Origin of the sequence: Vibrio sp. Vb2880, assembly GCF_033337975.1 — a bacterium.
Classification (GTDB): Bacteria; Pseudomonadota; Gammaproteobacteria; order Enterobacterales; family Vibrionaceae; genus Vibrio; species Vibrio alginolyticus.
In genome coordinates this window covers 115,344-230,686 of record NZ_JAWORT010000006.1, presented here as the reverse complement: position 1 = coordinate 230,686, position 115,343 = coordinate 115,344, and the positions used below count along the sequence as shown (strand labels likewise).

Here is a 115,343-nt window from a genome sequence, read left to right as displayed (position 1 = left end):
CGCAAAAAAGTGTGCTCTATCGACAAAGCGAACGTTCTACAAAGCTCTATCTTATGGCGTGAAGTAGTCGAAGAAATCGGAAAAGACTACCCAGATGTCGAGTTGTCACACATGTACATTGATAACGCGACTATGCAGCTTATCAAAGACCCTGCTCAATTCGACGTAATGCTGTGTTCAAACATCTTCGGCGACATCATTTCTGATGAATGCGCGATGATCACAGGCTCTATGGGTATGTTGCCATCAGCAAGTCTAAACGAAAGCAAATTCGGTCTGTACGAGCCAGCAGGCGGCAGTGCACCAGATATCGCAGGCAAGAACATCGCTAACCCTGTGGCACAAATCCTATCTGCTGCACTGATGCTGCGTTATAGCCTAGGTGAAGAAACGGCGGCACAAGACATCGAAACGGCAGTTTCAAAAGCACTATCAGCGGGTGAGCTAACGGGTGACCTTGCTGGTGACAACCCTGCACTTTCGACGTCTGAGATGGGCGATAAGATCGCTGAGTACATCTTAAACTTGTAATACAGAACAGATTCATAATAAATACTAAATCCTCTATCCACCAATGACTTACCTCTAAGTCATTGGTGCTAAAACAAAGCAACAAGGATAACGAGGAAAGGAAGCAAACAATGGGCAAAACACTATACGAAAAAGTCTACGACGCACACGTTGCCGTCGCAGCAGAAGGGGAAAACCCAATCTTGTACATCGACCGTCACTTGGTACATGAAGTGACGTCTCCGCAAGCATTTGACGGCTTGCGTGAAAAAGGTCGTAAGGTGCGTCAGGTCAGCAAAACTTTTGCCACCATGGACCACAACGTTTCAACAACCACCAAAGACATCAACGCATCCGGTGAGATGGCTCGTATCCAGATGGAAACGCTATCGAAAAACTGTGAAGAGTTTGGTGTTACTCTTTACGACATTAACCATAAATATCAAGGTATTGTGCACGTTATGGGCCCAGAGCTTGGTATTACCCTACCGGGCATGACCATTGTTTGTGGTGACTCGCACACTGCTACACACGGTGCGTTCGGCTCGCTAGCTTTTGGTATTGGAACATCTGAAGTTGAGCACGTATTAGCAACTCAAACGCTAAAACAAGCGCGCGCTAAAACGATGAAGATCGAAGTGAAAGGCAAAGTGGCTCCGGGCATTACTGCGAAAGACATTGTGCTAGCCATCATCGGTGAAACGACAGCAGCAGGCGGTACAGGCTACGTAGTTGAATTCTGTGGTGAAGCGATCACTGACCTTTCAATGGAAGGCCGCATGACCGTATGTAATATGGCAATTGAGCTAGGTGCGAAAGCCGGTTTGATTGCACCAGATGAAACCACGTTCGAATACATCAAAGGCCGTAAATTCTCACCCCAAGGTGCCGACTTTGATGCAGCAGTAGAATACTGGAAAACATTAAAAACGGACGATGATGCTCAGTTTGATGCAGTCGTGACACTAAACGCAGCGGATATCAGACCACAAGTCACTTGGGGTACTAACCCAGGCCAAGTGATCGCAGTAGATCAACCGATCCCAGCACCAGAAAGCTTTGCCGACCCAGTAGAAAAAGCATCGGCAGAAAAAGCATTGGCTTACATGGGCCTAGAGGCAGGCAAGTCATTGTCTGATTACAACGTTGATAAAGTCTTCGTTGGTTCTTGTACTAACTCACGTATCGAAGACATGCGCGCAGCCGCTGAAGTAGCGAAAGGTCGCAAAGTCGCGCCTCACGTTCAAGCGCTGATCGTTCCTGGCTCTGAGCAAGTAAAAGCGCAAGCAGAAGCGGAAGGCTTGGACGTTATCTTTAAAGAAGCGGGCTTTGAGTGGCGCCTACCAGGTTGCTCGATGTGTCTAGCAATGAACAATGACCGTTTGGGTCCACATGAACGTTGTGCGTCTACTTCAAACCGTAACTTTGAAGGCCGCCAAGGTCGTGATGGCCGTACCCACCTAGTGAGCCCTGCGATGGCAGCGGCGGCAGCAATTGCTGGTCACTTTGTAGATATTCGTGAACTAGACTAAGGAGCAAACCAATGTCAGGCTTTAAACAACACACAGGCTTAGTTGTTCCTCTAGATGCAGCGAACGTTGATACTGATGCCATCATTCCAAAGCAGTTCCTACAAAAGGTCTCTCGCCTAGGCTTCGGTAAGCACCTATTCCATGACTGGCGCTTCCTAGACGATGCTGGCGAACAGCCAAATCCAGAGTTCGTGATGAACGCACCTCGCTACCAAGGCGCATCTATCTTGCTGGCTCGTGAGAACTTCGGCTGTGGCTCATCTCGTGAGCACGCACCGTGGGCACTAGCGGATTACGGCATCAAAGCGATGATCGCTCCAAGCTTTGCCGATATTTTTTACGGCAACTCGATCAACAACCAAATGGTACCAGTTCGCTTGACTGAGCAAGAAGTGGATGAAATCTTCCAGTTTGTTGAGGCGAATGAAGGTGCAGAAGTCGAGGTCGACCTAGAAGCGAATGTGGTTCGCGCCAACGGCAAAGAGTACAGCTTTGAAATCGATTCGTTCCGTCGTCATTGCTTGCTAAACGGTTTGGACAACATTGGCCTAACCCTTCAGCATGAAGATAAGATTGCCGAGTACGAGGCAAATATCCCGAGCTTCTTGCGTTAAGACGCGTTAGTACATACACAAATCAAGGGCTGGCAATTGTCGGCCCTTTTAATTATTTAGACAACTGATTTTATATCGCTTTGCTTACGGAATACCGAACGCCTCTGTTGAAATTCGTCATCCTGAACAGCGACGAAGGAGTGTGATTCAGGATCGACTGCCAGAGCGCACTGTGCAGATTAATACTGCCTTTACTCAAGAGTTTGTGGGTATTAGATTCCTGATATCGCTTATGCTCCTCGGAATGACGGCGAATAAAGGCCACTGATTACTGAAAGAAAACAAGCACTAAACTGGTCTACACTATCAACAATATCTCATTCAAAGGTATCTCTATGAAGCGTCTGTTATTGCTGTTGTGTGCTCTGGTTTCTTTCTCGACATTTTCCGCTCCAAAATCCGACTTATGGCCATATTGGAAACAATCGAATCAAGCCAACCAAACCCAAATTTCTCATCAAGAATGGCAACAACTACTCGATACTTATTTAGTTGAACAAGGCGAGAATACCTTGTTTCGTTACAGCCAAGTCTCCTCTGTCGATAAAACCAAGCTGAAACAATACATCCAGCGTTTGGCAAAACTAGACCCTCTACAATACAGCCAAGCAGAGCAGTATGCCTATTGGGTAAACCTTTACAACGCCATCACGGTAGATCTTATTTTGGATAACTATCCAGTCGAATCAATCACCAAGCTAGGTGGCTTATTTAGCTTTGGTCCTTGGGGAGACGATGTGGTCGTAGTCAACGGGAAGGATCTAACTTTAAACGATATTGAACATCGCATTTTACGTCCAATTTGGAATGACCCGAGAACACATTACGCGGTTAACTGTGCCAGCTTGGGATGCCCTAATCTGCAGTCTCAAGCATTCACTGCTGACAACACGCAAGTTCTACTGGATAGTGCCGCCAAAACATTTATTAACAGCAGCAAAGGCGTATCTATCCAAGGTAACACGGCACAGCTGTCTTCTATTTATGATTGGTTTGCAACGGACTTTGGTGGAGAAAAACAAGTCTTCAACCACATCGCAAAGTACGCACCGCAATACAAAAATTTCTCTGGTAAAGTGAAATACGAATACGATTGGGACTTGAATCAAGCCAACTAAACTGGAGAGATTTGAGGTCAATTAGCGTTAGGATCATGATAGGCCAAAAGCTAAAGACACCGGCAACTCAAAAACTAAGACATAAAAAAGGGCACTGAGTGCCCTTTTTAAATCCAATACTTGATAGAAAACGTCCGACTACTTGAAGCCTTTGACTTTCTTAATCAGATCGTAAGCGTTTTGAATCTCTTGAGATTTCTCTTTCGCGACGTTCATCATCTCTGGTGGTAAACCTTTAGCCATCAATTTGTCCGGGTGATGCTCGTTCATCAGTTTACGATAAGCACGCTTAACGGTTTTACTGTCGGCATCTGAAGACACATCCAGAATTTTGTACGCGTCGGCCAACTGATCCGCTTGTGAAGCTTGTTGCCAGCTACCACCAGAAGATTGGCCTTGATGCTGACCATGAAAACCACCCTGGCTTTGGAAACGGAATGCGGCTTCTTGCATTTGCAAGCGACGCTCTAGCTGCTCAGAAGAGAAACCCAAACCACGTGCTATTTTGTGTAACACATTTCGTTCACTAGGATGAATCGAGCCATCTGCAAAGGCCGCCGAGATTTGCAGCTCTAAGAAAAATTGCAACAAGTCAAAGCGACCAGCTGTCGAAATTTTCACACGAACAAGAACATCTTCTAACGGAAAGTCGCTGTCTTTACCTTCACGAAACGCGTCTTGCGCTGCGCGACGCTGTTCGCCATGCAAATTCATGCGGTCCATCATGGCAGAAGCCAGTTGGATTTCCTCTTTGGTGACTTGGCCTTTCGCTTTTGCCACATGTCCCATTACCGCAAACGCCGCTTTAAAAAACTCTTCTTGGCGCTGAGCTTGACTTGGCCCTTTTCCAAAGCCGCCAGTAGAGAACCCGGCTTGACTCAAGCGACGTGCTTTATCGAATTGATGGCCAATAAATAAGCCAAAGAGTAAACCTAGCGGCCCGCCAAGTAACAAGCCAAAAAAGGCACCCAGAATTTTGCCAAAAATATGCATTATGTGTTCTCTATCAATGAATTTTTATCGACGACGGCGGTCTTATAGTGCCGGATGCAACGATTTCCTTTATGATAATGGAATTAGTTTTATTTCGGCTAGGCCATTTCGCCTGCTTATCTTTGCAGCTATTTTGTCGTCATTATGCCACAGTGAATCAATACGCTGGGATAAATGCGACTATAGTTGATTCATTTGGCTATTACGCTAGGGTACAACAAGCCCTATAGCCATCGAGTAGTAGTGACACAGGAAAGTTCAATTCAATGCAACATTTCTCCCGCACATTTTTAGCGGCCTCTATCAGCACCGCCTTGTTTGTACCCACCACTCAAGCTGAAGCGAATATCCATGATAGTGTGCAGGAAATGCCCGCCACAGATCAATGTTTGGTCGATACAAGTGGCGAGGAGGACGCTCTTAATACCCCAGTAGTGGTAGAAGCTGACACCCTGCAAGCCATCAATGGTGACAAAGCTCAGTACTCAGGTAATGTACAAGTCACCCAAGGCCAGAAGAAAATTACCGCAGATAGCGTAACGCTGCACCAACAAGACAACGTCGTGGTTGCCGAAGGCAACGTGACTTTCAATGACGGCCAAGTCAAAGCTCGATCTGATCGTGTTACTAACGACATTAATCAAGATACGTTTTCACTTGAGAACACCGATTATCAGTTCCTTTGCCAACAAGGCCGAGGCACTGCAGCCTATATCGCTCGCACAGGTCAGTCGGTTTATGAACTCGAAGACGGCTCTATCACATCGTGCCCTCAAGGCGATAATTCATGGCGATTGGTTGCGTCAGGCATCGATGTTGACCAAGATGAAGAGACAGCGACGCTGCACCACCCTCGATTTGAAGTGTTAGATGTGCCTGTTTTCTATGTGCCGTATCTAACCATGCCAATTGGAGATACGCGTAAAACGGGTTTCCTCTTCCCTTCTTTATCGTACGGTTCTAGTGATGGTATGGAAGTCGAGGTGCCATTCTATTGGAACATCGCGCCTCAATATGACATGACACTCACCACGCTCTATATGCAGCAACGTGGTACAAAACTCGATACTGATTTCCGCTACCTAACAGATGGTTGGGGAAATGGAGAAATCAAAGGCGAATACCTCAATAGTGATCGCAAATATCAGGACGAGTCTCGTTGGGGCTACCAAGTTAAACACGACGGTATCATCAATAAACAGTGGATAGTCAAAGTCGATTACTCAAAAGTGAGTGATATTGATTACTTCCTCGATCTCGACTCCGACATTGGTAACCGTGAAGATGGTCAACTGGTCCAAGAAGGACAAGTACAATATCGTTCTGACTTCTGGGATGCCTCGTTAACCGTTCGTGACTTCCAAATCTTATTGAAAGAAGAGAACCGCCCTTATCGCCTGCTTCCTCAGTTAGACTTGAACTACTACACGCCGTTGTGGGGAGATTACCTTAACTTTGACGTGAAGAGCCAAGTCAGCCGCTTCGATACCAGCGATGCTGCGCGACCAAATGCGACCCGTGTTCACATTGAACCAGGGCTTACATTACCACTCTCAAACTCATGGGCAACGTGGACAACAGAAGCGCGTGTGCTCTCTACGTATTACTCTCAAGACTTAACGGGTTTGACAGATGTAAACTTGCAAAACCAGTTGGATGATGAAGTTTCTCGTGTTATTCCTGAGTTCCGTACGCATGCGCAACTTTACTTAGAGCGAGATACAAGCTGGATCAAGGGCTACACACAAACACTGGAGCCTCAGCTGCAGTACTTGTACGTACCTGAAGAAGATCAAACCAACATCTACAACTACGATACCACCTTGCTACAAACCGACTACTACGGGCTATTCCGCAGTCGTAAGTACAGTGGCATTGATAAAATCGCCTCGGCGAACCAGTTAAGCTACGGTGCGAGTACTCGCTTCTTTGATGATGACTATAAAGAGCGTCTTAACGTTTCATTTGGTCAGATTTACTACTTCGATAAAAAGACCAAACTGAGCAACAGCCCAAATCTTCCGGATGAGACAACCAATTACTCATCATGGGCAATTGAAGCTGATTTCAACTACAACGATTACTTGTTCTATCACGGTGGAATTCAATACGATATTGATTTGAGCTCCATGCAGTTGGCAAACAGTACCTTGGAATACCAATTCAACGGCGGCTTTATTCAGGGTAACTATCGCTACGTTACGCGTGAATACATCGAAGATACGATCATTCTCGAAAACCTAGACACAATTACTCGTAAAGGTATTTCTCAAGCAGGTATTGTAGCGGCCTACGAGTTCAACCCGAACTGGTCTGCGAGTGGTCAATACTACTACGACCTCAATGAAAATGCGGACCTAGAATGGTTAGCGAGCCTACGTTACCAATCTGACTGTTGGTACATTGGCGTCACTTACTCAAACCAATTGCTTGGTTGGGAAGACCAAGCTATCGGCAGCACCGGGGCATCACCTGAATACGAAAATAACTTCAGCGTTAACTTCGGTATTCAAGGCTTTGCGACCAACCAGCGTGAAGACACTGCTGTCAAAGAACTGGATGGTTCTGACAACGCGATTAAGTACGGCCGCCCATTCTATCTGAACAATTAATCAAAATAGGCGTCTTAAATGAATAAGACGCCTATTCAAAAATACTGACGGAATTTTAAATGAAAATTTGGAAATCAATCTTATTCACGACCCTACTCTCTTGCGGAGCGGTTGCAGCACCAGTAGAGATCGATAAGGTTGCGGTCATCGTGAACGACGGTGTAGTTCTACAAAGCGACATCGAAACAGCGATGAAAACGCTGCAAGCCAACGCACGTCAAAGTGGAAAGAGCTTACCTTCCACCAGCGTGTTAAAAGAACAAGTCGTTGAAAAACTTATCATTGATACGTTGCAAGGCCAAGAAGCAGACCGTATTGGTGTGCGTATTGACGACAACCGTTTAAACCAAGCGATTGCAGAGATCGCACGTAATAATGAGCAATCGGTAGAACAACTCGCCGCTTCTGTAGAAAGTGAAGGTTTAAGTTACCCAGAATTCCGCGAACAAATTCGTAAGGAAATCGCCGCATCAGAAGCTCGCAATGCACTGGTTCGTCGCCGTATTAATATCCTTCCAGCAGAGGTCGATAGCCTTGCTGAGCAACTATCACAAGAAACCAATGCGACTGTTCAATACAAAATTGGACACATTCAACTGCGCTTCTCTGACGATAAAGAAAAGTCAGCTGTAGAAGCAGAAGCTAAAGCGCTCGCGAAAAAGCTAAACGAAGGTGCAGACTTTACGGAGATGGCCTACACCTACTCAAAAGGTCCTAAAGCTTTACAAGGTGGTGACTGGGGCTGGATGCGTAAAGAAGAGATGCCAACCATCTTTGCTGATCAGATCAAGATGCAAAACAAAGGCAGCATTATTGGTCCATTCCGTAGTGGCGTTGGTTTCCACATCCTAAAAATAGAGGATGTAAAAGGCCTAGAAACGGTTGCGGTAACGGAAGTAAATGCGCGTCATATTTTGATTAAACCAACCGTGATTCTGAGCGACGAAGGGGCGAAGAAGCAACTGAATGAATTTGTACGCCGCATCAAAGCCGGTGAAGCAACGTTCGCTCAATTGGCAACACAATACAGTCAAGATCCTGGCTCGGCAGCACAAGACGGTGAACTAGGTTATCAAACACCAGATCTTTACGTGCCAGAATTCAAGCACCAAGTAGAAACTCTGCCAGTTGGCTCAATCAGCGAACCGTTCAAAACCGTTCACGGCTGGCATATCGTTGAAGTGTTGGATCGTCGCCAAGTTGACCGCACTGACTCAGCGATGAAGAACAAAGCTTACCGTATTCTATTTAATCGTAAATTTAATGAAGAAGCGGGCGCATGGATGCAAGAGCTACGCGCAAGTGCGTTTGTTGAAATCGTGGATGACAACAATGACAACTAATACAATTCGTAGAATTGTCGTAACCGCAGGGGAACCTGCGGGTATCGGCCCAGACTTAGTGCTTGCCCTATCGAAAGAAGATTGGGCGCACCAAATTGTCGTCTGTGCCGATAAGAATATGCTGACGGAGCGAGCCAAGCAGCTTGGCATCGAAGTCCAACTGTCTGATTACAATCCAGAAGAAGCACCTAAAGCACAAAAAGCGGGCACGCTTATCGTTGACCATATCCAAATATCGGAACCTGCGGTCGCAGGCGAGCTCAATGAAGCGAATGGCCACTATGTACTAAAAACGCTAGAAAGAGCGGCTTTAGGCTGTATGAATGATGAATTTGATGCTATTGTCACCGGCCCTGTTCATAAGGGGGTGATTAATCGCGCAGGTGTTGCATTCAGTGGTCATACTGAATTTTTCGCCGAGAAGTCACAAACGCCGCTAGTCGTAATGATGCTAGCAACGGAAGGACTACGCGTGGCGCTGGTTACAACACATATTCCTTTAGCTTATGTGTCCAAAGCCGTCACCGAAGAGCGATTAGAAAAAATCATCGATATTCTTCATAAAGACCTTGTAGAAAAGTTTGCTATCGCACAACCAAACATCTACGTTTGCGGGCTTAACCCTCATGCTGGCGAAGATGGCAGCTTAGGTCGTGAAGAGATCGAAACCATCACTCCGACACTGGAAAAAATTCGACAAGAAAAAGGTATCAACCTGATCGGCCCTCTGCCGGCTGATACCATTTTCAATGAAAAATATTTAAATGATGCTGATGCTGTTTTAGGCATGTACCATGATCAAGTGTTGCCAGTATTAAAATACAAAGGCTTTGGTCGTTCAGTAAACATTACTCTTGGTCTACCTTTTATTAGAACATCGGTGGACCACGGTACTGCATTAGATCTGGCAGGGACAGGTCAAGCGGATACAGGGAGTTTCCGAACAGCGCTCACGCATGCGATAGATTTGGTAGAGAAGAAACAATGAGAAATGATGTCCATTTAGGACACAAAGCGCGTAAACGTTTTGGTCAAAACTTCCTGAACGATCCATACATTATTGATGGAATCGTATCAGCGATTAACCCAAAACCAGGTCAAAACCTGGTTGAAATCGGTCCTGGTCTTGGTGCAATCACTGAGCCAGTAGGTCGTGAAGTAGATAAGTTCACAGTTATCGAATTAGACCGCGATCTGGCGGAACGCCTACGTACTCACCCTGAACTGGCAGATAAGTTGACCATCCATGAGGGTGACGCTATGCGTTTTGACTTCACTCAACTAGTGAAGCCAAACAACAAGCTGCGCATTTTTGGTAACTTGCCGTACAACATCTCTACACCATTGATGTTCCACCTTTTCGAGTTCCATAAAGACATTCAAGACATGCACTTTATGTTGCAAAAAGAAGTGGTAAACCGCTTAGCCGCCGGCCCTGGCAGCAAAGCTTACGGCCGTTTAACGGTAATGGCTCAGTACTACTGTAAAGTGGTACCGGTACTGGAAGTACCGCCAACGGCATTCGTTCCACCACCGAAAGTGGATTCTGCCGTTGTTCGTTTAGTGCCTTACGAAGAGCTGCCATGCCCGGCGAAAGATCTGCGTTTGCTCGATCGCGTTTGTCGTGAAGGCTTTAACCAACGTCGTAAAACAGTTCGTAACTGCTACAAATCGTTGTTAAGCACAGAAGTACTAGAAGAGCTAGGTGTTAATCCAAGCATGCGTCCAGAGAACCTGACGCTAGAACAATTCGTCGCAATGGCGAACTGGCTTGCGGATAACCCGCAGCACTAAGAACTCAAACAATGAGCCAAACCCTTGTAGGTTTGGCTTATTATTATTGGGATATTACGTTTCTGAGGAGTGCACATGGACGTCATTCAACCTTGCATCAAAATTCAAGTTCACACCAAATACATCGAAGAACAGTCCAACCCAGAGCTACAACGCTACGTTTTCGCTTATATCATCACCATCAAAAACCTTAGCCAGCAAACCGTACAGTTAGTGAGCCGCCGCTGGCTAATCACAGACTCGAATGGCAAGCAAATGACGGTTGAAGGTGACGGAGTGGTAGGCCAGCAGCCCTTTATTCCAAGCAATGATGAATACACGTACAGTAGCGGAACCGCGTTAGAAACCCCTGTCGGCGTTATGCAAGGACACTACAAAATGCTGGATGAGAAAGGGCAAGAGTTCATCACCGAAATCGAACCATTTCGCTTGGCTGTTCCAAATGTTTTAAATTAGTAAATTGGAGATTCAGTGGCTACCTATATTGTTGGTGACATCCAAGGCTGTTTTGATGAATTGCAGCGACTACTAGAAAAAGTATCTTTCTCTGCGAAAAAAGACCAACTTTGGCTTGCTGGTGATTTGGTCGCCAGAGGGCCTAAATCACTAGAAACGTTACGCTTTGTGAAGTCACTTGGCGCAAGCGCAATCGTGGTGCTTGGTAATCACGACCTTCACCTTCTAGCAGTGGCTCACGGGATAAAAAAGGTCAAAGACAAAGATAGAACCGCACCTATTTTCACGGCCCCTGACAAAGAGGAACTACTGACATGGCTAGCTCAGCAACCTCTAATGGCCGAGCATGACGAGTTCGTGATGTGTCACGCTGGCATATCACCGCAGTGGAATCTAAAAACAGCGAGAAAGTGTGCCCGTGAAGTTGAGCGCATCATCCAAAGTGAAGAGCTGCCTTGGCTATTAAAAAACATGTACAGCAATCAACCGGATTCCTGGGATGACTCTCTACAGGGTTTGGACCGATACCGCTATATTATCAATGCTTTTACGCGGATGCGCTTTTGTTTCCCTGATGGTCGTTTGGATATGGATTGTAAATTACCACCGCAACAAGTTTCTGGTAACGAACTTATTCCATGGTTTGATGTGCCTAAACGTATCCACTTAAACAAAGCGGTGCTCTTTGGGCACTGGGCTGCACTGCAAGGTTATATGAACAACGAAGTCATCGGGCTAGATACTGGCTGTGTTTGGGGCGGAAGCCTAACCATGATCCGATGGGAAGATAAGAAAATTTTTACTCAGGATGCGTTAAGTTAAACACTGAATAACAGTCGATAATCCATAGTAGGAGGAATACCTGTCACTTAACACCTCCTGTAGGGTCATTCCAACGAGCCTTAACGAGACTAGAAATCTAATATCCTCGCGCTGCGAATAGATAGAAATACCTTTGACAACAAAGTACTCGTATAGAGGCTCCTGAATCTCGCTCTTTCGTCGCTTTTAAGGATGACGGTAGGTTGGGATGGCCGCTCGCTGTTATACGAGCGGCATTACCGTATTAACTACGCGGTGTTAATCTCGAATTACTTTTCTAACACAGTAAAGCGCATGTTGTAGGCGTTCTTCTCATCGGCTTGATACATTTCTGAGTAAGTTTCCTTAAACTCGTCTCCCCAATCTGGGAACTGAGTATCACCATCAATCGCGGCTTCAATGTGTGTTACATACAGTTTATTGGCCATAGGCAGACAAGTGGTGTAAATCGCACCACCACCAATGATCATCACTTCTTCCACATCACCTGCGACTTCCAGAGCCTGCTCAATCGATGTTACGGTAGTGACACCTTCGATCTTTAGTGTCTCATCACGGCTAATAACAATATTCAAGCGACCTGGTAAAGGGCGACCAATAGACTCATAGGTTTTGCGTCCCATCACAACCGGTTTTCCCATGGTACAACGCTTAAACCAAGCGAAATCGGCGGGAAGATGCCAAGGCATTTGATTGTCTTTGCCAATGATGCGATTGTCGGCCATCGCGGCAATCATACTAATGATCATGTTAGGTCCTTATACAATTGGTCTGCGGCGATAGAATAACAGCCCTGGAACCGCAAGACCAACAGCTAAACCTGCAATAATAAACATGGCCTTAAGAAAGTTTTCCATACAGGTTGCGACAAGCTCGGGTGAGTAGCCAACATGATTGATTTCTACCATAGCGATCATTGCTTTGTACGCAAACACACCCGGCACCATCGGGATCAAAGCAGCCACAGTAAACACTTTTGGATGCGCGAGAAAACGGTGAGACCAGTACACACCAATCATCCCAACTAACGTCGCAGCAAAAAAGGTTGCCCACTCAATAGGAATGCCAAACTGCATCATCAAGTAGCGGCTACCATGACCAATCGCGCCACCAACAGCGCAATACACTAAAGCTCTTTGTGGCACGTTAAAAACCAATGCAAATCCTACGGCGGGAATCGCCGCAAAAAACATGTCATTCAACAGGCCAAACATCAAATCAAATAAACTCATTAGATTGCCCACCCCCAAATTCCAGTTACACTCATCGCAGCAACGATCCCCAAACATGTCGCCAACGTTAGTAAACTAGCCATCACAAATCGAGCAATCCCCATATTAATGTGGCCTTTCAACATATCTGCGACAGAGTTAATGAGTGGGAAACCAGGTACAAGCATTAATACCGACGATGCCATTGCTACGGTAGGTAGATTACCGATTTGGTAAATTTCCGCCTGTGCTGAAATTAAGGTAGTCACAAAAGCGGTCGCAGCAAAGTTCAATAGAGGGTTGAAATGACGATGACCAATTTCTTGGCGAACGATCATGCCACCAGCTGAAGCTAAAAAGGTCATGATGAAGACTCCCCAATCACCACCAGCTAGATGACTGAATGCCGCACAAGACAAGCCAATCATAAACACCACCAACCAGCGGTTATAACGCTCTGGACTGATAGCGTTCAGCTTTTTCTGCGCCATGGTTGAATCGAGCAAACCACGTTCCATCATGATACAGATTCGTTGAATTTGCGTAATAACGCGCATATTGATGCCACGATCAGCGCAGCTTCGGGTGGTGGTGATGCAATGCCCATCCATTACCGTCGTCACAACCAATGCATTAGCTGATAGTGCTACCGCAACTTCATTCACCCCACAAGCTAGGCCAATACGACGCATAATATCGCTCACAAGAGTACTTTCAGCACCATGAGCAAGTAGCATTTGTCCGGCTTGGGCGACAAGACGAGAAATCGATCGTTGAGTAGATACCGCCAACTCTCTAGGCGGTATGGTTTCTAGAGTCATAAATAAGTCTAATTCCTTTTAGGGTGTTACTCATTCATACGCGCGAGGGCCAAACTAACCCTCAAAAAACACGACGTATCGGTTATTGTGCCGTAAATCACATCACCTAAATATGATTTAGATACAAAAAAAGCCGCAATAAATAATTGCGGCTTAATGAATTATAGGCAAACAGGCATTGTTTGACCGTTCTGATTAGTCACGAACGTAGACAACGTGACCGTCATCTTCTTCATCGTCCCAGTCATCCCAATCGTCGTCGTCATCTTCAGTGATAACGTCTTTACCCGCCATCGCATCTTTATGGTAATCATCCCACATGAAGTTAACTTTATCTTCTTCAGCCACTTCTTCCTCTTCGCGAGGTAGGTTATCCATAAAGTCAGCCAGTTTGTAACAAAGCTCTTTAGTACCGTTACGATTGATCGCCGAGATCTTAAAGTACTCGTCTTCCCAACCTAGTGCGTCTAAGATTTCTTGGATCTTCTCATTCGCTTCTTCTTCAGGCATTAGATCAACTTTGTTGAACACTAACCAGCGCGGCTTACTTGCCAGTTTTTCGCTGTATTGTTCTAGTTCATCAATGATCGTCAATGCATTTTGCACCGGATCGGACTGATCAATTGGCATAATATCGATCATGTGCAGCAACACTCGACAACGCTCTAAGTGCTTCAAGAATCGAATACCAAGGCCAGCGCCATCTGCTGCACCCTCGATCAAACCAGGGATGTCTGCAACAACAAAACTTTTCTCTGGTACGACACTTACGACACCCAAGCTTGGGATCAAAGTCGTGAATGGGTAATCAGCGACTTTCGGTTTTGCTGCTGATACTGCGCGGATAAAGGTTGATTTACCAGCATTAGGTAGACCAAGCATACCCACATCAGCAAGAAGCAATAGCTCAAGGCGAATTTCGCGTACTTCACCCTTTGTACCCAATGTTCTCTGACGAGGCGCGCGGTTTACTGAAGATTTGAAACGCGTGTTACCTAGACCGTGCCAACCGCCTTTTGCGATCATCACTTTCTTACCGTGTTCAGCAACTTCCGCCACGATTTCATTTGTGTGGATATCCACAGCGCGCGTACCCACAGGTACACGAAGAACGATGTCTTTACCACGCTTACCTGTACAGTTACCACCGCGACCGTTTTCACCACGCTCAGCTTCGTAGAAGCGCTGGAAACGGTAATCAATCAGGGTATTTAGGTTTTCATCGGCTTGGATATAAACATCACCACCGTCACCGCCATCACCGCCATCAGGGCCACCTTTAGTGATGAATTTTTCACGCCAGAAACTGACAACGCCACTACCGCCATCACCAGCCTGAACTTTTACTACCGCTTCATCTACGAACTTCATCTTTTACTCCGACTACTTCGTGCGTGGATTAAATCTTACTATGTCATCCGACAATTTTAGCAGATGACAGATCTAAGCTCCCAGATTCAAATCGCTTAGGATCTTAGCGAGAAACTTCGATATGTCGACTGCCACAAATAAAAAACCCCGCCGATTCGGCAGGGCTTTTGAATTCAGCTTAAAGCTATTAAGTAATTTGGTTAAAAACCTAATTACTCAGCTTCGATGCTTACAAACTTACGGTTCTTAGGACCTTTCACTTCGAACTTCACTTTACCTTCAGTAAGAGCGAATAGAGTGTGGTCTTTACCGATACCTACGTTGTTACCAGCGTGGAACTTAGTACCACGTTGACGAACGATGATGTTACCTGCAAGTACAGATTCACCACCGAAACGCTTAACACCTAGACGTTTGCTTTCTGAATCGCGGCCGTTACGAGTAGAACCACCAGCTTTTTTGTGTGCCATTGTTAAACTCTCCTAATAGATTAAGCGTTGATACCAGTGATCTTCACTTCAGTGAACCACTGACGGTGACCCTGTTGCTTACGAGAGTGCTTACGACGACGGAACTTAACGATTTTAACTTTATCGCCACGACCGTGTTGTACAACTTCAGCAACAATTTTGCCGCCCTCTACAAGAGGAGCACCAACTTTGATGTCTTCGCCGTTAGCAACAAGAAGAACTTTATCAAATTCTACAGTTGCACCAGTTTCAACGTCTAATTTCTCTAAACGAAGAGTTTGACCTTCGCTTACACGGTGTTGTTTACCACCAGATTGGAAAACAGCGTACATATTTTACTCCGCTTTTTCCGCACAGCCTTTCTTGAGGGTGTGCGCTAAACTAATCATCAATAGGGCGCAGATTCTACAGAATAGATGCTCCTATGACAAGCCATATTTTGAAAAAATTGGCGAAAAGCTAATCGCCAAAGAAAAGTGCGGCAATCATGCCCTTTAGTAATGTATTAATCAACGTTTTTTAGTGTATTATTCGACAATTATATAAATCGAATAAGCCTTGCAGGGTCTAACTTCAGCCGGATATACGATGGATTTTAAAACTATCCAAGCGCTTACTGCCGATGACATGGCAAAAGTGAATGAAACAATTCAAGCCCAACTTAATTCTGATGTCTCTTTAATCAACCAGCTCGGTTTTTATATCGTGAGTGGTGGAGGCAAACGTCTAAGACCGCTTTTAGCGATACTGTCAGCCCGTGCACTTGGTTACCAAGGCAATGGTCATACAATGGCAGCTGCGTTTATTGAGTTCATCCATACAGCGACTTTGCTGCATGATGACGTGGTAGATGAATCAGACATGCGCCGTGGTAAAGCCACTGCGAATGCAGCATTTGGCAATGCGGCTAGCGTATTAGTTGGGGACTTTATCTATACACGCTCATTTCAGATGATGACGGAACTAGGATCCATGAAGATCCTTAAACTAATGAGCAATGCCGTAAACGTGATCGCCGAAGGTGAAGTACAGCAGTTGATGAACTGTAACGACCCTGACACGACAGAAGAAAGCTACATGCAAGTCATCTACTCTAAGACTGCGCGCTTATTTGAATCCGCAACTCAAATCGGTGCAATCTTAAATGATGCTCCTGAGCATGTGGAAATCGCAATGCAAAATTACGGTAAGTATCTAGGCACTGCGTTTCAGCTCATTGATGACGTCATGGATTACACTTCTGATGGCGAAGACATGGGTAAAAATGTGGGTGATGACTTGGCCGAAGGCAAGCCAACTTTACCTCTACTCCATGCTATGCGTAATACCACACCAGAAAACGCCATCATGATTCGTGAAGCGATTGAGAAAGCGAATGGCATGGATCGCTTAGAAGAAATTCTTGCGGTCATGAAAGAAGCAGGCTCTCTGGAATACACAACGCAAAAAGCTCTAGAAGAAGCAGACAAAGCAATCGCAGAACTATCAGTGTTGCCAGAGTCTGAATACAAACAAGCGCTTGTTACTCTGGCTCATGTCGCAGTACAACGCACGAAGTAATCAATAGCTACCCATAACGCAAGACTTATAGCAAAAAGGAAGAGCATACTCTTCCTTTTTTACGTTTGATACCTAATGACGACGCCCGAGGCGCTAGTAATATCTGTCACTACCGCCATGCAGTTGTGGATCATCTTCTATTTCATCAAAGCTAACGGCGAGTTGCTGTTCAGTCCCTTGTTTGGACAACAATACCGTCTCTGCTTCATGGTCGACCACTAATATCGTACCGACGCCTTGTTGGCACTCAACAACCATGCCTTTACGGATTCGACTCGCTTCCATCATCTTCTCCTTCACTACGTGGTTTTATTCGACCATTTTTACGAAGTTGAGAAATCAAGGATCAAAAAAGCCGATCAAAATGATCGGCTTTCTTCTTATATAGGCTTTCTAGATTACTTTGCGAATTCAACACCAATGTTGATGTCGCCATTTAGTGTTTCTAGCATACCGTCTAATGCAGACTTTTCGTAATCGCTGAGTTTGCCGTAGCTTAGTACTTCTTCAACGCCTTCTTTACCCAGTTTCACAGGTTGCGCAAAGTAAGTCGCGTGTTCGCCGTCGCCTTCAACGTAAGCGCACTCAACTACGCCTTCTTCACCTTGAAGAGCACGAACCAGAGACAGACCAAAGCGACATGCAGCTTGGCCCATTGATAGTGTTGCACTACCACCACCCGCTTTCGCTTCTACAACTTCAGTACCTGCATTTTGAATACGTTTCGTTAATGCTTCTACTTCTTCAGCTGTAAACTCAACACCTTCCACTTGAGACAGTAGAGGTAAGATCGTTACGCCAGAGTGACCACCAATTACTGGCACGCGAACGTCACCTGGATCTTTGTCTTTTAGCTCAGCAACAAACGTTTCTGAACGGATAACATCCAACGTTGTTACACCAAATAGACGACGCTTATCATAAACACCCGCTTTTTTAAGAACTTCAGCAGCAATTGGCACTGTTGTATTTACAGGGTTTGTGATGATACCAACACAAGCTTTCGGACAAACAACCGCAATCTTCTCCGCTAGCGATTTAACGATACCAGCGTTTACATTAAATAGATCCGCACGATCCATACCTGGCTTACGCGCAACACCAGCAGAAATTAGCACAACATCCGCGCCTTCTAGTGCTGGAGTAGGATCTTCACCAGCGTAACCTTTGATAGAAACTGGCGTAGGGATGTGGCTAAGATCAGCGGCCACACCAGGAGTTACTGGAGCAATATCATATAGGGCTAGATCAGAACCAGCAGGAAGACGGTTCTTAAGTAGAAGGGCCAGGGCTTGACCGATGCCACCAGCGGCACCAATAACGGCTACTTTCATGTAGTTCTCCTTGAGAGTATTTCTCTTATAAACGTATTCGTAGGGTAGTTTGTAACCAACTTAAATAAAGCTATCGGAATCACAACTTGATTACAATCAATTAACGCTAGCTTTGCGACCTCGCGCAACTCGCTGTTACCGTGCTACAAATGGGGCTTGGATTATTCTTTTATTCTGTTGAAATGACAAGGAATTCAAGAAAACAGATACAGCCCTACTTCAGCGCGCTAAAGAATTCTATGTGGTATATAGTTTACAGTGACGCATCTAACATAATCCTGGGACTCTTTGGCACCGCCTGAATATATATGCGAGAATATGCAAAATTGCTGACCCGTAATAAGAGATTTGTAATGACTATGCGCAATTCAGAAAAACAAGACAACTTAGTTCGCGCCTTTAAAGCCCTGTTAAAAGAAGAAAGCTTTGGCTCACAGGGCGAGATTGTTGACGCACTCAAACAGCAAGGGTTTGAGAGTATCAACCAATCTAAAGTCTCACGTATGCTGACTAAATTTGGCGCCGTCCGTACGCGCAATGCAAAAATGGAAATGGTTTACTGTCTTCCTGCTGAGCTAGGTGTCCCAACAGTCAGCAGCTCTCTGCGTGAACTGGTACTAGACATCGATCGTAATGCAGCGTTAGTGGTAATTCACACCGGCCCAGGTGCAGCACAGTTGATTGCTCGCTTGCTTGATTCACTCGGTAAATCCGAAGGTATTCTTGGCGTTGTCGCGGGTGACGATACCATTTTCATTACGCCAACCATGGCAATTACGACTGAGCAACTCTTCAAATCAGTGTGCGAGCTGTTCGAATATACTGGTTAAGTTCTATAAAGCTTCAATCAGCTAACTCATTGTGGGTTATAAAAGAAGTCTCATTTTGTAGCCCATAATTTATGTAAATTTCTTGCTTACTCCGCTCGTTCTTTAACCACCCATTTTGTGATTAACATCACGCAATTGATCTTTTTCATTTCAGTCACTAAACGTTAATTAAGTAATTGTTATAAAAAGAATTAAATCACAAATTGAATCCTATCCCCTGATACAAAATTCAGACTTATCAACTATAACATTTAACAATTGGATAATTTTCTGCCAATTTTTTGTTATGATTCGCTCGCTTTTTCAAACGATTGGATTGAAAAAGGTGCCGTTTCCAAATAGGAAACTCCAGAAGTGATTTATGGTTATTTCCGGGTAAATAATGAATATAAGGAAGGGAAATTCATGGCATTTAACAAACTTCTCAAAGTAGGCGCTATCGCTGCAGCCGTAATGGGCGCAGGCGCAGTTAACGCTCAAGAGTTTATTACCATCGGTACTGGCTCTGTGACAGGTGTTTACTACCCAACTGGTGGTGCTATCTGTAAGTTGGTAAATAAAGGTCGTAAAGACCACAACATCCGTTGTTCAGTAGAATCGACTGGTGGCTCAATTTACAACGTTAACACTATCCGTGCAGGCGAATTAGATTTTGGTATCGTGCAATCGGATTGGCAGTACCACGGCTACAACGGTACGAGCAAGTTTGAAGAACAAGGCCCGTACAAGAAGCTACGCGCAATGTTCTCTCTTCATACAGAACCTTTCAACATCATTGCGCGTGCAGATTCAGGTATTGAAAACGTTGAAGACCTGAAAGGTAAGCGAGTAAACATCGGTAACCCAGGCTCTGGTGACCGTGCAACGATGGGCGTTGTCATGGAAGCGATGGGTTGGACAAACGACAGCTTCAAATTGGCGTCTGAGCTAAAAGGCTCTGAACGCTCTCAGGCACTTTGTGATAACAAAATTGACGCCTTCATTTACATGGTCGGCCACCCGAACGGTTCAATCAAAGAAGCAACCACATCATGTGATGCGAAGCTAGTTTCAGCAACAGGCCCTAAAATCGATAAAATTGTTGCCGACAACCCATACTACGCCTTTAGCTCAGTACCGGCTGGTATGTACCGCGGTACAGACAAAGACGTAAACAGCTTTGGTGTTGCAGCAACAATGGTAACGACCTCTGATGTTTCAGACGATGTCGCTTACAACGTGGCAAAAGCTGTGTTTGAAAACTTTGATACCTTCAAACGTCTACACCCTGCATTCGCAAACTTGAAGAAAGAAGACATGGTGAAAGCTGGTCTTTCTATTCCTCTTCACCCAGGTGCAGAAAAATACTACAAAGAAATGGGTCTAATTAAGTAATTACCTCAGACTCTACATACAGGCAGGAAAGAATATTTTCTGCCTGTTTGAGCATACAGGTTGTAGCACGTTCTAACTGTATGCTTCATTCGCCAGTTTTCTTCTGAAAACTGCGAGCTCATACCCAAGAAAACTTAAACGCCGCCTAACAGAGTATCCAACAATCAACACTTTGAGTTCAGGCAGCAAAATACTCGAAAGCAAACTTCGCTCCATTCACTACACTGATAGAGGCGAAGTGTGGTTCTCGATAAAAATCAGACAGGACCATCAATAATAAGGAAAAAGTACATGGCGACGAATCAAGCTCCGTCACAAGATGTGCAAGAAATGGTGGCTCAGGCAGACACAGGTGCACGTAGCCCTTCGGGAATGCAAGGACGAATCCTTTGGTTTGTTCCTCTGTGTTGGTCACTATTTCAATTATGGTACGCATCCCCGCTACCATTTATTTTCAATTTTGGCGTACTGAACGACACGGAAGCGCGATCTATCCACCTTACTTTCGCGATCTTTTTGGCTTTCACTGCTTATCCAGCGATGAAGAATTCTCCTCGCGATCATATCCCTCTTGTTGATTGGATACTCGCGTTGGCAGGCAGCTTTTCAGCAGCCTATATATACCTTTTTTATACTGAGCTAGCAGGACGCTCAGGCGCACCGACAACAGTTGATATCGTTGTTGCTGTTATCGGTATGCTCCTCCTTTTAGAAGCAACACGCCGAGCACTTGGTCCACCATTAATGGTCGTGGCTGCTGTTTTCCTTACTTACACCTTTGCAGGCCCTTACATGCCTGACGTTATCGCGCACAAAGGGGCAAGCTTGAACAAGGCCATGTCTCACTTGTGGCTAACAACTGAAGGCGTATTTGGAGTTGCGCTAGGTGTTTCTACCTCTTTTGTCTTCTTGTTTGTATTGTTTGGAGCAATGCTGGAACGCGCTGGTGCTGGTGCTTACTTCATTAAAGTTGCCTTCTCGTTGCTTGGCCATATGAAAGGTGGCCCAGCTAAAGCGGCCGTTGTTGCATCAGGTTTATCTGGTCTGGTTTCTGGTTCTTCAATCGCAAACGTAGTAACAACTGGCACCTTTACCATTCCACTGATGAAGCGTGTTGGCTTTCCCGGCACAAAAGCGGGTGCGGTAGAGGTAGCGGCTTCAACCAATGGTCAGTTAACACCGCCAATCATGGGTGCAGCAGCATTTTTGATGGTGGAATACGTCGGTATCTCCTACGTTGAGGTGATTAAAGCTGCCCTACTTCCAGCGCTAATCTCTTATATTGCTTTAATTTACATTGTTCACCTTGAAGCATGTAAAGCAGGCATGACAGGCCTTCCTCGTCGCCACAATCCAACACTAGTACAAAGTCTGCTGTCCTTTACTGGCACAATCTTAGGATTGTGTGTGATCAGCGCATTGGTTTACTACGGAGTGGGTTGGACAAAGGACGTCTTTGGTGATGCCGCGACACCAATTGTTACCGTCGCACTATTAATCGCGTACGTTGGGTTGGTGAAAGTCTCAGCAAATCACGTGCAAGATGGCGCAATTGAGATTGATGCAGAATTAACAGAAGTACCTGATCCTGGCCCAACCGTTAAGTCAGGCTTGCACTACCTACTCCCTATCGTCGTATTGGTTTGGTGTTTGACTGTCGAACGTTTCTCACCTGGCCTTTCGGCATTCTGGGCAACGGTATTCATGATTTTCATTTTGCTGACTCAACGTCCGTTGATTGCACTGCTGTCAAAGCAAGGAGACATGCTTCAGCAAACCAAAGATGGCTTTGTCGATCTTGCCGAGAGCTTAGTTTCTGGTGCGCGCAATATGATTGGTATCGGCGTTGCAACCGCGGCAGCGGGCACCGTTGTTGGTGTTGTTACACTAACGGGTATCGGCCTAGTGATGACCGACTTCGTCGAGTTTATCTCTGGTGGCAGCATCATTCTTATGCTGCTGTTTACCGCCATCATTAGCTTGGTTCTGGGGATGGGTCTGCCAACAACGGCGAACTACATCGTGGTCTCTACGCTAATGGCGCCGGTTATTGTTACGCTCGGCGCAGCGCATGGCTTAATTATTCCGTTGATAGCGGTGCACTTGTTCGTTTTCTACTTTGGTATTTTGGCCGACGATACCCCACCTGTAGGCCTTGCGGCTTTTGCAGCAGCAGCAATTGCGAAATCAGATCCAATTCGTACTGGTATCCAAGGTTTTACTTACGATATTCGAACCGCTATTTTGCCGTTCATGTTTGTGTTCAATACCCAGCTATTGTTAATGGGGATCGACTCTTGGTGGCATTTGGCACTCACAGTCATCTCATCGATCATTGCAATGCTGATATTCTCTGCGGCAACTCAAGGGTGGTGGTTCACGCGTAACAAGTGGTGGGAAACAGTCCTATTATTAGTACTGACATTTTCGTTTTTCCGTCCAGGTTTTTGGTGGGACATGCTGTACCCAGCGAAAGTTCTTTCTCCTGGCGTTGAGGTAGCTCAAATCACGGAAACACTAAATGTAGGAGAATCATTGGAGTTACGTGTTGCCGGTGAAAACCTTGAGGGCGACTACATTGAGAAAACGGTTCGTCTTCCATTCGAAGACAGTGCGACAACAGCAGACGCACGTATTTCATCTATGGGTCTGATGCTGACCGAAAGTGACAACAAAATGATTGTCGATATGGTTGAATTTGGTAGTCCAGCAGAGTCCGCAGGTATCGACTTTGATTGGGAAATCAAGTGGGTTATCCAGGATGCAGACCGTCCGATGAAAGAGTGGGTGTTTGTACCATGCTTAATGATTTTGCTGGTGCTTGCAATGAACCAAAAACGTCGTGCTCGTAAGGAACAATTGAGCGCATAACCGATTTGGCCCCGAGGATAAAGGGGCCTTAATGAGAGACATTGAATGTACAAACAAATTCTTGTTCCGGTTGATCTAAATGACCAAGGCTTTTCAGACCGAGCGGTTGAACTAGCGGTTTGGCAGGCAAAGCAAGCAAATGCTCAAATCCATCTTCTGACTGTACTACCTGGTATTCACATGTCGATGGTTGCCACATACTTTCCGAAAGATGCTGCGGCCAAAATGAAGCAAGACGTGAAGCAGCAACTAAAAACTTTCGCTAATGAGCATATTGCTGAAGATGTGGTTTACCAAGTGCATGTTGCTGAAGGCAAGGCCTACGCGACCATTCTTGATTATGCAGAACGTTTAGGCGCTGATCTCATCATTATGCCAAGCCACAAGCGCTCTAAAATCAATAAAGTAATGCTTGGCTCTGTCGCGAGTAAGGTTGTGGAATATTCTCCAATCAATGTGATGGTCGTAAAACCGCAAGGCTAAGTAAATACAGAAACGAAAAAGGACGCTAACATTAGCGTCCTTTTTATATGAAACAAGTAAGGGTTATGCCATCACTGGGTAATCGGTATAACCTTCTGCTCCCCCCAAATAAAAGTGTTCTGGTTTCGCCTCATTAAGAGGTGCATTTTTCTTAAATCGCTCAACTAAATCTGGGTTTGCGATAAAGGGAACGCCAAATGCGACCACATCAACTTTGTTTTCTGCAATTGCTGTTGCCGCTTCTTGTGCACTGTAGCCCACGTTCGCCATTAAGTGACCTTGATAGTTTTCGCGTGCTGGCTTGAGAACATCTGCTTTTTGTACGCCTTTCAGATCCGCACGCATCACGTGCCAATAAGCAAGATCGAAAGAATTAAGTTGCTCTGCTAAGTAACGCACCAAACCAACTGGATCACTGTCTTTCATGTCATTAAATCCATTTAGCGGAGATGTACGCAGACCGACTCTTCCGGGTCCCCACACCTCAACGACTTCTTTCACTATCTCAAGTAAAAATCGAGCACGATTTTCAACCGAGCCACCGTATTCATCGGTACGTAAATTTGAGCCGTCACGAAGGAAGTTATCAATAAGATAACCATTGGCGCCATGTATCTCGACCCCATCAAAGCCGGCTTTCTTGGCGTTTTCTGCACCTTGTTTAAACGCCGCAACAATGGAAGCTATCTCATCCACTTCGAGTGCTCGTGGTACCGTATATGCTTGCTTACCCGAAGGGGTATGGACTAATTCATCACGAATGGCCAATGCGCTCGCCGCTACAGGTGTTTTTCCTTCATTCAGATCAGGATGACAAGCTCGTCCCGCATGCCAAATTTGCAGTACAATCTTACCGCCTCTCTCATGAACCGCATCCGTTACCTTTTTCCAAGCTGCGATTTGCTCTTCGTTGTAAATGCCCGGTTCTGCCATAAAAGCAGACGTACCTTCCATCACCATGGTGCATTCAGCAATGATAAGTCCGGCACTCGCACGTTGAGCGTAGTATTCAACCATAAGGTCATTAGGAATATGGTCTGCGCCAGCACGAGCTCTCGTTAAAGGCGCCATAATAGCACGGTTATCTAATGCTAATTGACCGAGTTCGATAGGAGAAAATAAGTCTACAGAGTTGGACATGTTGTTTACCTCAAATGACAATAACTTGATGGCTAAGGATGAGGTGCCAGACTATAATCAGATCAATATTGAAACAATATGGATAATTGAAAGTGATTGTTCGCAATTTAGAAACAATTGACTTTAGAACGCTTTCTATCTTTGTCACAAGCTGTCGACTACTGAGCTTAACCAAGTGCGCGCTGGAGTTAAACCTACCGAAATCTACTGTTAGTAAAGCCATAACCAAACTCGAACAACACTTTGAAGCCAAACTCCTAGAGCGCACAACCCGAAAGTTAGTGATCACCGAAGCTGGCCAAATGGTTTTAGAGCGTGCTGCAAGCTTAGTTGAGGAATTCCACTCAATTGGCCATGACGTACTGGAGATGGAACAACAGATCCAAGGCCGGCTGCGTATTTCCGCGCCACCAGCGTTGGATGCGTATATGGCGGAACACATCTTTTTGCCATTTTTAAAACAATGGCCAAAAGTACAAATTGCGTTAGAAGCATCGAACGATTTTGTTGATCTGTTTTCACACGGCTTTGATATGGCAATTCGAGTCGGTCAGATAGTTGATGATCGATTGATCGCAAAAAAATTAGGCTATACGACTCGAGTCCTGGCTGCTAGCCCTGAGTATTTAGCTGAGTTCGGCGTACCTGAAACGCCAGAAGACCTGACAAAACACAACTGTTTGAGGTATCAATATGTTTCAGAAATAGGGCCTTGGACGCTGATCTCACACGATAATACCGTCAATGTTTCAATAACCAGTAACTTCTCAAGTACAACTGTAGAAGCAATATTGAAAGGCGCACTTAAAGGACTAGGCATCGCTAACTTACCTGTGCAAAACATGACGCAAGAGCTAGAAAGTGGCACCTTAGTCAGAGTGTTGCCGCAATGGCACACGGTACCAATGCCTATTTATCTAGTCTATCGTCCTGGAGCAAACCGCCCACGGCGCGTACAAGCAATGATTGACCATATCATGAGCTTAAGATCTCAATTTGAATTTGGCCCTAGGCATGGTTTGTGTTGCGGAGAAGCATGACCTAGCAACTATCAGGCACTAGCATGCGGCTCGGATAAATGCCGCAAGCTTCTCACTAGCATGCTGTTCACTCAATGCAGACATATCACCCGCGGCTTCCACTTTACCATCCGCCACAAACACAAAGTGGCTGGCAATCGCTTTGGCATCGCTTAAATGGTGCGTGACCATCAATACGGTTATTCCCCGCTCTGCTGCCAGTTTTTTTACCAAGCTCAGCATCTCTTCACGCAACACCGGATCAAGCGCCGAGAACGGCTCATCCAACAGCCACATGGGATGAGGCTGAACAAAACAACGCGCTAAGGCAACACGTTGACGCTGGCCACCAGAAAGATGCTCTGGCAAACGGTCGAGGTACTCTGCAACACCAACTTGCTGCGCGGCTTGTTCAATCTGACGATTTTGGTCCACCGTAAGCTTTAGCCCTGGGTGTAAGCCCAAACCGATGTTGTCACGCACCGATAAGTGAGCAAACAAATTGTGCTCTTGGAACAACATAGAGAACGGACGCAGATAAGGCTCTTTACGCACAATGGACTCACCATCAACACAAATATCACCACGGTCAGGATGGATGAATCCTGCCACCAACGCCAGCAAGGTTGACTTCCCTGCCCCACTTGGTCCCATCAGCGATACAATCTGTCCTTGCTCAATCGTTAAGTCAAAACGAAACAGTTCACGTTGGTAGGTGTACTGCACATCATCCAACACTAACATTACGCTCTCTCCTTCGTTTTCAATACTTTCTCAATCAAGGCAAAACAGCCCACACTCAACAACAATAGGGTCACCGATACCACCGCAGCTGCGTCCATCTGATAACTGCCAAGCAACTGGAACAAATACAGAGGTAAGGTACGAAACTCTTGTCCACCAAACAGTGCTATGGCACTTAAATCCCCTATTGCAAACATAAAGCTGATCGCAAACGCATGTGCAAACGGCTTGCGTAGCGCCTGCCACTCCACCACTTTAAACCGTTGCCAGCCACGCATGCCTAAGCTGGCACATACATACTGATACTGTTGTTCAATGTGCAGCATTGGCTGCGCTAGCGTTTTGATCACGTAAGGCAAAGCCATCAAACCGTTCACCAAAATCACGACAAAAAATGCCAAGCTAAAAACATCGGTAAATGCGCGCAGTAGTAAGAATAAACCGGTGCTAATCACCAGACCTGGAGTCACCAAAATAACGGTGCCGATTAACTCAATCTGATCGGCTCGCGTGTTTTTGTACTGCAACCGCCAACGGCGACTGGTCAATAGTATGGACACCCCTGCAGCGACCGCAAGCGCGCTAGCGACACAGGCGACTTTGAGGGAGTTCAATAGCGCAGACCAAAAACGCTCATCGGTTAATACTGTCCAAACTTGTTGGTTGATGCCACTCAGTAACACCATCAATAACGGCGGTATTACCAGTAAAAAGGCACCTATGATCCAAAAGCTATCCCAAGCTTTTGACCACCCATGATCCTTCGTTAAATATTGCTGTACCGATGTGCTTCCAGCACTGATAGAAACAGGCCTTGTTAACTTCTGCACTCCAATAGCAAGCAGTCCACATAACAGCATCTGCCACAGCGCCAATAACGCCCCAGCTTGTAAATCAAAATCAAACTTAATCGCTTGGTAAATGGCCAATTCAATGGTGGTGGATTTTGGCCCGCCCCCCAACGCCATTACAGTGGCAAAACTGGTAAAGCACAACATAAACACCAACCCACAAACGTGGGGAAGCTGCTGCCTTAAACGCGGCCATTCTACCCAGCGAAACTTATCCCAATGGCTCATCCCAAGATGCGCGCAAAGCTTATGCTGCTCGGCAGGAATAGACTCCAAGGCTTGCAGAAGCAATCGTGCCGCGTAAGGTAAATTAAAGAACACATGGGCGAGTAAAATGCCGTTCAAACCGTAAATAGAGAATGGCAGTTTAGTGTCGAAACTTTGCAACCACTGCGCCAACAAACCACTGTTGCCATAAATCGCTAACAGCCCAAAAACACCAACCAAAACCGGCAAAACCAGTGTCGATGCAAACAGCTTAAGCAGTAATGATTTACCAATAAATTGGCGACGCGAAAGTGCGTGCGCTACTGGAATGGCAAAGCCAACACTGAGCAATGTGGAAAGAAACGCTTGGTAGAAACTGAACTTGGTGACATGTTGATAGTACGGGTCGCCCCATACCACAGACACATCAAGTGAAGGGGCTTGAACAATCAAAGCACCTAGGGCAGAAATAACAAAGGTCGCGATGATCATCGCGACCCCTAAACCTATTTTTGGAACAGAATTCAAAGGTAAAACCTATCTCATTCAGATGAGGATGGAAACGTCAGCTAAAACGTCAATGCGCTTTGCCATTCGCGAATCCAAGACTTACGCATTTTTGCCACTTCATCAGCACTAAAGCTCAACGACTTGCTTGGAACACTCAAAGTTTCAAAACCTTTAGGTAACTCAACGTCAGTGACTGGGTACATCCAGTTACCCGTTGGCATCGCCGATTGGAACTCATCACTTAAAATGAAACTCATAAATTGATCAGCAAGTTCTGAGTTTTTTGCCCCTTTCACTTTGGCGGCTACTTCAACTTGCATGTAGTGGCCTTCAGCAAAATTCGCCGTAGCAAACTTCGAATCGTTTTCCGCAATTAAGTGGTACGCAGGTGAAGTGGTGTAAGAAAGCACTAAATCGGACTCACCATTGAGGAACATAGAATACGCCTCAGACCAACCTTTCGTGACCGTTACGGTTTTGCTCGCTAGCTTCTGCCACGCTTGCGTCACATCGTCGCCATAAATAGATTTCATCCATAGCATTAAGCCTTGGCCCGGCGTTGAAGTCCGCGGATCTTGGTAAATCACTTTCAGATCGTCGCGCGTTTCCACCAGCTCTTTCATGCTTTTCGGCGGATTAGCCAGTTTCTCTTTGTTGTACACAAACGCGAAGTAGCCGTAATCGTACGGTACAAACGTCGTGTCACTCCAACCGTTTGGTAACACTGTATTGGACGTATCTACATTGTGCTCGGCAAGCAGACCGGTTTTCTTCGCTTCTGCCATCAGATTGTTATCCAAACCTAATACGATGTCCGCTTTGCTATTACCGCCTTCAAGACGAAGACGATTCAGAATCGACACACCATCGTCCAACGCTACGAAGTTAACGTCACAGCCACATTTTGCTTCAAAAGCTTGCTCGATTTTAGGACCCGGCCCCCAATCTGCGGCAAAAGAATCGTAGGTATAAATAGTTAATGGGTTTTCAGCAGCAAACGCTGAAGTTGAAGTAATTGCAGCTAGGGCAATCAGATTTAGAGTGGGTTTCACTGCTCGCTCTCCATGAGTATTTCAGAGAAATAAGTTGAGCGGCACAGGGTTTGAGGCGGCTATTAAGGACTTCCAATATCCAGACTCAATTCCTACGCCAGCATTATCTGGTTCAGGTAATACGGGTCCCTAGTTAAACACTTAGGTCTCAGCGCCCCAATGCATTGATTGACTCAATGCTAAATGGGTTTGCTCCCCGATGAGTTGGATGGATTGTAAAGGTATTTGAGTGGTTACACAATCAGCTCACGAACGCTGGTCATAACCCCAACGAGGCACTAAACCTTGCTCAATACCTAAGTGGTCGAGAATTCTCGCCACCATAAAATCCACTAAGTCTTCAATGCTCTTTGGCTGATGGTAGAAACCCGGAGCCGCTGGCATGATGGTGACGCCCATTTGCGATAGCTTGTGCATGTTCTCCAGATGTAGCGTTGAAAATGGCGTTTCGCGAACCACGAGCAACAGCTGCCCGCGCTCTTTCATTACTACATCAGCGGCCCGTTCGATCAAGTTGTCCGACATACCATGTGCTATGGCCGCAACGCTTCCCGCAGAGCATGGGCAAACCACCATTTGCTTAGGTGCAGCAGAACCAGACGCAACCGGCGAGAACCAATCGTCTTTACCGCAAACGGTGATGTTATTTGGATTGCAGTTCAGGTGCTCTACCAATGCTTGCTGCGCCGCTTCTGGGCCACTTGGCAACTTAAGATTATGCTCGGTTGCCATCACAACACGAGCCGCCGAAGAAATCAGAGCGTAGACATGATAATCCGCCGCAACCAAGCATTCTAAAAGACGAAGGCCGTAGGGAGCACCAGAAGCACCCGTTAATGCCAACGTGATGGCTTTTTTATGAGAGGGTTGTGTTTTGTTTTGCATATCAATCAGGCTTTTTGTTTTAACTGCTCAAGAAGTTTTCCGTGAATACCACCAAAGCCACCGTTACTCATGACTAGAATTTGGTCACCTGGTCGCGCACGTTCGACGATCTTGGCTACAAAGTTATCTATATCCGCATCGACAAACGCTGGCTGTGTGCATTGGTCGGCAATGTCTTGCACAGACCACTCGATATTATCTGGCTGGAACAAGAAGACTTCATCTGCACTGTGTAGTGACTCTGCAAGTGTGTTTTTGTGTACACCTCGCTTCATGGTGGCAGAACGCGGCTCCAACACAGCAAGGATGCGTTTTTCACCTACCTTGTTACGCAAACCACCGACAGTAAGTTCAATTGCCGTTGGGTGATGCGCAAAATCATCGTAAACCGTCACACCTTGTTCTTCACCTTTCAGCTCTAAACGGCGCTTGGTATTGATGAAACGCCCTAATGCCTGGCAAGCAAGATCCGGAGTGACTCCAACATGTCGTGCAGCAGCGATTGCCATCAGCGCATTATCCACATTGTGGTCACCCACCAAATTCCATTCGACGGTACCAACCTTCTCGCCTTGCAACGCAACGTCAAATTTTGAGCCATCAAGCACTAATTTGTGCGCTTGCCAGTCGCCATCAACACCTGAAAACTGCTTTTCTGTCCAGCAACCACGCTCGAATACATCCGCCAAAGCTTGGTCTTGCTTCGGAGCTAAGATTAAGCCATTGCCGGGAACCGTTCGCACTAAATGATGGAATTGGCGCTTGATCGCTTCTAGATCATCGAAGATATCAGCATGATCAAACTCAAGATTGTTCATGATTAAAGTGCGAGGATGGTAATGCACAAACTTAGAACGCTTATCGAAAAAAGCACTGTCATATTCGTCCGCTTCAACGACAAAAAACATGCTTTCACCCAAACGAGCAGACACTCCGAAGTTACCGAGTACCCCACCGACTAAGAAACCCGGTTGATAACCACAATCTTCAAGTATCCAAGCAAGCATGCTCGACGTAGTCGTTTTCCCATGTGTACCCGATACCGCCAATACCCACCGATCATGCAGCAAAAACTCGTTGAGCCACTGCGGGCCAGAGGTGTAACGCATGTTAGTGTTGAGCACATGCTCGACACACGGGTTGCCACGGCTCATGGCATTACCAATCACAACAAGGTCTGGTTGAGGGTCGAGTTGAGACGGGTCGAAGCCTTCAATAATTTCAATACCTTGAGACTCAAGCAACGTGCTCATCGGTGGGTAAACGTTGGCATCAGAACCAGTGACTTTATGCCCTAATTGGCGCGCTAAAATCGCAGCGCCGCCCATAAATGTGCCACAGATACCCAAGATATGAATGTGCATAAACTAAACCTTGTAATGCGTTCTTTAATGCTTTCATTATCGCGATTACCGCCTGAAAAGCGAGTGACTTTAGCCTTCTTCTTGCAGTCCCTTTCACAAATATGACAAGGTTGAACACAGACTGTACAACCTCTTGCTTACTGATGAATCCCTCAAACAAGTCTACAAATAAATTGAGATCTCAAACAGTTACTTCATTACCATTAAAAAGATCTGCGACTTAAACTTACATCCAGCGCAATCGTTTAACATCCATAAAGAGATGCTCACTTGCGCACTACCCCCAATGAAATGAAAATGTAAGGATTAACCATGTCAGGACTGCGCACCCTAGGCGAGTTCATTGTCGAAAAACAAGCGGATTTCCCCCACGCTAGCGGTGATCTATCATCCCTTTTAGCCTCCATTCGTTTAGCTGCAAAAATCGTTAACCGCGAAATCAACGCAGCGGGTCTCGGTGATATCACTGGTGCTGTAGGCACGGAAAATGTCCAAGGTGAAGATCAGCAAAAGCTCGATGTTTACGCGAACGATAAGTTCAAAGCCGCGCTTGAAGCTCGTGATCAAGTGTGTGGCGTTGCCAGTGAAGAAGAAGACGAAGCAGTTGCGTTCAATAAAGAACTCAACCAAAACGCCAAATATGTAGTATTGATGGACCCACTTGATGGTTCTTCTAACATCGATGTGAACGTCTCTGTTGGTACTATCTTCTCGATTTACCGTCGTGTTTCTCCAATCGGTACTCCACCAACTGAAGAAGACTTCCTACAACCTGGTCACAAACAAGTGGCTGCGGGCTACGTGATTTACGGCTCCTCCACCATGTTGGTATACACAACTGGTAACGGCGTAAACGGCTTTACTTACGACCCATCTATCGGCAGCTTCTGTCTTTCTCATGAAAACATGATGATTCCTGATGATGGTAAGATCTACTCCATCAACGAAGGTAATTACATTCGTTTCCCTCAAGGGGTGAAGAAGTACATCAAGTACTGCCAAGAAAACGTGCCAGAAGACGGTCGCCCATACACTTCTCGCTACATTGGCTCGCTGGTTGCTGATTTCCACCGCAACCTACTGAAAGGCGGTATCTACCTTTACCCAAGCACACAAAGCCACCCGCAAGGCAAGCTACGCCTGCTTTACGAATGTAACCCTATGGCATTCCTCATTGAGCAAGCTGGCGGCATTGCATCGGACGGCGTGAATCGCATTATGGACATCAAGCCTACTGAGTTGCACCAGCGTGTACCTTTCTTTGTGGGTTCGAAGAACATGGTTCGCAAAGTTGAAGAGTTCCTTGAACTGCACCGCGACGAAGAATAATTTCAGACCTTTGTCCAACGCGGCAGGTGTTTACCTGCCGCGTTTTTGTCGCTAAAGTGAAACGCGAATTTATCATCAGATGAAGCCGCTTTTGTGTGACTCATCGTTAATGAAAAGGAATATTCTAATGAGCTTAAACCATGTACCAGCAGGCAAGTCGCTGCCTGAAGATATCTATGTCGTTATCGAAATTCCTGCAAATGCAGATCCAATCAAGTACGAAGTAGATAAAGACTCTGGTGCTGTATTTGTCGACCGTTTCATGTCTGCACCAATGTTCTACCCATGCAACTATGGCTACGTGAACAATACCCTGTCTCTTGATGGCGACCCAGTCGACGTATTGGTACCAACACCATACCCACTCATGCCAGGTTCAGTCATTCGCTGCCGTCCTGTTGGCGTTTTGAAGATGACAGATGAATCGGGTGAAGATGCAAAAGTGTTTGCGGTTCCCCACTCAAAAATCTCGAAAGAGTACGAGCACATCCAAGATGTGGGCGATATCCCAGAACTACTGAAAGCGCAGATCACGCAATTCTTTGAGCGTTACAAAGAGCTTGAAGCAGGCAAATGGGTGAAAGTGGATGGTTGGGCAGATGTTGCTGCCGCCAAAGCTGAAATCCTAGAATCTTACGAGCGAGCTCAGAAAAAATAAGCATCACTGCTGATACAAAATTAAAAAGAGCTGCTCTAGGGCAGCTCTTTTGCTTTCATCTTACCTGTGTCAACTAGATAGGTGCGCCTGCTGAAGACATTCGTCCAGCGTCGTAGTCATGTTGAAAGAAGGGGTCAACGTCATCACAAATGCCAAAATACGGGCGCCCGATAACACCGAGCATATAAGCACTTTGCTCGCAATACTCTTGTTTGCCTTGCTGGTAACCCGCTTGATAAGCCATTATCAGTTCTGGCGTCGCATGGTTAACATCATCCAGCTTCGCAATTCGCTCCTCAGATAACTCCCGTAATCCATCTAAAGCTGACTGCTTACCAAACACTTGCCAATCGGTCACATTATTCGAAGTCGGTAGTGTTGTTTGTGCGCATGCAGCAAGAAGCAACGCCATTACTCCAATTACGAATGCTTTCATCGTGACTCCTTAGTGTTTAGCTCATTGCTATTGATAATGTCAGTATAGCTCACACCTTTTGACACCAATCTCCGGAAGCGATTTCTTCGGTTAACTGCTCAGTATCTTGATATAAGTAGATCCAAGCTTGGCCAAAAGGCGTAACGATGCTCTCTCGGCGATATTCCACTGGCACATCTTCTAACCTATCTAGCTCAGATAAGGTTTCACTGTCAATCAGGTACACCTCACCTTGAATCGAGCGTTGCCCATCAGACAACGCTGGATAAGGGCCTAAGTCATACATTGCAAATTGAGCATCCGTTTCATGTAAACCAAGAAACTGCGCCGAGCGCAAATACTGATGGTTGTACTCTCCCTTGCGTAACGTGCCGTAGACAAAAATCAAATGCTGCATAACCACTCCTTAGTCATGACTGTGTATGCTTAGGTTAAAGCACTTTAATCGAACTCAAACTGATAGAGTAGGTCAACGGCGCTATCTACACCAGATACCGCTTCTAAATACAAGTCTTGCATCAATCGGTAACGCACAGTGAACTCACCTAGGGAGTTAAAGATGCCGACACCATATTTCACCTGCAAACCTGGCAGAATATAACCACTCACCGTCACTTGCGAATCATCGCCCGACCCAGCAGTGTCCAGCTGTAAATCCTGTACGCCAAAGGCTTCACCGATTTCACCAACCACACGACCACTCTTCGCCAAGCTTAAACCAATTAAGGTAGTCGTCATTGCATTACCACCGGCTTCACCATCAATATCTTGACCACGAAGTAGATAAGAAAGTGCATTGGCTTGGTTCATCGCGGGCTCTGAGAAAATTTCTATACTCGGATCAGATGCTGGGCCCGACACTTGTACCCCCGCAATGACATCATCTTGGGTATTGTCTGGATTACGAATCGCTTTGATAGACAAGTAAGGTTGATCTGGTGGACCATTCATCAGAATCTTACCTTCTTTAATCAATAAGTCCTGACCAAACGAACGATAAGAACCGTCGACAACATTCACTTCACCAACGATGAAAGGACCTTTGTCTTTTTGTGTCACGTTTAGGTTCCCTTTCAACCCACCTTTTAAACCAAAAGCGGCAAGTTGGAAGTCATCACCAATTTTAATGTTGATGTTCGTTTCCACATCAAACGGCATCGCAGCGACATCGTCCACTGGCTGCAAGTTTTTATCGAGAATAACGGTATCACTCGATACACCTACCGCACTTGGTGGAAGCTCTTCGACGACAATTCTGCCCCATGGCAAATTAATATCACCCTCAATTTTCGCAAGCTGAGGAGTCACATCTATTGTCATGTCAGGCTCAACTTTGATTTTTACCATTGGGGGCAAATCAACATTGAGCTCTTTAGCAAATACACGCGCTTTAGTACGCCAGTTCTGTAAGTCCTGCCATTCGGCATCACCGGTAACGTTCAACTCACCATCCGGGGTTAGAATTCCGGCATCCAAGTCCGCTTGATGGCCTTTAAAGTTGATGACGACCTGCCCTGAGTTTATATCTATCGGTGTGACTTCACCCTGTAGCTTCATCTGGTCAATCAAGAACTGGCCGTTCAACTTCGGATGCATGACGTCACCTGATATCGCTAGGTCAGTATTCATGTTTGCTTTAAACAAGCTGTACTCACCTATCAACGGTGCCAAGAAATCCAAGTGGAACGTAGAGAGTGAAACCTTACCATCAATAGTGGGCTTTTCAGACGAGACATTCAGTAAAGAAACCTTACCAGACAAGTCACCGTTATCTTTCACATCAAATAGCCACTCGGCATCAAGCTTGTCTTTCGCTAATGCCGCTTTAAAGTTGAAGCTTTCCCAACCGACTTTAATTGGCTGCTCAAGCGCTTGTTCAACTTGGCCTTTTGGCATATTGACACTTAAGGTTACTTCAGGCTTTTTCTCTGGTGCCCATTTAGCAAAAGCCTGTGCATTAACCGAGCCTTGCAGCTTGGTTTCTGGCGGCAGGAATTGCTTGATTTGGTCAAAATCAAAATCATTGATGGCTAACTTCGCCTGGCCACTCTTACCGACACTAATGTCTTCGGTTAGACATACGCTCGACTCCGCTTGCAACCAACAATGCGCTTGAACGTTCGCGATCTGTTTGTCGATATTGACCTTCACCGCGGTCGATTTTTGCAACGCCCACGGGCCTTGTTGCGAGCTCAGCGTCAAGCGGCGCAGCGCCCCATCCCAAATCATTTCTGGTTTCTGCTGGAATGTCCCTTCAATTTCTAAACTGGTCGACACCAGGTCAGACACTACATCGAGCGTAAGTTGATGCAGTTTTTCATCCCCAGAGACTTCAAGGTCAGCACTATCAACTTTTATGTCGTCATAGGTAATGTTGTTCGCAATTAGGCTTATGTTCGCTTTTGGTGCTGGCAGAGGCTTCACATCACCCTTTAAGGTGATCGTTTCTACGTTCGCCTGTTGCTGCCAGTTTATCTGATTTAAAGCGAGATCAAGATTGATGTCTGGTTCTTTCAAGCTACCACGTAGTGCGACTTTACCTTGCATTTTACCTGCAAGATCCGGAACACTTTTCGCAAAATCAGGGAAGTTAACCTCAACATCCATCAGAATTTGCTTATCGATCTTACCCTTTGCACTCAGTTGGTTCGGGCCATGAGAAAGCGCTAAACCCTGAGTGGTAAGTTGGATGTCTTCACCTTTGCCGTTCTTATCAGACGCTTCAAGTTGCCCTTCAACATTCAGCGGATACCCTCGCAAAATGCCGTCAATGTCTAACTTAGGCAAACTGACTTGCCAACCGCCTTGTTCTGTTAACGACCCCGAAGTCGAAAGGTTACCGCTGATATCCCCTTCAGCTTCTTTCCATTGTAAACCTGGTTGAATGTTTTTCAGGTTTAAGTCAGCTTGCCAGTTGATTGGCGCAGCCCAATTGGCCATGACTTTCCCAGAGAGCTCGCCCCCTAAGGTTTTCACTACAAGGCTTTCAAGGTCAATTTGCTCTAACGTACCTTTGCCGTTTAGTGCGACATCAACGGCGGGAATATCTTTGCCTGACGCTTTGGTTTCTAATGCGACTTCGTAGCCATCAAGTGAGCCTTTTGCCGCCAAGCTTGGTACAGAAACCTGGTAATCGCTTTGTCCAAATAGCGGCCATTGCGCCTGTACATTTTTAATCGCGACATCAAACGGTAACTGCGTTTTAAGCAGTTGAATATCACCTTTGATCTCCGCTTGTACAAGCTCAGAAAGCGTAGCATTTAGTGACAAATCACCAACCGAACCCGAGACCAAAAGCGACAGTTTTTGTCCCTTCGCATCCGCTTGCTTCACTAACGCGTCCAGTTGCGCTTTGATAGGGTAATCAGAAGAAAGCGTCACTTGTGTGCTCAACTTGCCTTCCACTTCTGGCATGTCGAGCTCTAACGTTTTGACATCAACACGCTCACCGCCTGCTCTTGCAACCAAACCAAGATGATTGACGATCACTGGCGTTTCACCTGCCAGTTTGAAATTGTGAATATCAAGACGACGCGCTTCCACCGTCAGCGGAATCCATACTTCGGGTAACACAATATCTTGCGGTGTAGCATCGGCTTCTTTCGGCTCTTCAACAACCGCTTCAGGTTCAGCTTCACTTGGTGCTAAAGCCACATTAATGTCTTTCAACGCGGTAGGTGCGATCACCAAACGATCGCCTTGCATCGACAAAGCGGTCGAGAATGTTTGCCAATCAATTTGATTGCCCAGCACATTGACGTTGATGTCATTAAAGCTGACTTTATTAACAAAAATTGGCACTGGCGTACTGATAGAACGCAGTGGTGGTGTTTCCTCTTGCTCCTCGCTTGCTGGCGGTAACTCTGGCATCTTAAAGTCAAGCCCCTGCAGTCTTAACTCATCGACACAGACCTTAGGGTCAAAGAAACAGCGGAAGTTCACTGCCAAAGCTAAACGCTCGACTTTGGCGTCGATATTCAAAGACTCATCGACAAAACTGACGTTATGCAGTTCGAAGCGAGGAAACAATGAACCCTGCACTTTTTCAATCTGCAATTGTGGTAATGCTTTTTCGGCTCCCCACAAGGCAAATTTGAGGCCTGGGTGGGTAAACAAAACTGTCGCGACAATAATGATGAGCAACAGCAATAGACCAATCAAACTGAGCGACAACCATTTGGTCCACTTAAACATCATTTTGATCATAGCTCAGGCCCCAATGAGAAGTGGATACGAAACTCTCGTTCTGGTTTTGCATCCAACCCCCATGCAAAATCAAAACTAACAGGGCCCACCGGAGACGCCCAGCGGATACCAACACCAGCACCTGATTTCCAATCTGGTGTTTCATTAAACGCATCACCAATATCGTAAAACGTTGCAGCCCACCAGTTTCCATAAACACGATATTGGTATTCTAATGTACTGCTAACAATGTATTTACCACCCGTCAAAGCACCACTCTCATCCACAGGTGAAATAGATTCATAGCCGTAACCACGAATATTATTATCACCACCAGCGAAGAAACGCAGCGACGGTGATAGTTTTTCAAGTTCATCGGTAATATTCGCACCACCTTCTAAGCGGAACAAACCACGATAATTCTCTCCAATACCACGAATCCAAGATGTCGAGCCAATTAAGCGGAGCACTCTAGTTTCAGAAAGCATAGCGGTATCACCATACTCAATAGTGATGCTTTGCTTGTCTCCCCACATTGGCATATTGCCCCCTCGAACCCTAGTCCGAGAAAATGTCGCACCTGGAAGTACGAAGTTGAATTCATCATCTTGTAAACCTTGCGTAAAGCTCTCGTACAAATGACGAACATAAACGGTATTATGCCAACCACCGTCTGCTAACCAATGACGCTCCACTGCAAGGTTAGACTCGATACTCTGCGTGTCACGGTTGTCTAGGTTTTTAAGCCCATATTGAACTTGATAATAATCGTTAGCGACATCTTCTAAAGGAATTTTGTAAGAAGCAGTCACGGTTTGCTCTGGCTTAGATAGGGATAAAGCAGTGTTGAAACTGTGTCCTCGGGAGCTCACCCAAGGTTTCTTCCACTTCAACGTTCCTCGAACGCCAACATCCGTTGAGTAACCAATACCCGTCTCGATCTGATTCTTCGAAGCAGGAGATAAAGACACTTTAATTGGCAAGTCTCGGCCATCATCAAGCCTATCCAATTCAGGCTCAACAAAAACTGAGGAAAACCACTCCGTATTTGATAGCTTCTGGTTAAACTCGCCCAGCTTCGAAACGTTGTATGGGTCCCCTTCTTTAAAAGGTTGTAGTGATGCGACACGGTCTTCCCAGATGTGGTTGCCAATAAAAGAAACGTCGCCAAAATTGAAACGTATTCCACTGCTGTAGTGCAAACGGACATTAGCTTCGTTCAGATCAGGGATAACCTCTAATCGACTTAGCGTAAACTCACCATTGAAGTAACCACGCTGAAGCGCCAAGTTACGAATGCCTGACTTAAGGCTGTCGTATTGGCCTTGATTCAAAACTTGACCAACTTTGAGCGGAGAGCGCTCAATAAGTTTTGCAAACTCTTCATCGTCCTTGGCCTCTCCAGTGATGACCACATCCATGACTTTCACTTTCACTGGCAAGCCCGGCTTGATGAGCACAATTAACTCATCATTCGCTTCAGGAATAGAGTATGAAATTTTTGCATGATAATACCCAAGCGCGTTAAGCGCTTCAGTGATACTTTGATCTAATCTCGCTTGAAAACGCAGAGAAGTGGAGTAATCCTTCTCTGGAATAGATGATAGATACGCACTGACATTCTCTTCTAAAGCGCCATCAATGCCTTTCAAAGTCAAAGAAACATCGGCATAGGCACCATGAGAAAAGGCAAACAGGCCAACAATGGTGGGGAGAGCTTTTTTTATCATGCTTTTATGGCTGAATGAGGTTAAGTAAACGTAAATAATGATAACGCCAATTAGATTCTAAGTCTGTAATATTAATAGGTTTAACGCGGTCTATGTCATCACAGCATCAGATACAGACGAAATGAAAAAGTTCGCAAATTTAAGACACGTATTGAAGGACAAATACCATGCTCAACAAACAAACATTGATCAGTATAGAAGATGCCTTGCCAGGTAGAGATCAACCAATGCAGATTGACGATCATCATTTTGTAAATAAATCTAACCTAAAGGCGCCTCTGACGTCACACCAACAGCAGATCTTGCTCGGAATGGGCTGTTTTTGGGGCGCTGAGCGCGTATTTTGGCAACTCGACGGCGTTGTATCTACTTCGGTCGGTTACGCTGGGGGTTACACACCCAATCCCACGTATGAAGAAGTCTGTACGGGTAAAACGGGTCATACAGAAGTCGTTCGAGTCGTTTTCGATGAACGCGTCATCTCATTAGAAAAGCTACTGGCTGTTTTTTGGGAAAAACACGACCCAACTCAGGGAATGCGTCAAGGTAACGACTTAGGTACTCAATATCGTTCTGCAATTTACACTTATTCGACGGAGCAGCTCGAGAGCACAGAGAAATCGAAACTCTTGTATCAGCAAGCACTGCAAGAAGAGCAGCGCGCGAACATCACCACCGAAATACAACCAGCAGGTCCGTATTACTTTGCGGAAACCTACCACCAGCAATATTTGGCGAAAAACCCTGATGGTTACTGTGGCATCGGAGGAACGGGAGTTTGCTTCCCACCAAGCCTCCAAGGATAAACCTAACCAGCAACAAAAAGAGCGACCGATATGGTCGCTCTTTTCTAAATCTAAGTGGGTACCAAGCTAACTAAGCCGATAATGATGCTATCACTTGGTTGACTTCTTTAAAGATGGTGAGCCTTTTATGATCGTTGACGTCAGGTAGTAACACTTTGCCATTGTCGAACTGAAAACAGCCAACCCCAACAATAAAAAATTGACCTTTGAACAACGTTTTAACAAAACGGGCCACTTGTAATGGTCGATATACAGCAAACTCACGTAGCATAACTCACCTCAATTCCTTTGAGAAAACACGGATTGCTTATTTTTCCTCTGCAATCTTAATGCGCAATTTGCGATGGAAATCATTTTAGCAAATTCTAAATATAACGCAAGATTACACCACTCCATACGTTAAATAAATGTTATCAACGGTCCTACAAATTTCTAAGATCTGGATATATACTGGAAGCTTCCAAACCTCGTACGGAATATAACAATATGAAAACTAAGACTCTCCTACCTCTACTACTGGCCTTAACGCCAAGCTTGACCTTTGCACACAACTTGTCAGTAGGAAAAAGCGTTCCTCCTGTCAATGTTGCCGCTTACGGCGAGATTGTTTTACAAGGCGAAGGCGTTGCATACCAACCCTGGGCAACTCAACATATGCAAGGCAAAGTTCGTGTTATTCAAGCCATCGCAGGCCGTAGCAGTTCAAAAGAGATGAATGCCCCTTTAATGTCGGCAATAACAGCGGCAAATTTTCCACAAGAAAGCTACCAGACGACGACTATCATCAACCAAGATGATGCAATTTGGGGGACAGGATCTTTCGTGAAGTCTTCAGCTCAAGACAGCAAAAAAGAGTTTCCTTGGTCATCCATGGTTCTTGATGAAAATGGCGTAGTTGCTAATACTTGGGACCTGAAAGAAGAAAGCTCGGCCATTATTGTTCAAGACAAAACGGGCAAAGTTCTGTTTGTCAAAGAGGGCGCACTTGAGCAAGATGAGATAACAAAAGTCATTGAGCTTATTAAACAGAACATCTAGCTTCATTGAATGGCTCCTTGTTCTTGTTGTAAGGAGCTATATGAATTTGATTAGAAGCATGGGCAGTGATAACTCTGCTCTTTATAAGTGCGACACTTCCATCAGAGAGTATTACCAATATTTTTCGGCACGTATGTGTTGAGTTAAATTTTTCTGCTAGCCAACAAAAGAGTGAACTTTTATTCATTATGGGTGTTATATTATAACAGTCGGTAAGAGGAGCTCAGATGTACCACCACCAGCAAAAAATACTAAGATATTGGTATCGCACTGCTTTATTTTTCAGTGTTGCGTTGCTGATCGCTTGGAACTTTGCGGTCGTACTCCATCAAGTCGATCTGACGCCCGACCATCATACCCATCATCATTGCCAATTATTTTCTGGTGTTCAGCACGGTATAGCAAAGGTACAACCTACCCTCTCTACACCGACTTTTACGCGCGCCCAGCATCATCATGTTTTTTTGCATCTCGTGTACGGCGAAGAAGTTCTTGGCGCTGCTCGTGCCCCTCCTTATTTTGCTTAATTTCCAAACTATTCCACACTCAAAATTATTGAGTTCATTTCCGCACCTAGTGTGTCAGGAACAATAACTTAGTGAAACTCGAATCTGAGCAATACCGCCTTTGGTTAATGCCAGTAAAATTAGGAAAAATACAATGTCATCAAAACACGTTTTAGCCCTTGCTATTGGTCTCACTTTATCGACAGCAGCGAATGCAAACGAATACCGCCAGCATGGTGCTCATGTGCATGGTCACGTCGAGTTTAATATCGCCCAAGATGGCAAAGATCTGTTAGTAGAGATCACAGCTCCTGGAGCTGATGTTGTGGGTTTCGAACATGCTCCAGAAAACGCGCAACAAGAGCAAGCGCTTAAACAAGCCGTCGCTACACTCGAAGACAGCAACGCATTGTTCGCTATTAACTCACAAGCTGATTGTAATATTGAAGAAGCTTACGTGAGCCACAACCTAAGCGAAACTCATGAGGAACATGATCATAGTGAGCACGACCATAATGACCATGCACATCACGATCATGAAGGGCACGAACACCATGATAATAATGAACATCATGATAAACATGACCACCATGACGATCATGATGAGGCGCACGATCATGGCGGTCACGGTGAATTTTCGGTGCAATATCGCTTCAGTTGCGAACAAGTTAATCAGCTTAGCCAAATCCAAACCGATTGGTTTAACCAATTCCCAACTACAGAGTCCATCAGCGTCAATATATTCACTGATACCATGCAATCAGCAATTAAATTAAGCAAAGATAACACCCAAATCGTAATCAAATAACACGAGTGGCGTGTAAGTACCCACTTACACGCCACAGCTTTGGTGATTTAATATGACTGAAACCACACCAAATGTTGTCGAGCTAGAGGATGCCCAATTTTTCTGGCCCGGTTCAACCAACCCAACCATCCACATCCCCAAATTACACATTACACAAGGCGAGCATGTGTTTATCAAAGGTCCAAGTGGCTGCGGTAAATCGACCTTGCTCGCTTTGTTGACGGGGATTAACACATTAACTTCAGGCTCTCTATCTGTTCTCGATACTGACCTTGCTAGTTTAAGTGCCAGTCAGAGAGACCGCTTTCGCGCCAATCATATTGGCTACATCTTTCAACAGTTCAATTTATTGCCGTACCTTAACGTACTTGAAAACGTATTATTGCCATGTCAGTTCAGTAAAATACGACGTGACCGTGCCCATTTAGGTGCCTCATCTCAAACGTTAAATGAACAGGCTCAGGCCCTACTAGAACGACTGCACTTGCCAAACGAGCTTCATACACGCCCTGTCTCTGAATTGAGTATTGGTCAACAACAACGTGTGGCTGCGGCTCGAGCTCTGATAGGACATCCAGAGTTAGTGATCGCTGACGAACCAACCTCAGCTTTAGACTATGACAATCGTAAAGCATTTATTGAGCTCCTTATGGAGCAAGCGAATCAAGCCAATGCCACACTGGTATTCGTTAGCCACGACCCAACACTCGAACCCTTATTCGATCGCACGCTCAATCTACCCGACATTAATCAAGTATCTAGCCTAGGAGCCATATCATGAGTGCCGTTGTAAAGCTCGCCTGGAAAAGCTTGATGAACCGCAAAGCGACGGCAATTCTAACCATCATGACCGTTGCGATTTCAGTGGTACTCCTCTTGGGCGTCGAGCGTATCCGAACTCAAGCCAAGGATAGCTTCGCTAATACAATTTCAGGCACTGACCTCATTATTGGTGGACGTTCTGGGCAAGTGAACCTATTGCTCTATTCTGTGTTTCGTATTGGTAATGCGACCAACAACATCGATTGGAAAAGCTACCAAGAGTTTGCCAATCATCGTTCAGTCGATTGGGCTATTCCAATCTCGCTTGGCGACTCGCATAAAGGCTTCCGAGTTATGGGAACCAATCACAGTTACTTTGAGCATTACAAGTTTGGAAGTAAGCAACCACTAACATTTAGCAAGGGCAGAGAATTCAATGGTTTATTTGAAACCGTGCTAGGTTCTGATGTCGCTAAACAACTTGGTTATGATATCGGTAGCGAAATCATCATTGCCCACGGCATTAGCGACGTTGGCTTTAGCCGTCATGACAATCTGCCATTTAAAGTTGTCGGTATCCTTGCACCTACAGGAACACCAGTCGACAAAACTGTCCATGTATCATTGGAAGCCATCGAAGCCATTCACGTCGGATGGGAAAGTGGTGCGCGTTTGGGCCCGACACCCAAGGCACAAGATCTCAAAAACAGAGACTTTCAGCCCAAACAAATTACCGCTATGCTCGTTGGTTTGAAATCTCGTATTCAAACTTTCGCCCTGCAAAGACAAATTAACACCTACCCCAAAGAGCCGCTCAGCGCCATTATGCCCGGCGTTGCGTTGCATGAGTTATGGAGAATGATGTCGGTTGCAGAGCAAGCCCTAATGGCAGTATCTGGTTTTGTCGTGATCGCAGGGTTGTTAGGTATGTTAAGCAGTCTATTAACTAGCCTACAGGAACGCCGCCGTGAAATGGCGATTTTGCGTGCCATGGGAGCAAGGCCTCGTCATGTTTTCTCACTCTTAATTAGTGAAGCCAGCTTGCTTACTGCTGCTGGTATTATTACTGGCGTTACTGGGCTGTATGCCATTCTTGCTATCGCGCAGCCGATCATCCAACAGCACTATGGAATACATCTCACCTTAAGCATCTTATCTACTTATGAGTGGATGCTATTAGGTTTCGTACAATGCGCTGGTATTGTGATTGGTTTCATTCCCGCACTCCGCGCCTACCGACAGTCACTGAGTGACGGAATGACAATAAGGATTTAATAAAATGTGGAAAAAAATACTCGCAAGTTGCTTGCTGGTCGTCGCATTCACAGCGCCTGTTATGGCCAGCGAAGAACCATTAAAGCTTGACTGGATTGACCTTGTTCCAGAAAAAGAGCGTAAATTGTTCGACAGTATAGGCATGCCCGCATCTGATCACAGTGGTGGCGCAGCCCAGCAGTCCAAGATTGGTAACGTTCGACCAGAACTGAACGGAAGCCAAGTTAAAATTCCAGGGTTTGTTATCCCACTTGAAGGTGATGCCGATACCGTCACCGAATTTTTATTGGTGCCATATTTTGGAGCTTGTATTCACGTGCCACCACCGCCTCCAAACCAGATCATTTACGTGAAGTTTCCGAAAGGCGCGCCTGTTCAAGAGTTGTGGGATGTTATATATGTGGTTGGAACGTTGAAAACCGAGACGATAAACCACGAACTGGCAGAAACGGCTTACGTTATTGAGGGATCAGAAATAGAAGCCTACGACGATATGTAATTTAAGTCGTCGATAAGCCTCGCTACACCTAAGGCGTCACACTAGCGCCTTTTTTAGCTTTGTGCTACACGATATAACGAGATAAATACGCTAACACGCCCACATAAATAACCAAAAGAAACGCTATCGACAGGTGCTTTTTGAGTTTACCTGCTTCTGAGAACTTCATAGCCCCTCCAAAATAACGATAACAATTTTAACAACTCATTATCATTTTGAATAGCCCTATTCGTTCAAAAACTGAGAACTCCTGTCTGGTCGCTTGGTCAGATAAGGTGTAAATTTAAACGTGCGAACCGCGCAGTTCTTGGTAGGAAAACGAATGGCAGACCCGACAAAGCAACCTGTTGTCATCGAACATCAGTCAGACACAAAAAAAAATACGCAACAAGAAAAGAAACAAGGCTACATAAAAGACAGTGCTAGTAAGGTAAAAACCATAGCCCAAATACACGGTCTTGACGCCTTACTGCAAACCGAACCGCCGGCCAAGTCTGCGTTTGAAAGAGCCCAATTGCGAGAGCAAAGACGCCAAGAACAGCGACAAAAAAACTTAGAACAGATTTTAAAATTAGCGCACAGTTCATGCCGAGATGAGACAGCGGGAGAGCCAGACCAAGATTGGTTGCATCGATTTTTTGAGATGGCTCAAGACATCCATAACAGCGCGATGCAAAAGCTATGGGCTCAAGTGATGAAGCGTGAAGTGACCAATCCGGGTTCAACGTCCATGAAAGCGTTGAAAACCCTCAAGGATATGTCACCAAAGGAAGCACAAACTCTGCAAAGAGCCGCCTCTTTAGCGTGCAGTTTTGGAGGGGATCACAGCAGAAAACTGCTGATTGGTTACAAAGCGCAAGGAGGCATATTTAGCTTCGGCAAGCGAGACGTCGCCAACAGCCTAAATATGGGAAGTTTTCAACTGCCGTATTCAAGCTTGTTGCTCTTAATTGAATTAGGGCTGCTGCACAGTGCCGAACTTGAATCTGGCGAAATTAGTATCGAGACACCGTTGGTCCTCACCTACCAAGGTAAAAACTTGTCGCTGCACGTAAACAGTAAAGGTGTCCGCCTTTTATATTACCGCTTCACACCCACAGGCAATGAGCTCTGCACCTTGCTCGGAAACAAACCACATGCCGAATACTACGATCAAATGCTTGCACTGTTAAATCATAGATTTAGTGTCCATAGTGAAGCTAAAAGTACGGTTCATCATACTGTCTAGCCAGTTGGAGAAGCATTTGACCACCTATGATCCAAATACTTCTCCAGCCGCTCAAAGAGCTTTAGGTCACCTATGATCTAAATGATTTTTATCGGATCACACCGCGTTGTTTAAGATCGATTAAGCACAAATCCACCAGCTCATCGACACTCTTTTCTCCCGCGGGCAAATCGATTTCAGGGTTCTCTGGCGCTTGATATTCCGAATCAATACCAGTGAAATTAGGAATCTCTCCCGCACGGGCTTTACGGTATAAACCCTTAGGATCTCGACCTTCGCAAACCTCTAGAGATACATTGACATACACTTCGATAAACTCGCCTTCTGGCAATAAATCGCGCACTAACTTCCGCTCTGCACGATGCGGTGAAATAAACGCCGACAGAACAATTAAACCCGCATCTGCCATCAACTTCGCCAGTTCACCAATGCGACGAATGTTCTCGCGACGGTCCTGTTCAGAAAAACCTAAATCGCTACACAAACCATGTCGTACATTGTCACCATCCAATAAATAGGTGTGGTAACCCAATGCTGCAAGGCGATTTTCCAACGCCCCTGCTACGGTTGATTTACCCGCTCCAGATAAGCCGGTAAACCACAATACGGCAGGTTTTTGCTTCTTTAATTCAGCACGAAACTGTTTATCAACCGAATGCTGGTGCCAAACAATGTTTTCATCTTTTACCGTCGTTTCGGCAGTCATAACGTATCCTTGTAAATATCGGAATTAAAACGGGAAAAAGACCGGGATCAAAGTAAGTACTAATACAGAGTACACAATCGAAATTGGCACTCCAATTCTCACGTAGTCGGTCAATTTGTAATTTCCTACGCTGTACACCAGCAGGTTAGTTTGGTAACCGTAGGGAGAGATAAAGCTCGCACTCGCGCCGAACAAAACCGCCATGATGAATGGCATCGGATCCACGCCATAACCCACCGCCATGCTATAGCCGATAGGAAAAGAAAGCGCAGCCGCGGCATTGTTTGTCACCAATTCAGTGAGTACCAATGTCATGATATAAGTCGCCACCAAGGCACCAAATACTCCCCAGCCATTAAACGCTTCAATAAACATCACTCCCATTCTTTCTGACAATCCAGAAGAGATCATCAGTTGAGCAATAGACAAAGCGGAACCGACAATCACGACGATATCGATCGGAAAACGGCGGCGCAGTTCTGAAATCTGCACAATACCAAACGCAATAAGCGCGATAAGGTACGCAGCTAGACCTTTAATAATCGGTACTAACTCTAATAGAGCGCATCCAATTACGGCTGCAAAGCCCAGTAATACAATGGAAGACTTATTCGTATCAAGCCGAGCGCTAGAGTCCAAGTCATGCACTAAAACAAACTCTTTACGATGAGCTCGGCGTTCAGACTCAAAACGCTTGCCTGGAACCAGAACTAACGTGTCCCCAGGCGCTAAGGTAATGCTACCCAAGCCACCTTCTAGGCGTTCGTGGCCTCGGCGAATCGCCACAACAACGGCATCGAATCGGTCGCGGAATCGGCTCTCTTTGAGGGTTTTGTAGCAAAACGTCGCCGACGAGCTCACCACAACTTCGATAAAGTTTTGCCCATTTAAGTGCTGCTGACCAAACAACTTGAGGCCCGGAATTTCTTGCAGGGTCGCGACGCTCTCAACATCGCCACAAAATAACAGGCGGTCTTTTGCATTGAGCACAAAATCCGGTCCCACAGAAGAAACAGTAACACCATCGCGCACCACTTCTGCAAGAAACAGTTTGCGCAGCGCACGTAAATTATTCTCGCTGATCGTACGCCCAACTAGCGGTGAGCCTGGCTCAACGCGAGACTCAAGAAAGTAAGGTAAATCTTCTTGGTTTTGATCATCATAATTCGGTAGCAAGTAGCTCAGTGGGATAAGAATCAGCATCCCTCCCACCAGCACAGCCAAACCTATCATCGTAGGTGTAAAAAAACTCAGGCTCGGTAAGCCTGCGTCTTCGACAAAGCTGTTGATGATTAAGTTAGTCGACGTACCAATCAAAGTTAACGTGCCACCAAAAATGGCGGCGTAAGACAAGGGAATAAGTAATTTCGAAGGTGCATGCTGCTGATTACGCTTAATCGCCCCAATCAATGAGACAACCACAGCGGTATTATTCGTAAATGAAGAAAGCAAGGCGGTCGACACACCGAGCTTAGCAATCACGCTGCCTAACTGGCCCTCAGAGATACTTCGGCTCACCCAACTGATCAGCAGTGTTTTTTCTAGAGCACAGGATGCAAGAATCAATAGAACCAGGGTTAACAATGAAGAGTTGGTAAAATTGGATGCGATAGTGGCTGAATCCATCATCCCAGCCATGAATGCAATAAAAGCGGCACCCGCAAAGACATAACTAGGCTTAATTTTCGTGACAAGCAAGCAAGTGATAATGCCAAACAAAATCGCTAACACAAACCCTTGTTCCCACATAGCCTTTCCTTACCAAATAGCCCTAAAGAGCACAACAACGACTCGTTTATCCATGAGACACCGACAAACGAGTAAACAGACAAAAATCAGCGCAAGCGAAAAGAACATCAGAATGCTCGGTTTTCTTGGGCTCCACCGAAGCACTCTGGTATTAGGAGAATACCTAACGACATTTCGCAATTCAGTTAGGTAGCGACGCCCCAAGTACAACAGCAGACAGAGCCTGAAATTATCGTACTTGGGTAAGCCAGTTACTTTTTCAGAAACTGGCTGACGTCTTTTGCTTCCCAGTGTGGGAAGTGTTTACGGACAAGCGCATTAAGCTCAACTTCAAACGCAGAGATGTCCGTCAAATCGCGCTCAACCACGGCGAGGCTCTCTTTAACCATGCCAGCACCAACCGTCACGTTTGTCAGACGATCGATAATGATAAAGCCACCGGTATCTGCACAGTCTTGATAATTGTCCAGCGCGACTGACTCATTAAGAGACCATTCACACAAACCAATACCATTCAATGGCAGCTCTGCCGAGCTATGAGTCGAGAGATTATTAATGTCATATTGATGACGAATCGCTTCAACATGACCTACGGTTTTCTTACCTGCGATTTTGATGTCATAGTCACGACCCGGTTGCAGGGGTTGCTCTGTCATCCACACCACATCGGCAAGCAAATGGTTTGTGGTTTCCACTTGAGCATTATCTAGAACAATTAAGTCGCCACGGCTAATATCGATCTCATCGCTTAGCGTCAGAGTGACAGCTAATCCGGCACGAGCTTCTTCGATATCACCATCAAAGGTCACAATACGTGCCACAGTTGACGTTTTACCCGATGGCAATGCTTTAATGGCATCACCGACTTTGATCGAACCAGAAGAAATGGTCCCCGCAAAACCACGGAAATCTAGGTTAGGGCGATTAACGTATTGCACAGGGAAGCGGAATTCACCCGCGCCTTTTTCTTGATCCACATCGACCGTTTCAAGAAGCTCAAGCAATGATGGGCCTTTAAACCAAGTCAGGTTTTGGCCTTTATCCACCACATTGTCCCCTTCAAGCGCTGAGATCGGGATGATTTGAATATCAATATCCCCTGTCAGATTCTCAGAGAACTTCAAATACTCGTCGCGGATCTCTTCAAAGCGCTCTTGGGAGTAATCCACTAAGTCCATCTTGTTGATCGCCACAACAAAGTGCTTCAAACCCAACAGGTTGGAAATGAAAGAGTGACGACGAGTTTGATCGAGAATGCCCTTACGTGCATCAACCAGAATCACAGCTAAGTCACATGTCGATGCACCTGTAGCCATGTTACGTGTGTACTGCTCGTGTCCAGGAGTATCTGCAATGATGAATTTACGTTTCTGCGTCGAGAAATAGCGGTAAGCCACATCAATCGTGATCCCCTGCTCGCGCTCAGCTTGTAAGCCATCGACCAACAACGCAAGGTCAGGCTTTTCACCCGTGGTGCCCACACGTTGGCTGTCTGAGTGCACTGCCGCTAGCTGATCTTCATAAATTTGTTTTGAGTCATGGAGTAAGCGACCGATTAATGTACTTTTACCGTCATCCACCGAGCCACAAGTCAAGAATCTAAGTAACGACTTGTACTGGTGTTGTGTTAAATAGCCTTCGATACCAAGCTCGGCTAATTGAGCTTCAACTGCACTGTTCATTATCTTTCCTTAGATCCTTTAGAAGTAACCTTGACGTTTCTTAAGCTCCATCGATCCTGACTGATCGTGGTCGATCGCTCGGCCTTGGCGCTCACTCGACGTTGCCACCAGCATCTCTTCGATAATGCCAGTTAAAGTGTTTGCTTCAGACTCGATGGCCCCAGTCAATGGATAACAACCAAGGGTACGGAAGCGCACACTCTTCTCTTCAATCACTTCACCCGGTTGAAGCTCCATACGATCATCATCAACCATGATCAGCATGCCATCGCGTTCAACAACTGGGCGTTTGTCCGCGAGGTAAAGCGGCACGATCTCGATGTTTTCTAAATAGATGTATTGCCAGATATCAAGCTCAGTCCAGTTAGACAGCGGGAATACACGAATGCTCTCACCCTTATTAACCTGACCGTTGTACGTCTTCCATAGCTCAGGACGTTGGTTTTTAGGGTCCCATGTATGGTTCTTATCGCGGAATGAATACACGCGCTCTTTCGCCCGTGATTTCTCTTCGTCGCGGCGCGCACCACCAAAGGCCGCATCAAAACCGTACTTGTTCAGCGCTTGTTTTAAGCCTTGAGTCTTCATGATGTCAGTGTGCTTAGAAGAACCATGAACAAACGGACTACAGCCCATGGCTAGACCTTCTGGATTCTTATGTACCAAAAGCTCAAAACCGTATTTGGCCGCGGTGCGATCACGAAATTCAATCATCTCGCGGAACTTCCAATCGGTGTCGACATGCAGCAATGGAAATGGAATCTTACCTGGGTAAAAAGCTTTACGCGCAAGGTGCAGCATCACTGATGAGTCTTTACCAATCGAATACATCATGACTGGGTTATCAAACTCAGCCGCAACTTCACGGATGATGTGGATACTCTCCGCTTCGAGTTGTTTAAGGTGAGTTAAACGTTGTTGGTCCATGTTTTGTATTTCCTTTTTAAGCTTGAAGGCGCATTACGTCTCTAATCTTTGGTCTGAAATTATATGGAGTTGGCAATAGCACTTTTGTTGAATTCAGTACTAGACAAAAACCAGTCTAACTTTTGAGACAGTCGCACTACCTCTCCGACAACAATCAAAGATGGCGATTGTGCTTCCTTCGATAAATCAGAGAGTTGGGAGAGTTCTCCCGTAAATACTTTTTGTTGAATCTGCGTGCCACGCTCAATAATGGCAATCGGAGTCGACGCTGAACGGCCATGCTTAATGAGTTGATTCTGAATATAGTGTGATTTCATCAGCCCCATGTAGATCACTAAAGTCTGATTCCCACGCGCCAACGTGGACCAATCCATCTCATCACTTTCTTCTTTCAAGTGGCCAGTCACAAAGATGGCCGATTGCGCATAATCACGATGAGTCAGTGGAATACCAGCATAAGCGGTTGCGCCAGCTGCTGCGGTAATGCCAGGGACAACTTGAAAACGAACGCCGGCATCAGCAAGCACTTCTAACTCTTCACCACCACGACCAAATACAAACGGATCCCCACCTTTAATGCGCACTACTTTGTAGCCCTGCTTGGCAAAATCCACCAAAAGCTGATTCGTCTTCTCCTGCGGCACACTGTGATGCCCAGCTCGCTTCCCAACGCACACCAAAATCGTGTCGCTTGGAATCAATGCCATGATTTCTTCAGACACCAAGTAGTCGTACAAAACCACGTCAGCTTGCTGCAAGCAGTTCAGTGCTTTCACCGTCAGAAGTTCAGGATCGCCTGGTCCTGCACCTACTAAGGCGACTTCACCAGGCTGTAGCGATTGCTTTGCAAAACGAGTAACACCAGCGACTGGGTTGTCAGAAACTAACCGGGGCTTTGGTTTAGGAAAAGAAGTGACTGAATCGTTCGTTGCCATGTGCTTGCTCATCGTCCATTGATATCGTTATGCAAGCATTATGGCGGGGCGTTTATATTACCTGAAATTCTAAAATTTCATTTTTTATTCAAAAATCTGCTAAGAAGTTTTTGTTTGGTCTCATTCAAAAGCGTGAAAAAGTCGGCGGTTAATATGAATAAGGTTCAGTAAACTGATTAATGTTCACAGTTTTCTGTATCTTTATCATCGAGTTGCATCTGTGTTTGATACATTACGCAGTACGATTTCCCCTTATCATTGAATTGGAGCACCAAATGAAAGTGGCAGTTCATCCTATTTCCCTCGCAGTATTAAGTGGCATGCTAACGCTTGCTGGCCCAACAATGGCCGATACCATCAAGCTTCGTATTATCGAAACCACCGACATTCACACCAACGTGATGGATTACGATTACTACAAAGACCAACCATCACAGCAAATCGGTTTAAGTCGCACAGCGACAATAGTGAAACAAGCTAAGTCCGAGACAGAAAACACGGTACTAGTAGATAACGGTGATTTAATTCAGGGCAGCCCAATGGGCGATTACATGGCGGCAAAGGGGATTAATCCCGGCGACGTGCACCCAGTCTACAAAGCGATGAACCAGCTAGACTACGATGTGGGCAACATTGGCAATCATGAGTTCAACTATGGCTTAGATTTCCTACAAACGACGTTGAAGGGTGCAAACTTCCCTTACATCAATGCAAACGTATTTGATAAACAAACCGGTGAGCATTACTTCAAGCCTTACCTCATCAAAACTCACACATTTACAGACACAAACGGCGAAGCGCATCAAATAAAAGTGGGTTACATCGGCTTTGTACCACCACAAATTATGGTGTGGGATAAGAAAAACTTAGAAGGCAAAGTCTTTGCTAAAGACATTAAGGAAACAGCAGAGAAACTGATTCCTCAAATGAAGAAAGAAGGCGCAGACGTGATTGTGGCGATTCCACACTCGGGCATTTCTACTGATCCATACAAGCTAGGCGCTGAAAACTCTGTTTACTACCTCACAGAAGTTGAAGGTATTGATGCGATTGCTTTTGGCCACTCTCACGCCGTCTTCCCAGGGAAAGACTTCGCAAACCTACCTGGTGTTGATATAGATAAAGGGACCATCAATGGTGTAACGTCCGTGATGCCGGGCCGCTGGGGAAGTCACGTAGGTGTGATGGATTTGATGCTGAAAGAGAAAGACGGCAGATGGCAAGTCGTCGAAGGCCAAGCAGAAGCACGCCCTATCTTCGATAAAGTAAATAAGAAGTCATTAGCTAAAGCCGATGAAGATATTGTGAAAGCGTTAGAAGAAGATCACAAAGGCACTCGTGAATTTGTAAACCAACCAATCGGCAAAGCAAATGATGTCATGTACAGCTTCTTGGCATTAGTGCAGGACGACCCCACCATTCAAATCGTTAACCTTGCTCAGAAAGACTACGTGGAACGCTTTATTCAAGGCGACCCAGACCTTTCTGACATTCCAGTACTGAGTGCGGCAGCACCATTTAAAGTCGGCGGTCGTAAGAACGATCCGAATAACTTTACAGAAGTAGAATCCGGTCAGCTCACCTTCCGTAATGCGGCCGATCTTTACTTATATCCAAACACCTTGGTTGCGATGAAAGTGAAAGGTAAAGAAGTTCGCGAATGGCTAGAGTGCAGTGCGGGTCAATTCAACCACATCGACATCAACAATCCTAAACCGCAATCTTTGATTGATTGGGATAATTTCCGTACTTACAACTTCGATGTTATTGATGGGGTTAACTACCAAATCGACGTTACCCAACCGCCGAAGTACGATGCGGATTGTAAAGTGATTAATCCAGATTCTCAGCGTATTGTGAACCTGACGTTCAATGGTAAGCCTGTCAATCCGAAGCAAGATTTCATCATCTCAACCAATAACTACCGTGCTTATAGCAATACTTTCCCTGGTACAGGCCCAGATTTCATTGCGTTTGACGCACCAGATGAAAACCGCTCTGTCGTCGCCACTTATATTTCTCGCGTGAGTGAAGAAAAAGGAGAAGTGACACCAAGCGCTGACAACAACTGGTCTTTCGCACCGATTAAGTCCGATAACAAGCTAGATATTCGTTTCGAAACCTCCCCTAGCGATAAAGCGGCGCAGTTCATCAAAGAGAAAGGACAATACCCAATGAAACACGTGTCAACAGACGACATTGGTTTCGCAATTTATCAAATCGATCTGAATAAATAAGGTTGATTTGACAACAACACTAAGCGGCTCTCATGAGCCGCTTTTTTGTTATCAATAAAACCCGTTAAAATAAAGAAAACCGTTTCTGAGTTATCACATGCACAGCGATCTTTTTTCAGACTTAGTCAAACATGGCTTTTTAGAGACAGAAGCAAACCAACTTATTGAAAATGGTGAGTTGCTCGAACTGCCTACACGCCACATTCTTAATCACCAAGGGGAGTTTAGCTCACACCTTTACTTCATCATTGAGGGGTTATGCTACGCAAGCTATCTTACTGAGCACGGCAAAGAATTCAGTAAAGAATTTTATTGGGAGAAGGACTGGGTTATCGGGTTTGAGAGCATAATAAAGGACCAACCTTCGCCTTACTTATTGGAAACGCTGAGCGCTTGTCAGCTATTTTGCTTGCCAATTGAAACGTTGCATCACTGGCGAGCAGAAAAGCACGCCATTTACTTAAAGCTACTCGAAAACCAACTGGTTAATAAAGAGAACAAAGAACGCTTTATGTTGCTCTACTCTCCAGAAGAACGATATCAATTATTTTGCGCTCATTACCCAGATTTAAAGCAACGTATTACCGATAGTCAAATTGCGGCCTACCTCGGCATTACGCCAATCAGTTTGAGCCGAATCAAAGCGCGCTTAACCAAAGATCACACTCTCAAATAAACTCAAAAAAGAAAAAAGCTCTTCAAACGAAGAGCTTTTTCTCTGCTATTTGAGCTATTTAAGAATTCGCGCCCGGAATTGGCGCCCTTTCATCTTGCCGTTACTAATGGTCTGTAGAGCCTTTTTAGCCACAAACTTTTCGACGGCAACATAAGCGCGTACAGGGAACAGGTGAATCTTTCCGACTTGAGAGCCTGGAATACCATTTTTTCCTGTCAAACAACCTAAAATATCACCCGGTCGTACTTTCTGTTTCTTACCGCCATCAATGTTAATCGTAACCATCTTCGCTTGGTATGGCTGCTGATTTGATTTGGCAGGCAATGTTGCTGGTACCACGTCCATCTCTAGGTATTCTTCAATACGAGCTACACGTAAACCGTCTTTCTCACCAAAAAAGCTGAACGCTAAACCTTTACTACCCGCACGACCTGTACGACCAATACGGTGCACATGAACCTCAGGATCGCGCGATAGCTCAAAGTTAAAGACAGCATCAAGATTATCAACGTCCAAACCACGCGCTGCAACGTCTGTTGCAACAAGGATAGACACACTCTTGTTAGCAAACTGCACCAATGCTTGGTCGCGTTCACGCTGCTCTAAGTCCCCATGGATATCGATAACGCTGAATCCTTTGTGATGCAACTCATCTGCGACACTTTGCACTTCTTTTTTGGTATTACAAAAAACCACCGCGGACTCTGGCTGGTGAGTCAGCAGCAAATTCGCCAATGCTTCATCACGTGCTTCCGAGCCTTCAACTTTATAGAAGTACTGCGCAATGCTTGAGGTATCATGCGTCGATTCCACCTTAATCACTTCCGGTGTCTGCATTATACGCTGCGCAATTTGCTCAATTTTTTCTGGAAAAGTAGCACTGAAAAGTAGAGTTTGACGCTGCTTTGGCGCTGCATCGATGATTGCATCTAATGCGTCTTGGAACCCCATGTCCAACATGCGATCAGCTTCATCTAGCACCAAGGTATTCAGTTCGCTAAGATCAATTCGGCCTTTTTCAAGGTGATCCAAAATACGACCAGGAGTACCAACTAGGATATGCGCACCATGCTCCAGCGAACCAATTTGTGGCCCCATAGGCATCCCACCGCAGAGAGTAAGCACTTTAATATTATGAATGCCGCGACCTAAAGTACGAATTTCCTTCGCTACTTGGTCTGCAAGCTCACGCGTTGGACACAATACTAATGACTGGACACGAAAGCGTTTGACGTTGAGGTTCGATAAAACCCCTAAACCAAATGCAGCGGTTTTACCTGAGCCCGTTTTACCCTGCCCGATGACATCACGATGTTTTAGGATTGCAGGCAAGCTCAAAGCTTGAATTGGCGTCATGTGGGTATAGTTCAGGGAATCAAGTGTGGCAAGTAACGCTGGGTTAAGCCCTACTTGATCGAATGTTTGTTTGCTCACGGGGATATCCTCAGGTGAGATGGAAAGAGGGCACATTATCACCAGATTTGGTGGGAAAACCAGTGCTAATTAACCTTTGTTAATGAGTATGAGCTCAAAACAAAGTAAAGTCAGTCACTCTATTCTCATTACGGATGACAACATGCTCACTTGGATTACTTTGCCCTTTGCTCAGCTAACAACCACACAGCTGTATGAAATGATGAAATTGCGTGTGGATGTATTCGTTGTTGAACAAACCTGCCCTTATCCTGAACTGGATGGTAAGGACACGCTGGAAGGCGTTTATCATCTAATAGGCTATCACGGTGATGAACTGGTTGCTTGCGCACGATTACTGCCCGCAGGCACTACGTATGACAATGTGAGTATTGGTCGAGTGGTGACAAAGCAGACCGCGCGAGGCGGTGGCTTAGGTCATAAGTTATTGGACAAGGCATTGGCACAATGCGAAACATTATGGCCAGGGCAGACAATAGATATAGGTGCTCAAGAACACCTCATCCAGTTTTATGCAAGTCATGGATTCAAGGTTATCTCAGAGTGCTACCTTGAAGATGGTATCCCTCATGTGGATATGCGGAAAGAATCCGTAGCGCTATAAGTTTCAATTCGATTGGTTACTATGAAAACTAATCGAATTAAAAAACTAACTAAAAAGACGCGATATATTCGCGTCTTTTCATTTGAAGCGTTTACTTGTTACGCCCAAAGGTCCCATCCGACAAACGGAAAAACATAACGGACCGCCCGCTTTTTTCCAGCTGTAGCATATCTAACTCGCCTTCGTCACTAAGCTTAAAGCGAATCAACTGTCCCTGCTTTATTTGGCTTAGCGGCTTATCACTGCCTTCTATTTTGACCAGAGCGCTAAGATCCGCCATAGAGAGCTGATTACTTCTGAAAACCTGCGCTAATGTATCACCATTTTTAACCGTGTACTCTTTCCAGTCTTCAGATTTCGGTCCAGAGTTCTGAGAGGTTCTCTGCTGGCTTAAACTCTGCGCGTTCAGCTCAATCGCTACGCGTTGATGATCGACCTCAGTCTGCTCAACTGGCTGGTCTGTTTTATTCGGCAAAGGAATAACAAGGAGTACCAGAATCAATGGCACTAAGACCATCAAAGCACGCTGATGAAATTTAGGCAGACGCAACCAAAACTGCTTAACAGGCTGTATACGCTCCAACCATTGCTCTTTGTTGAACGGCTGCTTCCAGTCGATAGCAGCGAATTTTTGTTTAACCAATTCGACATAGTCGACTTGCTGCTTTTTCTTTCTGCGACGATTCATTGTAATGAGTCCCTTAATACTTCTACGGTCAGTATAAAAATACCGACGCGGAGAGTATATGTTTTTCACCAAACTAAAATGGAATTGGGATTAAATTAGCAGAAATTTCACTTGGAGTAAGAGATAAGTCACAACCTGGCCGCCTCAATTAAGCATTCAGTCGCAATCATTTAAACCTAAGCTCGAAACTGATATCCTGTTACCTTTATCACTCCTAATAAGAGCGACATTCATGTCTGAAATTAAATTTGAAACTGCAGAACAAAAAGCAAGCTACGGCATTGGTCTGCAAATGGGTCAGCAACTTGCAGGCTCTGGTCTTGAAGGTCTTAGCGTTGATGCTATCGCAGCAGGTATTGCAACAGCACTAACTGGTGACATGCCATCAATCGAAATTGATGAAATCAACAAAGCACTACAAGAACTTCACACTCGTGCAGAAACAGCTCGCCAAGAAGCAGCAAAAATTGCGGCAGCAGAAGGCGAAGCGTTCCTAAAAGACAACGCTCTACGACCTGAAGTTAACGTTCTAGACTCTGGTCTTCAGTACGAAATCATTTCTGAAGGTACTGGTGCAGTTCCTACAGCAGAAAGCTCAGTTCGCGTTCACTACCACGGTGAGCTAACTGACGGTACTGTATTCGATAGCTCTGTATCTCGCGGTCAACCTGCTGAATTCCCTGTTACAGGTGTAATCAAAGGTTGGGTAGAGGCACTACAACTAATGCCTGTTGGCTCTAAGTGGAAGCTATACGTACCACAAGATCTTGCGTACGGTGAGCGTGGCGCTGGTGCGGCTATCCCTCCATTTGCAGCTTTAGTTTTCGAAGTAGAACTATTAGATATTATCTAATTGAAACCATTTTCAATTACGATTAAATAAAACGGCGCACTAGCGCCGTTTTTTTGTCTAAACTGAATAGACTTTCTCACCTCTGAACCTTTCACTCTGATAGCCTTTAAAAATAAAATCACTTTTAAAAAACGCTCAACCTTTGGAGGTACTATGCGTAAAACACTCCTAACTCTAGCACTCCTATCAATCAACATTGGTAGTGCGCACGCATTCTTAGATTCAGTCACTCAAAAAAGTAAAGAAAGTGGCCTGATGGACATGGTCGGCAGCAGCTTGAACACCGAGTCGTCTCCATTAACAGACATGCTAACTAGCCAATTACCAGTATCCACTGAGCAAGCAGCCGGAGGCAGTGGTGCACTACTCGCTTTGGCTCAAAGCCAGCTTTCGCAAGAAAATAGTAGTGAATTACAGTCTTTGATTCCTGGACTTTCAAACTTGCAAGGAGCACAAAGCTTACTAGGAAATATTGAGAATATCAGTGCTGTAAAAAGTGCATTCGATACGTTAGGTTTAGACCCATCTATGATCAGTCAGTTTGCTCCAGTAATCTTGGATTACTTGAACAAGCAAGGCGCTAGCGAAGGGCTTCTAAGTTCGTTGGGCGGGTTGTGGAATACTAGTAAATAAGCGCAAGTGATAATCACTTTTTAAATTGCCAGTCTGCATGGGTTGAAATAAATGCAGGCTGGATATAAAGGTTTACTGAATTACAGATACAAAAAAGCCGAGCTAATGCTCGGCTTTCTCGTTCTTACGAACTGATTACTCAGCAGCTTCTTCAGCAGCTGGGCGATCTACAAGCTCAATGTAAGCCATTGGAGCTTTATCACCAGCACGGAAGCCAGCTTTTAGGATACGAGTGTAACCGCCCTGACGAGCAGCAAAACGTGGACCTAGTTCGTTAAATAGTTTTGCAACTACTTCGTTGTCACGAGTACGTGCAAATGCTAGACGACGGTTAGCAACACTGTCAGTCTTAGCTAGTGTAATCAAAGGCTCAACTACGCGACGTAGCTCTTTTGCTTTTGGCAAAGTAGTCTTGATAACTTCATGACGTACTAGAGAGCTAGCCATGTTGCTGAACATCGCTTTGCGATGTGAGCTGTTGCGGTTGAGTTGACGACCACTCTTACGATGGCGCATGACCTAATCCTTCTAACTAGTATCGATTAATCTTCAGCGATTGATGCAGGTGGCCAGTTTTCTAGGCGCATGCCCAGAGACAGACCACGTGACGCAAGTACGTCTTTAATCTCAGTAAGAGATTTTTTACCAAGGTTAGGCGTTTTAAGTAGCTCAACCTCAGTGCGTTGTACTAGATCACCGATGTAGTGAATCGCTTCTGCTTTCAGACAGTTAGCAGAGCGAACTGTTAGTTCAAGATCGTCTACAGGACGCAGTAGGATCGGATCGAATTCTGGCTTCTCTTCCTTCTCCTCAGGAACTCGTACATCACGAAGATCTACGAATGCATCCAATTGTTCAGCTAGGATTGTAGCTGCACGACGGATTGCTTCCTCAGGTTCTAGAGTACCGTTTGTTTCCATATCGATAACAAGCTTGTCTAGATCAGTACGCTGTTCTACACGAGCTGCTTCTACAGCGTAGGCAATTTTGTCTACTGGGCTGTAAGTAGCATCTACTAGTAGGCGACCGATAGGACGCTCGTCTTCTTCGTTATGGATACGCGCAGAAGCTGGAACATAACCACGACCACGTTCAACTTTGATACGCATTGCGATCTCAGCGTTGTCATCCGTTAGGTGACAAATTACGTGTTCAGGGTTAGCGATCTCTACATCACCATCATGGGTGATGTCACCTGCAACCACAGGGCCCGAGCCTGATTTGTTCAAAGTAATGAACACTTCATCTTTGCCTTCGGCAACGCGCACAGCCAAACCTTTAAGGTTTAGAAGAATTTCAAGAATATCTTCTTGAACGCCTTCTTTCGTGCTGTACTCATGAAGTACGCCTTCAATTTCTACTTCTGTTACAGCACAACCTGGCATAGAAGATAGAAGGATGCGGCGAAGTGCATTACCCAGAGTATGACCAAAGCCACGCTCTAATGGCTCAAGAGTTACTTTTGCGTGAGTCGAGCTGATTTGTTCGATGTCAACTAGACGTGGCTTAAGAAATTCTGTTACAGAACCCTGCATTGTGTCCTCTCTTTAGTTTAAACCTTACTTAGAGTAAAGCTCGACGATCAATTGTTCGTTGATGTCAGCTGATAGATCAGAACGCTCAGGCATACGCTTGAATGTACCTTCCATCTTGCCACCATCTACTTCAATCCAAGTTGGTTTTTCACGTTGTTCAGCAACTTCTAGAGCTGCTTTGATACGAGCTTGCTGTTTAGCTTTCTCGCGAATAGAAACAACGTCATTAGCCGCTACTTTGAAAGAAGGAACGTTTACAACTTTACCGTTTACTAGGATAGCTTTGTGGCTAACTAGCTGACGTGCTTCTGCGCGAGTTGCGCCAAAGCCCATGCGGTAAACTACGTTATCAAGACGACCTTCAAGAAGCTGAAGTAGGTTTTCACCAGTGTTGCCTTTTAGGCGAGCAGCTTCTTTGTAGTAGTTACGGAATTGTTTTTCTAGAACGCCGTACATACGACGTACTTTTTGCTTCTCACGAAGCTGAACGCCATACTCAGATAGACGACCGCGACGAGCGCCGTGTACACCTGGTGCGTTATCAATTTTACACTTGGTATCGATCGCGCGAACACCAGACTTAAGGAATAAGTCAGTGCCTTCACGACGGCTAAGCTTCAGCTTAGGACCCAAATATCTTGCCATGATTCTTCTCCAATTGTCCTAGAAACGTTATACGCGACGTTTCTTAGGTGGACGACAACCGTTATGAGGGATTGGTGTAGCATCAACGATGTTTGTGATGCGGAAACCAGCGGCGTTTAGTGCACGAACAGTAGATTCGCGACCTGGACCAGGACCCTTAACCATAACTTCCAAGTTCTTTAGGCCGTATTCTTTAGCCATTTCAGCACAACGCTCAGCAGCAACCTGTGCAGCGAACGGAGTAGACTTACGAGAACCACGGAAACCAGAACCACCTGCAGTAGCCCATGCAAGAGCGTTACCTTGACGGTCAGTAATGGTTACGATTGTGTTATTGAAAGAAGCATGGATGTGCGCAACGCCATCTGCAACTTGCTTGCGTACGCGCTTACGAGCGCGAGTTGGTTGTTTAGCCATTGTACTCTACCTTCCCGATTATTTCTTGATCGGCTTACGCGGACCCTTACGGGTGCGAGCGTTGGTTTTAGTACGCTGTCCACGTAGTGGTAGACTGCGACGATGACGAAGACCACGGTAACAGCCAAGGTCCATAAGACGCTTGATGTTCATAGATACTTCACGACGTAGATCACCTTCTACAGTGTACTTAGCTACACCATCACGCAGTTGATCGATCTGCTCTTCAGTTAGTTCACTGATCTTAACATTTTCAGCAATACCCACTTCAGCTAGGATAGCTTGAGAGCGAGTTTTACCGATGCCGTAGATCGCTGTTAGAGCGATTACTGCATGTTTCTGATCAGGAATGTTAATGCCTGCTATACGGGCCATTATTCACTCCTAAGTGTTTCTATAAAAGAATTAGCCGCAGCAAAGCCCGTTATGGATACGCTGCGGAATACTACTTCTTTTGCACGCAAAAGGTAGGCCGAGGAATATACTCGACCCAACCTTCATTTTCAAGTAAAAATTTCTGCTAATTAGCCTTGGCGCTGTTTGTGCTTTGGCTCACTGCAAATCACGCGAACGACACCGTTACGCTTGATTACTTTACAGTTACGGCAGATTTTTTTAACGGAAGCACGAACTTTCATTGCTAAACTCCGTAAATGAAACTGAGTCTACCGCCGAATTAACGGCCGTAGCCTTTCAGATTCGCTTTCTTCAACACAGAATCATACTGTTGAGACATCAGATGAGTCTGTACCTGTGCCATAAAGTCCATAATTACAACAACTACGATTAGTAGCGATGTACCGCCGAAGTAGAAACGTACGTTCCACGCGACCATCATGAACTCGGGAATCAGACAGATAAAGGTAATGTACAGTGCACCAGCAAGGGTTAAACGTGTCATTACTTTATCAATGTATTTCGCTGTCTGCTCACCTGGGCGGATACCGGGTACGAATGCACCAGACTTCTTCAAGTTATCTGCTGTTTCACGCGGGTTGAAAACCAACGCCGTGTAGAAGAAACAGAAGAAGATAATTGCTGCTGCATAAAGCATTACATACAACGGTTGACCTGGGCTAAGAGCCAAAGACACGTCAGTTAACCAACCGAACGCGCTGCTCTCACCGTTTTGACCAAACCACTGAGCCAATGTTCCTGGGAACAAGATAATACTTGATGCAAAAATCGCTGGAATTACACCTGCCATGTTAATTTTAAGAGGCAAGTGCGAGCTTTGCGCAGCAAATACTTTACGACCTTGTTGACGTTTCGCATAGTTAACGACGATTCGGCGTTGACCACGTTCCATGAAAACAACGAAGTAAATTACTGCAAAAGCTAATACCGCGATTAGCAACAGAAGAAGTACATGCAATTCACCTTGACGCGCTTGCTCGATTGTTTGACCGATTGCAGAAGGCAATCCAGCAACAATACCTGCAAAAATCAGTATCGAAATACCGTTACCAATTCCGCGCTCTGTAATTTGTTCACCTAACCACATCAAGAACATGGTACCGGTTACTAAACTTACGGTAGCAATTAGCGTAAACATGGTTTGGTTGATAACAACCAGATTGTCGACCATGTTTGGTAGGCCAGTTGCAATACCTATAGCTTGGAAGGTTGCAAGTACAAGCGTGCCGTAGCGTGTGTATTGGCTTATCTTACGACGGCCTGCTTCACCCTCTTTTTTGAGTTCAGCTAACGCTGGATGAACTACAGTTAGCAATTGGACAACAATAGATGCCGAAATATACGGCATGATGCCCAATGCTAATATAGATGCACGCTCAAGAGCACCACCGGAGAACATGTTAAACATTTCAACGATGGTACCTTTTTGCTGTTCGAACAAATCGGCAAGTACAGCAGCGTCAATACCAGGAATCGGCACAAAAGAGCCGGCTCGGAATACTAAAAGTGCACCAATTACGAATAACAAGCGCGACTTTAGTTCACTTAAGCCGCTCTGAGCACTACGAAAATCTTGTCCTGGTTTCTTAGCCATCTGTACCTCGTTCCTCGAGATTATTCCTCGATTTTACCGCCTGCAGCTTCGATTGCAGCTTTAGCGCCTTTAGTCACACGTAGACCTTTAACAGTCACTGCTTTGTTGATTTCACCAGAAAGAACAACTTTTACAAATTCGATGTTCTTAGTGATGATGTTAGCAGCTTTAAGACTGTTTAGATCAACTACGTCACCAGAAACTTTCGCTAGCTCAGCTAGACGAACTTCAGCAGACACTAGGCTCTTGCGAGAAGTGAAACCGAATTTTGGTAGACGTTGTTTCAGAGGCATCTGACCGCCTTCGAAACCTGGACGAACACTGCCGCCAGAACGTGATTTTTGACCTTTGTGACCACGGCCACCAGTTTTACCTAGGCCTGAACCGATACCACGACCTACTCGCTTCGCAGAAGTTTTCGCGCCAGCAGCCGGTGCTAGAGTATTCAAACGCATTCTGATTACTCCTCAACTTTAACCATGTAGTAAACCTTGTTGATCATACCGCGAATACACGGGGTATCTTCAAGTTCTACTGTGTGGTTGATTTTACGAAGACCTAGACCGCGCAAAGTAGCTTTGTGCTTTGGCAGACGACCAATTGAGCTTTTAGTTTGAGTTACTTTAATAGTTGCCATGGTGTTCTTACTCCGAAATAGATTCAACAGTTAGACCACGTTTAGCAGCAACCATTTCTGGTGACTTCATGCTACCTAGTGCATCGATCGTTGCACGAACGATGTTGATAGGGTTCGTAGAACCGTACGCTTTAGATAGTACGTTGTGTACACCAGCAACTTCTAGTACTGCACGCATCGCACCACCTGCGATAACACCAGTACCTTCTGCAGCAGGCTGCATGTAAACTTTAGAGCCCGAATGGCGACCTTTCACTGGGTGGTGAAGAGTGCCTTCGTTTAGAGCGATCGTAGTCATGTTACGACGCGCTTTTTCCATTGCTTTTTGAATCGCTGCAGGTACTTCACGAGCTTTGCCGTAACCGAAACCTACACGACCGTTACCGTCACCAACTACTGTTAGTGCAGTGAAGCTCATGATTCGACCACCTTTAACCGTTTTAGAAACACGGTTAACTGCGATTAGCTTTTCTTGCAAATCATTCGCTTGAACTTGTTGTTCTTTAGCCATCTTCCAACCCTACCTTAGAATTTCAGACCAGCTTCGCGAGCAGATTCTGCTAGCGCCGCTACTCGACCGTGGTATTGGAAACCAGAACGATCAAATGCAACTGCAGTTACGCCCTTCTCTAGAGCGCGCTCAGCAATAGCTTTACCCACTGCTTTAGCTGCATCAACGTTACCAGTGTATTTCACTTGCTCACGGATCGCTTTTTCTACAGTAGAAGCTGCTGCGATAACCTCAGAGCCGTTAGCCGCGATAACCTGTGCGTACACGTGACGAGGAGTACGGTGTACAACTAGGCGAGTCGCACCCAGTTCTGCAATCTTACGACGTGCACGTGTAGCACGACGGATGCGAGATGCTTTCTTATCCATAGTGTTACCTTACTTCTTCTTAGCTTCTTTAGTACGCACATTTTCATCTGCGTAACGAACACCTTTGCCTTTGTATGGCTCAGGCTCACGGTAAGAACGAATGTCAGCCGCAACTTGACCAACTAGTTGCTTGTCAGCACCAGTGATCACGATTTCAGTTTGGCTTGGACATTCAGCTTTAATACCCGCTGGCAACTCGTGCTCAACTGGGTGTGAGAAGCCTAGTGTTAGACCTACAGCGTTGCCTTTGATAGCAGCACGGTAACCTACACCTTTAAGAGTTAGCTTCTTAGTAAAGCCTTCAGTAACACCAACAACCATGTTGTTAACTAGAGCGCGAGCAGTACCTGCTTGAGCCCATGCGTTAGCAACACCTTCTTTAGGACCGAAAGTCAGGTTATTTTCTTCCTGAGCGATTACAACTGCGTTGTTAAGAACGCGAGTTAGTTCGCCTTTCGCACCTTTTACAGTGATTTCTTGGCCGTTTAGTTTCACCTCTACGCCAGCTGGAATAGCGACAGGTGCTTTTGCAACACGAGACATAGTCTACTCCTTATTAAGCTACGTAAGCGATGATTTCACCACCAAGACCTGCTTTACGTGCAGCGCGGTCTGACATAAGACCCTTGGAAGTAGAAACGATAGCAATACCAAGACCACCCATTACAGAAGGAAGTTCATCTTTCTTCTTGTAAACACGTAGACCTGGACGAGAAACACGTTTAAGTTGCTCGATTACTGGTTTAGCTTGGAAGTACTTAAGTGTAACTTCTAGCTCAGGTTTTGCTTCGCCTTCAACAGCGAAGTCAACGATGTAACCTTCAGCTTTTAGTAGTGCAGCAATTGCAACTTTAAGCTTTGAAGAAGGCATTTTTACAGCAACTTTGTTTGCTGCCTGACCGTTACGAACGCGGGTCAGCATATCCGAAATCGGATCTTGCATGCTCATATGATTTACTCCAAATGATTAAGTGGCAATTACCAGCTAGCCTTACGAAGACCCGGAATCTCGCCTTTCATGCAAGCTTCACGAACCTTAATACGGCTTAGACCGAACTTACGTAGGTAACCGTGTGGACGACCAGTTTGGTTGCAACGGTTGCGCTGACGTGATGCACTTGAATCACGTGGAAGAGATTGCAGTGTAAGAACCGCGTTCCAACGATCTTCTTCAGATGCGTTTACATCGCTGATGATAGCTTTTAGCGCTGCACGCTTTTCAGCGAACTTAGCTACTAGCTTCGCACGTTTTGCTTCACGTGCTTTCATTGAATTTTTAGCCATAACAGTAACCCTTCACCTTACTTACGGAATGGGAAGTTAAAGGCAGCCAGCAGAGCACGGCCTTCCTCATCAGTACCAGCAGACGTCGTAATAGTGATGTCTAGACCGCGTACTCGATCAACTTTATCAAAGTCGATTTCCGGGAAGATGATTTGCTCGCGAACGCCCATGCTGTAGTTACCGCGACCGTCAAAAGACTTAGCGCTAACACCACGGAAGTCACGTACACGTGGAAGAGCGATGTTAATTAAACGCTCAAGAAAATCCCACATACGTTCGCCACGCAAGGTTACTTTACAACCGATAGGGTAGCCTTCACGGATTTTGAAACCTGCAACAGATTTGCGCGCTTTTGTGATAAGTGGCTTTTGACCAGAGATCGTTGCCATATCAGACGCTGCATTTTCTAGCAGTTTCTTATCGTTGATTGCTTCACCAACACCCATGTTTAGGGTGATTTTCTCGATTCTAGGGACTTGCATGACGCTTGTGTAACCGAACTGTTTGGTCAGTTCAGCGACTACAGACGACTTGTAGTAATCATGCAGTTTCGCCATAGTAGAACTCCAAATTACTTCTATTAGTTAGAAACGGTTTCGCCGTTAGACTTGAAGAAACGAACTTTTTTGCCGTCTTCAAAACGGAAACCGATACGGTCAGCTTTACCAGTAGCTGCGTTAAAGATAGCCACGTTAGAAACGTCGATAGCTGCTTCTTGCTCTACGATACCGCCTTGGATACCCATAGCTGGAACAGGTTTCTGATGTTTCTTAACTAGGTTGATACCTTCAACGATAACTTTACCAGTTGCTAGAACCTTAGTTACTTTACCTTTCTTGCCTTTGTCTTTACCAGCAAGAACGATTACTTCGTCATTACGACGGATTTTAGCTGCCATTTCTACGTGCTCCTTACAGAACTTCTGGAGCCAGTGAAACGATCTTCATGAACTTATCGCCACGAAGTTCGCGTGTCACAGGACCAAAGATACGTGTACCGATTGGTTGCTCAGTATTGTCGTTTAGCAATACGCAAGCATTTCGGTCGAAGCGAATGACAGAACCGTCAGGACGACGTACGCCTTTACGGGTGCGCACTACCACCGCCTTCAGAACATCACCTTTTTTAACTTTACCGCGAGGGATTGCTTCCTTCACAGTAACTTTGATGACGTCACCGATATGTGCATAACGGCGGTGAGAGCCACCCAGAACCTTAATACACATTACGCTGCGTGCGCCTGAGTTATCAGCTGCGTCCAGCATACTTTGCATTTGGATCATGTTAGTGCTCCGCTAAATATTAATAACTAGACCCATCACGGGTCGGGCTGCCTCTTTAAAAGGGACGCGAATTGTACCACCCTTTTTTGTGATTGGGTAGTCAAAAAATAAACGGCTCCAAAAATATTTTGGAGCCGCTTTAGTTTCATAGAATTAACGAGATTAAATCTTCGCCTTTTCTAGAACTTTTACCAAAGTCCAAGACTTAGTCTTAGACAGTGGACGACACTCTGCGATTTCAACTGTGTCGCCTAGGCCACACTCGTTGTTCTCGTCATGTGCGTGTACTTTAGTCGTACGTTTTACGTATTTACCGTAGATTGGGTGTTTTACGAAACGTTCGATAGCAACAGTGATAGACTTGTCCATCTTGTCGCTAACAACACGACCTTGTTGAGTACGTTTTACTTCGCTCATTATGCGCCTGCCTTCTCAGTCAAAACAGTTTTCACACGTGCGATATCACGGCGTACAGCTTTCAGAGTATGAGTTTGCTGTAGTTGACCAGTCGCAGCTTGCATGCGCAAGTTGAACTGTTCGCGTAGCAAATTCATTAGCTCAGCGTTAAGCTCTTCAACGCTTTTCTCGCGTAGATCTTGTGCTTTCATCACATCACCTGCTTAGTTACAAATGTAGTTTTGAAAGGCAGTTTACGTGCCGCAAGACGGAACGCTTCACGTGCCAATTCTTCAGGTACACCACCCATTTCGTACATAACCTTACCAGGTTGGATTTGGGCTACCCAGTACTCAACGTTACCTTTACCCTTACCTTGACGAACTTCAAGTGGTTTTTCTGTGATTGGTTTGTCTGGGAACACACGGATCCAGATTTTACCTTGACGCTTAACGTGACGTGTCATTGCACGACGTGCCGCTTCGATTTGACGAGCAGTTAGACGACCACGGCCAACAGCTTTAAGACCGAATTCGCCGAAGCTTACATCAGTACCTTTAGCTAGACCACGGTTACGACCAGTCTGAACCTTACGGAACTTAGTACGTTTAGGTTGTAGCATCTGTCGACTCCTTACTTACGGCCTTTACGCTGCTTCTTAGGCTTGTCGCCTTTAGGCTCTACAGCGTTAGCTGCTGGCATACCACCTAGGATTTCACCTTTGAAGATCCAAGTTTTAATGCCGATCACACCGTATTGAGTGTGAGCCGAAGAAGTTGCGTAATCAATGTCAGCACGTAGAGTGTGTAGAGGCACACGGCCTTCACGGTACCACTCTGAACGTGCGATTTCAGCGCCGCCTAGACGACCGCTTACTTCCACTTTGATACCTTTAGCGCCTAGGCGCATTGCGTTTTGTACTGCGCGCTTCATAGCACGACGGAACATAACACGACGCTCTAGCTGAGACGCGATGCTGTCACCAACAAGTTGCGCATCTAGTTCAGGCTTACGTACTTCAGCGATGTTAATTTGCGCTGGTACACCTGCAATTTTAGCTACAGCTGCGCGTAGCTTCTCAACGTCTTCACCTTTCTTACCGATAACAACGCCTGGACGAGCAGTGTGAATAGTCACACGGATGCTCTTAGCAGGACGCTCGATAACGATACGTGATAGAGACGCTTTTTTCAGTTCACTTGTAAGGAACTGACGTACCTTGAAGTCGCCGTCTAGGTTGTCAGCGAAATCTTTGGTGTTAGCAAACCATGTAGCATTCCAAGGCTTAACGATGCCTAGACGAATACCATTTGGATGTACTTTTTGACCCATTGCTTACTCTCCTAGTCTCTAGCGATCTGCTACAACAACAGTGATGTGGCTTGAACGCTTCAAGATACGATCCGCACGACCTTTAGCACGAGGCATAATACGCTTCATGGTTGGGCCTTCATCTACAAAGATTTTTGCGACATTCAGATCGTCAATATCTGCACCTTCGTTGTGCTCCGCGTTAGCGATAGCAGACTCTAGAACTTTCTTAACTAGTGCAGCAGCTTTTTTGTTGCTGAACGTTAGGATTTCTAGAGCTTGGTCAACAGATTTACCACGGATTAGATCCGCAACTAAGCGAGCTTTCTGAGGCGAAATGCGAGCAAAGTTATGTTTAGCAATTGCTTCCATTATCTACTCCTTAGCGCTTCTTAGCTTTCTTATCCGCAGCGTGACCGCGGTAAGTACGTGTTGGTGCGAATTCACCCAGTTTGTGACCGATCATTTCATCAGTTACAAATACTGGTACGTGCTGACGACCATTATGGACAGCGATGGTCAAACCGATCATCGTAGGGATGATCATTGAACGACGGGACCAAGTCTTAATAGGCTTTTTGTCTCCGCTTTCCACCGCTTTCTCTACCTTCTTCAGCAAGTGTAGGTCAATAAAAGGACCTTTCTTGAGAGAACGTGGCATGGCGATTCCTCTTTATATAGATTACTTGTTACGACGACGTACGATGTACTTGTCAGTGCGTTTGTTCTTACGAGTCTTGAAGCCTTTAGTAGGCATACCCCAAGGAGATACTGGGTGACGACCACCAGAAGTACGGCCTTCACCACCACCATGTGGGTGGTCAATCGGGTTCATTACAACACCACGAACCGTTGGACGGATACCGCGATGACGTGATGCACCTGCTTTACCAAGTTCACGTAGCATGTGCTCAGAGTTACCAACTTCACCGATTGTTGCACGGCCTTCAGAAAGAACTTTGCGCATCTCGCCAGAACGTAGACGGATAGTTACGTACGCACCGTCGCGAGCAACGATTTGAGCGTAAGCACCAGCCGAACGAGCTAGCTGACCACCTTTACCAGGCTTAAGTTCAACGTTATGTACTGTTGAACCTACTGGGATATTACGCATTGGTAGAGTGTTACCAGCTTTGATTGGTGCATCAACACCAGACTGAATAACATCACCAGCTACAACACCTTTAGGTGCTAGGATGTAGCGACGCTCACCGTCTTTGTAAAGAACTAGAGCAATGTTTGCGCTACGGTTTGGATCGTATTCAAGACGCTCAACTGTCGCTGGAATACCATCTTTAGTACGTTTGAAGTCAACTACACGGTAGTGATGCTTGTGACCACCGCCGATGTGACGTACTGTGATACGACCCTTGTTGTTACGACCACCGTTCTTAGAGTTTTTCTCTAGAAGAGGTGCGTATGGCTTGCCCTTGTGTAGGTCAGCGTTAACAACTTTAACAACGTGACGACGACCAGGGGAAGTCGGCTTACATTTAACAATAGCCATTTTTAACTACTCCTGTTATTCCGCGCCGCCAACGAAGTCAAGATCTTGACCTTCTTTCAAAGTAACGTACGCTTTCTTAACGTCGCTGCGGCGACCTTGGCGTAGACCTTGACGTTTGGTCTTACCCTTAGTGATAAGAGTATTTACAGACTTAACTTCAACTTCAAATAGCTTTTCTACAGCTGCTTTGATCTCTTTTTTAGTCGCATCTTTAGCTACTTTGAAAACGATAGTGTTCGCTTTCTCAGCTGCCATAGTTGCTTTTTCAGAGATGTGCGGTGCACGTAGAACTTTTAGGATACGCTCTTCAGTGATCATGCTAGCATTTCCTCTACTTGCTTAACTGCTTCTGCAGTCATTACAACTTTGTCAAACGCGATTAGAGATACTGGATCGATACCAGCAACATCACGTGCGTCAACTTTGTATAGGTTACGAGCAGCTAGGAATAGATTCTCATCTACTTCGCTAGTCACGATTAGAGCGTCAGTTAGCTCAAGCTCTTTAAGCTTAGCAACTAGCTCTTTAGTCTTTGGTGCTTCAACTGAGAAGTTATCAACAACGATTAGACGCTCTTGACGAACAAGCTCAGAAAGAATGCTCTTCATAGCACCACGGTACATTTTTTTGTTTACTTTTTGGCTGTGATCTTGTGGTTTCGCAGCAAAAGTAACACCACCTGTACGCCAGATTGGGCTACGGATTGTACCAGCACGCGCACGGCCAGTACCTTTTTGACGCCATGGCTTAGCGCCACCGCCAGAAACTTCTGAACGTGTTTTTTGAGCACGAGTACCTTGACGAGCACCTGCTGCGTACGCAACAACTACTTGGTGTACAAGAGCTTCGTTAAACTCACGTCCGAAAGTAGTTTCGGAAACAGTTAGTGCATCGGCACCTTTAACCATTAGTTCCATTACTTACTCCTGAGACGTTATGCTTTAACAGCTGGTTTAACGATCACGTTGCCGCCAGTTGCGCCTGGGACTGCACCTTTAATAAGAAGCAGGTTGCGCTCAGCGTCAACACGTACGATCTCTAGGTTTTGAGTCGTTACACGCTCAGCACCCATGTGACCTGCCATTTTCTTGCCTTTAAATACGCGACCTGGAGTCTGACATTGACCGATAGAACCAGGAGCACGGTGAGACAATGAGTTACCGTGAGTCATATCTTGAGTACGGAAGTTCCAACGCTTAACAGCGCCTTGGAAACCTTTACCCTTAGATGTACCAGTAACGTCTACTTTCTTAGTTTCGTTGAATAGTTCAACAGTTAGTTCTGAACCAACTTCGAACTCTTCGCCGTTTTCTAAACGGAATTCCCAAAGACCGCGACCAGCTTCAACGCCAGCTTTAGCAAAGTGACCTGCTTCAGCTTTGTTTACACGGTTAGCTTTCTTAGAACCAGCTGTAACCTGGATTGCTGCGTAGCCGTCAGTTTCAAGAGTTTTCACTTGAGAAACACGGTTAGCTTCAACCTCAACAACTGTTACTGGGATAGAAACGCCTTCTTCAGTAAATACGCGGGTCATGCCCACTTTACGACCGATTAGACCAATCATACTTCTAATCTCCCTTAACCTAGGCTAATTTGAACGTCAACGCCCGCAGCAAGGTCTAGACGCATTAGAGCATCAACAGTCTTGTCTGTTGGCTCAACGATGTCGATTAGACGCTTGTGAGTACGGATTTCGTACTGGTCACGTGCTTTCTTGTTAACGTGTGGAGAGATAAGAACTGTGAAACGCTCTTTACGAGTTGGCAGTGGGATTGGACCACGAACCTGTGCGCCAGTGCGCTTAGCTGTTTCAACGATTTCCGCTGTAGAAGCATCGATTAGTTTGTAATCGAAAGCTTTTAGGCGGATACGGATACGTTGGTTCTGCATGAGACAGAGCTCCAAATTTAATAAATTACACAAACAATATCGCCACTCAAACTCGTCAAGACGAGAGAATGCCGATTGATTTATGTGAAACCGTAGCATCCAAGATTAGGACGCATTGTCAGTTAATTTTCGATTAACTATCCCTATATGCCAAAGTCACCTTTGAGGATAGTTTTTCCGAAGAAAAGATAGCTAATTGTATTAACCGCGAACATAAGCTGAGTATACATTACCTCGCAAATCCTTAGATTTGCTCGCTCCTCACTGCTCATTGGTTCACAACTGGCTTAACCAGTGCGCTGCATTATACAGATCACACTTTAGGTTGCAAGCGCTGAGTGAAAAATAATCGGGAATATTCCAAACCCCATACATTCCTCTTCGCTTGGTAGCCATTAAAACAAAAAGGACGCCGAAGCGTCCTTTTCTAAACTGTAATCGTAATAGCGGCTGCTATTATTTCTTACCGCTTGATAGTGCACCGAAACGCTTGTTGAAGCGATCAACACGGCCGCCTGTATCAACGATACGTTGCTTACCAGTGTAGAATGGGTGACACTTGTCACATACGTCTAGGTGGATAGACTCTTTACCTAGAGTAGAGTTGAACTCAAAAGAGTTGCCGCAAGAACAAGTCGCTTTTACTGCTTTGTATTCTGGGTGGATACCAGCTTTCATGGGATAACCTCAATAGTAGGCCGTGTCGCTATACGAATCTAAGCCGCACACCACACGCAATTAATAATAAAATGGGATACCGCATCAACTAATTGCCGAAGCCATATCTCAAGGCGCGATATAGTAAAGAATCACATTGCTCGGATCAACACATTTGGCAACTTTTTCGCCACTTTTTTAGCCAGACTAATCATAGAGGCACGATTCACGCTGAATCGCATTGCTTTACTCGAATTTCCATACCGATTTTAATAGACTCTCATTTCCTTTCCCTCTTTTTTAATAGCTAAGAATTTATGCGTCCAACCATTGCTAGAGTGGCATTACCCGTTCCGCTCGACAAACAATTTGATTACGCCATTCCGGGGCACCTGTTTCCGATCATTGGTGGACGCGTTTCCGTACCTTTTGGACGCCAAACCTTAGTTGGCATCGTCACCGCGATGGTTAATCACTCGGACTTTCCCAAAGATCAACTCAAGCCAATCAAAGCAGTTCTTGATTCTCAGCCGATATGGTCTGAAAAGCTTTATTCGTTGCTGACTTGGTGCAGCCAGTTCTACCAATACCCACTTGGAGATACGCTACACAATGCGATGCCAGCAGCTCTACGTAAAGGAAAGCCTGCAGATTTTGCGACGCTACAAGAGTGGCAAATTACCGAATCCGGTAAAGACAAGCTGATGCAAGGGCTTGATCGTCGAGCGGTCAAACAACAGAAGGTCTTGCAAATGTTGGTTAACGGCGCTTTGCCTCACCAGGAATTTGTCGACCAAGAGATAGCCTCAACAGTACTAAAGTCTTTAGAAGAGAAAGGCTGGATTGAACGTATCGAGAAGAAGCCTGCAATCACCCAGTGGGGACAGCACGTTGAATGCTACGTCGAGAAGCCAAAGCTCAACCACGAACAAGCGCTGGCTATTGCGAGTGTAAATAGCCAAACAGGTTTTGCTTGCTATTTATTAGAGGGAGTAACTGGCTCTGGTAAAACAGAAGTTTACTTAAACCTTATCAAGCCAGTTTTAGAGCAAGGGAAACAAGCATTAGTTTTAGTACCTGAGATCGGTCTAACGCCCCAAAGCATCAACCGCTTTAAACGCCGTTTTAATGTGCCAGTTGACGTCATCCACTCCGGGTTAAACGAGACGGAGCGTCTGAATGCGTGGCTTTCTGCACGCGACAAAGCGGCCGGAATCATTATCGGCACACGCTCTGCCCTACTCGCGCCTTTTGCTGATCTCGGGATTATCATTGTGGACGAGGAACATGACACCTCTTACAAACAGCAAGATAGCTTGCGTTATCATGCACGCGATGTTGCTGTAATGCGCGCTCATAAAGAACAAGTTCCGATTGTTCTGGGCTCAGCCACACCTGCACTGGAGACATTGCACAATGCCTTGTCAGGCAAATATCACCATTTAACACTAACCCAACGAGCTGGCTCTGCCGTGCCAACCACTAATAAAGTGTTAGATGTAAAAGGTCAGTATTTAGAAAGTGGCTTATCTGCCCAACTGATTGCCGAGATGCGCAAGCATTTAAAAGCGGGCAATCAAGTAATGTTGTTTCTTAACCGTCGAGGCTTTTCGCCCGCTTTGATGTGCCATGAATGCGGTTGGATTGCAGAATGTAAACGCTGTGATGCGTACTATACGTTCCACCATTACAGCAACGAAATACGCTGCCATCACTGCGGCTCACAACAACCGGTGATTCATCAATGTCAGGGGTGTGGTTCAACCCAATTGGTTACCGTCGGCGTAGGAACGGAACAACTCGAACAACAATTGGCTCAGTTATTTCCAGAATACAACGCCATTCGCATCGACAGAGACAGCACACGTCGCAAAGGTAGTTTGGAAGATGCCCTTGAATCGATTCGTAAAGGTGAACATCAAATTCTGATTGGCACCCAAATGCTGGCTAAGGGGCACCATTTTCCAAATGTAACGCTCGTTGCTCTTTTGGATGTTGATGGCTCTCTCTATAGTAGTGACTTCCGCGCTTCCGAGCGACTAGCGCAGTTGTTTATTCAAGTCGCAGGTCGTGCCGGCCGCGCAAGTAAACCTGGCGAGGTTATCCTACAAACCCACCATCCTGAGCACAGCTTGCTGCAGGCCCTGCTTCAAAAAGACTATCGCCACTTTGCTATGACTGCTCTGGAAGAACGCAAACTGGCTCAGCTTCCGCCTTATAGTTTCTTGACTCTGTTTAAAGCAGAGGCGAACCAAAGTGAGATAATTGAAGACTTCCTGCGTCAGGTTCGCTTTACGTTAGAGTCACACCCTCTGTTCGATGATTCCTGCATGGTGTTAGGCCCTACTCCTTCACCTTTGGCCAAGCGGGCTGGTAAATACCGTTGGCAACTATTACTGCAAACTCAGCATCGTTCATTGATGCAAAAGTTATTAACCAGTGCCAAACCTGCTATTGAGTTGTTGCCAAATGCTAAGAAAGTACGCTGGAATTTAGACATAGAACCACAAGATCTCAGCTAGCAAACGTTTAACTATGTAATGAATTACCATTTAATGTGACCAGAATCACACCAAGATTACAATTTTTGTTAAACAGACCGTAACTTTCACTTTAGAAATGAATAGACTATCCAAATTAGAAAAGTCTAAAGTGACTTGTTTGCACAGGCTTAGATTAAAACAATGACTATTCCCACAAATTGATATCGCGGTGAAGAATCCATTTTCCCACTCGTTAACACGAACTGAGCGAAGAGCAAACACAGCTCTAACTCGGTTTGATTACTCTGATTTCAAACCGGAATAACGTCATCTTGGCAAAAAATAAATGAGAGGTTAAAAACTATGGCGACAATGAAGGATGTTGCCCAGCTTGCGGGAGTGTCTACGGCTACGGTATCTCGAGCCTTAATGAATCCAGAGAAAGTCTCTTCTTCTACAAGAAAGAGAGTAGAAGATGCCGTACTTGAAGCGGGTTATTCTCCAAACTCATTAGCGCGTAACTTACGTAGAAACGAATCAAAAACCATTGTTACTATCGTTCCCGACATCTGTGATCCTTATTTTTCTGAAATTATTCGCGGTATTGAAGATGCAGCCATGGAACATGGCTATCTAGTCCTGCTGGGCGATAGCGGACAACAGAAGAAACGCGAAAGCTCTTTCGTTAACCTCGTATTTACTAAGCAGGCAGATGGAATGCTACTGCTTGGTACAGATCTACCATTCGATGTCAGTAAGCCAGAGCAAAAGAACTTACCTCCGATGGTAATGGCGTGTGAATTTGCGCCTGAACTCGAGCTTCCGACAGTACATATTGATAACCTGACCTCTGCATTTGAAGCGGTGAATTACCTGACCCAATTAGGTCATAAACGCATTGCTCAAATCTCTGGACCAGATACAGCAATATTGTGTCAGTTCCGCCAGCAAGGCTACCAACAAGCCCTGCGCCGTGCCGGCATCAATAAAGATCCACAATATAGTGTCATTACTGAGTTCTCTTTTGATGGCGGAGCAAAAGCCGTTCGTAAACTGCTCGAATTGCCAGAACCACCAACGGCTATTTTCTGTCACTGTGACACAATGGCCATCGGCGCAATTCAAGAAGCGAAAAAGCTTGGCTTACGAGTACCGCAAGATCTCTCTGTTGTGGGCTTTGATGACATTAACTTCGCTCAGTACTGCGATCCACCGTTGACCACCATCTCTCAACCTCGCTATGAGATTGGTCGACAAGCGATGCTAATGATGCTCGAGATGTTAAAAGGCCACGACGTGCATTCAGGCTCGCGTCTGCTTGAAACTAATCTCGTCATTCGTGGAAGTGCAGCGCCACCACAGCGCCCTTAACCTAAAGATTAGGTATTCATCCCCAAAGCGGTGCTAAGGCGCCGCTTTTTTATTTACCCCTCCTGCTTTTTGTGTATCCATGAATAAATGTAAGTGAGAACGGAAACACACTCCTACACTCGGGCGTTGTCGCGCTTTAGCTATCAAGATTCTATCAATAGGGTGTTTTCTCAACTCGTTCTGGATTAACATATTTGCAAGAATCCTTGATGACCAGAAATAACCGTGGCAAATAGAGATTATGTAAGACGGGGGCGAGGCGCCCCAAAAAAGTCGACAAAAAAACAGCCGCCGAGAAGAAAAAAACCTTGGCGCAGTGGCCTGCTCGCTATCTTGCTCGTGGGCGGTTTTGGCTATGGTCTTTACCTTTTGAGTAGCGACCCAGAACCTAAACAACCAGTCGTGAAGCAGCCAACAACCACTGTAAGCAAACCAAAGCCGAAAAAAGACTTGCCGCCACCACCAGAAGAAAAATGGGAATATGTTGAGTCACTACCGAAACGTGAAGTTGAAGTTGTGGCCAAAGAAATTGAAGTTTCTAAAATTCCTTACATCATGCAGTGTGGCGCGTACAAAACCCAGGCACAAGCCGAAGAGCGTAAGCTTGCAATCGCGTTCCAAGGGATGTCGAGCAAGATTCGTAAGAAAGAAGGCAGTTCATGGTATCGCGTGGTGCTAGGTCCGTATAAGTTCAAACGTGATGCAGAACGTGACCGTCATAAACTGCAACGCGCGAAAATCGAGCCGTGTGCGATTTGGAAAGAAAATCTTTAAACTCAGGCCCTAGGAGCTAAGATCCTAGGGCCTTTCTTTTTGCCCCCTTGAATCCCCATTTCTCCTCCCCCATATACTGAATTAAATCCAAAGAGAAATAATCAAGAGGTCGACTGTGACTACCATTGTATCTGTACGTCGAAATAATAAAGTCGTCATCGCGGGTGATGGCCAAGTATCTCTAGGCAATACCGTAATGAAAGGTAATGCGCGCAAAGTTCGCCGCCTATACAACAACCAAGTACTAGCGGGCTTTGCCGGCGGTACTGCGGATGCCTTCACCCTTTTTGAGCGCTTCGAAAGCAAACTGCAAATGCACCAAGGTCACCTAACCAAAGCGGCAGTTGAGCTAGCCAAAGACTGGCGTAGCGATCGTGCTTTGCGCAAGCTCGAAGCCTTACTTGCCGTTGCCGATGAAACCGCATCGTTAATCATTACCGGTAATGGTGATGTCGTACAGCCAGAACACGACCTGATTGCGATTGGCTCTGGTGGTGCTTACGCACAAGCTGCCGCAACCGCCCTACTAGAAAACACAGATCTAGATGCTCGTGAGATCGCGGAAAAATCTCTCAATATCGCGGGTGATATTTGTGTCTTCACTAACCATCACCACACGGTAGAAGAGCTAGACTCAACAGTAGAGCCTGAAAAACCAACCGCGTAATCGTAACGAAGTAAGGAAAGAATATGTCTGAAATGACGCCTCGCGAAATCGTTCATGAATTGAACCGCCACATTATCGGTCAAGAAAAAGCCAAGCGTTCGGTTGCGATTGCACTTCGTAACCGCTGGCGCCGCATGCAGCTTGAAGAAAGCTTGCGTGCCGAAGTGACACCAAAAAACATTTTGATGATTGGCCCTACTGGTGTTGGTAAGACTGAAATCGCACGACGCCTTGCAAAACTAGCAAATGCCCCTTTCATCAAAGTTGAAGCGACAAAATTCACCGAAGTGGGTTACGTTGGTAAAGAAGTTGAGACCATCATCCGTGACCTAACCGATGTCGCTGTGAAAATGACGCATCAACAAGCGATGGAGAAAGTGAAATTCCGCGCAGAAGAGCAAGCGGAAGAACGCATTCTTGATGCGCTACTGCCACCAGCACGTGATAGCTGGGGTCAAGCAGAGCAAACGGAAGAGTCTTCTCACACTCGCCAGATCTTCCGTAAGAAACTGCGTGAAGGCCAACTAGACGATAAAGAAATTGAAATCGACGTAGCCGCACCACAAATGGGCGTAGAGATCATGGCGCCTCCTGGTATGGAAGAGATGACTAACCAGCTGCAAGGCATGTTCCAAAACCTCGCTGGCGACACCAAGAAAAAACGTAAGCTGAAAATCAAAGACGCAATGAAAGCGTTAGCGGAAGAAGAAGCGGCGAAACTGGTAAACCAAGAAGAGCTAAAAGAAGCAGCGATTTTCAACGTTGAAAACAACGGCATCGTATTTATCGATGAGATCGACAAAATCTGTAAACGCGGCGAGAGCTCAGGCCCAGACGTTTCACGCGAAGGTGTTCAGCGCGACCTACTTCCATTGATTGAAGGCAGCACGGTATCAACCAAGCACGGCATGGTAAAAACAGACCACATTCTGTTTGTTGCATCTGGTGCATTCCAAGTGGCAAAACCATCTGACTTGATCCCAGAATTGCAAGGTCGTCTACCAATTCGTGTTGAGCTAGAAGCACTAAGCAGCAACGACTTCAAACGCATTCTGACAGAACCAAAAGCCTCTCTAACAGAGCAGTACGTTGCGTTGATGAAAACGGAAGATGTGGACATCGAATTCACAGAAGACGGCATCACGCAAATCGCGGAAGCGGCATGGACGGTCAACGAAAGCACCGAAAACATCGGTGCTCGTCGCTTACACACCGTAATGGAACGCTTGATGGATGAAATCTCTTACGACGCAGCGGAGCAATCTGGCGCTAAATTCGTTATTGATTCCGCTTACGTGAAAGCGCGCCTAGGCGACACAATTGAAGATGAAGATCTAAGCCGCTTTATTCTTTAATCGCAATCTATTTTACCAAAGCCCAGAACCTTGTTTCTGGGCTTTTTGTATAGAATGACGGCCACTGTGACAACACCTAAATCAAAAAGATCTCGTCATTCTAGCGAGCTCAAGCGAGACTAAGAATCTAGTAACAGCAGACGCCTATTCTTTCTCTCTCACCGTAACACTTCACAATCGGATGATAGATTCTGAATCACACTCGTTCCTCGCTGTTCAGAATGACGGTGACTTAGACAACATCTAGATCAAAAGCTCTCGTCATTCTAGCGAGCTTAAGCGATACTAAGAATCTGCTAACAGCAAACGCCTTTCTTTCCCACTCACCTTCACCACTGCACAACCGGATGATAGATTCTGAATAACCCTTTGACTTCTAGTTGAGTTGTTTTAGGTCAATAGCGTATCTGCCTCTTTGTGCTTATACTGGGCACATTGGTTACTAGCACGAAATTTCCATGAAACAATCTCTACAGATCTGGCTTGAAGCCGCTCGTCCAAAAACATTACCTCTGGCATTGGTCTCTATCTTAACAGGTAGCGTACTCGCCTACTCGGCGGGTCATTTCTCACTGACGATTGCCATCATGGCTTTCGTAACCGCGACATTGCTGCAAATTCTGTCCAACCTGGCAAACGACTATGGCGATGCCGTTCAAGGTACAGATAACAACAAACGCCTCGGCCCATTACGAGCGATGCAGTCTGGCGCGGTAAGTGCGAAACAGATGAAACAGGCGATTATCTTTAACATCGCTCTGACCGCCATTTCAGGCTTGGTGTTGGTTTTCTATTCACTAAGTTCACTGGAAAGCATTGTCACTTTTATCGGGCTGGGAATTCTGGCCATTCTCGCAGCCATTGCTTATACCATGGGTAGCAAACCATACGGTTACGTGGGGCTTGGCGATATATCAGTGTTCTTGTTTTTTGGTCTACTCGGCGTATCCGGTACCTACTTCTTGCATACCGGTCACGTAGACACCACGCTATTCTTACCTGCTTTAGGCTGCGGTTTACTCGCCGTTGCAGTACTCAATATCAACAATATGCGTGATATAGAGAACGACCGAGAGTGTGGTAAACGCACGGTGGCGGTACGCTTAGGTCAACGTAAAGCCAAACAGTACCACTTTATTTTACTTGGCGGAGCTATCCTTGCCTTTGCGGCTTACTTGTTAATTCAAGACAAACCCGTTTGGATTAGCTTGCCATTTTTACTTAGTATTTATTTCGTGGCCGATCATGGTAAAGCGGTTTGGCATACACAAAAGCCCGCTCAGATAGCACCAATGATGCCAGTCATCGTGAAATGTTCTCTAGTCACCAACGTTTTGTTTGCAACAATTGTGGTAGCTCAAACTCTAGTAAGTTAAAAAAGGATTGTCATTGCATTGACTTAATGCCTAGATATACTCAAAGACAACCAATTTCTGTTTAGAAAGGTACGCTATGGAATACAATACCTCAGCACTCTGTGATATCTACCTCGATCAGGTAGATGTGGTTGAACCAATGTTCAGTAACTTTGGCGGTCGCGCTTCATTTGCCGGGCAAATCACCACCATCAAGTGTTTTGAAGATAATTCGTTGATCCGCGAGACATTAGAGCAAGATGGACTTGGTCGCGTTTTGTTAATTGACGGTGGCGGTTCCCTACGTAAAGCCCTTATCGATGCAGAAATCGCAACCATTGCGGAAGAAAACGAGTGGGAAGGCATTGTCGTTTACGGCTGTGTTCGTGAAGTAGATGAACTTGAAGATATGAACTTAGGCATTCAAGCCCTCGCCTCTATTCCTGTTGGAGCGACCAGCCAGGGTATTGGCGAATTGGATATACCAGTCAACTTTGGCGGCGTTAGCTTCCTTCCAGAAGATTACATTTACGCTGATAGCACCGGAATTATCCTGTCGCCAGAACCATTGAATATTGATTTAGAGTTGGATGAAGAAGCATAACGAGTCTTAGGCGCCTAAGTTATAGGGTCTTCTCTTGGCTCTTAGCGCCTAGCCTTGTCTTAACATTTTCTACTTCCCTAAAACACAAACACCCGCTTAACGCGGGTGTTTTTAATTTGGAATGAAGAAGCCGAATTATTCCACTTCGTCCATTTTGCCAAGTAGTGCACGAATGCGCTCTTGCCATTGTGCGTGCTCTTGCTGTGCTTGTTGTGCTTTTTGCTCTAGCTCTTCACGTTGAGAGCGAAGCTCGTTCGCTTCTTCCGCAAGTTTAGCTTTATCTTCTTTCAGCTCTTCGACTTCCATCTGAAGAAGAGTGATTGTGTCAACTGCAGTTTGAATTTTAGATTCTAGTTGTTCTAGTACTTCAAAAGACATCTTGGCCTACCTATGTTATTCCGTTGGGACGATGTGCGAGATTGATGCACACCTAACCTATATAAGGTTCATTCTACTCAGCGTCGCGATGAGAAACACTCACTATATTCGATATTTTGCATCATTCGGTCAAAAAATCAGCGCAATCTCACTAAACGCTGACTTTTCTTGTCGCCGAAGCATTTTTGAGCAAGGATTTTGCGTCTCGCTACGCTGAAAATCGCCCTAAGTATTGATCAAATTCAAGTTAGATAAAGTAAAAGCCTCGCAAAAAGGCAAACGTTTACTCGACCTTGTGATAGAATCGCCGCGCAAATTCTTCTTCCCTCTTGCTTACTTGGAGACATCATGAAACGCGATTTAGCAATGGCATTTTCCCGTGTGACTGAAGGTGCAGCTCTGGCTGGTTACAAATGGCTTGGCCGTGGCGATAAAAACGCAGCCGATGGCGCAGCTGTTGAAGTTATGCGCACGCTACTGAACAAAACAGATATCAGTGGTGAAATTGTCATTGGTGAGGGTGAAATCGATGATGCGCCAATGCTGTACATTGGTGAGCAAGTGGGTATTGGTGGTGATGAAGTGGATATCGCTGTTGACCCGATTGAAGGGACGCGTATGACGGCAATGGGACAATCGAACGCACTAGCCGTACTTGCCGCAGGTGAGAAAGGCAGCTTTCTTAAAGCGCCAGATATGTACATGGAAAAACTGGTTGTTGGCCCTGGTGCAAAAGGCGTAATTGACTTAGAAAAGCCGTTAAAAGAAAACCTAGAGAACGTAGCAAAAGCCCTGAACAAGCCACTTGATACCCTAGTCGTTATTACCCTTGCGAAGCCTCGCCACGATGACGTTATTGCAGAAATGCAAGCAATGGGCGTACGTGTTTTTGCGGTGCCTGATGGTGACGTCGCTGCCTCTATTCTAACTTGTATGCCAGACAGTGAAGTGGACATGATGTACTGTATTGGCGGTGCGCCAGAAGGGGTTGTATCAGCAGCGGTAATTCGAGCGCTAGACGGTGACATGCACGGTCGCCTGCTTCCTCGTCATGAGGTAAAAGGCGATACTGAAGAAAACCGCATTTACGGTGCAGATGAACTAAAACGCTGCGATGAAATGGGCGTAAAAGCGAATGTTGTCCTCAAAATGGAAGACATGGCTCGTAGCGACAATGTGGTATTTTCAGCTACAGGCATCACTAAAGGTGACTTGCTGGAAGGTATCTCTCGTCAAGGCAATATTGCAACCACAGAAACGCTGCTCGTGCGCGGTCGATGCCGAACTATTCGCCGCATTAAGTCGACTCACTACCTAGATCGTAAAGATCCAGAAGTACGCGATATTATTCTTTAAGCATTTCTCGAGGCTCTCGCTCAGTCTGAGCTTGAGCCTTTCTTTCCGCACAACGGGCAATAGCTTCTGAATCACACTCGTTCCTCGTTGTTCAGAATGACGGTGACTTTAATAAGCTCTAAATCGAAAGAACTCGTCATTCTAGCGAGTTCCAGCGAGACTAAGAATCTAGTTGTAACAAGCTCCTATTCTTTCCTGGTCACCTTAACCACTACTCAACCAAAAAATAGATTCTGAATCACCTCGTTCCTCGTTGTTCAGAATGACGGTGACTTTAATTAGCCCTAAATCAAAAGAACTCGTCATTCTAGCCAGTTCCAGCGAGACTAAGAATCTGGTAACAGCAAACTCCTATTCTTTCCCGCTCACCTTAACCACTGCTCAACCAGAAGATGGATTCTGAATCACCTCGTTCCTCGTTGTTCAGAATGACGGTGATTTTAATAAGCTCTAAATCGAAAGAACTCGTCACTCTAGCGAGTTCCAGAGAGACTAAGAATCTGGTAACAGCAAACTCCTATTCTTCCTGCTCGCCTTAACCGCTGCACAATCGGACGATAGATTCTGAATCACCTCGTTCCTCGCTGTTCAGAATGACGACATATATTGGCTCATATGAACATCGCCCCTACAAATCCACACTCAAATTAAGTCAACACTTTTCTTTACTAACCCTATCGCGCATAATATGTACTGACGTATAAATGGTGGGTATATGAAGACCGTAGATAGGATATTGCAAATCGTTAAGCGTGATGGCTCCGTCACTGCAAAACAACTCTCCTCTGAGCTAGGTATGACAACCATGGGGGCTCGTCAGCACCTGCAAAGTTTAGAAGATGATGGCATTCTTTCTATCCATGACGTAAAAGTAAAAGTTGGTCGCCCTGCTCGTCATTGGTCTCTCACTCAAAAAGGTCATGAGCAATTTGCTGACCGTCACGGTGAGTTGACCATTCAGTTTATAGAAGCTGTCGAACATATCTTTGGCAAAGATGGACTGGAAAAAGTCACATCAGAGAGGGAAAAACTCACGTTACAAAGTTATCGTCAGCATCTTGAGCAATGCGACTCTCTGCAAAGCAAACTAGAAACACTCGTCACATTAAGAGAGCAAGAAGGCTATATGGCTGAACTCGAGAAAGATGAGAACGGATTTATCTTAATCGAAAATCACTGTCCGATTTGTAAAGCCGCAACTCGCTGCCCAAGCTTGTGCCAATCAGAATTAAGTGTCTTTCAGTCTTTACTTGGACGTGACACCAAAGTAGAGCGTACCGAACACATCATTAGTGGCCAAAGACGCTGCGTTTACCGCATCCAACAACTGCAGTAACCACCACAACCAAACATCGACATGCCGCACTTATTCAATCTCAAGCTTGAAAGCTTCTCTTATAAGTGAGACGGCTGAAGAATTCATCCTCTCTCCTCTTTCTAGTGGTATAGGCTTTTAGTAACTAAAGGCAACTTCCATAAGGATTTGGAGAGCATCGATGTCTAATCTACGTCATATCCCATCCCAAACGCTTCCTCCATTCGATGAAATGGTTCGAATGGCAGAGCGAGACCCAGAAGCTTTTGAGCAATTTCGTCATGAGATGGCGAAAGAGATGATCGAGAGCGCATCAGAAAATATGAAAGAAAGATTGTGGGCTCAACAAAGCCACATCGATAGAGTCATCAGCACGTGTAAAAACCCTCATCACACCAATGTGGTATTGATGAACGAGTTGCAAAAACAGGTCGTGAAGTTCAAAGCAGCGCTACAAGGGGAAGCCGCACCAACACAAAAAGCGGATGTGGTTAGCTTAAACGCGTTTAAAGATAGGGATGATTTTTACTGATACTCAGTAGATAGATCGAGAAAGTTAGGGTTCGTTTCTCTCACCAAGGCTAACTTCCACTCACGCTTCCACTGCTTGAGCTGCTTTTCTCGGTTTATAGCCGTAGCCATATCGTCGAATAACTCAAAGTAAACGAGCTTATGAACGTTGTATTTCTTAGTAAACCCTTCCACTACTCCATTTTTATGTTGCCATATTCTTTGGGGCAGCTGACTGGTAACACCTATGTAGAGAACGGCGTTGTTATTTGACGTTAGGATATAAACGCAAGGTGTCTTATCGATGATTCATTCTCTTCATTATTCGCTGTTACTTTTCCATTGTAATTCGCAAGCTCAGTCAGTTTATTTCGAACTCGGAGCGCTCTATGCGTAGATTCTGAATCACACTCGTCCCTCGCTGTTCAGAATGATGATGACTTTAACAGCCTCCAAACCAAAAAGGATCGTCATTCTAGCGAGCTTTAGCAAAGCTAAGGATCTGGTAACAGCAAGCCCCTATTCTTTCCCGCTCACCTTGGCCACTGTTCAATCGGACGATAGATTCTGAATCACTTCGTTCCTCGCTGTTCAGAATGACGATGGCTTTCACAGACTCTAAATCAAAGGAGCTCGTCACTCAATCGAGCTTTAGCGAAACTAAGAATCTGGTAACAGCAAGCTCCTATTCTTTCCCGCTCAGCTTAACCACTGCTCAACCGGACGATAGATTCTGGACCACGCTCATTCTTCGCTGTTCAGAATGACAGTGGCTTTAACAGCCTCTAAATCAAAAGAGTCCGTCATTCTAGCGAGCCGCAGCGAAACTAAGAATCTGGTATCAGCAAGCTCCTATTCTTTCCCGTTCACCTAAACCACCGCACAATCGGACGATAGATTCTGAATCACACTCGTTCCTCGCTGTTCAGAATGATGATGACTTTAACAGCCTCCAAACCAAAAAGGATCGTCATTCTAGCGAGCCGCAGCGAAACTAAGAATCTGGTATCAGCAAGCTCCTATTCTTTCCCGCTCAGCTTAACCACTACTCAACCGGATGATAGATTCTGAATCACCTCGTTCCTCGTTGTTCAGAATGACGATGACTTTAAGAGCCTCTAAATAAAAAGAGCTCGTCATTCTAGCGAGCCTTAGCGAGACTAAGGATCTGGTAACAGCAAACTCCTACTCTTTCACACAGCTTAACCAGGGCCCAAGCGGACGATAGATTCTGAATCACGCTCGTCCCTCGCAGTTCAGAATGACGGTGAGTTTAACAGCCTCTAAATCAAAAGAGTTCGTCATTCTAGCGAGCCTTAGCGAGACTAAGGATCTGGTAACAGCAAACTCCTACTCTTTCACACACAGCTTAACCAGGGCTCAAGCGGACGATAGATTCTGAATCACACTCGTCCCTCGCTGTTCAGAATGATGATGACTTTAACAGCCTCCAAACCAAAAAGGATCGTCATTCTAGCGAGCCTCAGCGAGACTAAGAATCTAGTAACAGCAAGCTCCTATTCTTTTCCGCTCAGCTTAAACACTGCTCAAGCGGACGATAGATTCTGAATCACGATCGTCCCTCGCAGTTCAGAATGACGGTGAGTTTAACAGCCTCTAAATCAAAAGAGTTCGTCATTCTAGCGAGCCTTAGCGAGACTAAGAATCTACTTTCAGCACGCACGATACTTGAAGCAATTACTCCGGCTCAGGGCCATATTGGTTTGGTCCTGATGTTCCCTTTAAGAACCCACATTCAATTAGAATCCATAAACCACAAATCAGAGAAATGGAAGCAACGAACATCTGTGGGGTCGACGGCTCTTGCGCGGCAGGGCTGGTCATTGGCGTGGCAATTCGTCCGATAATCAACGGAATATTCAGTGCTAGCCAATAGATCGATTTGTTGCGGTCGTGCCAACGCTTGGTGGTGATCGCCAAATCAGGGATCAACAGAACCACCAAGAAAATAGGAAGAAGCACATAGGAGAGAGTCGGAAGCAGCTGGCTGATACCGGCACCAAAGCCTAGAATGGACACATAGTAAATGACGTTCCAAATCCAGTATGTTTTACGGTTTATACGTCCTTGAAAAGAAAACAGTAACTCTTTAGTCGACATCAAATTTTACCCCAAAGTAGAAAGGTTATAGATTAGCCGAGTCGATATAGTTTGGAAAGGACACCGATAGCTTGGGTGCCCACAACGACCTTACCACAAGCAGAGCCAGGCTGAGAATTTGTAACAATAACCCCTCGCTATTCTCGGGCAATTCAGCGCAACCTAGTTCACTACCTTTTGGAAGCTATCTATATCCATGTCTCGGATATTGACCGTTAAACTGTGCACGTGACTAGCTTGCTCTTGAAGTGTCGCCATCAAGGATCGTGACAGTTCTCGCTTTTGTTCTTGGGAGCGACCAGATAACAAATCAAAGTTGATATGGATAAAATCGAGGCTATCTCCCTCCTCTCCTATTAACCAATTGTGGCACCGGAGCGTTCTAGATTTCACCGACGCGAGTTCAAAAAGGCCACTTTCTAACGCCGTTTTATGTAAATCCTCCAGCAACCCCTGAACATTGACACGTTCTTCAACCGAGTTTGAATACTCTAAAACGAGATTTGGCATTTTGATTCCTTTCTACAACTATTAATTCCAGCGCGTAGTAATACCAATCTCAGCAGCAATTTCCGAGGAATGAACTATCATTCTGTCTACGTGATCACCAATCGATTGCTTTTGACAAAAATAACAGGATCGCTGCTTGGTCGAATCAGTAAAGAAAGCCGGACAAGACATGACACCAATCATGATCTGTTCACATTATTCTGTTATATTCCTACGTAGATTTTTTACATTAATTGACTATTTACATTAAAGATAAGGGAGATATTCCTATGCGTCGTCCTGTAGTGATGGGTAACTGGAAACTAAACGGCAGCAAAGCAATGGTAACTGAGCTGCTAACTGGTCTTAACGCTGAGCTTGAAGGCGTTGAAGGTGTTGACGTAGCAGTCGCTCCACCAGCACTTTACATCGACCTAGCAGAGCGCGTAATCGCTGAAGGCGGTAACAAGATCATCCTAGGTGCTCAAAACACTGACCTAAACAACAGCGGTGCGTTCACTGGCGATATGTCTCCAGAAATGCTGAAAGATTTCGGTGCTACTCACATCATCATCGGTCACTCAGAGCGTCGTGAATACCACAACGAATCTGACGAGTTTATCGCTAAGAAATTCAACTTCCTAAAAGAAAACGGCCTAACACCTGTTTTCTGTATCGGTGAATCTGAAGCGCAAAACGAAGCTGGCGAAACTGAAGCTGTATGTGCACGTCAAATCAACGCAGTTATCGACACTTACGGTGTTGAAGCTCTAAACGGCGCAATCATCGCTTACGAACCAATCTGGGCTATCGGTACTGGTAAAGCAGCAACCGCTGAAGATGCACAACGCATCCACGCTTCTATCCGCGCACTAATCGCAGCGAAAGACGAAGCAGTTGCAGCACAAGTAATCATCCAATACGGCGGCTCTGTTAAGCCAGAAAACGCTGAAGCTTACTTCTCACAACCAGACATCGACGGTGCTCTAGTTGGCGGCGCTTCTCTAGACGCGAAAAGCTTCGCGGCAATCGCTAAAGCAGCGGCTAAAGCAAAAGCTTAATCTCGTTTTTACTGAGAGTAGAAATAACAAAGGGATGCATCATGCATCCCTTTTTGTTTGTGTTGTACCGTCGGAGTACCTAATAGGAAGTTCCGATTTACGCTGGCTCAGCAATTTTCACGGTTGGCTTTTTCGCGAGCTCCGCACTGGAATCTTTCTTATAAAGGTTCTCGTAGCAGTAATTTGTAGCTTCAATGTAGCCTTCTACACTACCGCAATCAAAGCGTTGACCTTTAAATTTGTATGCCAAAACACAACCAGATTGAGCTTGTTGCATTAACGCATCGGTGATTTGAATCTCACCACCTTTACCCGGCTCTGTATTTTCAATCAGTTCAAAGATATCAGGTGTCAGAATGTAGCGACCAATAATCGCTAGATTGCTAGGTGCAGTACCTGGCTCTGGCTTTTCAACCATGTTATCAATGCGGAAGATATCATCTTTGATCATCTCACCAGCAATCACACCGTATTTATGCGTTTCTGATTCCGGCACTTCTTGTACCGCAACGATTGAACAGCGGAACTGTTTGTACAGCTCAACCATTTGCGCTAGAACGCCTTTGTCCTCATTCACACATAGGTCATCCGCGAGCACAACAGCAAACGGTTCATCACCGACCAGTTCACGTCCCGTAAGAATAGCGTGACCTAAGCCTTTCATTTCACGCTGACGAATGTAAGTGTAACTCGCAGAATCAATCAAAGAACGAATATCATCAAGCAGCGCTTCTTTACTTGTACCGCTAATTTGATGCTCTAACTCATAGTTTTTATCAAAGTGATCCATTAACGAGTGCTTACCACGACCGGTGACGATGCACATACCGTCCATACCGGCTTCAATCGCTTCTTCAACACCGTATTCAATCAATGGCTTGTTCACCACTGGCATCATTTCTTTCGGCATCGACTTAGTTGCAGGAAGGAAACGTGTGCCGTAGCCCGCTGCAGGGAATAAACATTTTTTAATCATAACCATTACCAACTAAAAAAAGGCTCCTCTGAGGGAGCCTGTTATATTATTTTGAATATAAAGACTAATTAATCGCTACCAAACAGGTCACGGGTGTAAACTTTATCAGCCACATCAGCTAGTTCCTCAACCATGCGGTTAGAAACAATAACATCAGACATTTGTTTGAACTCTTCAATATCGCGGATAACGGCAGAATGGAAGAACTCATCTTCCTGCAGTACCGGCTCGTAAACCACTACTTCAATACCTTTCGCTTTAATACGCTTCATAATGCCTTGAATAGACGAAGCGCGGAAGTTATCTGAACCAGCTTTCATAATTAAGCGGTAAATGCCCACTACTTTTGGCTGACGTTTGATAATGGAGTCTGCAATAAAATCTTTACGAGTGCGGTTTGCATCAACAATTGCACCAATGATGTTATTAGGAACTTCTTGGTAGTTTGCTAACAATTGCTTTGTATCTTTAGGTAAGCAGTAACCACCATAACCGAATGACGGGTTGTTGTAGTGATTGCCAATACGAGGGTCTAAGCCAACACCTTCTATAATTTGGCGAGCATCAAGGTTGTGTGCTTCAGCATACGAATCTAACTCATTGAAATAAGCTACGCGCATCGCTAGGTATGTGTTTGAGAACAACTTAACCGCTTCGGCTTCTGTAGAGTCAGTAAACAAAACCGAGATGTCTTCTTTTACCGCACCTTCAACTAAAAGATTAGCGAACTTCTCTGCACGTTCGCTACGCTCACCAACGATAATGCGAGACGGGTGTAGGTTATCGTAAAGAGCTTTACCTTCACGAAGAAACTCTGGAGAGAACATAACATTCTGACAACCGAGCTCCTCTTTAATGCGCGCAGTATAACCCACAGGTACAGTCGACTTAATCACCATAACTGCATCTGGATTAATTGCCATCACATCTTTAATCACTGCTTCAACTGAAGAAGTATTAAAGTAGTTCGTTTGAGGGTCATAATCCGTTGGTGTAGCAATAACAACAAACTCCGCGTCTTTGTAAGCCAGCTCTTTATCTAGCGTCGCGATAAAGTTGAGTTCTTTGTTTGCAAGGAAATGTTCGATTTCCGCATCAACAATTGGAGATTTCTTGTCATTCAACAAGTCCACTTTTTCTTGGATAATATCAACCGCCACAACCTCATGGTTTTGTGACAATAACATGGCATTGGACAAACCGACGTAGCCCGTGCCTGCTACAGCAATTTTCATTTTTATTTCCTATTATTTAACTGACGCTAGCATATCAAAACACCGACACTCTCGGTAGAGTGCGGCGATTAACTAAAAGCCTAACTAGCAACACAACTTAATTCAATTGAGTACCCAAGTAACGCAAATAAGCATTGCGAATGCGAAGCTTGTTCTGCTCAAAGTACTCTTGACCATAACGGCCTCGGTTAAAGTAGCGGCGAAGCATACTATTATCCATCACGAGTTCATCACCCTGGCCTGCTGCCAAATAGTTTGTATCGTTGCCAACTCGAGTCGTAACGTTGAAATCATAAGCCTCGTTACCACGAACTTGTATCACTCCCGGCGACATATCGCGCCATGGCGTTAATGGCAGTTTTACTGACACAGTGACAAACTGCTCTTCGTCTGTATCATTAAACTTTGTCACCTGATAACTTGCTGATACTTCTATGTCTTCAAACCAATGTGATGTCGTGAATTTTGCGCCGACATCCCCTTTCCAAAACTCGCCAGCAGTTGCGTTAAACTGCCAATCCCACTCTGGCATAGAGAATGTGTAACGAGTTAAAAAGGTTTGGCGGTCTGGATTCGCATAACCATTTTTGTCTTTTTCGTCTTGATGTTGGAAGTAGCTCATCTCTAGTCCCAACTCATGGTTGCCCGATTGAGAGAACCAAGCTGATTCGCTGCGCGCACCGATATAATCCGACTTAACCAAGCCTAGAGAGACCTGGTTAGCAATATCGACATATGGTAAACGGAAGAACTGATGCACCATTGCACGATCAATCTCGTTCTCGTACGCGCTGTCTTCGAAATACCCACCCTCTTCAAAATCATCACTTTCAGCTAAAGGTAAAATATGACGAACATCAATTGCCGCGCCAGACCATAGGTAGGTGTATAAGTTGCTAGACATAGCAAAAGAGTAATCATACACACCGTACTCGGTTGCAAAACCATGCCTTACCATAGGAGAAAGCACGATCTGCGAATCTAAAGTGCCTGAATTAACTCGCTCCGTTTTCCAATCAACCATGTCTAATCTTTCCGGTAAATCGCGCGTGATAAACTGAATGTCATCACAAGCTGCGCTACCATTGACGAAACTTTGGTAACAGTTAGCGTCAGACAAAACGCTGACCACTGGTTTTTGGTTGGCAAGCATCACAAGTTCAAATTGATCCGATGCAGCGCTTATATCTTGCGCCGCATTTTGACCTAAATGACTAGACACAATACCCAGAGCGACACCTAGTCCGTCAACTTGGTTATGGTTGTAGCGGCGGTTTTCTACAGCCACTACAACTTTGCCATTTGATACGCCCACTTGAACATTAACGAAGCCTTCATTTTTTAACGCACTAACCAAAGAGGAAATTGACGCTTGTTGCGCTTTGTTTTGCTCAACGACTAAACGATCCATTAACGTCATATTATTCTTCGCGTAGTCGCGAGAGCGAGAGTATTCCGTTATCAATGGCATCGAGAGTGCAGCACTCCAAACGCTTGAACCATCCGATTCATGACCAGAATAAATCTGGTAGCTTAATGAGGCGGTTATATCATTAGGCAGTAAATCATCGGGAGTGAACACTTTTATAGAAGAGTTGAATTCTACTGAATCGTACTCTCCTACTAGTTGAACAAAGTCAAAAGGTTGGTATTCAAAGCCACCAAAAGGGCCATCTAGAACACCCATCAAACGCTCTTCTGACTGACCGAAACCAGCAGAAACCCTTAAGGGAAGTGCATTAAACGTATAATCAGCGACGGCAAAATTAGTCATGAGCTTATTTGCAGCCCCACCGACATCTTGCATACCCAAAGCAAAATCTAAGTTCTCATTCCCCCAAAAATTGGGAACCTGATACTTCAGTGATAATGATAAATCTCGAATACCGCCACAGCCTGTTTTAAAACAGTTCGAGTTATAATCATAAGTAACGATACTACCATGAGCCTCTAACCCTTCAATGAGGCCGAAAGATACTTTTATAGAATCTAAACCTTGCACCTCGTCAAGCCAAGGGCGCCCTTGGGCAAAAGATACACCAAAGTCGCCATACTCTTTAACTTGAGCATTAGGGTTAAAAACCAGTCCACTAAAGCTTTGGTTAGAATTTAGCGTCTGCAATTCGTTTGCCGCGACGCCACAACTAAAAGCCAACGATAGGGTAATTATCGTTACTTCATCCACTGAAATCTTTTTGATCATAACTCTTTATTTTATTTAGTTTTGCTAACTGGCACTAAGGCCTTCTGCTTGAGTTTTTTCTTTTTGAAAGCAATCTTCCACTGCGTCCAAGTATTTTTGTATGACTAACTGCTCATCAAACTCTCGTTCAACTATTTGACGACTGAATTGTCCCATTGTTAACCTTTCTTGATGAGTGAGGTTGATCACCAAATCCAGTTTTTCAATTAAACTCTCTGTCGAACGAGGAGCACATAAATAACCATTGACTCCATCGTCAACCGTTTCACGACAACCAACATTGTCAGTTGTTACTATGGGTTTCCCCATTGCCGCCGCTTCAAGTAACGATTTAGGTACTCCCTCTCGATAGAATGAAGGAAGCACCATGCAATCTACCTTCGCAATCTCCTCTTCTACACAATCAGAAGTGCCAAGATAACTTACAATGCCTTCATCAACCCACTTTTGCATATCACTACTAGAGACAGCTGAAGGGTTATTAACATCAAGAAAACCTAGTAATCGAAATTCAACCTTATCACCATGTTTAGACTTCAATGCGCGAGCCGCTTCAACGTAGTGACCAATGCCTTTGTCGTACAACATTCTGGCAATCAATAAAAAGCGAATTACACCGTCATCATTTGCTGGGCTAACTTGAAAACGGTTGAGATCAGCTCCCGAACCAGGTAAACGATCAACAAGATACGATGGCGCTAACCGGTTCTCCAAAAACAACGTTTTATCGTCTTCATTTTGAAAGAAGATCTTACTTGCTTTAGATTGGCTCATTTTATACAGCAATCTGGCAATCTTAGACGTAAGGCCTTCATTAATAAAGACCATACCTAAGCCGGCAATATTATTGACCGACTTAGAGCCAACAAAATGCCCAGCTAACGTACCGTAGATATTATTCTTTGGAGTAAAGTTCAGTACCACATCGGGTTTGACGCTCTTAAAGATTTTGATAAATGAGAAAAACGTACCAATATCTTTAACAGGATTTGTACCCCCTTGGTCAATGTTGATATGACAAAAGCTTGCTCCAAGTGATTCAAGCTTCGGTGAATAATCATCTTTAGGGGCTATAGCTACAACCTGATAATCAGCGTCCAACAACGCCGTAATGGTGTTTCTTCTGAAATTATATAAATACCAACTTGTATTTGCTGAAATCGCAACCGTTTTCATCTAACTACCTAAACCTTATAAAACTCGCGATACCAATCAACTAAGGCTTGAACGCCTTGTTTAAGACCAACTTGAGGTTTATAGCCAGTCGCTTCGAATAAATCAGAAGTATCAGCATAAGTCTTATACACATCACCAGGCTGCATCTCGCGGAAATTCTTTTTCGCTTCAATACCAAGCGCAGATTCGATTTCCGTGATGAAGTCCATAAGGTTAACTGGACTACCGTGACCGATATTGTAAACAGAGTATGGAGCTGAACTAGAAGCAGGCGTACCGGATTCAACGGTCCAGTCGTCATTTCTTTGAGGGATAACCTCAGAAATACGTACAATACCTTCAACAATGTCGTCAATGTAAGTGAAGTCTCGCCACATATCGCCATTATTGTTTATATCAATTGTATCGCCCTCTAATATCTTCTTAGTGAAAATAAAAGGTGCCATGTCAGGACGACCCCATGGACCGTAAACGGTGAAGAACCGCAATCCAGTGGTCGGTAAGTCATACAAGTGAGAATATGAATGTGCCATTAACTCATTTGATTTCTTCGTCGCTGCATACAAAGAAACTGGATGGTCAACCGTATCACTTGTTTCAAAAGGTGTTTTTTGATTCAAGCCATAAATAGAAGATGACGATGCGTAAACTAGATGCTTAACTTTTGAATGTCGGCAACCCTCTAGGATGTTTAGGTGACCAACTAAGTTAGAATCCGCATAGGCCATCGGGTTTTCTATAGAGTATCTCACACCAGCTTGAGCTGCTAAGTGGATAACACAATCAAACTGGTTGTTAGCGAAGAAATCAGCTACAGCTTGTCTATCCGAGAGATCCATCTTTACAAATTCGAATCGCTCACTATTATTGATCGTCAGTAGTCGAGCTTCTTTAAGATTAACATCATAGTAGTCATTAATATTATCTACACCAACAACACTCGCACCTTTACTCAAAAGTACTTCAATGGTTTTAGCGCCAATAAAACCCGCTGCGCCAGTTACTAAATATTTCATTTATTAAATTCCTTCCAATAACTACCTAATAAGACATCTGCATCTTTACTTGAAAGTGGTTCCCAACCACTACCATGACAAAACGTTAGTTCTCCAAAATAAACCTTTCCATCGACGTTATACATATCAACTCGAACGTATTTAAAAGGTTTCGCTAATTTTTTTGCTAGTGAAACCACGTCAGGCATATTAATTGGAAACTCGTAGGAATCATCAACTGATTCATACTTGGGCTGTATAGCAAAATCTAACTTTTCTAAATGCTCGGAATACAGTGATCTCTTATGATTACTAAATCGGTCACTATCGACCTGAATTATTACTTTTTCCTGGTTACTATCGTCCCCTTGAAAAATATGCAATTTATAATCGGATGGCAGAGAACCATCTTTATGCATTAATAACTCTTCCATGAGTACTTGAGGCGTTTCAAGATCATAGAAATTTTCATCAATCTTTTGTCCTATTTTTACTTTTAGGTAACGATTGAATTGTGCTGATAGTGCATTTAAATCTGTTAATTTTGACTTATCAAGTACTACTTTAACATTCTCACCACCACCTCCATTACTCGTTTTGATAACAAACTTATCAGGTGCTTTATGAAAGAAATCAGGCGTTACATGAGTTGTTTTAGCAATTAAAGGAATTAAATGTTCTTTACCAATAGTATCTTCGACATATTTTCTCACAGTATACTTATCAACATAACGAGAGAAGCTTAATGATTGTGAATCTAACTTTCGAGCAAATACTTTTTCTGAAAATGTACTAGGGTTTACAAAGCTTGGATAATAACGATGAACGATAATAAATCTGAATTTATTATATACACTAGGTGTAAGTATTAATCTTAAACTATCTCTTATTATATTCTTTAATTGTTTTTTTAGTGATGACATTCTAGTACTTCCGCATATTTACTAGTTATCTCTTGATGACTAATGCTGTCAATAAATCCTTTACTATTATTTTCAAACTCAGAGCTAAGGATATATTGGTTTTCGATTGCATAACTTATTGCTTTACAAGCCGCTTCGATATCACCCACAGGAAACAATATGCCGCGCTTCTCATGAGAAAACTCACCTTTCGAAGCAGAGTAGTTAAGAAAGTCATCACAAAGGATTTCTTTAGGTCCAGTTTTACAATCACTGTGAATAGGGATAGCTTTAGATATCATCGATTCGATAAGAGCATTCGGGAATCCTTCAGCCTCAGAGCAAGATAGGTAGAATCCAAATTTATTTATATACTTAAATGGGTTTTCAACCATGTCATGGAAAGTAATGTTCTTCAATTCCTTGTGTCTAACATATTCCTGTAGTTCATTTTTTAAAGAACCGTTTCCGAAAAAATGAAAATGACAATTATCTTGAAAACTTTCAGCGATTTTAATTACATCGTATGGTCGCTTAGATGGGTTCAAACGACCAACAATTGCTATGTGATATCGGTTATCGTCCACGGGTTCGTCAATTATTTCTTGGGCTAATTCTTTAATCTCGTCGATATTGTATGGATTATATATGACCCTATGATTTTCAGGTGTCCATCCAAAAACATCATTAAAGTCAGATAACATTTCCTTTGATTTAAATATATGCACATTTGCCTGCTTCAAGGCCATACTCATTAATGTTCTATGAACAAACTTCGTTATATTGGACTTGCTATTATAAAAACTGCTATAACTAAAACAATGTACAGATTGAAAAGTAAAGTTAGCACCAAAAATCTTTGCCAAACCGCAAGTTAAATTTGGATTATTTAAATGAGATTGAACCACATAATCATCCGGCAAAAAAACAAGCTTACAAATAGATTTCAAAATAGAAATAATGGGAAATTTAGAATTAAAGCTAACTTTATTTAAAGATTTATTTTCATAGAACTCATTATTATTTAAAACCCATAATGATGTTACCGTTCTGATAGCTTCGTTTTTGAACAATCTTGAAACAACTCTCTCAGCGCCACCATGACTAAGATTGTTTATAAATATTATATTTTTCATATCCTCTTACCAACTTAACCAATTCCGTTCTCAAGAACAATTCCAACTTAGGAATATAAATACAAGAAACTGCAATTAGAAAAATAATAAAAATCACTTTTCCAATTAAATTATCCATAAAAGCAAATTTTGAAAAAACCGCATAACCGATTTCTTGATGCAGAAGGTATAGAGGATAAGTTCCAGCTGCTAAAGTTATTATTATATTTTCAATCATCCCTTTTGAAGTTTCAAAATTCAAAAACTTAATAAAAAATACAATAATTAACGTAAGGATAAGAATTGCATATAATGGGTTAATATTGAAATCATTATAATTAGCTAAAGTCTCACTTCTAATATAAGTTCGATACATTAAAAGAGTAAAGCTAGCAAAAGATAATAAGATGAAAATCTTTGATTTTTTATCATTACTATTTAAGATGCTAATACAAAGACCAAATAAAAAATAAGGGATCCAATTTAAAAGAAAAACACTTTCAAAAAAACCAAAGTCAAAATACCCCATTAATGAAAGAAATGAGCTGAACAACCAGAAATAAACTAACGCAGTGAATATCTTGCCTTTAAACAAAAAGAAACATAAAGATATCAAAACATAAAATGTAATTTCTATAGCTAAAGTCCAATAAACACCATCTATACTTTTTACATTGACAAAGCTCTGAAGCATTGAAAAATTAATTAATATTTGTTTACTTGTTAGTGTGCTGTCACTTAGGAAGTAAATGACTATTATTGATATGGACAAACAAATCCAATACGTCGGATAAAGCCTCATAACTCTAGCTTTAAAAAAACCCCACACATCCCTCGTACGTAGTGAGTTATATATTACAAATCCGCTTATTATAAAGAAAACATCGATTCCTAAATATCCATAAGAAAACATATAGTCATACGAAAAATCGCTATAAATCTCACCTAATTTAGGTCCATAAAAAAAATAGTGATAAAAAATCACCATAAAGCATGCACATATTCTCAAAAAATCAAGTGTTACATTTCTTTTCATCTGAGCCAAGGTAATCATCCTTATTTGATACTATTAACAACATTGCAAGAATAAACCATACATAAGGATTAGAAATCTTATAGAAGTTAAATGAAATTACTATTAAAAATATGGTCGAATCTATAGACACTTTGTAATGTATGAACAATACAGATATATATATAATAAAAATCAGTGTTCCAATTATACCTAAATAAACCAGAAGAGATGGAATGGTAGTCAATGGTATATCTATTATATCATTACCCACACCTGAACCAAATAATTGATAAATTAAATCTAAATCATAGAAAATAGTAAACATCAACATTCTCTCTCCTGTTGAGTTATCTGAATCTAAATTTAAAATCCTATAATTATAATAAGATATTATTTGATCCTGCATCAGGAAAAGAAAAATTGAAGACATGATGATTATAGATAAAATCTTTTTAAATGTAAGATTACTAATGTTGGTCAAAAATATATAACATATTGAAAAAACAATCCCTGATATCGAAAATGAAATAAAAATCGTGAATAGTACTAATGCTTCAATTTTGCTATTTAGAAAGCTGGACTTTTTTGATATCCACAGTAATGTAATCATAAATGCACAATAAGAACTAGGCTCACTAAATAAACCAGAAGGCCTAAAAACAGCAACACCACCGTGATCTTCAATTCTTTCGAACCCAGAAACTCGTTGAACTTCACCAGTAATCGGCTGTAAGAAATCTATTTTTTCGTTAAATAAATAATAAGCTAAAAGTTGTATTAAAAAAAATAGAGCATGAATTAGAAAAAGGTAATTAAGAACATTTAAAGAGGATTTTATTTTATCTTTAAGAGAAATAATTGATAAAAATATTATCACATTGATAACTAGACCAATAACAGAGTTAATATAAGGCTTATCAGACACTAATGCACCCAAAGAAGAAAGAGCGAAAATAAGCACTAATATTGAAATGAATCTAAGGTCAGCTTTAGTTAATACTGGATTACAAATAAAAAATAAAAATAATAAAATAGCCGCAGCTATTACAGGTCCAGGAGCTAATGATATACTATAAAAGTAATAACTTCTCAAAGTAAAAAACAAACACGCAAAGAAAAAAAACAGTTTAAATTTTTTATCAACTACATTAACTCTATTCATCATTGACTCTTAACAACTTCACAATCCTTAACCTATCTACTGAATTAAAAATTTAAATTAATAATCATTTTGTTTTTTTAACAACCTAAATGAATAATAAACAACAGAAACATTGTATAAAAAACCTAGTATTACAAAAACTAATATCACATCTCTTAAATCAATATTGATTAGAAAAACCAACAACAAAAAAACTAACTTTATAATCAAGAATATGTTTTCTATAGAGATTAACTTTCTTTGTTTAGCAGAGGAAATTAAATAGCAATATGCAGGGGAACTAAACAATCCAGAACTTACCCAGAAAATTATCATACCCATATAGTATGCCGTATCCTTCCATTCTTCTCCCCACACTAAATTAACAACGAATTCCGAACAGAGATTAAATATAATAACCAAAGCAATTGTTGGCACTAAGAGAATTAAAGAATATCGACTAACAAATAAAAACTTATCTTCTATTATAGATATTTTTTTTAGTAGGAGATTACGTAGAGGTGAAAAGATTAGAGTCATTGGCGCTAGAGTTAGAGAAAAAGCTAGCGAAAAATAAGCTAATGATTCATATCCATATTTTAAAGGAAGCAGTACCATAGGGACTTGTTGAGATATCGAGTTTAATAAACTTGCAACTGTACCATATATAAAGTACTCTTTTTTACTTAAGACAAAACTCTTAATTTTTGTTTTTTCATAATTATCAGTCTTTTCTTTTCTTCTTCTAAAAGTTGATGCAATAATTTCAGATAATATTCTGATTATTACCATTGGATACATTGCTTTAGGGATGGAATTAATAATACATTGCCCTGTCAACATGAGAAAAGGCCTGATGACAGCAGTTATACCATACTTTGACGTCTTATCTTCTTTTATTAGAGCTGACCCAAACAATATGAACTTAGCATTAAAATAGGCTAAAATGACACCAGCCAAAGTCAAGAGTATCAACTCTTTATCATGATAAACGAGACTTGTGAACGCAATAAAAAATAAGAGTAAAAATAGTAGTAATGTAGAGTACCTATTAATATGGTAAAATGTTTTTGATATATTTTCTTTAGCTTCTAATAAAATAACACTGTCAGATTTAAGGTAAAATAGAACTGAGATCGCGAGTGACAAACTATTTACATAACTATACTTACCGAACTCTTCCGCTCCAAATAACTTAGATCCATATGAAATCGCAATGAAGTTTACAATCTGAGCTAAGGCCAGAGCACCAGACATCCCAACAAGCTTTTTTAACACTTTTCATTCTCAATAAATAATACTAAGCTTTCAGCTAGCAATTCTTCTAAAACAGTATTGTTCTTATTCTCTAACCATTGATTTTCTATTTTTTCATAATAATACTGAGCATTGATTTGTGTATAAGGACCAAAGTGTGCGCATTGGAACTCAATACACTTGTATCCCTCTTTTGTCTTAATTATATCAATTGAAACATAAGGAGTTGCGAGTTTAGTTCTAAACTCCAAAGCAAAATTCAAAAGTTCTTCTTCTGGTTTTACAAATTCAAATTTCCCACTACCACTTGCTCTAAAGTCGTTCGTCCTTGTATTTCTTTTTAATACAAAGCATTTTTTGTTAAATACAAGAACTTTATAATCACATGTTAATTCATCAACAAAGTTTTGAAGAACATATGGTTCCTTTACTTTATAGTATTCCAGAGCTAATTCATTAATGTTTGTTCTTTTTAATTTTGATTTTAAAAATGCTCGTAAGTAATAGGCAACTCTTTTTATTCCGACTCTTGATAATATAGACTTACGAATAAAACTATTTAGCTCTTCCGTTTTACTAACTAGTGTTACCCCTCCACTTCCGGCTCCATTGACAAGCTTAAGCACTTTTCTTTCGCTTATATTTCTAGGTTCAATGTAGTAACTCTGCTCAATAAAAGGAAGATCTTTTTGCTTTGCGTAAAGGCCCTGATAGCCTTTATTTTCATGGCACTTAATTAAATCTCTATCAGGTATAACTGCGTTATTAAATACGGGTAATGAAAGGACGTCATCTAAATACTTTTTCACATCAAGGTTTTGATGACTTCCACAGACATATAAAGAACTATCACTATTATTTATCTCAAACTGTAAAGACTCAAAATCCAATAGATCCACATCATAGCCAAAGCTCTTAATGTGGTTGACAAACAACTCTAGATCAATCGATTTAAAAGTTGGTATTCTTTGCCCAAAATATTCTTTATGATGTAATACTTTAATTTTCATTTTAAAAATTTGACTCATTTGGTTATTTTTGAAGAACTTCTTGTTTGCTCTCTTTATTAAATATACTTTTTATTACTGCTGTAACTTTCCATATATGACTAATAAGCCAAAAGTAAACTAAGAATAAAACAATGAATGCAAAAAACATCACAGACTCTTTCATTCCAACAAAATCAGCCCACAAACCGATAGCGGCACAAATTGATGCCATCGAACAGATGAAAATTAACGTTGCACCTGGAGAAAGCCCAATACGCTGACAAATATGGTGTAGATGTTCTCTGTCTGGTTGGAATGGTGACTGACCTTTACGAATACGACGGATCATAATGGTTGCCATGTCCATCAACGGTAAAGCTATTAACCACAGTGCTGTGACTGGCTTGAAGGCTACCGCTCCTGGTTCTTGCGTGCCGCGAATCAGCATCCAGACCACTGTAAAGCCGATAAACATACTGCCAGCATCACCCATAAAGATTTTAAAGCGACGACCAAGTGGGAAACCTAAGTTCATGAAGATGTAAGGAAGCATCGCAGTCACGATCATTAAACAGATCGTGGCTAAATATTCGTTTCCGTTGTAGGCAAACACAATACCTAATGCTGTAAAGGTGACCGAGGCTAACCCGCCCAGCAAGCCGTCTATGCCATCAACCATATTAAATGCGTTAATTGCGCCTATTACCGCAATAACGGTGATCACTGCGCCAGCGACTTCATTAAGGGCAATGGTTTCGCTCCCCATTAAGTAGCCTAAATCGTGTAAGCTGTGGCCTCCGATGTAAATCATCGCAAGGGATATTCCGGCTTGGATAATAAGACGAATTTTGAAACTTACATCGTAGTAGTCATCTAATGCGCCGAGCACTATAAGCACAGCCGAACAAGATAAGTAGAGTGATAGGTTGTCATTCATTGGTAGGAACAGAAGGAACCCGACCAGTATAGTAGAGAAAATGGAGATGCCTCCTACAAGGGGTACTACTCCTTGGTGGAGCTTTCTTGCATTGGGTTTATCTACTAGACCTACGCGCTTAGCAACTTTGCGCATAACAAAAAGTAGAACGAACGACAAAATAAATACAAATAAATATGCATTATTCATGGTAGCCAACTGTGTTATTAAATAAGTTTGAGGTAAATCTATAACGCATCCGACTGATTCCCTTTACGGATTCCATTGCATCACAGGTCCGATACTGCTGATTCTTGCTTCGCTCGTATCTAGACACGCCGAACTCTAAGAATGAGCAGGTGATTTTTTGGCGTGACAAAACCACATTAGCCAACGTGGGTTGTAACGCATTGCAAACGCTAATTTCTAATATTGAATATGTAAGTAACTGAGTTCCACCGACACTAGCTCGTGACGGTCATCGGTTCTCAGCCTTTATAGGCAGGCCAAATACAAAGCTGAATACACTAACTAACGGTTTGGGCCGGTAGTTATGTACTTCTATAAACCTAGTATTTGGTTTTGATAGGTATGAGAAATGGAGATTTAAATTGTAACCTATGCCTAACCAACATTTGCTCGCCACTTTGTTAGCTTTGAGCGTCCCTCTGACAAAAGGGAATTACATAAATTTGTAATAGTTCTCGTTTTTTATAAATCAATCTTGCCAGAAATGCACTTAGGTGCTTATTATTATTAAAAATTATCTTGCTTGGTCTCTCTTCTGTTAGGAAAGAGACTAACAGATGATTTGGGCACGCTACCGCCCCTAGGTCTGGCTCCTAGAAGCAAGTTTTATACGTAGTGTTTAATGGTTGCGTTTCCAAACAGGAGACGAATTGTATAGTAAACACGTTGCAACTAAAAGTAGAACGTGTAAAAAGCTTGCAAAAAAATGTCTTTTTTCTGACACTTAACTCGCCATAAACGTGACGCTTTTTTTGTTGGCTTACTAATTATTAAACTCCTTCCGGCATAGCTGATGTTTGTATAGCTAGCGCGTTAATCTCAGAAGTCTAAGTGAAAATAGTTGCAATAATATGAATTGCATCACAACAGGTTGCAATGCTACACAGTCAAATTTATGACGAATATCTAAGTCTCTCTAAACTTTCGGTTTTGCTGTTTTCTTACTCTCATTATCCTTGCCTACAATACGCTCACTTATTCACCACTTTCTGCTTACCTTGTTCATTGCGCGATTGACTGAGCCGTCTTTACGTCGCGAGGTGTCGCTATATATGAAAGCAAATACTCGTAAGCGTGGGTTAACAAAGGAAAAGACGTCGTTTCGTTATGAAAGTACTGCACCACGGTGGGAAAAATACGGTTACTGGCTCTTGTCACGAGCTCGTATTACAAAATGGAAGTGTGCTGATCGACTGTGGTTTGCTACAAGGTCAAGATAATGCTCAGCAGGAGAGTTTGAATATCGACTTTTCTATCTCTGATCTCAAAGCGGTTGTTCTAACCCATTCTCATATCGATCATATTGGTCGGCTACCTTGGCTATTGGCTGCAGGTTATAAGGGGCCTATCTACTGTACGGAAGCCACCGCTGAGCTCGTACCGCTTATGTTAGAAGATGGATTAAAGCTCCAGTTAGGCATGAGGCGCCATCAAAGGGACAGCTTGCTCGATTTTATTCGAACGCTTATTCGCCCTTGCTCTTACTCCCAATGGATAGAGATAGAAGAACATACCTATCTTCGCTTTCAACCAGCAGGACACATTTTAGGGTCTGCATATGTTGAGTTTCATTTATCAAACAATGAAGTTGTTGTGTTCTCAGGGGATTTGGGACCTCGTAACACGCCTCTCCTACCTGACCCGGTATCGCCTGAAAAAGCTGACTATTTGTTTATCGAGTCAACATACGGCAATAAAGTTCACGAAGATGTTGAGTCTCGCAGTAGGCGATTGCTTTCTATTATTGAGCATGCACTTCAGGATGGTGGCGTAATTGTTATACCTGCTTTTAGCGTCGGGAGAACTCAAGAGTTACTGTTTGATATAGAACAGCTTATTCATGAGCACGCCTTGCAAGATTCTCTGCCTATTATTCTCGATTCTCCTTTGGCTAAAAAGGTAACTACTACCTATCGGCAATTTAAAAAGCTTTGGGGAGCTGAAGCGAAAGAGCGGCTCGAGCATCACCGACACCCTCTTGCGTTTGATCAATGTATTACCGTCGAAAGCCACACTGACCATTTAAAGCTCGTCAATCGACTCGCGAGCACGACAGAAGCTGCTATTGTGGTTGCGGCCTCTGGTATGTGTGAAGGTGGACGTGTCGTCAATTATTTAGAAGCATTGCTGCCAGATAAAAGAAATGATGTGCTATTTGCAGGCTATCAAGCAGAAGGGACGTTAGGTCGGCGAATTCAGGATGGAGAAGAGAACATACTGATTGACGGAAGGCGCGTTAGAGTGGAGGCTCAAGTACATACCATGTCAGGTTACTCTGCACATGCGGATAGGGACGATTTAATACAGTTTGTTTCTGGTATTCCTACTCCTCCGAAAGAAGTTCACCTTATTCATGGTGAACAAGCGTCGAAAAGATCGCTTTATCAACAACTGATAACCCTCGGATATAACTGCGTTATATAGTGAAATGAACAATCATTTAATTTCGAGGCAATATAATATATCGCAAACATAGTTTTTCGAATTCATTGATATAATTTCGTTAAGATTCAAAAACAAGTCATAGACAAGGACTCAGGTTCAAGAAAATTAACAAAGTTATGAGCATGTTCTGGATTAAGGGATATAATTTCTATACGAAATAAATTATAATCGCCGACTTGTAAGCAATTGGCTAGTCGATAACAACTTATTCCATTCCTATGACAGACAGTATGAGCGACACGCTTCAAGAACGAGAAGCTTCTGAATTAACTAAGCATAATTCTATCAGCATAACATCAGCATTGGACGAGTTATCCGCAAGTGAATCAAATGCTTGCCTTTATATCTACTGTCCAAAAGAAGACGAAGCAAAAATTGCTCAAGTGCTTAAGAGGCATCCTGAGATTAACGCTCAGGTTAATAACTATGCTCTTAGAGACTTCAAGAGCAAAACGCTTTGCCACTTCAAAAGCTCGCATCTAGATCCTGAACAGCAAGCATTTCTTGTCGCGGCGACAGAGCTAGGTGCTTGGGTTGAGCCATTGGTGAGCTATTTTGACCGTTCACTCGGATATACTGAAACTGAGCTTTTGCACAGCGGCTACTTCTTACACCAAAAAGCTTTTTCTATCCTTTCTAATCGCAAGAACAGCTGGCAAAAACGCTTCATCGATCTGTTGTTTGTTTTCATGCTGTCATGGGTTGCTATTCCAGTAGGGCTTATTACGGCACTACTCATTAAGCTTGAATCGCCAGGTCCGGTATTCTTTAAACAGCGTCGTACCGGCCAGTATAATGAAGAGTTTGAAGTGATTAAGTTTCGCTCGATGCGGAACGATGCAGAAAAGAACGGAGCCCAATGGGCAACAAAAAATGACGCCCGCGTAACGAAAGTCGGCTGTTTTATTCGTAAAACTCGCATTGATGAGCTCCCTCAGTTAATCAACGTACTAAAGGGAGAGATGTCGATGGTTGGCCCTCGCCCAGAACGTGAAGTGTTCATCTCTGAGTTGGAAAAAGCCATTCCTTACTATCGCTTTCGTCACGCCGTTAAACCTGGGGTCACTGGCCTAGCTCAAGTAAAATATCCTTACGGCGCATCGGTAGAAGACGCTATTTGGAAGCATAAATACGATGTCTACTATATCAAACACCAAAACTGGATGATGGAAGTGAAGATTCTTTTCCTTACAGTCAAAACGGTGTTATTTGGGATGGGTCGCTAAAACACGGCGAAGTTAATCGAACGGATCACAGGTATAAAAAAGAGCAGCGCCTTACGGTCGCTGCTCTTTTTGTGTGTATATTCTGTAAGCTCTATCGAGGATTAAGGAAACTAAGATTTGCGCTTAGTTCGGTGTTTCATCGTACCTTTAACGGCGTAGACAGAAAATGTAAATAGGCTTCTTGGCAAGCTCAAGCCTACTACGTCTCTGTAGAACTTCCATTGATATGACAAAACGCTAAATTTGTTAGCTGTCATACCACTATCCATCCGATACTTTGCTAATGGCTTAGGTAGACAGTACGCTTTAGGAGTATCTTTCAGTATATCTAACCACAATCCCATATCCTGACGTTTACGAATAAGAGGCATATAGCGCTTACCGAGTGCCTGTGCATCATAAACGGCGGTCAGGCACCCGATAACATTACTATACATAAGTTTTTTATACGTTGTATATTCGGGAGCAGTTACAACACTCAGCTCTTCTTCACTAGTAAAACGGCTGTAGTGAGTGTATGTGAGTGGGTAGTTATTCTCCAGCATGAATGGAATTTGCTCTGCGAGTTTGTCTTCTGTCCAAAGGTCGTCAGAATCCAAAAAAGCAATAAATCGCCCTCTTGCTTTTTTTATAGCAAAATTCCGGCTCGCTCCTGCACCTAGGTTTTTATTATTTCTAAAAGTAACAATTCTTGAGTCTTTTTCGGCTAGTGATCTTAGCAACTCCCAACTACCATCAGTAGACATATCATCGGTAACAACCCATTCCCAATTTGAATAAGTTTGAGAAACTATCGACTTATAAGTGTCCTCTAAAAACTCTACTGAGTTATAAAGTGGTGTTATTATAGAAACGAGATTATCCATAGTAGTTACTTCTGGCTTACTGTGTTAGGTATATTAAATGTTCGTTCAAATTTCTGATAAGAAGCCGCTGCAAAAAATAACAGTATTGGCATGTAGATTATGTTGTAAAATGTATCGTATACGACACCTGAAATAATAAGTAACACTGTCCCTAACAATAGAGTAAAAGAATAGATATTTCTATGAATAAAGTGCAAAGAAAAAAGCCAAATAACAAATATGAAATGGAATAACAAACCAACTGCACCCCATTGTGAAAACCAAAAGATATAAACATTATCACCCACATTGGCTAAAGACTTATTTGCTCCCATAGAGAATAAGTAATTTTCCTGCATAATATCGATCAATAATTGGAAGTGCTCCATTCGTTTATATACAGATGGTATCGCTTGAATATCGCCAGATATTATATGTTGAATCAATTGGTTAAAGTAGGGATTACTCGTCAAGTAATATAGAATAAAACCGCTAATGGAGAACGCTAGCCCTACAACTATTGCCTTGTAAATTATAGGGTAATAAAACAAAACCACTAGTGCATATAGCATCAAGACAATTAAGGTAACCCCCCTAGAAGTTGTCGCAACTAACATCATTAGGTGCAAAAGTGCAATCACAGATATCATGATATGATTACGTTTCTTTACATACAGGGATACGAAATAAAAATATACTAAAGACAAACAGATTGCCAAAGTATTTGGGTTTCCAGATAACCCAGTGACCCTACCTAAACCACCACTTACTTTCTCGGCTGAATATAAGATACTTACCACCGAACTCTTCATTAATCCCGGAAATATAATTTGTAAAATAATAAAGGAAGCCTGTATACACAGATAGAGTATCAATATCTTATTTAATTTTGATTGTGGGGTAGGTTCATTGGAATAAAAAACAGAAAAAACAAAGAAGTAAAGAATTGGCCTGAAAAACTCAAAGAGATCTCGAGAAACAAGAGATCGCCCTTCTATTAGGCCTGTATAAAAAGAAGCAAACATTACTGTAAAAACGAGGAACAAGTATGCTGCGTGACGTGCTTTTACTTCGCCTTTTCCAAAAAAAAAGACCACTATAAATGACAGCATAATTAGTAGGTCGAATATTCTATTCAAGGCATCTACAGAAGAGTTTAATCGAAATAGAATTAATAATAATAGTGTTGACACTTGTTATTTTGCCTTAATAACCAGTCGTTTGAACTTATCACAAAGGTAATAAACTGAAAAATCCGAAAATAGTGCAAAAATACCTTTTTCAAAGATGTATTGCATAGCACTTACAAACGGCAATTTTACAATATATATAAATCTTGGGATTTTGTACGCGCTCTTCTTATGCCTATCTAAAATAGAGTTGTACTCTTCAAGAACATCTATTCTTGTCAAAATTCTGTCATTTGACCTTGTCTTAACACTAGTAAGAGATGTTGATGACTCAACAACAGTATAGAAATTTTCATTGAGTAACTTATATTTTTGGCAAAAAACTCCGGCTGTAAGAGAAAAAATCACGTCGTTAGACACCAATGTCTCTGAAAATCTAATATTATTAGTTCTTAAAAAACTGGTTCTGTAAATCTTAGACCATGGTACATGAAACCAATATAAAATATCATCGATACCTAACTTGGCTTTTTTATAAAGATAGCTATAGGCGATAGTTCTGTTACTCGAGTTACCATCGATCTTTACTGAGGAGGGACAGCTAAATAAAATATCGTAAATATGATACTGTTGAAGCTGATCGATAATTTTCTTTAATTCGATGACATTTACTTTATCATCTGCATCTATGAACGTAACCCAATCAGATTTAACGTTTTTAAGACCAATATTTCTACAGGTACCAGCACTATTTTCTCCTTCATTTGATAAGAAATTTACCATGCTGTACTTGAGCTTTAAAGCTTTTAAACTGGATTGATCATTACTTGAGTCATCAATTACGATTGAACTGACTCCATCAACTGAAGTCAAATCCAATAAAAGATTATCCAATGATTCGAGTGAGTTATAATGAGGTATGATTGCAGTCAACAAACTCATAGCTTAAAGATGCCTCTAAATTTATTATAATAAACTGAGATCAAATTAGACTTATTTTTGTAGTAATTTTCCCATTCAACCGCAGTGTCCATTAATTCTTTACGACCCGTCATATAATATAATGCTTTAAGCTGATTTACGTGTATAAATTGATAGTGGACCGTACAAGGTCGAATGCGTTCCTCATATTCAATATGATTTAAATCATAAGTGGTCCACTTTCCTGTATCATATTTTTCTAGAATATTAGAGAGAGAGTCCAAACACTCGTCTAATACTTTGTATGCTTGCTTATCATTAGTAAAATAAGCAAAATCTATTATGCCAAAAATAGAAAACATGAAACCATTTAGCACTTTCGGGGGCTTAATACTTGGATATTCTAGATAAAATCGCCCCTCCGGCAACATACAACTGATGTCTGACTCGCTATCTATCATAGTATCAAACGCACGCTTAGCACTATTAAGATACTTTTCTTTTCCTGTTAAATCATATGCCCTCAGTAAAACAGAGATCGCTCGTGATTGAGCCATCGCTGATTTCCAAGGAGACTTTACATGGAATTTATCAACGTTAGTATAAGCGAGCCAGAATCCTTCCTCTGTTTGATTCTCCACAAACCAATCTGAAATATTGATAAATCTATCTTTAGCTGATTCATCTTGTTCATCCCAATACTGATGTAGATATGCCAGTGCCATTTGACCAATAGCTATGGGAAAGTAATGCATTGAATTTCCTGAACTGGAATCCACATAATGAGGAATTACAGGGATGCCTTTATTGTCAAAGTGGAATCGTTGACTTCTATGGGCCAACATATCGTCGATATTATACTTGAGGAAGTAATACTTTTTCAGTTCCTTATTGAATTTCACATAATCATATATAAGAGGATTAAAAATATCGTTATATAGCTTCTTAATATAAAAAAAGATCTTGTTCATTACATACAACTCTTATTATTTAACATCACTTTTAACGCCTCTTTAATTGTGGAAACCTTCAAGCTCATTAATAATTTCACTAAAACCTTAACCAGAATGATTTTTGAATTATACTTAGGATAGTTTCTAACCATCAAAATGTTTTCAAAAATCTTCTGTTTCCATCGAAAGGAATTTATTTCATAGCTAGATTCAAGTCTTGACAGTGAGTGTTCAATATTACCAATTTGATTTATTGTTATTTCACGACTTTCATTTAAACGATAAAAAAGAGAGAAATCAACCCCATAAAAACTAAACCTTGAATCAAATACACATCCATACTTCTTCTTCAAAATATCAACAGCTTCTCTATTAATGGTTAACCCACTGTTTATTGATTTCACTCCTGAGATATACTCGTCATTATCAATAATGCTATTATCATTAATTTTTATCGGATAAACCTTTTCACCGTTGTAGGTTACAGTAGGAGCAATTACATAAGGGCCAGTGACATTTTTATGTTCAAAGAAGGTCCAGTCACTTATATCAGTATCATCATCAAAAATTGTTACGCTCTCATAACCTTTATACCTATTGTGAATTATTTCATTATAGATACAACTTAAACTCTCATTAATATCCGATAAAATAACATCAACCCCCTCTAACTGTACATTAGTCAGATCGGACTCATTAACCCAGACAACTGTTTTGTATTCCTTACAAGTAAGCACTCCCAGCTGTCTAAGGCTGTTGATTGTGGGGATCGAATGTGGATCCTTATTATGGGTAACAATTAAGATGAGTTTATATGTATTCATATTTGTTTTAAATCAGATTAAAGTGCTTTTTAGTTTCACACAGGAATGAACGCACGCTGTCAAAAGATTTTCTGTGTTCTTGCTCAATATGCTCTAAGACTTTATGCATAGTTTTACTTGCCCATTCTAACTCTGAATCATCAAAGCCATAAGCCAAGCCATATCGATCAGTTTCATTTGGGTACCATTGCTCCTTTGTCATGTTATTATTTGGAACGACTACAGATTCACAACCACACAATACAGCAAATAGAGAGTAAGCGGTGTAATCATCATAGGATACAAACCTTTTACTTTTCTTTAAGATTTCTGCGACTTCATGATGTGACATACCATCTATAGGAACTGAGTTAGCTTTATGAACTTTATTTTTTTTAGACCCCTTTCTGACAATATGACTCTCAATCGTACGCTCCTCAACCCCTTTTGTATTGTAAATATCTAAGGGATAATAGATTACTTTAAGTTCATGACTTGATGTCGTTGAGTAGCAATACTCGAAGTCTTTAATCCCGGAGTTAAACTTAAAGTAAAGCTCTCCAGCACCAAACTGAAATTCACGATGAAAATGACCAGGTTGATGTAGAAACCATCTGACAACATTTTTTGCATTAAGAGGATTACCAAAAGTAAACTCGGGGTATAAAACTACAGCATTACTTTCTTTGACTTGTGATGCCATACAAACAGGAGTATGCCAGGCTGGATGAACCTTAATCTTTCTAAACCTTTTGATGGTTACCGATAGGGCCTTTTTAACACTTGATACAAACTCTTTCTTGCTATTGAACTTAATCCTTTCTGCCTTCCTAGGTACCAAGTATGCATCGTGTCCTTCAACTTGATTTATCAGATGACACAGGCGGTGCAACACTACACTACCACCACTATTGCAATCGTAATCAGGTGCATATATAAAAACTTTCAATTACTACCTCTCAAATTCAACCTAACATGCACTTTTCTTGACATAAGATACTGGACTGTTAATAACAGAATTACACATATCACACCTTGAATGGTAAGAATAGAAAACTGCAGAAAACGCTTTTCTGGAAAAGAAATAAGCTCACTGAAAATATAAAAATATAAAACAGAAATAGAAATCGAGGGTATTAGAGTATGGGTAAAAAACTTATATCCATTCGAAAAGTACTTTACAAAATTGTAACCACTCCATATGAAAAACAATGTTGAACATGTCACAGCATAAAAAACAGCCATACCATTGGCCAAGTACAATGTTGCTATTATAACGTTAGAAGGTATAACTAGAAAACTATAAGCCGCATATACCTTTGTATGCATTCCTAGCTGGCCAGTACTGTATCTAAACAGAAAGCAAAAATTAGACAATACCGTAAAGGTTGATCCAACAAAAATCCAAGGTAAATATTGAAAAGATTTTTCAGATAAGAAAACATCCCCACTCCAAATATATAGCAACCTCTCTCCATGAAAGAAGATAAAAGAAGCTAACGATATGGAAATTACAGATATAACTTGAAAAAACTTATAAAAAAGACTTCCGTATTCATCATATTTTTCTTCATTTATCAACCTAGTGAGCCTCGGCTGAAGTAATTGGCTTACTGGCTCACTTAATACCGTCAAAAGAGCTGTTACAGAAAAAGCAACACTATAAAATGTATATTCTTTCAACTCCATTGTCGCTGTTAATACTAGCTTGTCAGATTGATTTACAGCGATCCACAATACAGATAAAAAAGAAAGTTGAACGGCGAAATATAGGACTTCTTTTAAACTATTACTCGGTTCATTTTCTTCAGTAGATTCAGGTAACGTCTCAATTACTTTACGCTTATAAATTTCCCCAAAATAGACAAATAGTACGCTAGCCACACTCACTGCTACTATCTGAACGATAAAGTACGAGCTAATATCATTACTAACATTTTTTATAATCAACAATGCAAACGGCTGAGATAATGTTATATATACAAAGTTTATTGCAGATATTAGCTTGTGTTTTTCGCTTGATAGAAGAATGCTTTTAAAAGGGCCTTGAATGTACTTAATAGCGAAAACACAAAACATGGATGACAAACAAAAAACCACACTGCTTTCATCCAAACCAGTTTTCAGCCATTCTGTTCCATATAGGTTAGCTATCACTATCCCTATAACAGATACAGAAATTGATATTACAATAAAGAATCGAATAATTTTATTAAATAACTTAACGAATTCCTGGTATTTGTGCTTACTGGTTCTAGACGTAATCGACTGTCGGGTTAATACTC

General features: G+C 43.6%; 123 protein-coding genes and 1 riboswitch (2 of these 124 cut by a window edge). Of the genes, 44 read left to right on the top strand and 79 right to left on the bottom strand.

The annotated features are described in order from the left end of the window. From leuB to R7M92_RS09510, 4 genes are all read left to right on the top strand, one after another. On the top strand, positions 1-531 hold the final stretch of the coding sequence (gene leuB, locus R7M92_RS09525; RefSeq protein ID WP_318133235.1) for a 3-isopropylmalate dehydrogenase. The gene continues 561 nt to the left of window position 1, outside the view; 531 of the gene's 1,092 nt are visible here — the last part of the coding sequence; its start codon lies off the left edge, out of view; the stop codon is at positions 529-531. 110 nt (positions 532-641) lie between these two features. Beyond that, positions 642-2,042, top strand: a complete 1,401-nt coding sequence (gene leuC / locus R7M92_RS09520) for a 3-isopropylmalate dehydratase large subunit (protein WP_005383069.1) — start codon at positions 642-644, stop codon at positions 2,040-2,042. A gap of 11 nt (positions 2,043-2,053) precedes the next feature. After that, positions 2,054-2,656 carry a 3-isopropylmalate dehydratase small subunit gene (gene leuD, locus R7M92_RS09515; RefSeq protein WP_005379679.1) on the top strand — a complete coding sequence of 201 codons (603 nt, stop codon included), beginning with the start codon at positions 2,054-2,056 and terminating at the stop codon, positions 2,654-2,656. Positions 2,657-2,991: 335 nt separating this feature from the next. Continuing rightward, positions 2,992-3,774, top strand: coding sequence for a DUF547 domain-containing protein (locus R7M92_RS09510; protein ID WP_042522426.1), 783 nt, complete (start codon positions 2,992-2,994; stop codon positions 3,772-3,774). A 138-nt stretch (positions 3,775-3,912) separates the two neighbouring features. Here R7M92_RS09510 and djlA read toward each other — a convergent pair whose 3' ends face one another. Further along, a complete protein-coding gene (djlA, locus tag R7M92_RS09505) occupies positions 3,913-4,767 on the bottom strand; it encodes a co-chaperone DjlA (protein ID WP_005383076.1) in 855 nt (284 codons plus the stop codon). A 266-nt stretch (positions 4,768-5,033) separates the two neighbouring features. Between djlA and lptD the strand changes: the two genes are divergently transcribed. The 6 genes from lptD (at position 5,034) to apaH (ending at position 11,794) form a co-directional block, all read left to right on the top strand. After that, complete coding sequence (gene lptD, locus R7M92_RS09500) at positions 5,034-7,379, top strand: LPS assembly protein LptD (protein ID WP_005379673.1); 2,346 nt, start codon at positions 5,034-5,036, stop codon at positions 7,377-7,379. Between the two features lie 59 nt (positions 7,380-7,438). After that, complete coding sequence (surA, locus tag R7M92_RS09495; protein WP_005379672.1) at positions 7,439-8,722, top strand: peptidylprolyl isomerase SurA; 1,284 nt, start codon at positions 7,439-7,441, stop codon at positions 8,720-8,722. Further along, entirely contained in the window at positions 8,712-9,710 is a 999-nt protein-coding gene (gene pdxA, locus R7M92_RS09490; protein ID WP_318133233.1) for a 4-hydroxythreonine-4-phosphate dehydrogenase PdxA, read from the top strand. Before surA ends, pdxA begins: the two co-directional genes overlap by 11 nt. Further along, a complete protein-coding gene (gene rsmA / locus R7M92_RS09485) occupies positions 9,707-10,516 on the top strand; it encodes a 16S rRNA (adenine(1518)-N(6)/adenine(1519)-N(6))-dimethyltransferase RsmA (RefSeq protein ID WP_005379669.1) in 810 nt (269 codons plus the stop codon). The genes pdxA and rsmA overlap by 4 nt, the downstream gene beginning before the upstream one ends. A 75-nt stretch (positions 10,517-10,591) precedes the next feature. Then, positions 10,592-10,972 carry a Co2+/Mg2+ efflux protein ApaG gene (gene apaG, locus R7M92_RS09480; RefSeq protein WP_005379668.1) on the top strand — a complete coding sequence of 127 codons (381 nt, stop codon included), beginning with the start codon at positions 10,592-10,594 and terminating at the stop codon, positions 10,970-10,972. A gap of 15 nt (positions 10,973-10,987) precedes the next feature. After that, the gene (gene apaH / locus R7M92_RS09475) at positions 10,988-11,794 is read left to right on the top strand and encodes a bis(5'-nucleosyl)-tetraphosphatase (symmetrical) ApaH (protein WP_042522430.1); all 807 of its coding nucleotides are present in this window, start codon (positions 10,988-10,990) and stop codon (positions 11,792-11,794) included. Between the two features lie 269 nt (positions 11,795-12,063). Here the strand turns inward: apaH and folA are convergent, their stop codons facing one another. The 6 genes from folA to rplU form a co-directional block, all read right to left on the bottom strand. Then, positions 12,064-12,543, bottom strand: a complete 480-nt coding sequence (folA, locus tag R7M92_RS09470) for a type 3 dihydrofolate reductase (protein ID WP_005379666.1) — start codon at positions 12,541-12,543, stop codon at positions 12,064-12,066. Positions 12,544-12,552: 9 nt separating this feature from the next. Beyond that, complete coding sequence (locus R7M92_RS09465; RefSeq protein WP_005379665.1) at positions 12,553-13,026, bottom strand: threonine/serine exporter family protein; 474 nt, start codon at positions 13,024-13,026, stop codon at positions 12,553-12,555. Next, a complete protein-coding gene (locus R7M92_RS09460; RefSeq protein WP_005379664.1) occupies positions 13,026-13,826 on the bottom strand; it encodes a threonine/serine exporter family protein in 801 nt (266 codons plus the stop codon). The genes R7M92_RS09465 and R7M92_RS09460 overlap by 1 nt, the downstream gene beginning before the upstream one ends. Positions 13,827-14,021: 195 nt before the next feature. Next, positions 14,022-15,197, bottom strand: a complete 1,176-nt coding sequence (gene cgtA / locus R7M92_RS09455; RefSeq protein ID WP_005383091.1) for an Obg family GTPase CgtA — start codon at positions 15,195-15,197, stop codon at positions 14,022-14,024. Positions 15,198-15,409: 212 nt separating this feature from the next. After that, positions 15,410-15,667: a 50S ribosomal protein L27 gene (gene rpmA, locus R7M92_RS09450; protein WP_005383095.1), complete on the bottom strand. Its 258-nt coding sequence runs from the start codon at positions 15,665-15,667 to the stop codon at positions 15,410-15,412. Positions 15,668-15,687: 20 nt separating this feature from the next. Next, a complete protein-coding gene (gene rplU, locus R7M92_RS09445; protein ID WP_005383096.1) occupies positions 15,688-15,999 on the bottom strand; it encodes a 50S ribosomal protein L21 in 312 nt (103 codons plus the stop codon). 256 nt (positions 16,000-16,255) lie between these two features. Here rplU and ispB point away from each other — a divergent pair, with 256 nt between their 5' ends. Then, positions 16,256-17,227: an octaprenyl diphosphate synthase gene (ispB, locus tag R7M92_RS09440; protein WP_005383097.1), complete on the top strand. Its 972-nt coding sequence runs from the start codon at positions 16,256-16,258 to the stop codon at positions 17,225-17,227. A gap of 93 nt (positions 17,228-17,320) precedes the next feature. Here ispB and R7M92_RS09435 read toward each other — a convergent pair whose 3' ends face one another. After that, entirely contained in the window at positions 17,321-17,512 is a 192-nt protein-coding gene (locus R7M92_RS09435) for a hypothetical protein (protein WP_005379661.1), read from the bottom strand. Between the two features lie 113 nt (positions 17,513-17,625). After that, positions 17,626-18,561, bottom strand: a complete 936-nt coding sequence (gene mdh, locus R7M92_RS09430) for a malate dehydrogenase (RefSeq protein WP_005379660.1) — start codon at positions 18,559-18,561, stop codon at positions 17,626-17,628. Positions 18,562-18,920: 359 nt separating this feature from the next. Between mdh and argR the strand changes: the two genes are divergently transcribed. From argR to R7M92_RS09410, 4 genes are all read left to right on the top strand, one after another. Continuing rightward, positions 18,921-19,391 carry a transcriptional regulator ArgR gene (gene argR / locus R7M92_RS09425; protein WP_005379659.1) on the top strand — a complete coding sequence of 157 codons (471 nt, stop codon included), beginning with the start codon at positions 18,921-18,923 and terminating at the stop codon, positions 19,389-19,391. Between the two features lie 405 nt (positions 19,392-19,796). Further along, the gene (locus R7M92_RS09420; RefSeq protein ID WP_005379657.1) at positions 19,797-20,765 is read left to right on the top strand and encodes a TAXI family TRAP transporter solute-binding subunit; all 969 of its coding nucleotides are present in this window, start codon (positions 19,797-19,799) and stop codon (positions 20,763-20,765) included. Between the two features lie 291 nt (positions 20,766-21,056). After that, complete coding sequence (locus R7M92_RS09415; RefSeq protein ID WP_017820274.1) at positions 21,057-23,636, top strand: TRAP transporter permease; 2,580 nt, start codon at positions 21,057-21,059, stop codon at positions 23,634-23,636. Between the two features lie 45 nt (positions 23,637-23,681). Beyond that, complete coding sequence (locus R7M92_RS09410; protein ID WP_005379654.1) at positions 23,682-24,119, top strand: universal stress protein; 438 nt, start codon at positions 23,682-23,684, stop codon at positions 24,117-24,119. A 63-nt stretch (positions 24,120-24,182) separates the two neighbouring features. Here R7M92_RS09410 and R7M92_RS09405 read toward each other — a convergent pair whose 3' ends face one another. Beyond that, positions 24,183-25,259: an alkene reductase gene (locus tag R7M92_RS09405; protein WP_025768366.1), complete on the bottom strand. Its 1,077-nt coding sequence runs from the start codon at positions 25,257-25,259 to the stop codon at positions 24,183-24,185. Positions 25,260-25,351: 92 nt separating this feature from the next. Here R7M92_RS09405 and R7M92_RS09400 point away from each other — a divergent pair, with 92 nt between their 5' ends. Continuing rightward, on the top strand, positions 25,352-26,299 hold the full coding sequence (locus R7M92_RS09400; protein ID WP_042522435.1) for a LysR family transcriptional regulator: 948 nt from the start codon (positions 25,352-25,354) through the stop codon (positions 26,297-26,299). An 18-nt stretch (positions 26,300-26,317) separates the two neighbouring features. Here R7M92_RS09400 and thiQ read toward each other — a convergent pair whose 3' ends face one another. The 5 genes from thiQ to mpl form a co-directional block, all read right to left on the bottom strand. After that, positions 26,318-27,022: a thiamine ABC transporter ATP-binding protein gene (gene thiQ, locus R7M92_RS09395; RefSeq protein WP_005379648.1), complete on the bottom strand. Its 705-nt coding sequence runs from the start codon at positions 27,020-27,022 to the stop codon at positions 26,318-26,320. Next, positions 27,022-28,608: a thiamine/thiamine pyrophosphate ABC transporter permease ThiP gene (thiP, locus tag R7M92_RS09390; protein ID WP_017820277.1), complete on the bottom strand. Its 1,587-nt coding sequence runs from the start codon at positions 28,606-28,608 to the stop codon at positions 27,022-27,024. The genes thiQ and thiP overlap by 1 nt, the downstream gene beginning before the upstream one ends. 41 nt (positions 28,609-28,649) lie before the next feature. After that, entirely contained in the window at positions 28,650-29,642 is a 993-nt protein-coding gene (gene thiB / locus R7M92_RS09385; protein WP_104978741.1) for a thiamine ABC transporter substrate binding subunit, read from the bottom strand. A gap of 72 nt (positions 29,643-29,714) precedes the next feature. After that, positions 29,715-29,851, bottom strand: a riboswitch (TPP riboswitch). A 37-nt stretch (positions 29,852-29,888) separates the two neighbouring features. Beyond that, positions 29,889-30,527: a flavin prenyltransferase UbiX gene (locus R7M92_RS09380; protein WP_318133231.1), complete on the bottom strand. Its 639-nt coding sequence runs from the start codon at positions 30,525-30,527 to the stop codon at positions 29,889-29,891. 5 nt (positions 30,528-30,532) lie between these two features. After that, positions 30,533-31,891: a UDP-N-acetylmuramate:L-alanyl-gamma-D-glutamyl-meso-diaminopimelate ligase gene (mpl, locus tag R7M92_RS09375; RefSeq protein WP_054728440.1), complete on the bottom strand. Its 1,359-nt coding sequence runs from the start codon at positions 31,889-31,891 to the stop codon at positions 30,533-30,535. 312 nt (positions 31,892-32,203) lie between these two features. On the opposite strand from mpl, the gene fbp reads away from it, so the two are divergent. After that, a complete protein-coding gene (fbp, locus tag R7M92_RS09370; protein ID WP_005383114.1) occupies positions 32,204-33,220 on the top strand; it encodes a class 1 fructose-bisphosphatase in 1,017 nt (338 codons plus the stop codon). A gap of 127 nt (positions 33,221-33,347) precedes the next feature. Next, positions 33,348-33,878: an inorganic diphosphatase gene (ppa, locus tag R7M92_RS09365; protein ID WP_054574250.1), complete on the top strand. Its 531-nt coding sequence runs from the start codon at positions 33,348-33,350 to the stop codon at positions 33,876-33,878. A gap of 73 nt (positions 33,879-33,951) precedes the next feature. Here ppa and R7M92_RS09360 read toward each other — a convergent pair whose 3' ends face one another. The 4 genes from R7M92_RS09360 to R7M92_RS09345 are packed head-to-tail and all read right to left on the bottom strand — an operon-like array spanning position 33,952 to position 40,229. Further along, positions 33,952-34,314 carry a DUF2799 domain-containing protein gene (locus tag R7M92_RS09360; RefSeq protein ID WP_017633454.1) on the bottom strand — a complete coding sequence of 121 codons (363 nt, stop codon included), beginning with the start codon at positions 34,312-34,314 and terminating at the stop codon, positions 33,952-33,954. Positions 34,315-34,363: 49 nt separating this feature from the next. Further along, the gene (locus R7M92_RS09355; RefSeq protein WP_005379626.1) at positions 34,364-34,711 is read right to left on the bottom strand and encodes a gamma-glutamylcyclotransferase; all 348 of its coding nucleotides are present in this window, start codon (positions 34,709-34,711) and stop codon (positions 34,364-34,366) included. 44 nt (positions 34,712-34,755) lie between these two features. Next, the gene (locus R7M92_RS09350) at positions 34,756-38,520 is read right to left on the bottom strand and encodes a translocation/assembly module TamB domain-containing protein (protein WP_318133230.1); all 3,765 of its coding nucleotides are present in this window, start codon (positions 38,518-38,520) and stop codon (positions 34,756-34,758) included. Further along, positions 38,517-40,229 carry an autotransporter assembly complex family protein gene (locus R7M92_RS09345; RefSeq protein ID WP_318133228.1) on the bottom strand — a complete coding sequence of 571 codons (1,713 nt, stop codon included), beginning with the start codon at positions 40,227-40,229 and terminating at the stop codon, positions 38,517-38,519. Before R7M92_RS09345 ends, R7M92_RS09350 begins: the two co-directional genes overlap by 4 nt. Before the next feature lie 167 nt (positions 40,230-40,396). Between R7M92_RS09345 and msrA the strand changes: the two genes are divergently transcribed. Beyond that, entirely contained in the window at positions 40,397-41,035 is a 639-nt protein-coding gene (msrA, locus tag R7M92_RS09340; protein WP_318133226.1) for a peptide-methionine (S)-S-oxide reductase MsrA, read from the top strand. Positions 41,036-41,105: 70 nt separating this feature from the next. Here msrA and R7M92_RS09335 read toward each other — a convergent pair whose 3' ends face one another. Beyond that, positions 41,106-41,306, bottom strand: a complete 201-nt coding sequence (locus R7M92_RS09335) for a DUF1107 domain-containing protein (RefSeq protein WP_005379612.1) — start codon at positions 41,304-41,306, stop codon at positions 41,106-41,108. A 215-nt stretch (positions 41,307-41,521) separates the two neighbouring features. On the opposite strand from R7M92_RS09335, the gene R7M92_RS09330 reads away from it, so the two are divergent. From R7M92_RS09330 to R7M92_RS09300, 7 genes are all read left to right on the top strand, one after another. Further along, on the top strand, positions 41,522-42,073 hold the full coding sequence (locus R7M92_RS09330; protein WP_005383122.1) for a YtfJ family protein: 552 nt from the start codon (positions 41,522-41,524) through the stop codon (positions 42,071-42,073). Positions 42,074-42,300: 227 nt separating this feature from the next. Further along, entirely contained in the window at positions 42,301-42,600 is a 300-nt protein-coding gene (locus tag R7M92_RS09325; protein ID WP_080996158.1) for a DUF2607 family protein, read from the top strand. 133 nt (positions 42,601-42,733) lie between these two features. Next, a complete protein-coding gene (zrgA, locus tag R7M92_RS09320) occupies positions 42,734-43,387 on the top strand; it encodes a zinc uptake protein ZrgA (RefSeq protein ID WP_318133224.1) in 654 nt (217 codons plus the stop codon). Positions 43,388-43,439: 52 nt separating this feature from the next. Continuing rightward, positions 43,440-44,168 carry an ABC transporter ATP-binding protein gene (locus R7M92_RS09315; protein WP_005379603.1) on the top strand — a complete coding sequence of 243 codons (729 nt, stop codon included), beginning with the start codon at positions 43,440-43,442 and terminating at the stop codon, positions 44,166-44,168. Beyond that, positions 44,165-45,424, top strand: coding sequence for an ABC transporter permease (locus R7M92_RS09310; RefSeq protein ID WP_318133222.1), 1,260 nt, complete (start codon positions 44,165-44,167; stop codon positions 45,422-45,424). The genes R7M92_RS09315 and R7M92_RS09310 overlap by 4 nt, the downstream gene beginning before the upstream one ends. A gap of 4 nt (positions 45,425-45,428) precedes the next feature. After that, a complete protein-coding gene (locus R7M92_RS09305) occupies positions 45,429-45,923 on the top strand; it encodes a DUF3299 domain-containing protein (protein ID WP_005379600.1) in 495 nt (164 codons plus the stop codon). A gap of 322 nt (positions 45,924-46,245) precedes the next feature. Then, positions 46,246-47,151: a TIGR03899 family protein gene (locus tag R7M92_RS09300; protein WP_318133221.1), complete on the top strand. Its 906-nt coding sequence runs from the start codon at positions 46,246-46,248 to the stop codon at positions 47,149-47,151. Positions 47,152-47,239: 88 nt separating this feature from the next. Here R7M92_RS09300 and cysC read toward each other — a convergent pair whose 3' ends face one another. From cysC to cobA, 5 genes are all read right to left on the bottom strand, one after another. After that, positions 47,240-47,857: an adenylyl-sulfate kinase gene (gene cysC / locus R7M92_RS09295; RefSeq protein ID WP_318133218.1), complete on the bottom strand. Its 618-nt coding sequence runs from the start codon at positions 47,855-47,857 to the stop codon at positions 47,240-47,242. 24 nt (positions 47,858-47,881) lie between these two features. After that, positions 47,882-49,606 (bottom strand): SLC13 family permease, encoded by a 1,725-nt coding sequence (locus R7M92_RS09290; RefSeq protein ID WP_318133216.1) that lies wholly within the window; start codon positions 49,604-49,606, stop codon positions 47,882-47,884. Between the two features lie 251 nt (positions 49,607-49,857). After that, positions 49,858-51,288: a sulfate adenylyltransferase subunit CysN gene (cysN, locus tag R7M92_RS09285; RefSeq protein ID WP_017633444.1), complete on the bottom strand. Its 1,431-nt coding sequence runs from the start codon at positions 51,286-51,288 to the stop codon at positions 49,858-49,860. Between the two features lie 18 nt (positions 51,289-51,306). Continuing rightward, on the bottom strand, positions 51,307-52,215 hold the full coding sequence (gene cysD / locus R7M92_RS09280; RefSeq protein WP_005379592.1) for a sulfate adenylyltransferase subunit CysD: 909 nt from the start codon (positions 52,213-52,215) through the stop codon (positions 51,307-51,309). 59 nt (positions 52,216-52,274) lie between these two features. Continuing rightward, positions 52,275-53,150 (bottom strand): uroporphyrinogen-III C-methyltransferase, encoded by an 876-nt coding sequence (cobA, locus tag R7M92_RS09275; protein ID WP_031780800.1) that lies wholly within the window; start codon positions 53,148-53,150, stop codon positions 52,275-52,277. Between the two features lie 275 nt (positions 53,151-53,425). On the opposite strand from cobA, the gene cpdB reads away from it, so the two are divergent. Both cpdB and R7M92_RS09265 read left to right on the top strand, forming a co-directional pair. After that, positions 53,426-55,387: a 2',3'-cyclic-nucleotide 2'-phosphodiesterase gene (cpdB, locus tag R7M92_RS09270; RefSeq protein WP_318133214.1), complete on the top strand. Its 1,962-nt coding sequence runs from the start codon at positions 53,426-53,428 to the stop codon at positions 55,385-55,387. Positions 55,388-55,484: 97 nt separating this feature from the next. Continuing rightward, entirely contained in the window at positions 55,485-56,063 is a 579-nt protein-coding gene (locus R7M92_RS09265) for a Crp/Fnr family transcriptional regulator (protein ID WP_318133213.1), read from the top strand. 54 nt (positions 56,064-56,117) lie between these two features. Here the strand turns inward: R7M92_RS09265 and dbpA are convergent, their stop codons facing one another. Next, a complete protein-coding gene (gene dbpA, locus R7M92_RS09260) occupies positions 56,118-57,497 on the bottom strand; it encodes an ATP-dependent RNA helicase DbpA (RefSeq protein ID WP_318133211.1) in 1,380 nt (459 codons plus the stop codon). Between the two features lie 142 nt (positions 57,498-57,639). Between dbpA and R7M92_RS09255 the strand changes: the two genes are divergently transcribed. Further along, complete coding sequence (locus R7M92_RS09255; RefSeq protein WP_017820295.1) at positions 57,640-58,101, top strand: GNAT family N-acetyltransferase; 462 nt, start codon at positions 57,640-57,642, stop codon at positions 58,099-58,101. A 91-nt stretch (positions 58,102-58,192) separates the two neighbouring features. On the opposite strand, the gene R7M92_RS09250 is transcribed toward R7M92_RS09255, so the two are convergent. Further along, the gene (locus R7M92_RS09250; RefSeq protein ID WP_017820296.1) at positions 58,193-58,789 is read right to left on the bottom strand and encodes a LysM-like peptidoglycan-binding domain-containing protein; all 597 of its coding nucleotides are present in this window, start codon (positions 58,787-58,789) and stop codon (positions 58,193-58,195) included. A gap of 232 nt (positions 58,790-59,021) precedes the next feature. On the opposite strand from R7M92_RS09250, the gene R7M92_RS09245 reads away from it, so the two are divergent. Beyond that, positions 59,022-59,642: an FKBP-type peptidyl-prolyl cis-trans isomerase gene (locus R7M92_RS09245; RefSeq protein ID WP_005383137.1), complete on the top strand. Its 621-nt coding sequence runs from the start codon at positions 59,022-59,024 to the stop codon at positions 59,640-59,642. A gap of 153 nt (positions 59,643-59,795) precedes the next feature. Beyond that, positions 59,796-60,275 carry a DUF2780 domain-containing protein gene (locus tag R7M92_RS09240; RefSeq protein WP_017820297.1) on the top strand — a complete coding sequence of 160 codons (480 nt, stop codon included), beginning with the start codon at positions 59,796-59,798 and terminating at the stop codon, positions 60,273-60,275. A gap of 135 nt (positions 60,276-60,410) precedes the next feature. Here R7M92_RS09240 and rplQ read toward each other — a convergent pair whose 3' ends face one another. The 29 genes from rplQ to rpmE all read right to left on the bottom strand — a co-directional run bounded on the left by rplQ (position 60,411) and on the right by rpmE (position 74,748). Further along, positions 60,411-60,791 carry a 50S ribosomal protein L17 gene (gene rplQ / locus R7M92_RS09235; RefSeq protein WP_005383141.1) on the bottom strand — a complete coding sequence of 127 codons (381 nt, stop codon included), beginning with the start codon at positions 60,789-60,791 and terminating at the stop codon, positions 60,411-60,413. A gap of 26 nt (positions 60,792-60,817) precedes the next feature. Further along, complete coding sequence (locus tag R7M92_RS09230) at positions 60,818-61,810, bottom strand: DNA-directed RNA polymerase subunit alpha (RefSeq protein WP_005383143.1); 993 nt, start codon at positions 61,808-61,810, stop codon at positions 60,818-60,820. 24 nt (positions 61,811-61,834) lie between these two features. After that, complete coding sequence (gene rpsD, locus R7M92_RS09225) at positions 61,835-62,455, bottom strand: 30S ribosomal protein S4 (RefSeq protein ID WP_005383146.1); 621 nt, start codon at positions 62,453-62,455, stop codon at positions 61,835-61,837. Between the two features lie 27 nt (positions 62,456-62,482). After that, positions 62,483-62,872, bottom strand: a complete 390-nt coding sequence (rpsK, locus tag R7M92_RS09220; RefSeq protein WP_001118870.1) for a 30S ribosomal protein S11 — start codon at positions 62,870-62,872, stop codon at positions 62,483-62,485. Between the two features lie 18 nt (positions 62,873-62,890). Further along, positions 62,891-63,247, bottom strand: coding sequence for a 30S ribosomal protein S13 (rpsM, locus tag R7M92_RS09215; RefSeq protein WP_005383154.1), 357 nt, complete (start codon positions 63,245-63,247; stop codon positions 62,891-62,893). 149 nt (positions 63,248-63,396) lie between these two features. Next, positions 63,397-63,510: a 50S ribosomal protein L36 gene (rpmJ, locus tag R7M92_RS09210; RefSeq protein WP_000868186.1), complete on the bottom strand. Its 114-nt coding sequence runs from the start codon at positions 63,508-63,510 to the stop codon at positions 63,397-63,399. Between the two features lie 38 nt (positions 63,511-63,548). Beyond that, positions 63,549-64,883, bottom strand: coding sequence for a preprotein translocase subunit SecY (gene secY, locus R7M92_RS09205; RefSeq protein WP_005379562.1), 1,335 nt, complete (start codon positions 64,881-64,883; stop codon positions 63,549-63,551). Between the two features lie 20 nt (positions 64,884-64,903). Beyond that, positions 64,904-65,338, bottom strand: coding sequence for a 50S ribosomal protein L15 (rplO, locus tag R7M92_RS09200; protein WP_005383155.1), 435 nt, complete (start codon positions 65,336-65,338; stop codon positions 64,904-64,906). A 5-nt stretch (positions 65,339-65,343) separates the two neighbouring features. Then, a complete protein-coding gene (gene rpmD, locus R7M92_RS09195; RefSeq protein WP_005379565.1) occupies positions 65,344-65,520 on the bottom strand; it encodes a 50S ribosomal protein L30 in 177 nt (58 codons plus the stop codon). A gap of 7 nt (positions 65,521-65,527) precedes the next feature. Further along, positions 65,528-66,031: a 30S ribosomal protein S5 gene (gene rpsE / locus R7M92_RS09190; protein WP_004745894.1), complete on the bottom strand. Its 504-nt coding sequence runs from the start codon at positions 66,029-66,031 to the stop codon at positions 65,528-65,530. A gap of 14 nt (positions 66,032-66,045) precedes the next feature. Next, positions 66,046-66,399 carry a 50S ribosomal protein L18 gene (rplR, locus tag R7M92_RS09185; RefSeq protein ID WP_005379568.1) on the bottom strand — a complete coding sequence of 118 codons (354 nt, stop codon included), beginning with the start codon at positions 66,397-66,399 and terminating at the stop codon, positions 66,046-66,048. Between the two features lie 9 nt (positions 66,400-66,408). Next, a complete protein-coding gene (gene rplF / locus R7M92_RS09180) occupies positions 66,409-66,942 on the bottom strand; it encodes a 50S ribosomal protein L6 (protein WP_005379570.1) in 534 nt (177 codons plus the stop codon). Positions 66,943-66,955: 13 nt separating this feature from the next. Further along, entirely contained in the window at positions 66,956-67,348 is a 393-nt protein-coding gene (rpsH, locus tag R7M92_RS09175) for a 30S ribosomal protein S8 (RefSeq protein WP_005379572.1), read from the bottom strand. Between the two features lie 29 nt (positions 67,349-67,377). Continuing rightward, positions 67,378-67,683 carry a 30S ribosomal protein S14 gene (gene rpsN, locus R7M92_RS09170; RefSeq protein WP_004410442.1) on the bottom strand — a complete coding sequence of 102 codons (306 nt, stop codon included), beginning with the start codon at positions 67,681-67,683 and terminating at the stop codon, positions 67,378-67,380. 17 nt (positions 67,684-67,700) lie between these two features. Continuing rightward, on the bottom strand, positions 67,701-68,240 hold the full coding sequence (gene rplE / locus R7M92_RS09165; RefSeq protein WP_005379573.1) for a 50S ribosomal protein L5: 540 nt from the start codon (positions 68,238-68,240) through the stop codon (positions 67,701-67,703). 23 nt (positions 68,241-68,263) lie between these two features. After that, positions 68,264-68,581, bottom strand: a complete 318-nt coding sequence (gene rplX / locus R7M92_RS09160; protein ID WP_005379574.1) for a 50S ribosomal protein L24 — start codon at positions 68,579-68,581, stop codon at positions 68,264-68,266. Between the two features lie 13 nt (positions 68,582-68,594). Next, positions 68,595-68,966 carry a 50S ribosomal protein L14 gene (rplN, locus tag R7M92_RS09155; RefSeq protein WP_004410450.1) on the bottom strand — a complete coding sequence of 124 codons (372 nt, stop codon included), beginning with the start codon at positions 68,964-68,966 and terminating at the stop codon, positions 68,595-68,597. 162 nt (positions 68,967-69,128) lie between these two features. Beyond that, entirely contained in the window at positions 69,129-69,383 is a 255-nt protein-coding gene (gene rpsQ / locus R7M92_RS09150) for a 30S ribosomal protein S17 (protein ID WP_005379575.1), read from the bottom strand. Continuing rightward, positions 69,383-69,574 carry a 50S ribosomal protein L29 gene (gene rpmC, locus R7M92_RS09145; protein ID WP_005379576.1) on the bottom strand — a complete coding sequence of 64 codons (192 nt, stop codon included), beginning with the start codon at positions 69,572-69,574 and terminating at the stop codon, positions 69,383-69,385. The genes rpsQ and rpmC overlap by 1 nt, the downstream gene beginning before the upstream one ends. Continuing rightward, positions 69,574-69,984: a 50S ribosomal protein L16 gene (gene rplP, locus R7M92_RS09140; RefSeq protein WP_005379577.1), complete on the bottom strand. Its 411-nt coding sequence runs from the start codon at positions 69,982-69,984 to the stop codon at positions 69,574-69,576. The genes rpmC and rplP overlap by 1 nt, the downstream gene beginning before the upstream one ends. Positions 69,985-69,995: 11 nt before the next feature. After that, complete coding sequence (rpsC, locus tag R7M92_RS09135) at positions 69,996-70,694, bottom strand: 30S ribosomal protein S3 (protein ID WP_005383161.1); 699 nt, start codon at positions 70,692-70,694, stop codon at positions 69,996-69,998. An 18-nt stretch (positions 70,695-70,712) separates the two neighbouring features. Then, positions 70,713-71,045 (bottom strand): 50S ribosomal protein L22, encoded by a 333-nt coding sequence (gene rplV / locus R7M92_RS09130; RefSeq protein WP_005383164.1) that lies wholly within the window; start codon positions 71,043-71,045, stop codon positions 70,713-70,715. Between the two features lie 10 nt (positions 71,046-71,055). After that, the gene (gene rpsS, locus R7M92_RS09125; RefSeq protein WP_004394525.1) at positions 71,056-71,334 is read right to left on the bottom strand and encodes a 30S ribosomal protein S19; all 279 of its coding nucleotides are present in this window, start codon (positions 71,332-71,334) and stop codon (positions 71,056-71,058) included. A gap of 21 nt (positions 71,335-71,355) precedes the next feature. Continuing rightward, the gene (gene rplB, locus R7M92_RS09120; protein ID WP_005383168.1) at positions 71,356-72,180 is read right to left on the bottom strand and encodes a 50S ribosomal protein L2; all 825 of its coding nucleotides are present in this window, start codon (positions 72,178-72,180) and stop codon (positions 71,356-71,358) included. Between the two features lie 15 nt (positions 72,181-72,195). Next, positions 72,196-72,498 (bottom strand): 50S ribosomal protein L23, encoded by a 303-nt coding sequence (rplW, locus tag R7M92_RS09115; protein ID WP_004398471.1) that lies wholly within the window; start codon positions 72,496-72,498, stop codon positions 72,196-72,198. Beyond that, positions 72,495-73,097, bottom strand: a complete 603-nt coding sequence (gene rplD, locus R7M92_RS09110; protein WP_005379556.1) for a 50S ribosomal protein L4 — start codon at positions 73,095-73,097, stop codon at positions 72,495-72,497. The genes rplW and rplD overlap by 4 nt, the downstream gene beginning before the upstream one ends. 17 nt (positions 73,098-73,114) lie before the next feature. Beyond that, complete coding sequence (rplC, locus tag R7M92_RS09105; protein WP_005379555.1) at positions 73,115-73,744, bottom strand: 50S ribosomal protein L3; 630 nt, start codon at positions 73,742-73,744, stop codon at positions 73,115-73,117. 14 nt (positions 73,745-73,758) lie between these two features. Beyond that, positions 73,759-74,070 carry a 30S ribosomal protein S10 gene (gene rpsJ / locus R7M92_RS09100; protein ID WP_004410492.1) on the bottom strand — a complete coding sequence of 104 codons (312 nt, stop codon included), beginning with the start codon at positions 74,068-74,070 and terminating at the stop codon, positions 73,759-73,761. Positions 74,071-74,526: 456 nt separating this feature from the next. Continuing rightward, the gene (gene rpmE, locus R7M92_RS09095) at positions 74,527-74,748 is read right to left on the bottom strand and encodes a 50S ribosomal protein L31 (RefSeq protein ID WP_005379546.1); all 222 of its coding nucleotides are present in this window, start codon (positions 74,746-74,748) and stop codon (positions 74,527-74,529) included. A gap of 296 nt (positions 74,749-75,044) precedes the next feature. On the opposite strand from rpmE, the gene priA reads away from it, so the two are divergent. The 7 genes from priA to rraA all read left to right on the top strand — a co-directional run bounded on the left by priA (position 75,045) and on the right by rraA (position 83,336). Continuing rightward, positions 75,045-77,249, top strand: coding sequence for a primosomal protein N' (gene priA / locus R7M92_RS09090; RefSeq protein WP_318133209.1), 2,205 nt, complete (start codon positions 75,045-75,047; stop codon positions 77,247-77,249). 303 nt (positions 77,250-77,552) lie between these two features. Further along, positions 77,553-78,581: a DNA-binding transcriptional regulator CytR gene (gene cytR / locus R7M92_RS09085; RefSeq protein ID WP_254901949.1), complete on the top strand. Its 1,029-nt coding sequence runs from the start codon at positions 77,553-77,555 to the stop codon at positions 78,579-78,581. Between the two features lie 225 nt (positions 78,582-78,806). Next, a complete protein-coding gene (gene ftsN, locus R7M92_RS09080) occupies positions 78,807-79,355 on the top strand; it encodes a cell division protein FtsN (RefSeq protein WP_017820300.1) in 549 nt (182 codons plus the stop codon). Positions 79,356-79,470: 115 nt separating this feature from the next. Beyond that, positions 79,471-80,022 carry an ATP-dependent protease subunit HslV gene (hslV, locus tag R7M92_RS09075; RefSeq protein WP_226421504.1) on the top strand — a complete coding sequence of 184 codons (552 nt, stop codon included), beginning with the start codon at positions 79,471-79,473 and terminating at the stop codon, positions 80,020-80,022. A gap of 23 nt (positions 80,023-80,045) precedes the next feature. Beyond that, positions 80,046-81,377: an HslU--HslV peptidase ATPase subunit gene (gene hslU, locus R7M92_RS09070; protein ID WP_025768349.1), complete on the top strand. Its 1,332-nt coding sequence runs from the start codon at positions 80,046-80,048 to the stop codon at positions 81,375-81,377. A gap of 458 nt (positions 81,378-81,835) precedes the next feature. Continuing rightward, positions 81,836-82,753 (top strand): 1,4-dihydroxy-2-naphthoate polyprenyltransferase, encoded by a 918-nt coding sequence (locus R7M92_RS09065; RefSeq protein WP_172563400.1) that lies wholly within the window; start codon positions 81,836-81,838, stop codon positions 82,751-82,753. Positions 82,754-82,829: 76 nt separating this feature from the next. Further along, the gene (gene rraA / locus R7M92_RS09060) at positions 82,830-83,336 is read left to right on the top strand and encodes a ribonuclease E activity regulator RraA (protein ID WP_033905997.1); all 507 of its coding nucleotides are present in this window, start codon (positions 82,830-82,832) and stop codon (positions 83,334-83,336) included. A gap of 135 nt (positions 83,337-83,471) precedes the next feature. Here the strand turns inward: rraA and zapB are convergent, their stop codons facing one another. Further along, positions 83,472-83,714: a cell division protein ZapB gene (gene zapB, locus R7M92_RS09055; RefSeq protein ID WP_005379536.1), complete on the bottom strand. Its 243-nt coding sequence runs from the start codon at positions 83,712-83,714 to the stop codon at positions 83,472-83,474. Between the two features lie 348 nt (positions 83,715-84,062). Here zapB and glpX point away from each other — a divergent pair, with 348 nt between their 5' ends. From glpX to R7M92_RS09040, 3 genes are all read left to right on the top strand, one after another. Further along, complete coding sequence (glpX, locus tag R7M92_RS09050; protein ID WP_005383180.1) at positions 84,063-85,070, top strand: class II fructose-bisphosphatase; 1,008 nt, start codon at positions 84,063-84,065, stop codon at positions 85,068-85,070. A gap of 715 nt (positions 85,071-85,785) precedes the next feature. Continuing rightward, entirely contained in the window at positions 85,786-86,406 is a 621-nt protein-coding gene (locus R7M92_RS09045; protein WP_005379532.1) for a helix-turn-helix transcriptional regulator, read from the top strand. Positions 86,407-86,566: 160 nt separating this feature from the next. Then, entirely contained in the window at positions 86,567-86,917 is a 351-nt protein-coding gene (locus R7M92_RS09040) for a DUF3135 domain-containing protein (RefSeq protein WP_213877138.1), read from the top strand. On the opposite strand, the gene R7M92_RS09035 is transcribed toward R7M92_RS09040, so the two are convergent. The 3 genes from R7M92_RS09035 to R7M92_RS09025 form a co-directional block, all read right to left on the bottom strand. Next, on the bottom strand, positions 86,911-87,177 hold the full coding sequence (locus R7M92_RS09035; RefSeq protein WP_372051706.1) for a GIY-YIG nuclease family protein: 267 nt from the start codon (positions 87,175-87,177) through the stop codon (positions 86,911-86,913). The two genes, R7M92_RS09040 and R7M92_RS09035, sit on opposite strands and share 7 nt — an antisense overlap. 1,416 nt (positions 87,178-88,593) lie before the next feature. After that, a complete protein-coding gene (locus R7M92_RS09030) occupies positions 88,594-89,016 on the bottom strand; it encodes a DUF805 domain-containing protein (RefSeq protein WP_005384868.1) in 423 nt (140 codons plus the stop codon). A gap of 162 nt (positions 89,017-89,178) precedes the next feature. Beyond that, a complete protein-coding gene (locus R7M92_RS09025; RefSeq protein ID WP_053303354.1) occupies positions 89,179-89,526 on the bottom strand; it encodes a 5-carboxymethyl-2-hydroxymuconate Delta-isomerase in 348 nt (115 codons plus the stop codon). A 269-nt stretch (positions 89,527-89,795) separates the two neighbouring features. Between R7M92_RS09025 and tpiA the strand changes: the two genes are divergently transcribed. Then, entirely contained in the window at positions 89,796-90,566 is a 771-nt protein-coding gene (gene tpiA, locus R7M92_RS09020; RefSeq protein WP_005384863.1) for a triose-phosphate isomerase, read from the top strand. 97 nt (positions 90,567-90,663) lie between these two features. Here the strand turns inward: tpiA and galU are convergent, their stop codons facing one another. The 12 genes from galU to wecA form a co-directional block, all read right to left on the bottom strand. After that, a complete protein-coding gene (gene galU, locus R7M92_RS09015; RefSeq protein WP_005397961.1) occupies positions 90,664-91,542 on the bottom strand; it encodes a UTP--glucose-1-phosphate uridylyltransferase GalU in 879 nt (292 codons plus the stop codon). A 68-nt stretch (positions 91,543-91,610) separates the two neighbouring features. Beyond that, on the bottom strand, positions 91,611-92,777 hold the full coding sequence (locus tag R7M92_RS09010; RefSeq protein WP_025604212.1) for a nucleotide sugar dehydrogenase: 1,167 nt from the start codon (positions 92,775-92,777) through the stop codon (positions 91,611-91,613). A 97-nt stretch (positions 92,778-92,874) separates the two neighbouring features. After that, the gene (locus tag R7M92_RS09005; protein WP_318133205.1) at positions 92,875-94,980 is read right to left on the bottom strand and encodes a YjbH domain-containing protein; all 2,106 of its coding nucleotides are present in this window, start codon (positions 94,978-94,980) and stop codon (positions 92,875-92,877) included. A 24-nt stretch (positions 94,981-95,004) separates the two neighbouring features. Beyond that, positions 95,005-96,156: a glycosyltransferase family 4 protein gene (locus R7M92_RS09000; RefSeq protein ID WP_318133203.1), complete on the bottom strand. Its 1,152-nt coding sequence runs from the start codon at positions 96,154-96,156 to the stop codon at positions 95,005-95,007. Positions 96,157-96,164: 8 nt separating this feature from the next. Further along, on the bottom strand, positions 96,165-97,172 hold the full coding sequence (locus tag R7M92_RS08995) for an NAD-dependent epimerase (RefSeq protein ID WP_318133201.1): 1,008 nt from the start codon (positions 97,170-97,172) through the stop codon (positions 96,165-96,167). Beyond that, on the bottom strand, positions 97,169-98,074 hold the full coding sequence (locus R7M92_RS08990; RefSeq protein ID WP_182015978.1) for an ATP-grasp fold amidoligase family protein: 906 nt from the start codon (positions 98,072-98,074) through the stop codon (positions 97,169-97,171). Before R7M92_RS08990 ends, R7M92_RS08995 begins: the two co-directional genes overlap by 4 nt. Continuing rightward, on the bottom strand, positions 98,062-99,189 hold the full coding sequence (locus R7M92_RS08985; RefSeq protein ID WP_182015979.1) for a glycosyltransferase: 1,128 nt from the start codon (positions 99,187-99,189) through the stop codon (positions 98,062-98,064). The genes R7M92_RS08990 and R7M92_RS08985 overlap by 13 nt, the downstream gene beginning before the upstream one ends. Beyond that, the gene (locus tag R7M92_RS08980; protein WP_250157641.1) at positions 99,158-100,204 is read right to left on the bottom strand and encodes an acyltransferase family protein; all 1,047 of its coding nucleotides are present in this window, start codon (positions 100,202-100,204) and stop codon (positions 99,158-99,160) included. The genes R7M92_RS08985 and R7M92_RS08980 overlap by 32 nt, the downstream gene beginning before the upstream one ends. Then, on the bottom strand, positions 100,182-101,348 hold the full coding sequence (locus tag R7M92_RS08975; protein ID WP_318133197.1) for a hypothetical protein: 1,167 nt from the start codon (positions 101,346-101,348) through the stop codon (positions 100,182-100,184). Before R7M92_RS08975 ends, R7M92_RS08980 begins: the two co-directional genes overlap by 23 nt. A gap of 54 nt (positions 101,349-101,402) precedes the next feature. Continuing rightward, positions 101,403-102,602 (bottom strand): lipopolysaccharide biosynthesis protein, encoded by a 1,200-nt coding sequence (locus tag R7M92_RS08970; protein ID WP_213986779.1) that lies wholly within the window; start codon positions 102,600-102,602, stop codon positions 101,403-101,405. Then, the gene (locus tag R7M92_RS08965) at positions 102,596-103,609 is read right to left on the bottom strand and encodes a hypothetical protein (protein ID WP_318133194.1); all 1,014 of its coding nucleotides are present in this window, start codon (positions 103,607-103,609) and stop codon (positions 102,596-102,598) included. Before R7M92_RS08965 ends, R7M92_RS08970 begins: the two co-directional genes overlap by 7 nt. Before the next feature lie 4 nt (positions 103,610-103,613). Further along, the gene (gene wecA / locus R7M92_RS08960; protein WP_318133193.1) at positions 103,614-104,696 is read right to left on the bottom strand and encodes a UDP-N-acetylglucosamine--undecaprenyl-phosphate N-acetylglucosaminephosphotransferase; all 1,083 of its coding nucleotides are present in this window, start codon (positions 104,694-104,696) and stop codon (positions 103,614-103,616) included. A gap of 1,146 nt (positions 104,697-105,842) precedes the next feature. Here wecA and R7M92_RS08955 point away from each other — a divergent pair. Beyond that, positions 105,843-107,159 (top strand): MBL fold metallo-hydrolase, encoded by a 1,317-nt coding sequence (locus R7M92_RS08955; RefSeq protein ID WP_213867430.1) that lies wholly within the window; start codon positions 105,843-105,845, stop codon positions 107,157-107,159. A 239-nt stretch (positions 107,160-107,398) separates the two neighbouring features. Next, positions 107,399-108,406: a sugar transferase gene (locus tag R7M92_RS08950; RefSeq protein ID WP_005384832.1), complete on the top strand. Its 1,008-nt coding sequence runs from the start codon at positions 107,399-107,401 to the stop codon at positions 108,404-108,406. 110 nt (positions 108,407-108,516) lie between these two features. Here the strand turns inward: R7M92_RS08950 and R7M92_RS08945 are convergent, their stop codons facing one another. The 7 genes in view from R7M92_RS08945 to R7M92_RS08915 are tightly spaced (at most 7 nt apart) and all read right to left on the bottom strand, a layout consistent with a single transcriptional unit that may run on beyond the window. Next, a complete protein-coding gene (locus tag R7M92_RS08945; RefSeq protein ID WP_318133189.1) occupies positions 108,517-109,272 on the bottom strand; it encodes a glycosyltransferase family 2 protein in 756 nt (251 codons plus the stop codon). Positions 109,273-109,277: 5 nt separating this feature from the next. Beyond that, positions 109,278-110,444, bottom strand: coding sequence for a hypothetical protein (locus R7M92_RS08940; RefSeq protein WP_318133188.1), 1,167 nt, complete (start codon positions 110,442-110,444; stop codon positions 109,278-109,280). Positions 110,445-110,447: 3 nt separating this feature from the next. Beyond that, positions 110,448-111,323, bottom strand: coding sequence for a glycosyltransferase family 2 protein (locus R7M92_RS08935; RefSeq protein WP_318133186.1), 876 nt, complete (start codon positions 111,321-111,323; stop codon positions 110,448-110,450). Beyond that, complete coding sequence (locus tag R7M92_RS08930; protein ID WP_318133184.1) at positions 111,320-112,273, bottom strand: D-glucuronyl C5-epimerase family protein; 954 nt, start codon at positions 112,271-112,273, stop codon at positions 111,320-111,322. The genes R7M92_RS08935 and R7M92_RS08930 overlap by 4 nt, the downstream gene beginning before the upstream one ends. Then, positions 112,273-113,079 carry a hypothetical protein gene (locus tag R7M92_RS08925; RefSeq protein ID WP_318133182.1) on the bottom strand — a complete coding sequence of 269 codons (807 nt, stop codon included), beginning with the start codon at positions 113,077-113,079 and terminating at the stop codon, positions 112,273-112,275. The genes R7M92_RS08930 and R7M92_RS08925 overlap by 1 nt, the downstream gene beginning before the upstream one ends. 7 nt (positions 113,080-113,086) lie before the next feature. After that, complete coding sequence (locus R7M92_RS08920) at positions 113,087-114,007, bottom strand: WavQ (RefSeq protein ID WP_318133180.1); 921 nt, start codon at positions 114,005-114,007, stop codon at positions 113,087-113,089. Continuing rightward, positions 114,004-115,343, bottom strand: partial view of an O10 family O-antigen flippase gene (locus R7M92_RS08915; RefSeq protein WP_318133179.1) — the 3' portion only. It continues 172 nt past the right edge of the window; 1,340 of the gene's 1,512 nt are visible here — the last part of the coding sequence; its start codon lies beyond the right edge, outside the window; the stop codon is at positions 114,004-114,006. Before R7M92_RS08915 ends, R7M92_RS08920 begins: the two co-directional genes overlap by 4 nt.

Coding starts and splice junctions, on each gene's coding strand:
- R7M92_RS09315 (WP_005379603.1), top strand. CDS start 43,440: ATGACTGAAACCACACCAAATGTTGTCGAGCTAGAGGATGCCCAATTT.
- cysN (WP_017633444.1), bottom strand. CDS start 51,288: ATGAACAGTGCAGTTGAAGCTCAATTAGCCGAGCTTGGTATCGAAGGC.
- zapB (WP_005379536.1), bottom strand. CDS start 83,714: ATGTCTTTTGAAGTACTAGAACAACTAGAATCTAAAATTCAAACTGCA.
- rplX (WP_005379574.1), bottom strand. CDS start 68,581: ATGGCAGCTAAAATCCGTCGTAATGACGAAGTAATCGTTCTTGCTGGT.
- rpsE (WP_004745894.1), bottom strand. CDS start 66,031: ATGGCTAAAGAACAACAAGTTCAAGCGAATGATTTGCAAGAAAAGCTA.
- R7M92_RS09245 (WP_005383137.1), top strand. CDS start 59,022: ATGTCTGAAATTAAATTTGAAACTGCAGAACAAAAAGCAAGCTACGGC.
- R7M92_RS08955 (WP_213867430.1), top strand. CDS start 105,843: ATGAAAGTACTGCACCACGGTGGGAAAAATACGGTTACTGGCTCTTGT.
- R7M92_RS09335 (WP_005379612.1), bottom strand. CDS start 41,306: ATGCTACGTGAGTTTGCTGTATATCGACCATTACAAGTGGCCCGTTTT.
- R7M92_RS09065 (WP_172563400.1), top strand. CDS start 81,836: ATGAAACAATCTCTACAGATCTGGCTTGAAGCCGCTCGTCCAAAAACA.
- R7M92_RS08985 (WP_182015979.1), bottom strand. CDS start 99,189: ATGAAAAATATAATATTTATAAACAATCTTAGTCATGGTGGCGCTGAG.
- rplB (WP_005383168.1), bottom strand. CDS start 72,180: ATGGCTATTGTTAAATGTAAGCCGACTTCCCCTGGTCGTCGTCACGTT.
- R7M92_RS09250 (WP_017820296.1), bottom strand. CDS start 58,789: ATGAATCGTCGCAGAAAGAAAAAGCAGCAAGTCGACTATGTCGAATTG.
- rplF (WP_005379570.1), bottom strand. CDS start 66,942: ATGTCTCGTGTTGCAAAAGCACCTGTCGCTATTCCAGCTGGCGTAGAG.
- djlA (WP_005383076.1), bottom strand. CDS start 4,767: ATGCATATTTTTGGCAAAATTCTGGGTGCCTTTTTTGGCTTGTTACTT.
- R7M92_RS08975 (WP_318133197.1), bottom strand. CDS start 101,348: ATGATGAATAGAGTTAATGTAGTTGATAAAAAATTTAAACTGTTTTTT.
- rpsD (WP_005383146.1), bottom strand. CDS start 62,455: ATGGCAAGATATTTGGGTCCTAAGCTGAAGCTTAGCCGTCGTGAAGGC.
- rplQ (WP_005383141.1), bottom strand. CDS start 60,791: ATGCGCCATCGTAAGAGTGGTCGTCAACTCAACCGCAACAGCTCACAT.
- R7M92_RS09265 (WP_318133213.1), top strand. CDS start 55,485: ATGCACAGCGATCTTTTTTCAGACTTAGTCAAACATGGCTTTTTAGAG.
- ispB (WP_005383097.1), top strand. CDS start 16,256: ATGGATTTTAAAACTATCCAAGCGCTTACTGCCGATGACATGGCAAAA.
- lptD (WP_005379673.1), top strand. CDS start 5,034: ATGCAACATTTCTCCCGCACATTTTTAGCGGCCTCTATCAGCACCGCC.
- R7M92_RS09000 (WP_318133203.1), bottom strand. CDS start 96,156: ATGAAAACGGTTGCGATTTCAGCAAATACAAGTTGGTATTTATATAAT.
- R7M92_RS09305 (WP_005379600.1), top strand. CDS start 45,429: ATGTGGAAAAAAATACTCGCAAGTTGCTTGCTGGTCGTCGCATTCACA.
- tpiA (WP_005384863.1), top strand. CDS start 89,796: ATGCGTCGTCCTGTAGTGATGGGTAACTGGAAACTAAACGGCAGCAAA.
- R7M92_RS08965 (WP_318133194.1), bottom strand. CDS start 103,609: ATGAGTCAAATTTTTAAAATGAAAATTAAAGTATTACATCATAAAGAA.
- R7M92_RS09310 (WP_318133222.1), top strand. CDS start 44,165: ATGAGTGCCGTTGTAAAGCTCGCCTGGAAAAGCTTGATGAACCGCAAA.
- rpsJ (WP_004410492.1), bottom strand. CDS start 74,070: ATGCAGAACCAACGTATCCGTATCCGCCTAAAAGCTTTCGATTACAAA.
- glpX (WP_005383180.1), top strand. CDS start 84,063: ATGAAACGCGATTTAGCAATGGCATTTTCCCGTGTGACTGAAGGTGCA.
- R7M92_RS09025 (WP_053303354.1), bottom strand. CDS start 89,526: ATGCCAAATCTCGTTTTAGAGTATTCAAACTCGGTTGAAGAACGTGTC.
- leuC (WP_005383069.1), top strand. CDS start 642: ATGGGCAAAACACTATACGAAAAAGTCTACGACGCACACGTTGCCGTC.
- rpsH (WP_005379572.1), bottom strand. CDS start 67,348: ATGAGCATGCAAGATCCGATTTCGGATATGCTGACCCGCGTTCGTAAC.
- R7M92_RS09355 (WP_005379626.1), bottom strand. CDS start 34,711: ATGCAGCATTTGATTTTTGTCTACGGCACGTTACGCAAGGGAGAGTAC.
- ppa (WP_054574250.1), top strand. CDS start 33,348: ATGAGCTTAAACCATGTACCAGCAGGCAAGTCGCTGCCTGAAGATATC.
- R7M92_RS09380 (WP_318133231.1), bottom strand. CDS start 30,527: ATGCAAAACAAAACACAACCCTCTCATAAAAAAGCCATCACGTTGGCA.
- R7M92_RS08930 (WP_318133184.1), bottom strand. CDS start 112,273: ATGAACAAGATCTTTTTTTATATTAAGAAGCTATATAACGATATTTTT.
- R7M92_RS09005 (WP_318133205.1), bottom strand. CDS start 94,980: ATGATCAAAAAGATTTCAGTGGATGAAGTAACGATAATTACCCTATCG.
- R7M92_RS09410 (WP_005379654.1), top strand. CDS start 23,682: ATGTACAAACAAATTCTTGTTCCGGTTGATCTAAATGACCAAGGCTTT.
- galU (WP_005397961.1), bottom strand. CDS start 91,542: ATGATTAAAAAATGTTTATTCCCTGCAGCGGGCTACGGCACACGTTTC.
- R7M92_RS09240 (WP_017820297.1), top strand. CDS start 59,796: ATGCGTAAAACACTCCTAACTCTAGCACTCCTATCAATCAACATTGGT.
- R7M92_RS09045 (WP_005379532.1), top strand. CDS start 85,786: ATGAAGACCGTAGATAGGATATTGCAAATCGTTAAGCGTGATGGCTCC.
- rpmC (WP_005379576.1), bottom strand. CDS start 69,574: ATGAAAGCACAAGATCTACGCGAGAAAAGCGTTGAAGAGCTTAACGCT.
- fbp (WP_005383114.1), top strand. CDS start 32,204: ATGTCAGGACTGCGCACCCTAGGCGAGTTCATTGTCGAAAAACAAGCG.
- R7M92_RS09460 (WP_005379664.1), bottom strand. CDS start 13,826: ATGACTCTAGAAACCATACCGCCTAGAGAGTTGGCGGTATCTACTCAA.
- priA (WP_318133209.1), top strand. CDS start 75,045: ATGCGTCCAACCATTGCTAGAGTGGCATTACCCGTTCCGCTCGACAAA.
- R7M92_RS09360 (WP_017633454.1), bottom strand. CDS start 34,314: ATGAAAGCATTCGTAATTGGAGTAATGGCGTTGCTTCTTGCTGCATGC.
- argR (WP_005379659.1), top strand. CDS start 18,921: ATGCGCAATTCAGAAAAACAAGACAACTTAGTTCGCGCCTTTAAAGCC.
- hslU (WP_025768349.1), top strand. CDS start 80,046: ATGTCTGAAATGACGCCTCGCGAAATCGTTCATGAATTGAACCGCCAC.
- leuD (WP_005379679.1), top strand. CDS start 2,054: ATGTCAGGCTTTAAACAACACACAGGCTTAGTTGTTCCTCTAGATGCA.
- R7M92_RS09010 (WP_025604212.1), bottom strand. CDS start 92,777: ATGAAAATTGCTGTAGCAGGCACGGGCTACGTCGGTTTGTCCAATGCC.
- R7M92_RS09465 (WP_005379665.1), bottom strand. CDS start 13,026: ATGAGTTTATTTGATTTGATGTTTGGCCTGTTGAATGACATGTTTTTT.
- rpmD (WP_005379565.1), bottom strand. CDS start 65,520: ATGGCAACTATTAAAGTAACTCAAACTAAAAGCTCAATTGGTCGTCTG.
- rpsS (WP_004394525.1), bottom strand. CDS start 71,334: ATGCCACGTTCTCTCAAGAAAGGTCCTTTTATTGACCTACACTTGCTG.
- rplR (WP_005379568.1), bottom strand. CDS start 66,399: ATGGATAAGAAAGCATCTCGCATCCGTCGTGCTACACGTGCACGTCGT.
- cysC (WP_318133218.1), bottom strand. CDS start 47,857: ATGACTGCCGAAACGACGGTAAAAGATGAAAACATTGTTTGGCACCAG.
- msrA (WP_318133226.1), top strand. CDS start 40,397: ATGCTCAACAAACAAACATTGATCAGTATAGAAGATGCCTTGCCAGGT.
- rplN (WP_004410450.1), bottom strand. CDS start 68,966: ATGATCCAAATGCAAAGTATGCTGGACGCAGCTGATAACTCAGGCGCA.
- R7M92_RS09435 (WP_005379661.1), bottom strand. CDS start 17,512: ATGGAAGCGAGTCGAATCCGTAAAGGCATGGTTGTTGAGTGCCAACAA.
- R7M92_RS08935 (WP_318133186.1), bottom strand. CDS start 111,323: ATGAGTTTGTTGACTGCAATCATACCTCATTATAACTCACTCGAATCA.
- rpsM (WP_005383154.1), bottom strand. CDS start 63,247: ATGGCCCGTATAGCAGGCATTAACATTCCTGATCAGAAACATGCAGTA.
- thiQ (WP_005379648.1), bottom strand. CDS start 27,022: ATGTTAGTGTTGGATGATGTGCAGTACACCTACCAACGTGAACTGTTT.
- wecA (WP_318133193.1), bottom strand. CDS start 104,696: ATGAATAATGCATATTTATTTGTATTTATTTTGTCGTTCGTTCTACTT.
- rplC (WP_005379555.1), bottom strand. CDS start 73,744: ATGATTGGTCTAATCGGTCGTAAAGTGGGCATGACCCGCGTATTTACT.
- R7M92_RS09030 (WP_005384868.1), bottom strand. CDS start 89,016: ATGTCGACTAAAGAGTTACTGTTTTCTTTTCAAGGACGTATAAACCGT.
- rplU (WP_005383096.1), bottom strand. CDS start 15,999: ATGTACGCTGTTTTCCAATCTGGTGGTAAACAACACCGTGTAAGCGAA.
- rsmA (WP_005379669.1), top strand. CDS start 9,707: ATGAGAAATGATGTCCATTTAGGACACAAAGCGCGTAAACGTTTTGGT.
- zrgA (WP_318133224.1), top strand. CDS start 42,734: ATGTCATCAAAACACGTTTTAGCCCTTGCTATTGGTCTCACTTTATCG.
- R7M92_RS09330 (WP_005383122.1), top strand. CDS start 41,522: ATGAAAACTAAGACTCTCCTACCTCTACTACTGGCCTTAACGCCAAGC.
- R7M92_RS09325 (WP_080996158.1), top strand. CDS start 42,301: ATGTACCACCACCAGCAAAAAATACTAAGATATTGGTATCGCACTGCT.
- rplO (WP_005383155.1), bottom strand. CDS start 65,338: ATGCGTTTGAATACTCTAGCACCGGCTGCTGGCGCGAAAACTTCTGCG.
- R7M92_RS09510 (WP_042522426.1), top strand. CDS start 2,992: ATGAAGCGTCTGTTATTGCTGTTGTGTGCTCTGGTTTCTTTCTCGACA.
- cpdB (WP_318133214.1), top strand. CDS start 53,426: ATGAAAGTGGCAGTTCATCCTATTTCCCTCGCAGTATTAAGTGGCATG.
- cysD (WP_005379592.1), bottom strand. CDS start 52,215: ATGGACCAACAACGTTTAACTCACCTTAAACAACTCGAAGCGGAGAGT.
- folA (WP_005379666.1), bottom strand. CDS start 12,543: ATGATCATTAGTATGATTGCCGCGATGGCCGACAATCGCATCATTGGC.
- rpmE (WP_005379546.1), bottom strand. CDS start 74,748: ATGAAAGCTGGTATCCACCCAGAATACAAAGCAGTAAAAGCGACTTGT.
- R7M92_RS09350 (WP_318133230.1), bottom strand. CDS start 38,520: ATGATCAAAATGATGTTTAAGTGGACCAAATGGTTGTCGCTCAGTTTG.
- R7M92_RS08980 (WP_250157641.1), bottom strand. CDS start 100,204: ATGAAAAGAAATGTAACACTTGATTTTTTGAGAATATGTGCATGCTTT.
- rpsQ (WP_005379575.1), bottom strand. CDS start 69,383: ATGAGCGAAGTAAAACGTACTCAACAAGGTCGTGTTGTTAGCGACAAG.
- R7M92_RS09415 (WP_017820274.1), top strand. CDS start 21,057: ATGGCGACGAATCAAGCTCCGTCACAAGATGTGCAAGAAATGGTGGCT.
- R7M92_RS09255 (WP_017820295.1), top strand. CDS start 57,640: ATGCTCACTTGGATTACTTTGCCCTTTGCTCAGCTAACAACCACACAG.
- rpsK (WP_001118870.1), bottom strand. CDS start 62,872: ATGGCTAAACAACCAACTCGCGCTCGTAAGCGCGTACGCAAGCAAGTT.
- R7M92_RS08925 (WP_318133182.1), bottom strand. CDS start 113,079: ATGAATACATATAAACTCATCTTAATTGTTACCCATAATAAGGATCCA.
- apaG (WP_005379668.1), top strand. CDS start 10,592: ATGGACGTCATTCAACCTTGCATCAAAATTCAAGTTCACACCAAATAC.
- rplP (WP_005379577.1), bottom strand. CDS start 69,984: ATGCTACAACCTAAACGTACTAAGTTCCGTAAGGTTCAGACTGGTCGT.
- R7M92_RS09290 (WP_318133216.1), bottom strand. CDS start 49,606: ATGTGGGAACAAGGGTTTGTGTTAGCGATTTTGTTTGGCATTATCACT.
- R7M92_RS09405 (WP_025768366.1), bottom strand. CDS start 25,259: ATGTCCAACTCTGTAGACTTATTTTCTCCTATCGAACTCGGTCAATTA.
- secY (WP_005379562.1), bottom strand. CDS start 64,883: ATGGCTAAGAAACCAGGACAAGATTTTCGTAGTGCTCAGAGCGGCTTA.
- cobA (WP_031780800.1), bottom strand. CDS start 53,150: ATGGCAACGAACGATTCAGTCACTTCTTTTCCTAAACCAAAGCCCCGG.
- rpsC (WP_005383161.1), bottom strand. CDS start 70,694: ATGGGTCAAAAAGTACATCCAAATGGTATTCGTCTAGGCATCGTTAAG.
- rplD (WP_005379556.1), bottom strand. CDS start 73,097: ATGGAACTAATGGTTAAAGGTGCCGATGCACTAACTGTTTCCGAAACT.
- R7M92_RS09300 (WP_318133221.1), top strand. CDS start 46,246: ATGGCAGACCCGACAAAGCAACCTGTTGTCATCGAACATCAGTCAGAC.
- rplW (WP_004398471.1), bottom strand. CDS start 72,498: ATGATCACTGAAGAGCGTATCCTAAAAGTTCTACGTGCACCGCACATC.
- mdh (WP_005379660.1), bottom strand. CDS start 18,561: ATGAAAGTAGCCGTTATTGGTGCCGCTGGTGGCATCGGTCAAGCCCTG.
- pdxA (WP_318133233.1), top strand. CDS start 8,712: ATGACAACTAATACAATTCGTAGAATTGTCGTAACCGCAGGGGAACCT.
- R7M92_RS09040 (WP_213877138.1), top strand. CDS start 86,567: ATGTCTAATCTACGTCATATCCCATCCCAAACGCTTCCTCCATTCGAT.
- R7M92_RS08995 (WP_318133201.1), bottom strand. CDS start 97,172: ATGAAATATTTAGTAACTGGCGCAGCGGGTTTTATTGGCGCTAAAACC.
- cgtA (WP_005383091.1), bottom strand. CDS start 15,197: ATGAAGTTCGTAGATGAAGCGGTAGTAAAAGTTCAGGCTGGTGATGGC.
- R7M92_RS08990 (WP_182015978.1), bottom strand. CDS start 98,074: ATGTCATCACTAAAAAAACAATTAAAGAATATAATAAGAGATAGTTTA.
- rpmA (WP_005383095.1), bottom strand. CDS start 15,667: ATGGCACACAAAAAAGCTGGTGGTTCTACTCGTAACGGCCGCGATTCA.
- rplE (WP_005379573.1), bottom strand. CDS start 68,240: ATGGCGAAACTGCATGATTACTACAAGTCGTCTGTAGTCGCTGAACTG.
- R7M92_RS09345 (WP_318133228.1), bottom strand. CDS start 40,229: ATGATAAAAAAAGCTCTCCCCACCATTGTTGGCCTGTTTGCCTTTTCT.
- R7M92_RS09420 (WP_005379657.1), top strand. CDS start 19,797: ATGGCATTTAACAAACTTCTCAAAGTAGGCGCTATCGCTGCAGCCGTA.
- rraA (WP_033905997.1), top strand. CDS start 82,830: ATGGAATACAATACCTCAGCACTCTGTGATATCTACCTCGATCAGGTA.
- R7M92_RS08950 (WP_005384832.1), top strand. CDS start 107,399: ATGACAGACAGTATGAGCGACACGCTTCAAGAACGAGAAGCTTCTGAA.
- surA (WP_005379672.1), top strand. CDS start 7,439: ATGAAAATTTGGAAATCAATCTTATTCACGACCCTACTCTCTTGCGGA.
- R7M92_RS09230 (WP_005383143.1), bottom strand. CDS start 61,810: ATGCAGGGTTCTGTAACAGAATTTCTTAAGCCACGTCTAGTTGACATC.
- rpsN (WP_004410442.1), bottom strand. CDS start 67,683: ATGGCTAAAAATTCAATGAAAGCACGTGAAGCAAAACGTGCGAAGCTA.
- rplV (WP_005383164.1), bottom strand. CDS start 71,045: ATGGAAGCAATTGCTAAACATAACTTTGCTCGCATTTCGCCTCAGAAA.
- rpmJ (WP_000868186.1), bottom strand. CDS start 63,510: ATGAAAGTTCGTGCTTCCGTTAAAAAAATCTGCCGTAACTGTAAAGTA.
- mpl (WP_054728440.1), bottom strand. CDS start 31,891: ATGCACATTCATATCTTGGGTATCTGTGGCACATTTATGGGCGGCGCT.
- R7M92_RS08945 (WP_318133189.1), bottom strand. CDS start 109,272: ATGGATAATCTCGTTTCTATAATAACACCACTTTATAACTCAGTAGAG.